Annotated in this window: 101 protein-coding genes (2 of these 101 only partly in view); 39 read left to right on the forward strand and 62 right to left on the reverse strand. The window is 61.2% G+C overall.

From position 1 onward, the window contains the following. The 3 genes in view from glmU to C1J04_RS11440 are tightly spaced (at most 2 nt apart) and all read left to right on the forward strand, a layout consistent with a single transcriptional unit that may run on beyond the window. Window positions 1-616: the 3' portion of a bifunctional UDP-N-acetylglucosamine diphosphorylase/glucosamine-1-phosphate N-acetyltransferase GlmU gene (gene glmU, locus C1J04_RS11430; protein ID WP_009824877.1), read on the forward strand. Its footprint begins 737 nt before the window's first position; 616 of the gene's 1,353 nt are visible here — the last part of the coding sequence; its start codon lies beyond the left edge, outside the window; the stop codon is at window positions 614-616. Between the two features lie 2 nt (window positions 617-618). Further along, entirely contained in the window at window positions 619-2,439 is a 1,821-nt protein-coding gene (glmS, locus tag C1J04_RS11435) for a glutamine--fructose-6-phosphate transaminase (isomerizing) (protein ID WP_009824878.1), read from the forward strand. Continuing rightward, on the forward strand, window positions 2,436-3,185 hold the full coding sequence (locus C1J04_RS11440; RefSeq protein ID WP_009824879.1) for a DNA alkylation repair protein: 750 nt from the start codon (window positions 2,436-2,438) through the stop codon (window positions 3,183-3,185). The genes glmS and C1J04_RS11440 overlap by 4 nt, the downstream gene beginning before the upstream one ends. Before the next feature lie 73 nt (window positions 3,186-3,258). Here C1J04_RS11440 and C1J04_RS11445 read toward each other — a convergent pair whose 3' ends face one another. Beyond that, window positions 3,259-3,768 carry a hypothetical protein gene (locus C1J04_RS11445; protein WP_009824880.1) on the reverse strand — a complete coding sequence of 170 codons (510 nt, stop codon included), beginning with the start codon at window positions 3,766-3,768 and terminating at the stop codon, window positions 3,259-3,261. A gap of 85 nt (window positions 3,769-3,853) precedes the next feature. Here C1J04_RS11445 and moaA point away from each other — a divergent pair, with 85 nt between their 5' ends. Genes moaA through C1J04_RS11460 form a run of 3 tightly spaced genes read left to right on the forward strand, consistent with a single transcriptional unit; the run spans window position 3,854 to window position 7,213 of the window. Beyond that, complete coding sequence (gene moaA / locus C1J04_RS11450; RefSeq protein ID WP_009824881.1) at window positions 3,854-4,861, forward strand: GTP 3',8-cyclase MoaA; 1,008 nt, start codon at window positions 3,854-3,856, stop codon at window positions 4,859-4,861. 7 nt (window positions 4,862-4,868) lie between these two features. After that, a complete protein-coding gene (locus C1J04_RS11455) occupies window positions 4,869-6,155 on the forward strand; it encodes a 3-deoxy-D-manno-octulosonic acid transferase (protein WP_009824882.1) in 1,287 nt (428 codons plus the stop codon). Beyond that, window positions 6,152-7,213: a glycosyltransferase family 4 protein gene (locus C1J04_RS11460; protein ID WP_005854038.1), complete on the forward strand. Its 1,062-nt coding sequence runs from the start codon at window positions 6,152-6,154 to the stop codon at window positions 7,211-7,213. The genes C1J04_RS11455 and C1J04_RS11460 overlap by 4 nt, the downstream gene beginning before the upstream one ends. 34 nt (window positions 7,214-7,247) lie before the next feature. Here the strand turns inward: C1J04_RS11460 and C1J04_RS11465 are convergent, their stop codons facing one another. The 5 genes from C1J04_RS11465 to C1J04_RS11485 all read right to left on the reverse strand — a co-directional run bounded on the left by C1J04_RS11465 (window position 7,248) and on the right by C1J04_RS11485 (window position 14,147). After that, a complete protein-coding gene (locus tag C1J04_RS11465; RefSeq protein WP_009824883.1) occupies window positions 7,248-8,411 on the reverse strand; it encodes a M20 aminoacylase family protein in 1,164 nt (387 codons plus the stop codon). Between the two features lie 67 nt (window positions 8,412-8,478). Beyond that, window positions 8,479-9,642, reverse strand: a complete 1,164-nt coding sequence (locus C1J04_RS11470) for a M20 aminoacylase family protein (RefSeq protein WP_009824884.1) — start codon at window positions 9,640-9,642, stop codon at window positions 8,479-8,481. A gap of 21 nt (window positions 9,643-9,663) precedes the next feature. Next, window positions 9,664-11,010, reverse strand: a complete 1,347-nt coding sequence (locus C1J04_RS11475) for an NAD(P)/FAD-dependent oxidoreductase (protein WP_009824885.1) — start codon at window positions 11,008-11,010, stop codon at window positions 9,664-9,666. A 131-nt stretch (window positions 11,011-11,141) separates the two neighbouring features. Then, window positions 11,142-12,302: an acetylornithine deacetylase gene (gene argE, locus C1J04_RS11480; RefSeq protein WP_009824886.1), complete on the reverse strand. Its 1,161-nt coding sequence runs from the start codon at window positions 12,300-12,302 to the stop codon at window positions 11,142-11,144. A 12-nt stretch (window positions 12,303-12,314) separates the two neighbouring features. After that, window positions 12,315-14,147, reverse strand: a complete 1,833-nt coding sequence (locus C1J04_RS11485; RefSeq protein ID WP_037954453.1) for an ABC transporter ATP-binding protein — start codon at window positions 14,145-14,147, stop codon at window positions 12,315-12,317. Between the two features lie 309 nt (window positions 14,148-14,456). Between C1J04_RS11485 and C1J04_RS11490 the strand changes: the two genes are divergently transcribed. From C1J04_RS11490 to C1J04_RS11505, 4 genes are all read left to right on the forward strand, one after another. Further along, window positions 14,457-16,178 carry a peptide ABC transporter substrate-binding protein gene (locus C1J04_RS11490; protein WP_009824888.1) on the forward strand — a complete coding sequence of 574 codons (1,722 nt, stop codon included), beginning with the start codon at window positions 14,457-14,459 and terminating at the stop codon, window positions 16,176-16,178. Between the two features lie 138 nt (window positions 16,179-16,316). Then, window positions 16,317-17,384, forward strand: coding sequence for an ABC transporter permease (locus C1J04_RS11495; protein WP_009824889.1), 1,068 nt, complete (start codon window positions 16,317-16,319; stop codon window positions 17,382-17,384). Continuing rightward, complete coding sequence (locus C1J04_RS11500) at window positions 17,377-18,375, forward strand: ABC transporter permease (RefSeq protein WP_009824890.1); 999 nt, start codon at window positions 17,377-17,379, stop codon at window positions 18,373-18,375. Before C1J04_RS11495 ends, C1J04_RS11500 begins: the two co-directional genes overlap by 8 nt. Window positions 18,376-18,539: 164 nt before the next feature. Further along, on the forward strand, window positions 18,540-19,574 hold the full coding sequence (locus tag C1J04_RS11505) for a YeeE/YedE family protein (RefSeq protein WP_009824891.1): 1,035 nt from the start codon (window positions 18,540-18,542) through the stop codon (window positions 19,572-19,574). 2 nt (window positions 19,575-19,576) lie between these two features. Here the strand turns inward: C1J04_RS11505 and C1J04_RS11510 are convergent, their stop codons facing one another. From C1J04_RS11510 to C1J04_RS11525, 4 genes are all read right to left on the reverse strand, one after another. Beyond that, window positions 19,577-20,860, reverse strand: coding sequence for a DUF3422 family protein (locus C1J04_RS11510; RefSeq protein ID WP_009824892.1), 1,284 nt, complete (start codon window positions 20,858-20,860; stop codon window positions 19,577-19,579). A 121-nt stretch (window positions 20,861-20,981) separates the two neighbouring features. Continuing rightward, window positions 20,982-21,881, reverse strand: a complete 900-nt coding sequence (locus C1J04_RS11515) for an MBL fold metallo-hydrolase (protein WP_009824893.1) — start codon at window positions 21,879-21,881, stop codon at window positions 20,982-20,984. A gap of 124 nt (window positions 21,882-22,005) precedes the next feature. Beyond that, the gene (locus C1J04_RS11520; RefSeq protein ID WP_009824894.1) at window positions 22,006-23,439 is read right to left on the reverse strand and encodes an NAD(P)(+) transhydrogenase (Re/Si-specific) subunit beta; all 1,434 of its coding nucleotides are present in this window, start codon (window positions 23,437-23,439) and stop codon (window positions 22,006-22,008) included. A gap of 13 nt (window positions 23,440-23,452) precedes the next feature. Continuing rightward, window positions 23,453-25,027: a Re/Si-specific NAD(P)(+) transhydrogenase subunit alpha gene (locus C1J04_RS11525; protein ID WP_009824895.1), complete on the reverse strand. Its 1,575-nt coding sequence runs from the start codon at window positions 25,025-25,027 to the stop codon at window positions 23,453-23,455. A gap of 245 nt (window positions 25,028-25,272) precedes the next feature. Here C1J04_RS11525 and C1J04_RS11530 point away from each other — a divergent pair, with 245 nt between their 5' ends. Continuing rightward, complete coding sequence (locus tag C1J04_RS11530) at window positions 25,273-26,025, forward strand: SDR family NAD(P)-dependent oxidoreductase (RefSeq protein ID WP_009824896.1); 753 nt, start codon at window positions 25,273-25,275, stop codon at window positions 26,023-26,025. Between the two features lie 49 nt (window positions 26,026-26,074). After that, entirely contained in the window at window positions 26,075-26,293 is a 219-nt protein-coding gene (locus C1J04_RS11535) for a hypothetical protein (protein ID WP_009824897.1), read from the forward strand. A gap of 4 nt (window positions 26,294-26,297) precedes the next feature. Here the strand turns inward: C1J04_RS11535 and C1J04_RS11540 are convergent, their stop codons facing one another. From C1J04_RS11540 to C1J04_RS11560, 5 genes are all read right to left on the reverse strand, one after another. Then, complete coding sequence (locus C1J04_RS11540) at window positions 26,298-27,074, reverse strand: gamma-glutamyl-gamma-aminobutyrate hydrolase family protein (protein WP_009824898.1); 777 nt, start codon at window positions 27,072-27,074, stop codon at window positions 26,298-26,300. A 74-nt stretch (window positions 27,075-27,148) separates the two neighbouring features. Beyond that, window positions 27,149-27,574: a GlcG/HbpS family heme-binding protein gene (locus C1J04_RS11545; RefSeq protein ID WP_009824899.1), complete on the reverse strand. Its 426-nt coding sequence runs from the start codon at window positions 27,572-27,574 to the stop codon at window positions 27,149-27,151. 85 nt (window positions 27,575-27,659) lie between these two features. Then, window positions 27,660-29,801, reverse strand: coding sequence for a malate synthase G (locus tag C1J04_RS11550; protein WP_009824900.1), 2,142 nt, complete (start codon window positions 29,799-29,801; stop codon window positions 27,660-27,662). A 106-nt stretch (window positions 29,802-29,907) separates the two neighbouring features. Next, window positions 29,908-30,066 (reverse strand): DUF2256 domain-containing protein, encoded by a 159-nt coding sequence (locus C1J04_RS11555; RefSeq protein ID WP_009824901.1) that lies wholly within the window; start codon window positions 30,064-30,066, stop codon window positions 29,908-29,910. A 111-nt stretch (window positions 30,067-30,177) separates the two neighbouring features. Continuing rightward, window positions 30,178-30,474: a hypothetical protein gene (locus C1J04_RS11560; RefSeq protein ID WP_005854072.1), complete on the reverse strand. Its 297-nt coding sequence runs from the start codon at window positions 30,472-30,474 to the stop codon at window positions 30,178-30,180. A 116-nt stretch (window positions 30,475-30,590) separates the two neighbouring features. Here C1J04_RS11560 and pepN point away from each other — a divergent pair, with 116 nt between their 5' ends. Both pepN and C1J04_RS11570 read left to right on the forward strand, forming a co-directional pair. After that, window positions 30,591-33,143 carry an aminopeptidase N gene (gene pepN, locus C1J04_RS11565; protein WP_009824903.1) on the forward strand — a complete coding sequence of 851 codons (2,553 nt, stop codon included), beginning with the start codon at window positions 30,591-30,593 and terminating at the stop codon, window positions 33,141-33,143. Next, window positions 33,136-33,597 carry a hypothetical protein gene (locus C1J04_RS11570; RefSeq protein WP_009824904.1) on the forward strand — a complete coding sequence of 154 codons (462 nt, stop codon included), beginning with the start codon at window positions 33,136-33,138 and terminating at the stop codon, window positions 33,595-33,597. The genes pepN and C1J04_RS11570 overlap by 8 nt, the downstream gene beginning before the upstream one ends. A gap of 32 nt (window positions 33,598-33,629) precedes the next feature. On the opposite strand, the gene C1J04_RS11575 is transcribed toward C1J04_RS11570, so the two are convergent. Further along, a complete protein-coding gene (locus C1J04_RS11575; RefSeq protein WP_009824905.1) occupies window positions 33,630-34,472 on the reverse strand; it encodes a transglycosylase SLT domain-containing protein in 843 nt (280 codons plus the stop codon). 207 nt (window positions 34,473-34,679) lie between these two features. On the opposite strand from C1J04_RS11575, the gene C1J04_RS11580 reads away from it, so the two are divergent. The 4 genes from C1J04_RS11580 to C1J04_RS11595 all read left to right on the forward strand — a co-directional run bounded on the left by C1J04_RS11580 (window position 34,680) and on the right by C1J04_RS11595 (window position 38,791). Beyond that, window positions 34,680-35,993, forward strand: a complete 1,314-nt coding sequence (locus C1J04_RS11580; protein ID WP_009824906.1) for a hypothetical protein — start codon at window positions 34,680-34,682, stop codon at window positions 35,991-35,993. Window positions 35,994-36,116: 123 nt separating this feature from the next. Beyond that, the gene (gene gatB, locus C1J04_RS11585) at window positions 36,117-37,628 is read left to right on the forward strand and encodes an Asp-tRNA(Asn)/Glu-tRNA(Gln) amidotransferase subunit GatB (RefSeq protein ID WP_005854083.1); all 1,512 of its coding nucleotides are present in this window, start codon (window positions 36,117-36,119) and stop codon (window positions 37,626-37,628) included. 79 nt (window positions 37,629-37,707) lie between these two features. After that, on the forward strand, window positions 37,708-38,175 hold the full coding sequence (locus tag C1J04_RS11590) for a thioesterase family protein (RefSeq protein ID WP_009824907.1): 468 nt from the start codon (window positions 37,708-37,710) through the stop codon (window positions 38,173-38,175). Window positions 38,176-38,221: 46 nt separating this feature from the next. Continuing rightward, complete coding sequence (locus C1J04_RS11595; RefSeq protein WP_009824908.1) at window positions 38,222-38,791, forward strand: hypothetical protein; 570 nt, start codon at window positions 38,222-38,224, stop codon at window positions 38,789-38,791. A gap of 21 nt (window positions 38,792-38,812) precedes the next feature. On the opposite strand, the gene C1J04_RS11600 is transcribed toward C1J04_RS11595, so the two are convergent. Continuing rightward, entirely contained in the window at window positions 38,813-39,070 is a 258-nt protein-coding gene (locus tag C1J04_RS11600; protein WP_005854089.1) for a BolA family protein, read from the reverse strand. Window positions 39,071-39,145: 75 nt separating this feature from the next. Here C1J04_RS11600 and C1J04_RS11605 point away from each other — a divergent pair, with 75 nt between their 5' ends. The 5 genes from C1J04_RS11605 to C1J04_RS11630 all read left to right on the forward strand — a co-directional run bounded on the left by C1J04_RS11605 (window position 39,146) and on the right by C1J04_RS11630 (window position 45,267). Further along, window positions 39,146-39,772, forward strand: coding sequence for a J domain-containing protein (locus C1J04_RS11605; RefSeq protein WP_005854091.1), 627 nt, complete (start codon window positions 39,146-39,148; stop codon window positions 39,770-39,772). A gap of 224 nt (window positions 39,773-39,996) precedes the next feature. Further along, window positions 39,997-41,001, forward strand: coding sequence for a cobaltochelatase subunit CobS (gene cobS, locus C1J04_RS11615; protein WP_009824910.1), 1,005 nt, complete (start codon window positions 39,997-39,999; stop codon window positions 40,999-41,001). Window positions 41,002-41,156: 155 nt separating this feature from the next. Continuing rightward, the gene (gene cobT, locus C1J04_RS11620) at window positions 41,157-43,034 is read left to right on the forward strand and encodes a cobaltochelatase subunit CobT (RefSeq protein WP_114865367.1); all 1,878 of its coding nucleotides are present in this window, start codon (window positions 41,157-41,159) and stop codon (window positions 43,032-43,034) included. Between the two features lie 57 nt (window positions 43,035-43,091). Beyond that, window positions 43,092-44,882, forward strand: coding sequence for an aminopeptidase P family protein (locus C1J04_RS11625; protein WP_009824912.1), 1,791 nt, complete (start codon window positions 43,092-43,094; stop codon window positions 44,880-44,882). A gap of 40 nt (window positions 44,883-44,922) precedes the next feature. Continuing rightward, window positions 44,923-45,267, forward strand: a complete 345-nt coding sequence (locus C1J04_RS11630; RefSeq protein WP_005854099.1) for a DUF427 domain-containing protein — start codon at window positions 44,923-44,925, stop codon at window positions 45,265-45,267. A gap of 57 nt (window positions 45,268-45,324) precedes the next feature. On the opposite strand, the gene C1J04_RS11635 is transcribed toward C1J04_RS11630, so the two are convergent. From C1J04_RS11635 to C1J04_RS11715, 17 genes are all read right to left on the reverse strand, one after another. Further along, window positions 45,325-47,085 (reverse strand): calcium-binding protein, encoded by a 1,761-nt coding sequence (locus C1J04_RS11635; protein ID WP_037953762.1) that lies wholly within the window; start codon window positions 47,083-47,085, stop codon window positions 45,325-45,327. Between the two features lie 144 nt (window positions 47,086-47,229). Further along, the gene (locus C1J04_RS11640; protein ID WP_009824914.1) at window positions 47,230-48,915 is read right to left on the reverse strand and encodes a chloride channel protein; all 1,686 of its coding nucleotides are present in this window, start codon (window positions 48,913-48,915) and stop codon (window positions 47,230-47,232) included. A 79-nt stretch (window positions 48,916-48,994) separates the two neighbouring features. Continuing rightward, window positions 48,995-50,656 (reverse strand): DNA repair protein RecN, encoded by a 1,662-nt coding sequence (recN, locus tag C1J04_RS11645; RefSeq protein ID WP_009824915.1) that lies wholly within the window; start codon window positions 50,654-50,656, stop codon window positions 48,995-48,997. 38 nt (window positions 50,657-50,694) lie between these two features. Further along, the gene (locus C1J04_RS11650; protein ID WP_005854107.1) at window positions 50,695-51,567 is read right to left on the reverse strand and encodes an outer membrane protein assembly factor BamD; all 873 of its coding nucleotides are present in this window, start codon (window positions 51,565-51,567) and stop codon (window positions 50,695-50,697) included. Window positions 51,568-51,778: 211 nt separating this feature from the next. Continuing rightward, complete coding sequence (gene lpxC, locus C1J04_RS11655; RefSeq protein ID WP_037954456.1) at window positions 51,779-52,702, reverse strand: UDP-3-O-acyl-N-acetylglucosamine deacetylase; 924 nt, start codon at window positions 52,700-52,702, stop codon at window positions 51,779-51,781. A gap of 349 nt (window positions 52,703-53,051) precedes the next feature. Then, a complete protein-coding gene (ftsZ, locus tag C1J04_RS11660; RefSeq protein ID WP_037953765.1) occupies window positions 53,052-54,692 on the reverse strand; it encodes a cell division protein FtsZ in 1,641 nt (546 codons plus the stop codon). 172 nt (window positions 54,693-54,864) lie between these two features. Further along, window positions 54,865-56,199, reverse strand: coding sequence for a cell division protein FtsA (gene ftsA / locus C1J04_RS11665; protein ID WP_037954460.1), 1,335 nt, complete (start codon window positions 56,197-56,199; stop codon window positions 54,865-54,867). Between the two features lie 4 nt (window positions 56,200-56,203). After that, a complete protein-coding gene (locus C1J04_RS11670) occupies window positions 56,204-57,091 on the reverse strand; it encodes a cell division protein FtsQ/DivIB (protein ID WP_114865368.1) in 888 nt (295 codons plus the stop codon). Then, window positions 57,079-57,999 (reverse strand): D-alanine--D-alanine ligase, encoded by a 921-nt coding sequence (locus tag C1J04_RS11675; RefSeq protein WP_074634488.1) that lies wholly within the window; start codon window positions 57,997-57,999, stop codon window positions 57,079-57,081. Before C1J04_RS11675 ends, C1J04_RS11670 begins: the two co-directional genes overlap by 13 nt. Before the next feature lie 89 nt (window positions 58,000-58,088). Further along, a complete protein-coding gene (gene murB, locus C1J04_RS11680) occupies window positions 58,089-59,018 on the reverse strand; it encodes a UDP-N-acetylmuramate dehydrogenase (RefSeq protein ID WP_009824919.1) in 930 nt (309 codons plus the stop codon). A 68-nt stretch (window positions 59,019-59,086) separates the two neighbouring features. Next, the gene (locus tag C1J04_RS11685; protein ID WP_009824920.1) at window positions 59,087-59,368 is read right to left on the reverse strand and encodes a hypothetical protein; all 282 of its coding nucleotides are present in this window, start codon (window positions 59,366-59,368) and stop codon (window positions 59,087-59,089) included. Beyond that, on the reverse strand, window positions 59,365-59,625 hold the full coding sequence (locus C1J04_RS11690) for a DUF2484 family protein (RefSeq protein WP_009824921.1): 261 nt from the start codon (window positions 59,623-59,625) through the stop codon (window positions 59,365-59,367). Before C1J04_RS11690 ends, C1J04_RS11685 begins: the two co-directional genes overlap by 4 nt. After that, window positions 59,622-59,873 carry a DUF2484 family protein gene (locus C1J04_RS11695; protein ID WP_005854125.1) on the reverse strand — a complete coding sequence of 84 codons (252 nt, stop codon included), beginning with the start codon at window positions 59,871-59,873 and terminating at the stop codon, window positions 59,622-59,624. The genes C1J04_RS11690 and C1J04_RS11695 overlap by 4 nt, the downstream gene beginning before the upstream one ends. 32 nt (window positions 59,874-59,905) lie before the next feature. Beyond that, window positions 59,906-61,321, reverse strand: a complete 1,416-nt coding sequence (murC, locus tag C1J04_RS11700) for a UDP-N-acetylmuramate--L-alanine ligase (RefSeq protein WP_009824922.1) — start codon at window positions 61,319-61,321, stop codon at window positions 59,906-59,908. Then, complete coding sequence (locus C1J04_RS11705) at window positions 61,318-62,418, reverse strand: UDP-N-acetylglucosamine--N-acetylmuramyl-(pentapeptide) pyrophosphoryl-undecaprenol N-acetylglucosamine transferase (RefSeq protein ID WP_009824923.1); 1,101 nt, start codon at window positions 62,416-62,418, stop codon at window positions 61,318-61,320. The genes murC and C1J04_RS11705 overlap by 4 nt, the downstream gene beginning before the upstream one ends. After that, window positions 62,415-63,584 carry a putative lipid II flippase FtsW gene (gene ftsW, locus C1J04_RS11710; protein WP_005854131.1) on the reverse strand — a complete coding sequence of 390 codons (1,170 nt, stop codon included), beginning with the start codon at window positions 63,582-63,584 and terminating at the stop codon, window positions 62,415-62,417. Before ftsW ends, C1J04_RS11705 begins: the two co-directional genes overlap by 4 nt. Window positions 63,585-63,695: 111 nt before the next feature. Continuing rightward, a complete protein-coding gene (locus C1J04_RS11715) occupies window positions 63,696-64,223 on the reverse strand; it encodes a peroxiredoxin-like family protein (RefSeq protein WP_009824924.1) in 528 nt (175 codons plus the stop codon). Between the two features lie 113 nt (window positions 64,224-64,336). On the opposite strand from C1J04_RS11715, the gene C1J04_RS11720 reads away from it, so the two are divergent. Continuing rightward, complete coding sequence (locus C1J04_RS11720) at window positions 64,337-65,518, forward strand: NAD(P)/FAD-dependent oxidoreductase (protein WP_037954462.1); 1,182 nt, start codon at window positions 64,337-64,339, stop codon at window positions 65,516-65,518. Window positions 65,519-65,688: 170 nt separating this feature from the next. Further along, window positions 65,689-66,072, forward strand: a complete 384-nt coding sequence (locus C1J04_RS11725; RefSeq protein WP_009824926.1) for a nuclear transport factor 2 family protein — start codon at window positions 65,689-65,691, stop codon at window positions 66,070-66,072. Window positions 66,073-66,291: 219 nt separating this feature from the next. On the opposite strand, the gene C1J04_RS11730 is transcribed toward C1J04_RS11725, so the two are convergent. The 4 genes from C1J04_RS11730 to C1J04_RS11745 all read right to left on the reverse strand — a co-directional run bounded on the left by C1J04_RS11730 (window position 66,292) and on the right by C1J04_RS11745 (window position 69,550). Beyond that, complete coding sequence (locus tag C1J04_RS11730) at window positions 66,292-67,494, reverse strand: MFS transporter (RefSeq protein ID WP_216825229.1); 1,203 nt, start codon at window positions 67,492-67,494, stop codon at window positions 66,292-66,294. Window positions 67,495-67,594: 100 nt separating this feature from the next. After that, on the reverse strand, window positions 67,595-68,680 hold the full coding sequence (locus C1J04_RS11735; protein WP_009824928.1) for a flavin monoamine oxidase family protein: 1,086 nt from the start codon (window positions 68,678-68,680) through the stop codon (window positions 67,595-67,597). Then, a complete protein-coding gene (locus C1J04_RS11740; protein ID WP_254655111.1) occupies window positions 68,680-68,868 on the reverse strand; it encodes a hypothetical protein in 189 nt (62 codons plus the stop codon). The genes C1J04_RS11735 and C1J04_RS11740 overlap by 1 nt, the downstream gene beginning before the upstream one ends. Window position 68,869: 1 nt before the next feature. Next, complete coding sequence (locus C1J04_RS11745) at window positions 68,870-69,550, reverse strand: cupin domain-containing protein (protein ID WP_009824930.1); 681 nt, start codon at window positions 69,548-69,550, stop codon at window positions 68,870-68,872. A 126-nt stretch (window positions 69,551-69,676) separates the two neighbouring features. Here C1J04_RS11745 and C1J04_RS11750 point away from each other — a divergent pair, with 126 nt between their 5' ends. Both C1J04_RS11750 and C1J04_RS11755 read left to right on the forward strand, forming a co-directional pair. After that, window positions 69,677-70,222, forward strand: coding sequence for a TetR/AcrR family transcriptional regulator (locus C1J04_RS11750; RefSeq protein ID WP_009824931.1), 546 nt, complete (start codon window positions 69,677-69,679; stop codon window positions 70,220-70,222). A gap of 165 nt (window positions 70,223-70,387) precedes the next feature. Then, complete coding sequence (locus tag C1J04_RS11755; RefSeq protein ID WP_254655112.1) at window positions 70,388-71,389, forward strand: YHYH protein; 1,002 nt, start codon at window positions 70,388-70,390, stop codon at window positions 71,387-71,389. A gap of 150 nt (window positions 71,390-71,539) precedes the next feature. On the opposite strand, the gene murD is transcribed toward C1J04_RS11755, so the two are convergent. Then, on the reverse strand, window positions 71,540-72,943 hold the full coding sequence (gene murD, locus C1J04_RS11760; protein ID WP_037953769.1) for a UDP-N-acetylmuramoyl-L-alanine--D-glutamate ligase: 1,404 nt from the start codon (window positions 72,941-72,943) through the stop codon (window positions 71,540-71,542). A gap of 19 nt (window positions 72,944-72,962) precedes the next feature. Between murD and C1J04_RS11765 the strand changes: the two genes are divergently transcribed. Then, window positions 72,963-73,901: a glutaminase gene (locus C1J04_RS11765; protein WP_009824934.1), complete on the forward strand. Its 939-nt coding sequence runs from the start codon at window positions 72,963-72,965 to the stop codon at window positions 73,899-73,901. 162 nt (window positions 73,902-74,063) lie between these two features. On the opposite strand, the gene mraY is transcribed toward C1J04_RS11765, so the two are convergent. The 8 genes from mraY to C1J04_RS11805 all read right to left on the reverse strand — a co-directional run bounded on the left by mraY (window position 74,064) and on the right by C1J04_RS11805 (window position 83,583). Continuing rightward, on the reverse strand, window positions 74,064-75,146 hold the full coding sequence (gene mraY, locus C1J04_RS11770; RefSeq protein WP_005854153.1) for a phospho-N-acetylmuramoyl-pentapeptide-transferase: 1,083 nt from the start codon (window positions 75,144-75,146) through the stop codon (window positions 74,064-74,066). Between the two features lie 31 nt (window positions 75,147-75,177). Beyond that, window positions 75,178-76,614 (reverse strand): UDP-N-acetylmuramoyl-tripeptide--D-alanyl-D-alanine ligase, encoded by a 1,437-nt coding sequence (locus C1J04_RS11775; RefSeq protein WP_009824935.1) that lies wholly within the window; start codon window positions 76,612-76,614, stop codon window positions 75,178-75,180. Continuing rightward, entirely contained in the window at window positions 76,611-78,092 is a 1,482-nt protein-coding gene (locus C1J04_RS11780) for a UDP-N-acetylmuramoyl-L-alanyl-D-glutamate--2,6-diaminopimelate ligase (protein ID WP_009824936.1), read from the reverse strand. The genes C1J04_RS11775 and C1J04_RS11780 overlap by 4 nt, the downstream gene beginning before the upstream one ends. Before the next feature lie 16 nt (window positions 78,093-78,108). Continuing rightward, a complete protein-coding gene (locus tag C1J04_RS11785) occupies window positions 78,109-79,896 on the reverse strand; it encodes a peptidoglycan D,D-transpeptidase FtsI family protein (protein ID WP_005854159.1) in 1,788 nt (595 codons plus the stop codon). After that, a complete protein-coding gene (gene ftsL, locus C1J04_RS11790) occupies window positions 79,893-80,246 on the reverse strand; it encodes a cell division protein FtsL (RefSeq protein ID WP_005854161.1) in 354 nt (117 codons plus the stop codon). Before ftsL ends, C1J04_RS11785 begins: the two co-directional genes overlap by 4 nt. Continuing rightward, on the reverse strand, window positions 80,243-81,235 hold the full coding sequence (rsmH, locus tag C1J04_RS11795; RefSeq protein ID WP_037953772.1) for a 16S rRNA (cytosine(1402)-N(4))-methyltransferase RsmH: 993 nt from the start codon (window positions 81,233-81,235) through the stop codon (window positions 80,243-80,245). The genes ftsL and rsmH overlap by 4 nt, the downstream gene beginning before the upstream one ends. A gap of 5 nt (window positions 81,236-81,240) precedes the next feature. After that, window positions 81,241-81,744: a division/cell wall cluster transcriptional repressor MraZ gene (mraZ, locus tag C1J04_RS11800; protein WP_081781250.1), complete on the reverse strand. Its 504-nt coding sequence runs from the start codon at window positions 81,742-81,744 to the stop codon at window positions 81,241-81,243. Window positions 81,745-82,512: 768 nt separating this feature from the next. Further along, window positions 82,513-83,583 (reverse strand): Mrp/NBP35 family ATP-binding protein, encoded by a 1,071-nt coding sequence (locus C1J04_RS11805; RefSeq protein ID WP_009824939.1) that lies wholly within the window; start codon window positions 83,581-83,583, stop codon window positions 82,513-82,515. A 514-nt stretch (window positions 83,584-84,097) separates the two neighbouring features. Between C1J04_RS11805 and C1J04_RS11810 the strand changes: the two genes are divergently transcribed. Then, the gene (locus C1J04_RS11810) at window positions 84,098-84,310 is read left to right on the forward strand and encodes a DUF1127 domain-containing protein (protein ID WP_009824940.1); all 213 of its coding nucleotides are present in this window, start codon (window positions 84,098-84,100) and stop codon (window positions 84,308-84,310) included. 220 nt (window positions 84,311-84,530) lie between these two features. On the opposite strand, the gene C1J04_RS11815 is transcribed toward C1J04_RS11810, so the two are convergent. Beyond that, on the reverse strand, window positions 84,531-86,951 hold the full coding sequence (locus C1J04_RS11815; RefSeq protein WP_009824941.1) for an ATP-dependent helicase: 2,421 nt from the start codon (window positions 86,949-86,951) through the stop codon (window positions 84,531-84,533). A gap of 349 nt (window positions 86,952-87,300) precedes the next feature. Here C1J04_RS11815 and C1J04_RS11820 point away from each other — a divergent pair, with 349 nt between their 5' ends. From C1J04_RS11820 to C1J04_RS11830, 3 genes are all read left to right on the forward strand, one after another. Next, window positions 87,301-90,741: a pyruvate carboxylase gene (locus tag C1J04_RS11820; protein WP_114865370.1), complete on the forward strand. Its 3,441-nt coding sequence runs from the start codon at window positions 87,301-87,303 to the stop codon at window positions 90,739-90,741. Window positions 90,742-90,745: 4 nt separating this feature from the next. Further along, on the forward strand, window positions 90,746-91,132 hold the full coding sequence (locus C1J04_RS11825) for a VOC family protein (protein ID WP_009824943.1): 387 nt from the start codon (window positions 90,746-90,748) through the stop codon (window positions 91,130-91,132). A gap of 104 nt (window positions 91,133-91,236) precedes the next feature. Further along, a complete protein-coding gene (locus C1J04_RS11830; protein ID WP_009824944.1) occupies window positions 91,237-91,719 on the forward strand; it encodes a DUF2244 domain-containing protein in 483 nt (160 codons plus the stop codon). A 3-nt stretch (window positions 91,720-91,722) separates the two neighbouring features. On the opposite strand, the gene C1J04_RS11835 is transcribed toward C1J04_RS11830, so the two are convergent. Then, entirely contained in the window at window positions 91,723-92,181 is a 459-nt protein-coding gene (locus tag C1J04_RS11835; RefSeq protein WP_005854179.1) for a GatB/YqeY domain-containing protein, read from the reverse strand. Between the two features lie 199 nt (window positions 92,182-92,380). Between C1J04_RS11835 and carA the strand changes: the two genes are divergently transcribed. Together carA and C1J04_RS11845 are read left to right on the forward strand one after the other, a co-directional pair. Beyond that, window positions 92,381-93,541: a glutamine-hydrolyzing carbamoyl-phosphate synthase small subunit gene (carA, locus tag C1J04_RS11840; RefSeq protein ID WP_005854180.1), complete on the forward strand. Its 1,161-nt coding sequence runs from the start codon at window positions 92,381-92,383 to the stop codon at window positions 93,539-93,541. A 97-nt stretch (window positions 93,542-93,638) separates the two neighbouring features. After that, window positions 93,639-95,555 carry a glycosyltransferase family 2 protein gene (locus tag C1J04_RS11845; protein ID WP_037953776.1) on the forward strand — a complete coding sequence of 639 codons (1,917 nt, stop codon included), beginning with the start codon at window positions 93,639-93,641 and terminating at the stop codon, window positions 95,553-95,555. On the opposite strand, the gene C1J04_RS11850 is transcribed toward C1J04_RS11845, so the two are convergent. Beyond that, a complete protein-coding gene (locus C1J04_RS11850) occupies window positions 95,552-96,205 on the reverse strand; it encodes a GntR family transcriptional regulator (RefSeq protein ID WP_005854182.1) in 654 nt (217 codons plus the stop codon). The genes C1J04_RS11845 and C1J04_RS11850 overlap by 4 nt on opposite strands. A 98-nt stretch (window positions 96,206-96,303) precedes the next feature. On the opposite strand from C1J04_RS11850, the gene C1J04_RS11855 reads away from it, so the two are divergent. Then, complete coding sequence (locus C1J04_RS11855) at window positions 96,304-96,951, forward strand: pyrimidine 5'-nucleotidase (RefSeq protein WP_009824948.1); 648 nt, start codon at window positions 96,304-96,306, stop codon at window positions 96,949-96,951. A 9-nt stretch (window positions 96,952-96,960) separates the two neighbouring features. Continuing rightward, entirely contained in the window at window positions 96,961-98,163 is a 1,203-nt protein-coding gene (locus C1J04_RS11860) for a UbiH/UbiF family hydroxylase (protein ID WP_009824949.1), read from the forward strand. 18 nt (window positions 98,164-98,181) lie between these two features. Here C1J04_RS11860 and C1J04_RS11865 read toward each other — a convergent pair whose 3' ends face one another. The 3 genes from C1J04_RS11865 to C1J04_RS11875 are packed head-to-tail and all read right to left on the reverse strand — an operon-like array spanning window position 98,182 to window position 100,272. Further along, a complete protein-coding gene (locus tag C1J04_RS11865) occupies window positions 98,182-99,309 on the reverse strand; it encodes an aminotransferase class V-fold PLP-dependent enzyme (RefSeq protein ID WP_037953780.1) in 1,128 nt (375 codons plus the stop codon). A 49-nt stretch (window positions 99,310-99,358) separates the two neighbouring features. Next, entirely contained in the window at window positions 99,359-99,820 is a 462-nt protein-coding gene (locus C1J04_RS11870) for an Lrp/AsnC family transcriptional regulator (RefSeq protein WP_009824951.1), read from the reverse strand. Continuing rightward, entirely contained in the window at window positions 99,817-100,272 is a 456-nt protein-coding gene (locus tag C1J04_RS11875) for an Lrp/AsnC family transcriptional regulator (RefSeq protein ID WP_009824952.1), read from the reverse strand. Before C1J04_RS11875 ends, C1J04_RS11870 begins: the two co-directional genes overlap by 4 nt. A gap of 135 nt (window positions 100,273-100,407) precedes the next feature. Here C1J04_RS11875 and ilvC point away from each other — a divergent pair, with 135 nt between their 5' ends. Together ilvC and C1J04_RS11885 are read left to right on the forward strand one after the other, a co-directional pair. Beyond that, on the forward strand, window positions 100,408-101,430 hold the full coding sequence (ilvC, locus tag C1J04_RS11880) for a ketol-acid reductoisomerase (protein WP_009824953.1): 1,023 nt from the start codon (window positions 100,408-100,410) through the stop codon (window positions 101,428-101,430). 104 nt (window positions 101,431-101,534) lie between these two features. Beyond that, window positions 101,535-102,461: a DMT family transporter gene (locus C1J04_RS11885; protein WP_114865371.1), complete on the forward strand. Its 927-nt coding sequence runs from the start codon at window positions 101,535-101,537 to the stop codon at window positions 102,459-102,461. Window positions 102,462-102,581: 120 nt separating this feature from the next. Here the strand turns inward: C1J04_RS11885 and glmM are convergent, their stop codons facing one another. The 8 genes from glmM to C1J04_RS11925 all read right to left on the reverse strand — a co-directional run bounded on the left by glmM (window position 102,582) and on the right by C1J04_RS11925 (window position 113,043). Beyond that, on the reverse strand, window positions 102,582-103,928 hold the full coding sequence (gene glmM / locus C1J04_RS11890; RefSeq protein ID WP_037953783.1) for a phosphoglucosamine mutase: 1,347 nt from the start codon (window positions 103,926-103,928) through the stop codon (window positions 102,582-102,584). Next, window positions 103,925-104,941, reverse strand: coding sequence for a dihydropteroate synthase (gene folP, locus C1J04_RS11895; protein WP_009824959.1), 1,017 nt, complete (start codon window positions 104,939-104,941; stop codon window positions 103,925-103,927). Before folP ends, glmM begins: the two co-directional genes overlap by 4 nt. Before the next feature lie 3 nt (window positions 104,942-104,944). Next, complete coding sequence (locus C1J04_RS11900) at window positions 104,945-105,868, reverse strand: dihydroneopterin aldolase (RefSeq protein ID WP_009824960.1); 924 nt, start codon at window positions 105,866-105,868, stop codon at window positions 104,945-104,947. A 108-nt stretch (window positions 105,869-105,976) separates the two neighbouring features. Next, window positions 105,977-106,612 carry a cell wall hydrolase gene (locus tag C1J04_RS11905; protein ID WP_009824961.1) on the reverse strand — a complete coding sequence of 212 codons (636 nt, stop codon included), beginning with the start codon at window positions 106,610-106,612 and terminating at the stop codon, window positions 105,977-105,979. A gap of 128 nt (window positions 106,613-106,740) precedes the next feature. Next, complete coding sequence (locus C1J04_RS11910; RefSeq protein WP_174226611.1) at window positions 106,741-109,263, reverse strand: putative PEP-binding protein; 2,523 nt, start codon at window positions 109,261-109,263, stop codon at window positions 106,741-106,743. A 104-nt stretch (window positions 109,264-109,367) separates the two neighbouring features. Further along, complete coding sequence (glyS, locus tag C1J04_RS11915) at window positions 109,368-111,488, reverse strand: glycine--tRNA ligase subunit beta (protein WP_009824963.1); 2,121 nt, start codon at window positions 111,486-111,488, stop codon at window positions 109,368-109,370. A 98-nt stretch (window positions 111,489-111,586) separates the two neighbouring features. Next, window positions 111,587-112,108 (reverse strand): DUF6446 family protein, encoded by a 522-nt coding sequence (locus tag C1J04_RS11920; protein ID WP_009824964.1) that lies wholly within the window; start codon window positions 112,106-112,108, stop codon window positions 111,587-111,589. Then, entirely contained in the window at window positions 112,105-113,043 is a 939-nt protein-coding gene (locus C1J04_RS11925; protein WP_005854198.1) for a glycine--tRNA ligase subunit alpha, read from the reverse strand. Before C1J04_RS11925 ends, C1J04_RS11920 begins: the two co-directional genes overlap by 4 nt. Before the next feature lie 157 nt (window positions 113,044-113,200). Between C1J04_RS11925 and C1J04_RS11930 the strand changes: the two genes are divergently transcribed. Further along, window positions 113,201-115,030, forward strand: coding sequence for a serine protease (locus C1J04_RS11930; RefSeq protein ID WP_009824965.1), 1,830 nt, complete (start codon window positions 113,201-113,203; stop codon window positions 115,028-115,030). Between the two features lie 72 nt (window positions 115,031-115,102). Here C1J04_RS11930 and C1J04_RS11935 read toward each other — a convergent pair whose 3' ends face one another. Further along, window positions 115,103-115,343: the final stretch of a 5-guanidino-2-oxopentanoate decarboxylase gene (locus C1J04_RS11935; protein WP_009824966.1), read on the reverse strand. It continues 1,307 nt past the right edge of the window; the window shows 241 of its 1,548 coding nt (coding positions 1,308-1,548); its start codon lies beyond the right edge, outside the window; the stop codon is at window positions 115,103-115,105.

Raw genomic sequence — 115,343 nt, forward strand, 5'->3', positions numbered from 1 at the left:
GCTCGAGGACGGTATCACGCTGATGGCCCCCGATACGGTCTATTTCGCCCGCGACACCTATATCGGCCGCGACACGGTGATCGAACCCAATGTGGTCTTCGGCCCCGGCGTGACGATTGAATCCGGTGCCACCATCCGCGCGTTCAGCCACCTTGAAGGCTGCCACGTCGCACGCGGCGGGGTCATCGGCCCCTACGCCCGCCTGCGCCCCGGTGCAGAGCTGTCCGAGGATGTGCGCATCGGCAACTTTGTCGAGGTCAAGAACGCGCAGATCGCCGAAGGGGCCAAGGTGAACCACCTGAGCTATATCGGCGACGCGACCATCGGCGCCAAAGCCAATATCGGCGCAGGCACGATCACCTGCAACTATGACGGCGTGATGAAGCACCACACCCATATCGGGGCCAACGCCTTTATCGGGTCGAACACCATGCTGGTGGCCCCCGTGCATATCGGCGACGGAGCGATGACGGGATCGGGGTCGGTCATCACCTCGGATGTGGAGGCTGACGCATTGGCGCTGGCGCGTGCGCATCAGGTCGAGAAACCGGGCATGGCGCGGAAATTGTTGGAAATGTTAAAGGCCAAGAAGGCCAAACAGCAGAGAGGCAGCTAATCATGTGTGGTATTGTCGGTATCCTTGGTCAACACGAAGTTGCGCCTACCCTTGTCGAAGCCCTGAAACGTCTGGAATATCGCGGCTATGACAGCGCCGGTATCGCGACGATTGACGCGGGCAAGCTGGACCGCCGCCGCGCGGTCGGCAAACTAGTGAACCTGTCGGATCTGCTGGTGCACGAACCGCTCGCCGGGAAGTCGGGCATCGGGCATACCCGTTGGGCGACCCATGGCGCGCCATCGGTCACCAATGCGCACCCGCATCAGGCGGGGCCCGTGGCTGTCGTGCATAATGGCATCATCGAAAACTTCCGCGAGCTGCGCGCCGAACTGTCCAAGGACGGCGTTGAATTCGTGACCGAAACGGACACGGAAACGGTCGTGTTGCTCACCCAGAAATACATGGCCGAAGGGCTGGGCCCTGTAGACGCCGCGACCAAGACCATTGCGCGGCTGCATGGGGCTTTCGCGCTGGCGTTCCTGTTTGACGGTGAAAACGATCTGATGATCGGCGCGCGCAAGGGGGCTCCGCTGGCCGTCGGCTATGGCGACAACGAGATGTATCTGGGCAGCGACGCGATTGCGCTGTCGCCCATGACGGACCGTGTGACCTATCTCGAGGAAGGCGACCGCGCCGTGCTGACCCGCACGTCGGTCAAGATTTACGATGCCAATGATGCCCCTGTCGATCGTGTGATCAAGAAGATCAGCCTGGATACCACCCGCATCGACAAGGCCGGCCACAAGCATTTTATGGCGAAAGAGATCGCAGAGCAGCCCGCCGTCATTGGCGAGGCCCTGTCGCGCTATCTCAGCGCGGACGGAGAGATCATGCTACCCGATCCGGGGCTCGATTTCACCAAGATCGACCGTATCACCATGGTCGCCTGCGGCACGGCCTTCTACGCCTGCCTGACCGCGAAATACTGGTTCGAACAGATCGCCCGCATGCCGGTCGAGGTCGATGTCGCGTCGGAGTTCCGCTATCGTGAACCGCCCATCTCGGACCGGACAATGGCGCTGTTTGTCAGCCAGTCGGGCGAAACCGCCGACACGCTGGCCGCGCTGCGCTATTGCGCGGGCAAGGCCGATCTCATCACCTCGGTCGTCAATGTGACTGAATCCTCCATCGCGCGGGAAAGCAATCTGGCGTTGCCAATCCACGCCGGTGTCGAGGTGGGCGTCGCCTCTACCAAAGCCTTCACCTGCCAGTTGACCGTCTTGTTCCTGATGGTGCTGAAAGCCGCCGTCGACCGCGGCGCGATCACCAAGGAAGAACTGGCCGATTATGTCTCTGGTCTGCGGTCCATGCCGTCGCTGATCAACACCGCGCTCGAACAGAACGCCGCCCTGCGCGACGAAGCCTACAAGCTTTCTTCGGCCCGTGACGTGTTGTTCCTGGGGCGTGGCGCGATGTTCCCTCTCGCGCTCGAAGGCGCACTAAAACTTAAAGAAATCAGCTATATACACGCCGAAGCTTATGCGTCGGGAGAGCTCAAACACGGCCCGATCGCGCTGATCGACGAAAACGTGCCTGTGGTGGTCATGGCCCCCAACGACACGCTTTTCGACAAGACTGTCAGCAACATGCAAGAGGTCATGGCGCGCAAGGGCAAGGTTATCCTGATCTCGGATCGTGCGGGGCTGGATGAAGCCGCCGAAGGCACGTGGGGGCAGATCGAGATGCCACCCGTTGCCGATGCGCTCGCCCCCATCCTCTATGCGATCCCGGCGCAGTTGCTGGCCTATCACACCGCGATTGCCAAAGGCACCGATGTCGACCAACCGCGCAACCTGGCAAAATCGGTGACTGTGGAATGAACCTTGCCCCCTATATGGCACAGCTGAACGAACTGGCTGATCCCGCCGCTGTCGAGAAGATGCAGGCCTATCACAAGGTGGATCGTCCCTATCTGGGCATCGCCAATCCGCAGATCAACGATCTGACCAAAGCGTGGCGGGCCGAGCTGTCTCTGACCGACCGGATCGCGCTGGCCGATGCCCTGTGGCAAACGGATATCTTCGAGGCGCGGGTAGCTGCGGCCAAGCTGTTGACCCAGGCCCGCCTGCGTCCGGATGACGAACCCGCGTGGCAGTTGATCCAAAGCTGGGTACCGGATTTCGACAGCTGGGCCATCGCGGATCATGCCTGCATGGCGGCGCAAAAACGGTTGTTGGCAGACCCTCAACGTCTGGATGTGGTAGAGACCTGGACCCAATCGGGCGAACTCTGGTCGAAGCGGGCGGCGCTTGTCGCGACCCTGCCCTGGACCAAGCAAAACAACCCCAAGCCCGAAGAGCTGGATGCGCGCGAGCGTATCCTTGGTTGGGCGGCGGGCTATCTGCCGGTCAAGAACGGTATCCTGCAAAAGGCCATCGCGTGGTGGGTGCGCGACCTCAGCCGTCATGACCCCGTGCGCGCCGCCGCCTTTATCGAGGACAACCGCGCCACCCTCAAACCCTATGCGATCAAGGAAGCCGCGCGCCATATGCCGGACTTCCCGCTGGAAGCCCCGGTGGCAGCGGACGTGACGGCGGAAGACGAAGCCCCCGCATCAGACAGCTGATCCCTACAGAAAACGGGCGCCCAAGGTTCCCCCTCGGACGCCCGTTTTGTATCTTACACCGTCACCGCGTGGCTTAGCCGTTGGTGGACACTTCAACCTTGGTCAGATCCGTCAGCGACGCGCCAATCAGACGCAGCGCCGACAACGACATGCGGCTCCCGCCCGAAGCAGGCCCATCCAGCGGGATCAGTTCAACCGTAGAGGATTTGCCCGTCGCGGGGTTCGTCACGCGGCCCTGCATTTCCGATTTCACCAGCGGTGTTTTCATCCACAGCCCCGGCTCTGTCGCGCTGCCGAGCGAGGCGACGGTGGTGCCCAGCGATTTAGCCCCTGCCTCAGCAGGTTTTGACGCCTCGGCGCGTTGTTCGGCCGTGGTGGTGTCAAGCGCGTCGGCTGTGCGCGCCCCAGCAGGCGGACGGGCAGCCGCGGTGGCGGACGACAGGGACGCCTCAGCACGCGCCTCGGCCTCGGCCGTGGGTGGGGCTGCGTCCGCCCCGCGTTTGCCCAAACCCAAACGATCCGTTACGCCCGCACATCCGGCCAGAGCAACGATAGCGACACCTAGAATAATATAATGTTTCATGGGTTAAATCTAACGCTCCGCCCCTGCCGCTTCAATCTCCTAAATGCTACTTGCCCCGGGATGGGCCGATGTTTACCTATGGGATATGAATGCACCTTTGATTGACCCGTTCGCCCGCGCTATCACCTATCTGCGCGTCTCTGTCACAGACCGCTGTGACTTTCGCTGTGTTTATTGCATGTCCGAGAATATGAATTTCCTCCCCAAGAAGGAACTTCTGACCTTGGAAGAGCTGGATCGGCTGTGCACCAACTTTGTCGATCTGGGTGTGCAAAAGCTGCGCATCACCGGCGGTGAGCCTTTGGTCCGCAAGGGTATCATGACCTTCTTCGACAGCATGACCCGCCATCTGGACGCCGGCACGCTGAAAGAGCTGACGCTGACCACCAATGGCAGCCAGCTGGAACGATATGCCGCCGATCTTTACGCTGCGGGCGTGCGCCGTGTGAATGTCTCGCTTGATACGCTGGACGATCAGAAATTCGCCGACATCACCCGTTGGGGGCGTCTGCCGCAGGTGCTGCGCGGGATCGACGCGGCGCAGAATGCCGGGCTGCGGGTCAAGATCAACGCCGTCGCGCTGAAAGGCTTCAACGAGGCAGAACTGCCGTCGATGACCGCATGGTGTGCGGATCGCGGGATTGATCTGACCTGGATCGAGGTGATGCCCATGGGCGACTTGGGCAACGAGGACCGCTTGGGCCAGTATTGGTCGCTCAAGGATGTGCGCCGCACTTACGAGGAACATTACACCGTCACCGATCTAGCCGAGAATACGGGCGGCCCTGCCCGGTATGTCCGGCTGGAAGAGACCGGCCAGAAGATCGGCTTTATCACGCCGCTGTCCCATAATTTCTGCGAAAGTTGCAACCGCGTGCGGATCACCTGCACCGGTGAAATCTACATGTGTCTGGGGCAGGAAGATGTGGCCGACCTGCGCGCGCCCTTGCGCAATCACCCCGATGACGACACACCCTTGAAAGACGCAATTCGCGCGGCGATCAACCTTAAGCCCAAGGGCCACGACTTTGATTATTCACGGCAAAAGCTGGATGGGCAGATGCCCCGCCACATGAGCCACACAGGCGGCTGACGCGACCGTGTCCGCGCCTTTCCTGTACCGCGCCTGGGTTCTTGCCAGCCGCTGCCTGATCCCCTTTGCCGCCAGCGCAGAGGCGCGCAAGCTGAACGCGCAGGACGTGCCCGCCGCCCGCGCGGGCGAAAAACGCGGCATCGCCACACAGCCGCGCCCAAGCGGCGGCGCGCTGGTTTGGGTGCACGCGGCCTCCGTGGGCGAAAGCCTGTCGGTGCTGGCGCTGATCACCCGCATGGGGCATATGCTGCCCGACGCGCATTTCCTGATCACCTCGGGCACCGCGACCTCAGCCAGGCTGGTGGACCAACGTCTGCCGCCGCGCAGCCTGCACCAGTTTGCCCCGCTGGACGCCCCCGGCCCGTTAAAGCGGTTCCTGGCCCATTGGCAGCCCGACGCCGCGATATTTGTCGAAAGCGAGATCTGGCCGCAGATGCTGCGACGGACCCACGCGACCGGCGCGCCGATGGCGCTGGTCAATGCGCGCATGTCCGACAAAACGGTCGAGTTCTGGGAGAAATGGCCCCGCACTGCCCGCTACCTGTTCGATGTCTTCACGCTGATCGTGACGCAGAATGACGCGATGGCGCGCAATATGATCCGCATGCATGCCCCCACCGATCGAGTGTCGCCGGGCGTGAACCTGAAATCCATGGCCGGCCCGCTGCCCGTCGATGCTCAGGCGCTGGGGTCTGCGCGCACAGCGCTTGGCGGGCGGGCGGTCTGGGTCGCCTCCTCCACCCACGAAGGCGAGGAACGCAGCGTGCTCGATGCGCATAAGCAACTGCTGCGCGAGATCCCCGATCTGTGTCTCATCCTCGCCCCCCGCCACCCTGAACGCGGCGACGCGGTAGAGGCGCTGGTACAGGATGCCGGGCTGACCGTGCAGCGTCGCAGCCGTGGGGATGCCCCCGGGGGGCAGGTCTATCTGGCCGACACGCTGGGAGAATTGGGCCTCTGGTACAGCCTGTCCGATGTCGTGTTTCTGGGCGGATCGCTGCTGCCCATTGGCGGGCATAACCCGTTCGAGGTGGCGCAATCGGGTGCCGCCGTGCTGTCGGGCAATCACGTTGCGGCCTTTGCGGAAACCTATGCCCAGCTTGAGGCCGAAGGCGCTGCGCGGATCGTGGCGGATGACGATGATCTGGCCACCCGCGTTGCCGCGCTCTTGACCAAACCGGATGAGCTGGCGACGATGACCGCTGCCGCTGCCCGCTTCATCGCGGCACAAGATGACCAGCTTGATGCCATTGCCAGCCGTCTGATCACCACATTGAAGTTGGATACCCCATGACGCACCCCCTTGCCCGCACCGATGTGATCGCGCCGAATTTCAAACGCAGGCTCAGCGGCGTCACGGCCACTGTGATGCGGCTGGTGCCGGTCCAATCGCGCGATATCTCTATCGCGGCAACGGGCCCCGTTGTGCCTGATGATGTGCCGCAGGTGCCGTTGGCCTCGCTTGTGACCATGTCGCGCCGCGGGCCGTCACCGTCGGGCTGGCGGGTCTGGCACGCGCGGCGCAACGTCGAGATGCTGGGCGGGCTGGCGCTGCGCTATCTGCTGGGCAAGCGGCTCAAGCTGATGTTCACCTCTGCCAGCCAGCGTGAACAGACCGGGCTGACGCGCTGGCTGATCCGGCGGATGGATGCCGTGGTGGCGACCTCGGACCGGACCAACGCCTATCTGGAAAACCCCGGCCATGTGATCATGCACGGGATCGACACCGAAGGCTTTGCCCCCTCGCCCGACCGCGCCGCCCTGCGCGCCGAGCTTAAGCTGCCAGTGAACGCGACGCTGGTGGGCTGCTATGGCCGTATCCGCGCCCAAAAGGGCACCGATGCCTTTGTCGAGGCGATGCTGCCAATCCTGCGGGACAACCCCGATGTCGTCGCCCTTGTGATGGGACGCGCGACCGAGAAATACGAGAGCTTCGAGAAGGGCCTGAAAGACCGCGCCCGCGCCGAAGGGCTGTCGGACCGGATGCTGTTCCTGCCAGAGGTGCCTGTGGGCGATATGGCGGATTTCTACCGCGTGCTGGACCTTTACGTCGCCCCCCAACGGTGGGAGGGCTTCGGGCTCACCCCGATCGAGGCGATGGCCTGCGGTGTGCCCGTGGTCGCGACCCGTGTGGGTGCCTTTGAAAAGCTGGTGGTGCAAGGTACGACGGGCCTACTGGTGGACCCCGATGATATTCCCGCGCTCGAGGCTGCGACGCGCGATGCCCTGTCCGACCGGACCCGACTGGCCGCATGGGCAGAGGCCGGGCGCAGCTATGTGATGTCGGATTTCTCTATCGCGCGCGAAGCGGCGGCGCTGGTCAAAATCTATCGCAAGCTGCTGGCGGCATAGGGCGCGGGTTTCCCCCCGCCCCATGCCTGTGTGATCAGCCGATGGGCATGCGTTGTTCGGCGATACCCGCCCACCAGCTGCAGCCCGCGGGAATGATATCGTCGTTAAAGTTATACATCGGGTGGTGCACCATCGCGGTGTCGCCGTTGCCGACCAGAATATAGGCACCGGGGCGCTCTTCGAGCATAAAGGCGAAATCCTCGCCCCCCATGACCAAAGGTGCTTCGTCGCATTGCCCCGAGATGCCGCGCGCGACATCCGCCGCGAATTCAGTCTGTTCGTCGTGGTTCACCATCACCGGATAGTTGCGCACGTATTTGACCTTTGCCGTCGCGCCAAAACTTGCCGCGATGCCTTCGCAAATCTCTGTCACGCGCTTTTCAGCCAGATCGCGCAGGTCATTGGACAGGGTGCGCACGGTACCCAGCAGATTCACCCGCTGCGGGATCACGTTGAACGCCTTGGACGAGGATTCGATCGAGGTGATCGAGACAACGATATTGCCCACGGGGTCCGCGTTCCGGCTGACGATGGTTTGCAGCGCGGTGATGATATGTGCGGTGACAACACCCGTATCGATGGTCTCGTGCGGTTTGGCCGCGTGGCCGCCCAGACCCTCGACTTCGATTTCCAGCAGGTCGGTGGCCGCAAAGAACGGGCCGGGGCGGATGCCGAATTGTCCGGCGGGAATGCCGGGCCAGTTGTGCATGCCATAGACTTCCTGAATGCCCCAGCGTTCCATCATGCCGTCCTTGCACATCTCGCGCCCGCCGCCGCCGCCTTCTTCGGCAGGCTGAAAGATCACCACAACAGTCCCGTCGAAATTCCGTGTCTCGGCCAGATACTGCGCCGTGCCCAATAGCATCGCCGTGTGGCCGTCGTGGCCGCAGGCATGCATCGCATTGGGCGTCTTGGAGGCATAATCCAGCCCCGTCTGTTCGTGGATAGGCAGCGCGTCCATATCGGCACGCAGCCCGATGACCTTGCCCGAGGTGGTGGCATTGCCCTTGATCACGCCGACAACACCGGTACGCCCGATGCCTTCGACAACTTCGTCACAGCCGAAAGCGCGCAGTTTCTCGGCCACGGTGGCAGAGGTACGATGCGTCTCGAACAGGATCTCGGGGTGTTCATGCAAATCACGTCGCCATGCGGTGATGTCATTGTGCAATTCGGCAAATCGGTTCTTAACGGGCATTTTTCGAAGTCCTTGAAGTCTGTGAAAAAAGGGAACGCGCAGCGCCCCTTTCGGGCAAAGCCGGCGGCTAGGCTGGCAATCTTGTTTCAATCATTTCCGCGAACCAGCTACAACCTGCGGGGATCGCGTCATCGTTGAAATTATACATGGGGTGGTGGACGGTGGGCCCGTCGCCATTACCCAGCATGATATAGGCACCAGGGCGCTGGTTCAGCATATACGAGAAATCCTCTCCGGCCATGATCGGAGGCGTGTCGCGGTCCACACCGGGGGCGATATTCTCGGCCACATCGGCGGCATAGGCGGTGTTCGCGTCAGCGTTCACGGTGATGGGATAGCCGCGCGCGTAGGTGATGTCGGCAGTGCATTGGTGGGCGGCGCAGGTGTGGGTCACGACAGCCTCCAGCCGGTCCTGCACCAGATCGCGGATGCCCGCATCCAGCGTGCGGACCGTGCCGCGCAGCCGCACGGTTTGCGGCAGGACGTTGTGGCTGTCGGTATCGGACCGCAGGGTACAGACCGACACGACAGCATTTTTGATCGGATCCACGTTGCGTGCGGCGATGGATTGCAACGCGACAACGACATGCGCCGCGGCAAGGTTGGTATCGATCGCCTCGTGCGGGGCTGCGGCGTGGCCGCCCTGCCCGGTGATGATGATGTCGAACTCATCCGCCGCCGCCAGTAAAGGGCCACTGCGGATCGCGAATGCGCCGACGGGATGGCCGGGCATATTGTGCAGCCCGTAGACCTCGTCGATGGACCAACGCTCCATCAGGCCTTCCTCGACCATGACGTTGCCACCGCCGCCACCCTCTTCAGCGGGTTGGAAGATAAGCACCGCCCGCCCGTCAAAATTACGCGTCTCTGCCAGATATTGCGCGGCCCCCAGCAGGATCGCGGTGTGCCCGTCATGGCCGCAGGCATGCATCTTGCCCGGCGTTTTGGACGCATACTCAAGCCCCGTCGCCTCGGTGATGGGTAAAGCGTCCATATCCGCACGCAAGCCGATGCTGCGCCCCGAGGCATTGGTCTTGCCCTCGATCACCGCGACGATGCCGCTTTGCGCCACGCCGGTGGTGATATCGGTGATGCCAAAGCTGCGTAGCTTCTCTTCGACGAAAGCCGCGGTCTGCGGCAGATCGAATTGCAGTTCGGGGATCGTATGCAGGTGACGCCGCCACGCGGTGATGTCGGCATGGGTTTCGGCAAAGCGGTTCTTGATCGGCATCGCGTGCGTTCCTTTATCTGTCTAGACGTTCGGGCCCAGGATCATCGGGCTGCCATCGGTGAAACGTGCAAGGCGAAAGCGGGTCAGATCATGACCAGCGCTTTGCCCCGTGGCCAGACGCGCCAGAACGCGGCCCATGCCCGGCCCGATACCAAAGCCGTGCCCCGACATGCCCGTGCCAATGGTCAGCCCCGGCAGTGCTGCCACAGTATCCACGACAGGTACAATGTCAGGCATGGTGTCGATCATCCCCGCCCAGGCAGATTTCAGCTTTATCGGCCCCAGATCGGGGAACATTGCTGAAAAATCACGCAGCAAGCGGCGGATCTTGGCCATATTGGGCGTGGGGTTAAGGATGCGCATCGCCTCGAAGGGGGATGGGGTATCGGCCTGCCAGCGCCGCTTGGTCGTCCAGGCATCGGGAAAGCCTTTGGGCGCAAAAGGGTGAAGCCGTTGACCAAAGGGATCGGCGCGCAACTGGGTCAGGTAATGGGGCAAGGCGCGAAAGGCGTCAGGGCCCACGAACAGCTCGGGCGCGCCGGGAGGGGCCAGCGTATAGCCGCCATCTTCGCGCCGCCGGAACGCGACCCGCCCGTCCGACACCGCCCCAGCGTAAATTTCAGGCAAGCTTTCGGTCGCCGCCACATTTTCGCGCACCGACAGTTGCGGCATAGAGATACCGTGATTGCGCAGGAACAGCGCCGACCACGCCCCGCCTGCCAGCACCACCTGCGAAGACGCGATACGCCCCTGCTCCGTGATCACCCCGGCAACCCGCCCCGCCGCGATGTCAAGGCAGCGCACGGCGCAATTCTCGATGATCTGAACGCCCTCTCGCGCGGCGATACCGGCGAGAGCGGGCACCGCGACCCAAGGCTCCGCCCGCATGTCCGACGGCGTGATCAGCGCGCCGATCTGAGGTGTCGCAAGGCCGGGGAACATGGCGGAGACCTCGGCCGCCGTCATCATCCGGCTGTCCGCGCCATTGGCCCGCGCATGGGGCAGCCAGTCTTCGTAGCCCGCAAGTTGTGTCGGCCTTTGCGCCAGATAGGCAATGCCGCCCTGCCGCAGCCCGATATCCACGTTCGTTTGCCCCGCAAGTTCGCGCCAGAGCGCCTGCGCCTCGGCCATGATCGGCATCTCGTCAGGGTCGCGCCCCTGTTGCCGGATCCACCCCCAGTTGCGGCTGGATTGTTCAGCGGCGATGCGGCCCTTTTCCAGCAAGGTGACCGAGTGACCCTCCCGGGCGAGGAACAGCGCCGTGCAGACCCCGATGATCCCGCCGCCGATAACGACGATATCCGACGTGGCTGGCTGGGGGCCGGGATAGGTGACGGGGGTGGTCTTATGGATCGGGAAAGGCTGCATGGGTCAGGCTTTATATTGCGTGGGCGTCGCGGGCAAAGCAGGCCTGGATCGGGGGCCAGCCCCCGGTGCCGCGCTGCGGCCCCTCCCCCGGGATGTGATGCCATTTGGAAGAAGGGGGCCGCTGCGCTGTGTCATTTCAAACGTTCAAGCAGGTCGCGCATGAATCTATGGCCGGCCTCGAATTGCGCGACCTCGATATATTCGTTGGGCTGGTGCGCCTGTGCGATATCGCCGGGGCCGCAGATCACCGCGCTATACCCGGCTTCCTGGAACTGTCCGGCCTCGGTTCCGTAGGAGACCTTGTGGCTGGCATTGTCGCCGGTGATCTGGCGCACGAAGGTTTCGGCAAGCCCGTCTTTTTCGGGTTGTAGTGCGGGGACGTCGAAACGGGGGGTGACCTCGATATAGGTTTCGGGGACGACCTCTTGCATCTGCTTTTCGACCTCGCGCACCTTTTCCAGATAGGCGGTGCCCCAGGCGTCTTTGTCTTCGCCCGGCACGACGCGGAAATCCATGGCGAAGTGGCAATCCTTGGCGGTGATATTATGCGCTGTCCCGCCCGAGATCACGCCCACATGGGCGGTGGTAAAGGGCGGGTTGAACATCGCGGCAAGCTCGCTGGGTTTGCGGGCCATGTTCTCGGTGTTCACCTCATTGGCCCATTCGATCAGCTTGGCCCCCGCCATGATCGCGTTGACGCCTGTGTGCAGGAGCGAGGAATGGACCTCGAAGCCGACCACATGCGTGTTGAAGCCCGTGCCGCCCTTGTGACCTGTAACGGCCTGCATGGTCGAGGGTTCCCCCACGATCACCAGCGCCCCCTTGGGCAGCACCGGTTGCATCGCCTCGATCATCGGAGGGGCACCGGTGCAGCCGATTTCCTCGTCAAAGCTGAGCGCGATCTGGAGTGGGCGTTGCACGTCGGCGTAATGCGCTTCTACCAATGTCCAGATGGCCAGCGCATCGAAGCCCTTCATGTCGCAGCAGCCGCGCCCGTAATAGCGCCCGTCCCGTTCGACCACGGTGAAAGGGTCGCTGTCCCAGGGCTGGCCGTCCACCGGCACCACATCGGTATGCCCCGACAGGACCACCGCGCCCTCTTCCCACGGGCCCACATGGGCGAAAAGCGCATGTTTGGGTTGATCGGGGTGGATATAGCGATGGGACGCGATGCCGTGGCTTTCAAGGTAATTGGCCACCCAGTCGATCAGCGGGATATTCGTATCCCGCGACACAGTGGGAAAGCTGACGAGTTTTTCCATCAGCTCGAACGGGGTCATGCGCGCAGTCATTTATGTGGTCCTTTAGTATCCGCTATCGGTGATCAAGACCTGATGGCCGGGGGATACGGTTTTGTAAACAGAGGGTTCCGCGACATAGCTTGTCGGATGGATCGGGGACGGGATCGGCTTGAAGTTCAGCTCGCTTTCCTTTTTGCGACGCCGTGGATCGGCGATGGGGACCGCTTTCATCAGGGCCTGCGTATAGGGGTGCTGCGGGTTTTCAAACACCTGCGACCGCGTGCCCATTTCTACGATCCGGCCCAGATACATCACGCCGACGTGGTGGCTGACCCGTTCGACCACAGCCATATCGTGGCTGATGAACAGGAAGGACAGCCCCATTTCCGCTTGCAATTCCAGCATCAGATTGACCACCTGCGCCTGCACCGACACATCCAGCGCCGACACGGCTTCATCCGCAACAATCAGCTTGGGGTTCAGCGCCAAGGCCCGCGCGATGGCGACGCGCTGGCGCTGACCACCTGACAGCTCGTGCGGGAAGCGGCGCATGAAGCTGCGCGGCAGTTCCACACGGTCAAACAGCATCTCGATGCGTTTGGTCAGCTCGGCCCCTTTGAGCGTGCCATAATTGTGGATTGGTTCGGCCACCTGATCCGACAGCTGCATCTGCGGATTGAGCGAGGCAAACGGGTCCTGAAAGATCATCTGCATGTCCAGCCGCGCCTTGTGCAGGCCACGTGAATCCAGTGCCATGATGTCTTTGCCATCGAGGTTGACCTCGCCCGATTGGGGTTCGACCAGTCGCAGCAAGGACCGCCCCGCCGTAGATTTCCCGCAGCCGGATTCCCCCACAAGGCTTAGCGTCTGGCCCTTGTTGATGGTAAACGACAGGTCCTCGACCGCATGGACATTGGCGACGGTGCGGCGCAGGAAGCCGCCCTGCACCGGAAAGCGCGTGGTCAGGTTCTTGACCGTCAGCAGCGTTTCCTCTGTGCCCTTGATGGGTTTGATCTCTTTATCCGCAGTTCCGAGCAGTTTCATCGGTTCGGGATAGGGTTTGCCGCGCATCTCGCCCAGCTTGGGGACGGCGGCCAGCAACGCCTTGGTATAGGGGTGTTGGGGATTCTCGAAGATTTCCTCGACCGTGCCTTCTTCGACCTTGTTGCCGCGGAACATGACAACGACGCGATCGGCCATCTGGGCAACAACGGCCATGTCATGGGTGATGAACATGACGGCGGTGCCGGTCTCGCGTTTCAACCGGTCGATCAGCGCGAGGATTTCGGCCTGAATGGTCACATCCAGCGCGGTGGTGGGTTCATCCGCGATCAACAGCCGCGGCGAACAGGCCAGCGCCATGGCGATCACCACGCGCTGGCGCATCCCGCCCGACAGTTCGTGCGGGTATTGTGCAAGACGGCGGGCCGGTTCGGGGATACGAACCTGGGTCAGAAGCTCCAGCGCGCGGGCCTCTGCCTGCGCCTTGGACATGTTCTTGTGCAGGCGCAGCCCTTCGGTCAGTTGGCGACCGACGGTAAAGACCGGGTTCAGCGCTGTCATCGGTTCCTGAAAGATCATCCCGATCTCATTGCCGCGAATATCGCGCATCACATCTTGATCTGTGCGCGCCAAATCGACAGCGGGATCGTTCTGGCGCTCAAATAATAGGCGCCCACCCGCAATTTTTCCGCCGCCGAACTCGACCAGACGCATCAGCGACAGCGAGGACACCGATTTACCCGAGCCGGATTCGCCCACAACGCAGACAGTTTCACCCGCATTGATGTCAAAGCTGACGTTCTCCACACCTAGAACGGGTCCGTCCTGGGTTTGAAATTCGACCCTAAGCTCTTGAATTTGCGCGATTGGTGTCGGCGTTGCCTCGTCTAGCATGGTATTTTCCAGCGCTTCTCGTTTAATCAATTTGACGACGCTAAGGCACTTCGTCATCTGGTGTCAAATCGGTCCAAGGGACCGCTAACATCCGCTGCTTTGGAGGCTTGCATTTTTCTTCAAACCTGTTTCGATGCTTCGACGTTATTGGCGTGGCTGGAAAAACGGGCGTTTTGGCGGGCATCCCTGTCTGTCGCAGCACCCTGCCCCCGGCCGTGATCAAGATTGACGTTTTTGGCATTGCCAAAAAAGACAGACTATAAAAAAAGGCACCTCAAAAAACCAACGGTGTCCAACAAGGAGTAAGCTATGAACATGAAAACCCTGTTACTGGGAGCCGCGGCTTCGGTAGCGATTGCCCCCGCCGCATTCGGTGCCGCCCACGAGGGCGAGCGTGGACGCGACGGCGAGGTGAAAGTTATCTACTGGCAAGCGCCCTCGATCATGACCCCCTATCTGTCGGGCGGCACAAAAGACCTCGAAGCGGCGAGCCTCGTGCTGGAGCCTATGGGCCGCTATGACGAAACCGGCGCGTTGGTCCCTTATCTGGCGACCGAGATTCCCACCGTTGAAAACGGCGGCGTGGCCGAAGATCTGAAATCCATCACCTGGAAGCTGAAAGAGGGCCTGGTTTGGTCCGACGGCACGCCGGTGACCTCGGCGGATCTGAAATTCACCGCTGAATACTGTATGCACCCCGAAGGCGGCTGCGCGCAGGCGTCGAAGTTCGATGGCGTTGAAAGCATCGATATCGTGGATGATCTGACGGTTACCGTTCATTTCACCGACGCCAAGCCAAACCCTTACGGCCCGTTCATGGGCGCGCAATCGCCAATCATTCAGGCCGCGCAGTTCAAGGACTGCCTGGGCGCGAAAGCCCCCGAATGTACCGAAGCCAACTTTAACCCCATCGGCACCGGCCCGTTCCGCGTGACAGATTTCCGTCCCAATGACGTGATCCAGATGGAAGCCAACCCCAACTACCGTGACCCCAGCAAACCTGCGTTTGCGACACTGACCCTCAAGGGCGGTGGGGATGCGAATGCCGCGGGTCGTGCGGTGATGGAAACCGGCGAATACGACTATGCCTGGAACATGCAGCTGGCCCCCGATGTGCTGGCGAAAATGGCCGAAGGCGGCAAGGGTCAGGCGATCTCTGCTTTCGGGACATTGGTCGAACGGATCGAGATGAACCTGACAGACCCATCGCCGGATCTGCCAGAGGGCGAACGCTCCACCGTGGCGCATCCGCACCCGATCCTGTCCGACTTCAAGGTCCGCAAGGCACTGTCCATGGCGATCGACCGTCCTTTGCTGGTCGAGGTCGGCTATGGCCAGGCGGGTCGCGCGACCTGTAACCTCGTGCCCGCGCCCGAGCTTTATGCCTCCGACAACACCGAATGTCTGACGCAGGATCTGGAAGGCGCGAAAGCCCTGCTGGAAGAAGCCGGCTGGACCGACACCAATGGCGACGGCATCCGCGACAAAGACGGTGAAAAACTGTCCCTGCTGTACCAGACCTCGACCAACGCTGTCCGTCAGGATTTTCAAGCGCTGATCAAAGACTGGTGGAACCAGATCGGTGTCGAAGTCGAACTGCGCAACCTTGATGCGTCGGTCTTCTTTGGGGGCGACCCCGGTTCGCCCGATACCTTCCAGAAGTTCTATGCCGACGTTGAAATGTACGCGAACAACTTTGACGGCACCGATCCGCAGGCCTACCTGTCCGCCTATCGCTGTGGCAACGAGCCCAAGCCTTCCAGCCAGTGGCAGGGTGAAAACATCAACCGTTTCTGCAACGAAGAATATGACGCGTTGCTGGACGAACTGTCGCGCACGGGCGAGTTGGACAAGCGCGGCGATATCGCCAAGCAGCTGAACAACATCATCACACGTGACACGATGACCATCGTTCCGCTGGTCGACCGTGGTCGGGTTTCCGCTGCGTCCAACACTCTGGGCGGCGTGATCCTGAACACATGGGATTCCGAACTGTGGAATGCCGCCGACTGGTACCGCGTGAAAGAATAATCACGCCCAAGCTCAGAGGAGCACGCAGCGCGCGTGCTCCTCATGACTTGATGCCTGTGTGAATGTGTGCGAAATCGCGCCTCCCTTCGATTTTGACATGCTTCCCCTCCCCTAGACCGACTTGCAAAGGCGCTGTGCATGCTGACCTTCACCATTCGTCGACTACTTTTGTCGATACCAACGCTTTTGTTTATCAGCCTGGTAATCTTCCTGCTGTTGCAACTGGCCCCCGGCGATCCGATGGCCCAGGTGCCACTGACAGTCCCACCAGAGGTAAAACAGAAAATGCGCGAGGCGCTTGGCCTCGGGCAGCCGATCTATGTGCAATATTATAAATGGCTGATCCAGTTCTTCTGGGTTGAACCGCAGGTCTTCATCGACTGGGCCACCCGCGACAGCTTCCTGCTGGGCTGGCTGCCCGACACCAGCCTGTCGACCTTCATTGACCCCGACACAGGTGCTGTGCGTCCCGTACAGCGTGCGATCAGCTGGCAGACCCGCAGCCCGATCATGGATATCGTGATCCAGCGGATGCCGCAGACGCTTTGGGTGGTTGGGCTTAGCTATATCGTGGGCATCCTGATCGCGATCCCGATTGGCATCTATTCGGCCTACCGCCACTATTCGCTGTTCGATCAAGCGGGCACCTTTGTCACCATGATCGGCTTTTCGATCCCGCCCTTCTTCACCGGGCCGCTGCTGATCGTGATTTTCTCGGTCTCGCTGGGGTGGTTGCCGTCGATCTATGACACGACCCATGTCGTGACCGACTGGGAGAGTTTCAAATTCCAGTTCATGCAGATGATCATGCCCGTGATGGTGCTGGCGCTGCAAACCACCGCGCAGATCAGCCGCTATATGCGCGGCGCGATGCTGGACAACCTGAACCAGGACTATGTGCGCACCGCCCGCGCCAAAGGGCTGCGCGAGAAATCGGTCGTTCTGGTCCATGTGCTGCGCAACTCGATGATCCCAGTGGTCACGGTGATTGCCCTTGGCATGCCCGCGATCTTTGGCGGCGCGATCATTACCGAGAATGTGTTCAAAGTGAATGGTATCGGGCAGCTGCTGCTGACCGCGCTTTTTGCCAACGACCTGCCGATGGTGATGACGCTGACCTTTATCTTCGCCATCCTCATCGTTCTATTCAACCTGATTGCCGATGTTCTATACGGCCTGCTTGACCCAAGGATCCGCTATGACTGAGCAAGCCACCCCCGCAAGCCCGATCGAGGCCGACATCGAACTCTATGGCGCGCTGGTCGATAAAGAGCCGCAAAAGCCGCCGCGCAGCCAGTGGATCGACGTCTGGCAGCAGTTCCGCAAGCACAAGGGCGCTGTCTTTGGCGGAGGCTTCCTGCTGTTCATCACCCTCGCGGTGTTGTTCGGCCCCTACCTTTGGGATGTCGACCCCAAGGCATTGGATATCCGCAACAAGAACTGGCGCCCCGTGTATCAACTGCTGTTCGACAGCGAGGCCAAGGCCGGTTGGGCACATCCCTTTGGCACCGACCAGCTGGGCCGTGATATCATGGCGCAGATGATCGCCGGCGGGCGCGTGTCTATGGCGGTGGGCTGGCTGGCCATGGGGCTGGCGCTGGTCATCGGTTCGGCCATTGGCGTCATCTCGGGCTATTTCAAACGGCTCGATTTCTGGCTGATGCGCTTTACCGATCTGGTTCTATCGCTGCCGATCCTGCCGCTGACGCTGCTGGCGGTGACCCTGTTCCGCCAACCGCTCAACTCACGGTTTGGCCCCGAAGGCGGGATGTTCATCCTGATCGTCGGCATCATCGGGCTGACCTCGTGGATGCAGACCGCGCGGATCGTGCGCGGGGACATTCTGGCGCTGAAAGAGCGCGAGTTCATCCTCGCCGCACGGTCCATCGGGACGCGGTCGGGCAAGATCATCCGCAAGCACCTGCTGCCCAACGTCATCTCTCCGATCATGGTCTCGGCCACGCTGGGACTGGCGACCGCGATCATCACCGAAAGCGCGCTGAGCTTTCTGGGCGTCGGCTTCCCGTCGGACTATCCGACATGGGGCAAGCTCTTGTCCGATGCCGTGTCACGGATGCAGGAATTCCCCGAGCGGGTGATCCTGCCCGGCGTCGCGATCTCGCTGACCGTGCTGAGCGTGAACTATCTTGGCGACGGGCTACGTGACGCGCTGGACCCGCGGTTGCGCGGACGGTGATCCGGCTCGGACCGTCGCCTTTTGAGGCTTCTGTCGGGTTTGAGTATTTGAGAAAGGGTGAAGGGGGGCTGCGGCCTCCCTTTGTCGTGGGGGCGCAAAGGGCTTGAACTCGGGCGGTTTCCGCGTCAGGGAACTGTCGTGCTGTCGTCAAGGGGATCACGGGGATGTTTGAACAATTCGGTTTTGAGACCACCACACCGCAACAGGCGGCTGTCTGGTTCGCGCTGGCGGTTGGGGTGATCTTTGGCATACTCGGGCAGATCACCAAATTCTGTTTTCGCCGCTCACTGATTGGCGAGGACCGGCGCGCTGCAAAAGGGGTCTGGCTGACAGCGCTTGCCTTTGCCGTGCTGGGGACGCAGGTCGCGGTCGCCATGGGCTGGATCAGCTTTGCCGACCACCGCTTTATGGTGCCGGATGTGCCCTATCTGGCGATTGGCATCGGCGGGCTGCTTTTTGGCGCGGGGATGGTGTTGACGCGGGGCTGTATCTCTCGGCTGACCATTCTGGCGGGCTCCGGCAACTTGCGCGCGGCGTTGGTCGTGGTTGTCTTTGCCGTTGTGGCCCATGCCACGTTGAAAGGCGTGCTCGCCCCGATGCGCGTGGCGCTTGGCAGTGTGACGCTTGGGCTTGGCGATTACGTCAGCCTCGCCGCCCTGCCCGGAGGGGTGATGCTATGGGGCGGGCTGATCGTGGTGGCGGCCCTTGCCGTGGCGCTGCGATCGGGCAACCGCTGGACCCATCTGGTGATGGCGGCGATGATTGGCCTGCTGGTCCCGCTGGCCTGGGTCGGGACGGGGTTTATCCTGTTTGACGAATTCGACCCGATCGCGATGGAAAGCCTGTCGTTCACCTCTCCTTCGGCCGATGCGCTGTTCTGGGTGGTGGCCAGCAGTTCGATCCCCGCGGGCTTTGGCGTCGGGCTTTTGGGGGGCGTGGCCCTGGGGGCCTGCGCGTCGAGCCTGATCTTTGGCGGCTTTGGCTGGCAGAGTTTCGAGACACCCGCCCAGACCGGCCGCTATCTGGCCGGAGCAGCGCTGATGGGTGTGGGCGGTGTACTGGCGGGCGGCTGCACGCTGGGGGCCGGATTGTCCGGCGTGCCCACGCTGTCGCTTGCCGCGATCCTTGCGATTGTGATGATCGGTGTCGGCGTGCTGGCGATGCATGCCTTCCTGCGCGCAACACCGGCGGGCAACTGACCCTATTTGATCTTGTGGCGCAGGCGGCGCAGCAGCCCCCAGATCAGCAGCACGACCACCGGGACGGCCACTGCCGTGAGCGTGCCCTTGCTGACCCCGATACGGTCGGCCAGCGGGTAGAGCATATAGCCCACCAGCGACACCGCGTAATAGCTGATCGCGACCACGGACAGCCCTTCGACCGTGTGTTGCAAACGCAGTTGCAGGTCAGAGCGTTTGTCCATGCTGGCCAGTATTGCCTGATTTTGCGCGGATCGTTCCACATCAACCCGTGTCCGCAACAATTCGGCCGCGCGGCTGGCGCGGGCGGACATTTTATTGAGCCGTGTTTCCGAGGATGTGACCGTACGCATCGCAGGCTCGTAACGGCGCATCATGAATTCATCAAACCCTTGCCGCGCCATGAACCGTGTTTCGCGCAAGGCTCCGATCCGCTGTGCGACGATGGCTTGATACGCCTCTGTCGCGCCCAGACGGTAAGACGCATCGGCCGAAAGCGCCTCTAGCCCGACAGAGATATCCAGCAGCCGGTGCAGCGTGTCTTCGGCCATGGCAGAGGTGCCTGCCATACCCGCCATCAGATCGTTCAGCTCTGCATCGATACGGTCCAACTGACCCGAGAATTCGCGCACCTTGGCAAAGCCGAGCATCGACATGGATTTATAGGTCTCTATCTCGCACAGACGTTGCACGATGCGGCCCAAGCGGCGGCTGCCCGTGCCTTCGCTGGCAAAGATTGCCATGCGCATGTGGCCCGCGAGGTCGATACGGAAATCGCTGGCGATGACGGCAGCATCTTCAAGCACCGATGCCACGGCGAGGCTTTCGGGGACGAACCAGTCTTGCAACGCCTCGGCGATCTGCGCGTCCTGTTGCGGGCGGGGCACCAGCCGCAGCAGAATAGAGGTGATCCGCTGCGCGTTCAGGCCCGCGCGCCAGTCCTGTGGGAAAACATCAAACTCTGCCGGATCAAAGGGGCGCTGGCCGAGCTGATCGAGAAACACGGTATAGGTCACGAACTCGGTGTGCTGCTCCCACTTCAGCGTATATTTCCCCATCGGCCCGAAATAATGGGTCGCGTCCGCGGCGGGCAGCGGCGCACCATAATGGGCCAAGAGATCACGGAGCTGTTGCAGATCGACAGACCGGTCCCGCCGCGCGGCCTCCCCCAATGGGCGCACGGCCAGATAGGCCGCAACATGGGGCGCGGTGAGCGAGGGGAACGGGCGGGCGTGCAGCTCGCTATTGAGCGTATAGCGCAGGGGGTGATCGTCGAGGGCGGGCACGATGCGGGCTTTCTACAAGGGGTCAATCAAAGCAGTCTATCGTGACCACCGCCATTCGCCTAGTGATATTTCACATATCTTTCATAGGGTTAACCGTATACCGCGGAATACCGGACCCGTTTCAGAACCGATTGACCGGTATCTTGAGGTAGGCGTGACCGTCGTCTTCGGCCTCCGGCAAGCGCCCTGCCCTAAGATTCATCTGTAAGACATGCAGCATCCGGTCGGGCAGCGCGAGGGTTTTGTCCCGCGCCTCGCGCTGGTCGACGAAGCTTTGCTGCGACACGCCACCGCCAATATGGGCGTTGTGCCGGCGTTGTTCGGCCACGGTGGATTCCCAAGTAGGTTGGCTGCGATACTCGGTGCCATAGTCATGGCCGATGAACAGGCGCGTGGCATCCGGCAGGGCAAGGATATCTTGAAGGGACTGGTAGAGTTCAGCCGCGGTGCCACCCGGGAAATCGGCGCGCGCCGTGCCCACGTCAGGCTGCATAAAGCTGTCATGCACAAAAGCCGCGTCAGAGCCTACAACATAGGTGATCGACCCCAACGTGTGCCCCGGCGACAGCATCACCCGCACGGGCAGCTCGCCGATGGTGAATGTATCGCCATCCTCGAACAGGTGGTCGAAATCGGCGGCGGGATCAAAGGCGTCGGGCATGTTGTAATAGTCACGCCAGAGCTCTGCGATCTCTCTCACCTTTGCCCCGATGGCATTGGGCTTGTTCAACCGCTGTTTCAATACGTGTGAGGCCATGAGATGGTCCGCATGGGGGTGGGTGTCGAGGATCCATTGGATCTCGTAGCCCGCGGCTTCGGCGTGGCGCAGGATGGTATCGACATGCTGCGTGTCAGTCGCCGCACTTTGTGGGCTGAAGCCCAGAACCACGTCGATCACCGCCGCTTTTGAGGTCGCCGGATCAGCCACCAGATATTGGATGCTGCCGGTATCGTCATCGTAAAAGCCGGTCACTTCAGGGGAACCGGGGCCGGTCGAGGGGCTGGTGCGCGAAAACTTCATATTCAAATCCTCCTATATGACAATTCAACACGTGCCACCGGCTTGAGTTCCACTGCCTTCGCCCCAAAAGAAAAAGGGGCGGCGCATTGCTGCACCGCCCCTTGGTTTGTCGCCTGTCGCGTGATCAGTCGATCAGCGGCAGCAGCTTGTCGAGGCTCGCCTTGGCGTCGCCGTAAAGCATCCGCGTGTTGTCCTTGAAGAACAGCGGGTTCTCGATGCCGGAATAGCCTGTCCCCTGCCCGCGTTTGGACACGATGACGTTCTTGGCCTTCCAGCATTCCAGAACCGGCATACCGGCGATGGGGCTGTTGGGGTCGTCCTGTGCGGCAGGGTTCACGATGTCATTGGACCCGATCACGATCGCCACGTCGGTTGACGGGAAATCATCGTTGATCTCGTCCATCTCCATCACGATGTCATAGGGCACTTTGGCCTCGGCCAGCAGCACGTTCATGTGACCCGGCAGACGCCCCGCAACGGGGTGAATGGCGAAACGCACGTTCTTGCCTTTGGCCCGCAGCTTCTTGACCAGCTCGCTGACCGCTTGCTGCGCCTGCGCGACCGCCATGCCGTAACCGGGGATGATGATGACGCTGTCGGCCTCGTTCAGCAGGGTGGCCACACCGTCGGTGTCGATTGCGACCTGCTCGCCCTCGACCTCCATCTGCGGACCGGATGTCCCGCCGAAACCGCCGAGGATCACGCTGACGAACGACCGGTTCATCGCCTTACACATGATGTAGGACAGGATCGCACCGGACGAGCCGACCAGCGCACCAACGACGATCAGCAGATCGTTGCCAAGGCTGAAACCAATCGCCGCCGCGGCCCAGCCAGAGTAGCTGTTCAGCATCGACACAACCACGGGCATATCCGCGCCGCCGATACCCATAATCAGGTGGTAGCCGATGAACAGCGCCGCCAGGGTCATGATGAACAGCGGCAGGAAGCCACCGGTGTTGAAGTACCAGACCAGACACAGCAGCGACAAGCCAGCAGCCGACGCGTTCAGGATGTGACCGCCGGGCAGTTTGGTCGCCGACGTATCCACGCGCCCCGCCAGCTTACCGTAGGCGATGACCGACCCAGTAAAGGTGATGGCACCGATGAACACACCAAGGAACAGTTCGACCCGCAGGATCGCGATCTCGACGCTGTCTTTCTTGGCCAGCAGCGCTGCGAACCCTTCGGTCGCCTTGCGGGCGGTGTCATCCATCGCCAGCACGTTGCCCAGTTCGATATGCGCGTTATAGCCGACGAACACCGCCGCCAGACCCACAAGGCTGTGCATCGCGGCAACCAGTTCGGGCATCTGCGTCATCTGCACTTTTGTCGCCAGTTGATAGCCGATGGCACCGCCACCCGCGATCAGGATCAGCGACAGCAGCCAGAAGCCGGCCCCCGGCCCGATCAATGTCGCAGCCACGGCCAAAGCCATGCCCACGATCCCGTACCATACCGCGCGCTTGGCGCTTTCCTGACCTGACAGCCCGCCAAGGCTGAGGATGAAGAGGATGGCGGCGACTACGTAAGCCGCTGTTGTAAAACCAAAATCCATTTACCTGAACCCTTTACGATTTTTGGAACATGGCAAGCATGCGCCGTGTCACGAGGAAGCCACCAAAGATGTTGATCCCGCACATAAAGACCGACAGCGCGGCCAGAATAATCACCAGGAACGACCCGGACCCGATCTGCATGACCGCCCCCAGAATGATGATCGACGAAATCGCATTGGTCACAGCCATCAGCGGTGTGTGCAGACTGTGTGCCACACCCCAGATCACCTGGAAGCCGATAAACACGGACAGCACGAATACGATAAAGTGCTGCATAAAGCTGGCCGGCGCGACCAGACCCACCGCCAACAGCAACGCGCCACCGATGGCCAGCAGGCCGACCTGATTGCGGGTTTGTGCCTTGAACGCGGCCACTTCGTTGGCGCGTTTCTCTTCCGGCGTCAGATCTTTCGGCTTGTCCTTCTTCGGAGCCGCCGCAATTGCCGCGACCTTGGGGGGCGGCGGTGGGAAGGTGACTTCCTTGTCATGGGTGATGGTCGCCCCACGGATCACGTCGTCTTCCATGTTGTGGTTGACCACACCGTCTTTTTCCGGCGTCAGATCGGTCATCAGGTGACGGATGTTGGTCGCATAAAGCGTCGAGGCCTGCGTTGCCATCCGGCTGGGGAAATCGGTGTAGCCGATGATGGTCACGCCATTCTCGGTCACGATTTTCTCGTCCATCTTGGTCAGCTTGCAGTTGCCGCCCTTTTCCGCCGCCAGATCGACGATCACCGACCCGGGCTTCATCGCTGCGACCATATCTTCGGTCCACAGCTCAGGCGCTTCGCGGTTGGGGATCAGGGCGGTGGTGATGACGATGTCGACCTCGGGAGCCAGCTCGCGGAACTTGGCCAGCTGTGCTTCGCGGAATTCAGGCGAGGAAACAGAGGCATAGCCACCGGAGGCAGAGCCGTCCTGCTGCTCTTCCTCGAAATCGAGGTAGACAAACTCGGCCCCCATCGATTCAACCTGTTCGGCCACTTCTGGACGCACGTCAAAGGCCAGCGTGATAGCACCTAGGGATGTGGACGTGCCGATTGCGGCAAGACCGGCAACACCGGCACCGACAACCAGAACCTTCGCCGGAGGCACCTTGCCCGCCGCCGTGATCTGACCGGTAAAGAAGCGGCCAAAGTTGTTGCCTGCCTCGATCACCGCACGGTAGCCCGCGATGTTAGCCATCGACGACAGCGCGTCCATTTTCTGCGCGCGGCTGATCCGGGGGATCATCTCCATCGCGACAACAGTGGTGCCTTTCTCGGCCGCCTCTTTCATCTTGGCCTCATCAGCCACAGGGCTGAAGAAAGAGATCAGCGTCTGGTCAGACCGCATCATCGCCATCTCTTCAGTGTTGGGGACGCGGACCTTGGCCACGACATCCGCCGTCTCCCAAAGCTCGGCCGCCGTGTCGATCACCTCTACCCCGGCTTCGACATATTTATCGTTGGAAAAACCAGCCGCCTCGCCTGCGCCGGCTTCGATCATACAGCTATGACCAAGCTTTTGCAGCTGCAGTGCTGATTCCGGGGTCATCGCTACGCGATTTTCCCCTTCAAATGTTTCTTTTGGCGTCCCGATCTTCAATCCAGAGTCCCCCGTTTGTGCTTCTACGCCCAGTGTGGCGCAATAATATTACCCAGAGCGATAGCGCTTGGGTTCCTATAGTACAAGAGACGGACATAATTAGAACAGCGTTTTGCAGCGTCAATAGCGCTAACAGCCCGATTTTTAGGTTTACGACGTTGCGTGAAAACCCGCGCGCCCTTGCGCCTGCCCCCTGCTGCCGACAGCATGCCCCCATGATGATCCATTTCATAAGGGAGAGCAGAATGGACCTACAGGGAAAACACGCGCTGATCACGGGCGGCGGCACCGGTATCGGGCTGGACATCGCGCGGGATCTGGCCGCACGGGGCGCACATGTGACCATCACAGGCCGACGCCAAGAAGTGCTGGACGAGGTCGCAGGCGATAACATGACCGGCATGGCAATGGATGTGCGCAGCGAGGAAGACGTGGTCGCCAAGATCGCCGCCGCCGTCAAAGCCCACGGTCCGATCCAGATCTGCATCCCCAACGCCGGCATCGCCGAGGGTAAGGCCGTGCATAAGACCGACATGGATTTCTGGCGCAATATGATGTCGACCAATCTCGACGGTGCTTTTCTGACCATCCGCGAATCGTTGAAAACCATGCGCGATACCGACTGGGGCCGCGTCATCGCGATCTCTTCGATGGCGGGCCTGAAGGGGCTTCCCGGGGCGGCGGCCTATTCGGCGTCGAAACACGGGATGATCGGTTTGGTCAAATCGCTGGCGGCGGATTATCTGGGGCAACCCTATACGTTCAACGCAATCTGCCCCGGCTATGTCGACACGCCCATCGTGTCGCGCAATACGGCGTCGATCTCGGAACGTGCTGGTATCTCGGAAGAAAAAGCGCGCGCGATCATGGTCAACTCCAACCCGCACAAGCGTCTGATCGAGGTGTCCGAGGTCACAGCCGCGGCCGCATGGCTGACCGGTCCGGGGTCGCAAAGCATCAACGGACAATGCATCCAGGTCACCGGCGGCGAGATGTAATCGCCCACCGGTCATGATTTGTTAACTTTGGGGCGGCTAAGGTCGCCCCATGCACAAGATCACATACCCGATAGCCCCGCCCCCAAGCGCCGTCGCTTTTCAAAGCTGTCGCAAACGGCACCCCCAGCACGCGGGCAAACCACGCGCGCCGCAGCCAAGATCCGCCGCACCGCCGGATTTCCTCTGGCAGAAGATCGACACGCTGACCGCCCGCTATCTTGCAAGGTCAGGCCCCTTGCATGTGCCGCGCATCACGCTGTCGGGGTAACCTGTCAGGCGGATTTCAACATCCGCTGATGCTTGCTGTCCGCCCAGGCCTGCGCCGCCGCACCAAAGCGTTCGAACAGGGGACGCGACACCGGATCATTGCCTGCGTCCCATTCGGGGTGCCACTGCACGGCAAGGGTGAACCCCGGCGCGTCCTTGATATATATCGCCTCTGGTGTGCCGTCTTCGGCAAAACCGTCGATCACCACACGCGGACCAGCCGCCTTGATCCCCTGCCCGTGCAAGGTATTCGTCCGCACCTTCGGGGCCCCCAAGACCTCGTGGAAGATACCGCCTTGGGTAAAGGTCACATCGTGGCGCAGCTCGAACTTCTGCTCCATCGTGCCATCGGGGGGCATGCGGTGGTTCATACGGCCGGGTAGCTCACGGATTTCGGGGTAAAGCGTGCCACCCATGGCGACATTCACCTCTTGGAACCCCCGGCAGACACCAAAGAAAGGCTGCCCGCGTTCAACGCAGGCGCGCACCAGCCCCAGGGCGATAGCGTCGCGCGCACGGTCAAAGGTGCCATGCGCCTCGGTCGCGGGTTCGCCGTATTCCTCGGGGTGCACATTGGGCCGCCCGCCGGTCAGCAAAAAGCCGTCGCAGGTCTCCAACAGCTCTTCCACCGACACAAGCGACGGGTCGCTCGGGATGATCAGGGGCAAACAGCCAGACACCTGCGCCACGGCGATGGTGTTCATCGTGCCGGCGGCGTGGATCGGATATTGATCGTTCAACAGGCTGGTGTTTCCGACAATACCAACAACAGGACGCGCCATATTCAGCCTCAGAGTTTGATTTCGCTCAAAGCCTACCGCGTCCTCAATCCGACCTCAACACCCCAAAGCGGGCGTTATTCCTCGCCTTTCAGCCCTGCCGCTCCGATCCCTGCCAGCGCTGCTTTGACATCATTGTCCGAGGTATCCCCCGTCACACCCAGCGCGCCAATCACCACGCCGGCGTCATCGCGCAGCAGCAAGCCGCCGGGCACAGGCACCACCGCCCCACCGTACACACCGTTCACCGCCGCCATGAAATAGGCCTGCTGTTCGGCCCGCGCCATCTGCGCGCGCCCTGCCATCCCCAGCATCACCGCGCCATAGGCTTTGCCGTGGGCGATCCCGAAACGCCCCGGAGCTGCACCGTCTTCCCGCTCGAAGGCTTGCACGTGGCCGCCCGCATCAAGCACCACTGCCGACAAGGGCTTCAGCCCCAGCTCATGCCCCTTCTTGAACGTCTCGGCGATCATCGTGCGCGCCTGCTCTAATGTGACTGCCATGCTATCCTCATTGTTACTTCATTTTGCCAACTAAACTCCGGGGAGCGCGAGGGGCTGGCCCCTCGCCCTTTCCGAAACTTCAAACTCAGCCCTGCGCGGCTTTCAGCTCCAACCGGCGGGCATGCAGGACAGGTTCGGTATAGCCCGAAGGCTGCACGCGCCCTTTCAGCACCAGATCGCTGGCCGCTTGAAAAGCGATGCCGTCAAAACCCGGTGCCATAGGCTGATACAGCGGATCGCCCGCATTCTGCCGATCCACAACAGCGGCCATCTTCTTGAGGGCCGCCGTGACCTGCTCTTCCGAGATCACCCCGTGGTGCAGCCAGTTCGCCAGCGCCTGAGCCGAGATGCGGCAGGTCGCGCGGTCTTCCATCAGACCGACGTCATGGATGTCTGGCACCTTCGAGCAGCCCACACCCTGATCGACCCATCGCACAACATAGCCAAGGATGCCTTGGGCGTTGTTCTCGACCTCCTGCGCGATATCCGCGTCCGACAGGTTCCGCCCGTCCAGTACAGGAATGGTCAGCAAATCGGCCAGCGTGCCACGGGCCCCACCCTGTTTGATCTCGTCCTGACGCGCCAGCACGTCGATTTTGTGGTAGTGCATCGCGTGCAGTGTGGCGGCCGTGGGCGATGGCACCCAAGCGCAGTTAGCACCCGCCTTGGGGTGACCGATCTTGGCCTCCAGCATTGCCTCCATCATATCGGGCATGGCCCACATGCCCTTGCCGATCTGGGCACGTCCCTGCAGGCCGCAGGCCAGACCGATATCAACGTTGCGATCCTCATAGGCGCTGATCCAGGGGGCGTTTTTCATCTCGCCCTTGGGCACCATCGGCCCTGCCTCCATAGAGGTGTGGATCTCGTCGCCGGTACGATCAAGGAAGCCGGTGTTGATAAAGGCCACGCGCGATTTGGCCGCGCGGATACACTCCGCCAGGTTGACCGAGGTGCGGCGCTCTTCATCCATGATGCCCAGCTTGACCGTATTGGCGGGCAGACCCAGCACGGTTTCCACGCGGGTAAATATCTCATCGGCAAAGGCCACTTCCTCGGGCCCGTGCATCTTGGGCTTAACCACATAGACCGATCCCGCGACCGAGTTGCGCATGCCCCCGGTCTTTTGCAGATCGTGCATCGCGATCAGCGTGGTGACCATGGCATCCATCAGCCCTTCGCCAATCTCGCGCCCGTCGCGGTCCAGAATGGCGGGGTTGGTCATCAGGTGGCCGACATTGCGCACCAGCATCAGCGACCGCCCCTTGATCGTCAGCGCGCTGCCGTCTGGCGCGGTATAGTCGCGATCCCCGTGCATCTCGCGCGTGACCTGCTGGCCGCCCTTCTCGAAGGTTTCCGACAGATCGCCTTTCATCAGCCCCAACCAGTTACCATAGGCCACGACCTTGTCCTCGGCGTCCACGGCGGCAACGCTGTCTTCACAATCCATGATCGTGGACATCGCGGATTCCAGCAGCACATCCGCCACGCCTGCCGGATCGGTCTTGCCGATGTTATGCGCGGCGTCGATCCGGATTTCGATGTGCAGCCCGTTGTTGCGCAGCAAGATCGCCTCGGGCGCGGCTGCGTCCCCACGGTAGCCGACAAACTGCGCCGGATCTTTCAACGCAGGTGTCAGCGCGCCGTCAACCACGGCATACCCCGTTACGTCCGCGTGACTGCCTGACGCCAGCGGCACCGCGTCATCCAGAAACGCCTTGGCCTGCGCCACGACCCGTGCACCACGGTCCGCATCGTATCCCTTGCCCTGCGGCAGATCACCCAAAGCGTCGGTGCCGTAATAGGCGTCATACAGGCTGCCCCACCGCGCATTGGCGGCGTTCAGGGCAAAGCGGGCGTTGGTGATCGGCACCACCAGCTGCGGGCCAGGCACCTGAGCGATTTCAGGGTCGACGCCTTTTGTGTCAATCTCGAACGCGGGGCCTTCGGGCACCAGATAGCCAATCTCGCGCAGAAAGCTTGTGTAGGCGTCCGCATCATGAGGCTGGCCGGCGCGTTCCTTGTGCCAGCTGTCGATCTTGGCCTGCATGTCTTTGCGGGTCTGCAACAGCGCGCGGTTCTTGGGGCCAAGGTCATGTACCAGATCGCTGAGCCCCGCCCAGAACGTTCCCGCATCGATGCCGGTGCCGGGCAGTGCTGCACCCTCGATAAAATCAACCAGTTCGGCGGCAACCTGAAGGCCGTTCTTGTCGGTACGCTGTGTCATCTCATAGCTCCTGTCGCTCGCGTGGAATTTGCTTTGCGACAAGACTTAGAAGGTATCCCCCCGTGGAGCAACATGTATTGGTAAAAACATCTTACCAATGCAGCCCCTACCGAGCGCCAACTGCCCCCCGTGCCCTGCGGCATCGGTCAGAGCAGTATTTCACCACCTCCCAATCGCGCGCCCATTTGCGCCGCCAGCTAAAGGGCAACCCGCAGCTTTGGCATATCTTGGTCGGCAGATCTGATTTCTTGCGCATTTTCGCCATTGCGCCTTACCCCCCGGATAATCCCTATCATCATAAAAAACGGCAGGCCTTGTTACCAAAGCCTGCCGTCCAAATCATTAAATCTTCAATCGTTAAAAGCGCTTATAAAACTCAGTTGCTTTCGTTTGTCCCCGGTGCGACGGGATCAACAGGCGCTGCGTTGGTATCGTCCGCCTGTGTTGCGCCGCTTGTGTCTTCCTCGGTCACCGCGGGGACGGTGCTGTCAGTGGTAATGGCCTGCGTGCCTTCTTCGGCAGCGGGCTGGCGGTCTTCGCGACCGTTGTCGATCAGGATGAAGCCAAGAATGGCCGTAATCACGATGCCGAAGATCATCGCGCCTTTGACGCCAAGCAGCGCGGGTTTGTGCTGTTTCTCTTGCTTGTCGATATTTGTGTCGGGTGCAGACATGATGCCCTCCGATGGGTTCGGTGAAAGTTGATCTTCTCGGGTGGCGACCTTGCAGGTGCCGTGTTGCAAGACTAACTTGAGCGCTGGACATCTGGTTCCAAACAGAAGGAAAAAACATGCGCGACGCTGCCCCCCAGACGATATATCTGGCCGACTACACGCCTTATGGCTTTATCATCGACGATGTCGCGCTGCACTTCGATCTGGACCCGCGCAAGACCCGCGTCAAAAGCCGTATCTCCTTTCGCCCCAACCCCGATGCAAGCGACCACACGTTCTTTCTGCACGGGGAGAACCTATCGCTCGTCTCGGCCATGATTGATGGCACGCCCGTCTCGCCCGAGGTGACGCCCCAGGGGCTGACGTGCGATGTGCCAAACGCGCCCTTCGTCTGGGAAGCGGAGGTAGAGATCGACCCGATGGGCAACACCGCGCTTGAGGGGCTTTATATGTCGAACGGCATGTATTGCACCCAATGCGAGGCGGAAGGCTTTCGCAAGATCACCTATTACCCCGACCGCCCCGATGTGATGGCGGTGTTTACCGTGACCATCAACGGACCACATCCGGTATTGCTGTCCAACGGCAACCCCGTCAGCAGCGGCAAGGATACCGCCGAATGGCATGATCCCTGGCCCAAGCCTGCCTACCTGTTTGCTCTGGTCGCGGGCGATCTGGTCGCACACCCCGGCAGCTTCACCACGAAATCCGGCCGCAAGGTTGACCTGAACCTCTATGTGCGCCCCGGTGATGAAGGCAAATGCGCTTTCGGGATGCAGGCGCTGAAAGACAGTATGAAATGGGACGAGGACGTTTATGGTCGTGAATACGATCTTGATCTGTTCAACATCGTTGCCGTGGATGACTTCAACATGGGCGCGATGGAGAATAAGGGGTTGAACATCTTCAACTCCTCCGCCGTTCTCGCGTCGCCCGAAACCTCGACCGATATGAACTTTGAACGGATCGAGGCGATCATCGCGCATGAGTATTTCCACAACTGGACCGGCAACCGCATCACCTGCCGTGACTGGTTTCAGCTGTGCCTGAAGGAAGGGCTGACGGTCTATCGCGACAGCCAGTTCACCTCTGACATGCGCTCTGCCGCGGTGAAGCGGATCGGTGATGTGATCGACCTGCGCGCCCGCCAGTTCCCCGAGGACCAAGGCCCGCTGGCCCACCCCGTGCGCCCCGAGAGCTTTCAGGAAATCAACAACTTCTACACCGCCACGGTCTATGAAAAAGGGGCCGAGGTGATTGGCATGCTCAAGCTGCTGGTCGGGGACGAGGCGTATTCAAAAGCGCTTGACCTCTATTTCGATCGCCACGACGGGCAGGCTTGTACCATCGAAGACTGGCTACAGGTGTTCGAGGATACAACAGGCCGCGATCTGGGGCAGTTCAAGCGCTGGTATTCCCAAGCGGGCACGCCGCAGCTGTCGGTCACCGAAAGCTGGGACCACGGCACATTGACGTTGCATTTCAAGCAGCACACCCCCGCCAGCGCGGCCACCGCCGACCCGCAGCCCTATGTGCTGCCGATCGCTGTCGGGCTGATCGGTCAGGACGGGGACGAGGTGCACGAGACCACGGTGCTGGAAATGACGCAGGCCGAACAAAGCTTTGTCTTTGACGATCTGGGAACGCGCCCTGTGGCATCCGTGCTGCGCGGCTTTTCCGCGCCGGTGGTGCTGACCCAAGACCTGTCGGACGCAGACCGCGCGCATCTGCTGGCCCATGACAGCGATCCGTTCAACCGTTGGGAACAGGGGCGCATGCTGGCCTATGGCTCGCTGCTTGGGATGATCCGCGAGGGCAAGGCCCCGAACAAGGATTGGCTGGCCGGTATCCGCGCGGTGATCGGGGATGAAACCCTTGATCCGGCGTATCGCGCGCTGATGCTGGGGCTGCCGTCGCAATCCGATCTGGCGCGCGCGCTGTCAGAGGCAGGCGACACCCCCGACCCCGACATCATCTATGCCGCGACCGAGGCGACCCGCGCCGCGATGGCCGACGCCTTTGCCGATCTGTTGCCGACGCTTTATCGCCGTCACACCGTCGACGCCCCGTTTGAGCCAAACGCCAAGCAGGCGGGCAAGCGCGCCCTGTCCAATGCCGCCCTGTCACTGCTGACGCGCAATGACGACGGCGTGCTTGCGCAAGAGCAATATGACGCGGCCGACAATATGACCCAGCAGCTTTCCGCGCTGGCCAATCTGGTCCGCGCCGGTCGCGGCAACAAGGCTGTCGAGGCCTTCGAGGCACAGTGGAAAGCGGACCGTCTGGTCATGGACAAATGGTTCGGCCTGCAGGTGATGGAAGCCGACCCCGAGGACGCCCACGAGGTGGTCGAGACGCTGACCAAACACCCTGACTTCAACTGGAAGAACCCCAACCGCTTCCGCGCTGTGCTGGGGGCCTTTGCTGCGCATCACGCAGGCTTCCACCATTCTTCGGGGGCGGGCTATCGTCTGCTTGCCGATTGGCTGATCCAGCTTGATCCGGTGAACCCGCAGACCACTGCGCGGATGTGTTCGGCCTTCCAGACATGGAAACGCTATGACGCTGACCGTCAGGACATGATCAAGGCAGAGCTGGACCGCATCCTGTCGCAACCCGGCCTGTCGCGTGACACGACCGAAATGCTGACACGTATCCGCGGTGCATGATGCCGCCGAAGGTGTCCCGTCGCGGGGCACCTTCCACCATCGGCGTGCGGGGCGCAGCCTTTGGACGGCTTTGGTGGTCGCGGCTGTCTGGCTGGCGCTGGTCACGGCCTATGTCGTGATTGAGGCGTCCCCTGTGATACTGGCGATCGTCGCCCTCTTCACCCTGCCCGCGCTATGGGATCTTGCGACGAACCCCATCGCCAGCCTGAGCCTCTCCCCGCAGGCGCTGGTCTGGCAGCGGGGCAAGGATAAGATCACGATCCCGCTCGACACCATCGACCACATCCGCCTTGATACGCGGCTGGACCTTTCTGTACGCGCGACGGTGGTGCTGCGGTCGGGGCAGCGGTTACGTATCCCCCCCGATACCATGCCCCCGCACCGCCCGTTCGATCACGCGCTGCATGCCGCTGGCGTCCCCACGCAGCGGCACCACTTTAGCCTGCGCGGCTAGGCCGGCCACGGGCGGCGCGTTCAGGATCGCGTTCAGGGGCGCGGCTTGGGCCGCGTCGCATCCAGTGGTTTGCAATAGGCTTGCTGCTTCAGCCAGCGCGACATGTCCCGACGTTTCGCAGGGCTGCGCAACGGGCCCCAGTCCGCCGCGACACCACGCCCGCCGCGACCATAGATCACCCCGTCACGGGGCACGGTGACCGCCATGATCCGCACAGCACAGCTCAGGTTCGCGGCCCCGTTCTGCAACCCCGCGCCCGTGCCGACGTTGCAGCCATAGCCGCGCGCGGTGGCAGGCAGGATCTGCAGCAGCCCGTACCACAGACCGCCCCCCCCGACCGCGCGCGCCTTATAAGTACTCTCATGTTTCGCCAGCGCCGACATGAACCCGACCCAGAACGCCCTGCGGTCCGCGTCCGATGCCGTGGGATAGGCCGGGCACCAGTCGTCGATGTCGGCGGGCACCATATCAACCAGAGGCTTGCCGTGGGACTTGAGCGCGGACAGCGCCGTGCGCGTCCAGACCGCATGCCCGCGCCGGTGCTGCCACCTTGTGCGCGGGATCACACCGTTGCGCGCAGGCGGCGAGACCTCGTAAAGATTGATCGGCGCGGCGGTCGCAAGGTCGGGGCCCGCTGTGCCATCCTCTCCGGGCACTGCAGGCGCGGGTTCGATCGGCGCGGCGGCGGTCGGCGGCCTAGCGTCAGGATCAGGGACCGCGCTGCGGGCCACCGGGCGCAGGACATTCACCGTCTCGGCGACCAGCGGCAGTGCCACGCCACCGGACAGTAGCGCGACCACCACCGGCGCGAGAATCACCCGCCCCAGACCACCGCGCCGCATCCCGCTGCGGCGTGCTTTTATCTTTGCTGACATTCCTACTCCCCCAGTCGTATTCGCGCACAACATAGCGTGTTCCGCGCCATCGTCGCCGGTCTTTGAACAATCAGGCATTATTCAGCCTTAAAGCCGCGTTCAGACGCTTGGCAAATCCCAGACTAACCATCGCGATGCCATCTTGGTGCCTAATTATCCCGCCATTTTCAGTGGCAGAAGACGGGTTCATATAGGACTGGACAAACGATGCGGCACCTCAAGAATTTATTCAAACGCAAAAGCGTTCCGACGCTGCTGTTGGATTCTGACGATCTTGGCCAAACGCCGCGCAAGCAAGAGCCCCGCCCGCAGCCTCAGAAAACCGCGCAAACCGCCGTGCCGCGCCCTGATGCTGTGCCGCCTTCGCCCCATGAAATGCTCAGCATCGACTGCCCTGATCCCACGGCCGAGGACCGTCTTTGCGATGAAAACCACCAGCTGGGCCAAGGCTTGGTGCGGCAGGAGAACTGGGCGGCGCTGTCAAAGGTGATCCGCGCGGCAGACGCTGATAGCAGGCTCACCCCCGGGTCCATGCCTGTGGCCGAGCTGATCGCCTATGGTGCCCGTGCCGATGTGGTCATGGCGACAGAGCACGCGATCGAGGACGTGGACAGCGGCTTTGCCAAAGCCTTGCTGAGCGGGATCGAGGATTTCGAACATGTGCTGGACGAGCACCAAGACGATTACGTCGTCGCCTGCGTCGTGGCGCAGGCGCATATCGACATCGGCTGGGCGTGGCGCGGCAAAGGCGAAAGCAACGTGCTGCCGCAACGCAACCGCGACGCCTGCATCGCCCATTTCGAGCGCGCCGGAGAGATCATCGCTCCCTTCATTGCCCAGCATCCCACCAGCGCGCTTGTCGCGGCCACCTGCTGCGCCCATGCGAGCGGGCCGTTCAACCACCAAGGCGGGCTGCGCGAAAGCTACGAAAAGCTGACTATGCTCAACCCGCTGAACCCGCGCCCCATGCGCGCCTTGGGCAACCACCTGCTGCCGCGCCATCACGGCGGCTATTCAGAGCTTGAGCTTGAAGCCCGACGCACCGCCGCGCGGGTGCAGAATGTCTGGGGGGCCGGTGGCTATACCTGGGTGATGTTTGACGCGATCTGCTCTGATGATACGGCCTGCGCCAATCTGGACGTTGACTATTTCATCGACGGATTGCGCGACATCCTTGCCCATCACTCCACCGCCTATTTCGCGAACCTGCTGGCGGCCTATTGCGCCAATATGACCAGCTTTGGCGGCGGCGGAAACGAACGCGCCGACAGCATTCGCGCCCGCATCGGTGCCTGCACCGAATGGATCATCCGTGCACATCTGACAGAATTGCACCCGATGATCTGGGCCCATGCCGCCCATGGCTTTGACAACAACCTGCGCATCCGGTCGCCGCATAAATTCGCGGCGTCCGGCCGCGAGGATGCAATGCAGGTGATGACCAGCCTGTTCCGGTCCGAGCTCGCCTCGGGGCAGCGGATCGTGTTCACCAGCAAGGGGCCACAGGCCACGCCTGCCTAAGATCGCCTTTGGACAGCACCTCTTGGCCGGTCCGTGCGCGCATTGGCGCGGCCTGCCTCTTGCAGCACCCCGCCCCCTGTCTTATGACCAAGGCGTTCTGTTTCTGACGCCAAAGGTGCCCCCATGCTTGACCTGACCTATGACACCCCCAAAGTGCGCACCATTGCGGGTGCCAAACATGACTGGGAACTGGTCATCGGGATGGAGGTGCACGCGCAGGTTCTGTCGAACGCAAAGCTCTTTTCCGCCGCCTCGACCAAATTCGGGGCCGAGCCGAACAATAACGTCGCTTTCGTTGACGCGGCCATGCCCGGCATGCTGCCCACCATCAACGAATACTGTGTCGAACAGGCCGTGCGCACGGGTCTGGGCCTGAAGGCCGAGATCAACCTGCACAGCGCCTTTGACCGCAAGAACTATTTCTACCCCGACCTGCCGCAGGGCTATCAGATCTCGCAGCTTTACCACCCCATTGTGGGCGAAGGTGAAGTGCTGGTGGAACTGGGCGACGGCACGGCGCGGCTGGTGCGTGTTGAACGCATCCACCTTGAACAGGACGCGGGCAAATCGATCCACGACATGGACCCGAACATGTCCTTCGTCGACCTGAACCGCACCGGTGTTGCACTGATGGAGATCGTGAGCCGCCCCGACATTCGCGGCCCCGAAGAGGCAGCCGCCTATCTGACGAAACTGCGCCAGATCCTGCGCTATCTGGGGACCTGCAACGGGGACATGCAATCCGGTGCCATGCGCGCGGATGTGAACGTGTCGATCTGTCTGCCCGGTCAGTACGAAAAATATCAGGAAACGCAGGATTTCAGCCATCTGGGCACGCGCTGCGAGATCAAGAACATGAACTCCATGCGGTTCATCCAGCAAGCGATCGAGGTCGAGGCGAAACGCCAGATTGCCATCGTCGAGGCCGGTGGCGAAGTGGTGCAGGAAACCCGCCTGTTCGATCCGGACAAGCAGGAAACCCGCTCCATGCGCTCCAAGGAAGAGGCGCATGACTATCGCTATTTCCCCGACCCCGATCTGTTGCCTTTGGTGATCGAACAGGCTTGGGTGGACGACATCGGTGCCAACCTGCCCGAATTGCCTGACGCCAAGAAAGCGCGTTTCATCAACGACTTCGGCCTCAGCGACTATGACGCCTCGGTGCTGACCTCGGATCTGGACAGCGCAGGCTATTTCGAGGCGACCGCACAGGGTCGCGACGGCAAGATGGCGGCGAACTGGGTGATTAACGAACTGTTTGGCCGTCTCAAGAAAGACGAAAAAGCCATCACCGACAGCCCCGTCAGCCCTGCTCAGCTTGGTGGTGTGATAGATCTGATCGCCTCTGACGCGATTTCGGGCAAGATCGCCAAGGATCTGTTTGAAATCGTCTATACCGAAGGCGGTGATCCTGCGGTGATCGTTGAAGAACGCGGGATGAAGCAGGTCACAGACACCAGCGCGATCGAGGCCGCCGTGGACGAGATCATCGCCGCGAACCCCGATCAGGTCGCCAAAGCGCGCGAGAACCCAAAGCTCGCCGGTTGGTTCGTCGGTCAGACGATGAAGGCCACGGGCGGCAAGGCGAACCCCAAAGCGGTCAACCAGATCGTCGCGCAAAAACTGAACGGCTAAGACATCGGGCCGGGGTTTACCAAAACCCCGGCCCTTTTCTTGCCACGCTTACCCTCTGACATCCTGTGAAAGGTCATTTATGGAAACGCCCTTCCGGTCATCGCCGCGCATCGTTCAGCCCGAATGGATCGACTTTAACGGTCACCTGAACATGGCCTATTATTCGGTGCTGATGGATAACGCCGTCGATGATGCCTACCACCAGATCGGGTTCGGACCAGAGTATCAGAAGACCGGCCACACCACCTATGTTGCCGAATTCCACATCTGCTATCTGCGCGAGCTGCACGAAGGGGCGTCGACCTATTGCACCTTCCAGCTGCTCGACTTTGATGAAAAACGTTTCCATTCCTTCACGCAGCTTTGGCACGCGGACGGATGGCTTGCCGCCACGGGCGAGGCGCTGACGCTGCACATTGACCAGTCCGGCCCCCGCGTGGCCCCCATGCCCGCCGACATCATGGCGCGGCTTGAGGCGATGAAAACAGCCCATGCCAGCTTGCCTTATCCCGAACAGGCGGGCCGCAAGATTGGTCTGAAACGCTGAGTGTATCCCGTTGCCCACCCCCGTATTGATTTGAAAGCCAGCCGCCATGCCACGCTATGAATACAAAGTTGTGCCCGCCCCGACCAAAGGGTTGAAAGCCAAGAACGTCAAAGGGGCAGAAGCGCGTTTTTCCCATGCGTTGCAAGAGCTTATGAACGGTCTTTCAGGGTATGGATGGGAATATCAACGCGCCGAGACCCTCCCGTCGATCGAACGCGCGGGTCTGACCGGCAGCACGACAGAGTGGCGCAATGTGCTGGTGTTTCGCCGCCTCCGCGAGGCCGAGCCCGAGGACGAAGCCGTCACTACAGAGCTGCTTCCCCCGCCGCAGTCCGACACGCCCGAGCCCGAAGCTGAAACCGCCCAAGCAGAGGACGCAGGCGACGCGCCCTATTTCGAGGATGAGCATGGCGAAACGAAAGACGACGGCAAGACCGCCGTGGTGGCCCCATCCCTGCTGAACGCGCTGGCGTCGCGCCGCAAATCAACCACGGTAAATACGCCCGCCAAGCCAAGCGCCACAGCCGCAGAACCCGCCCCGAAGACCGAGGCAGACACCACGGCCCCCGAAACGGAAACGGCAAAGACGGATAAGACGGATAAGACGGCAGACTAGCCGCAAACCGTGACGCAGGGCTTAAACGTCGAGATCCAGCGCCAGCGCATGAATACGGCCAATCAGATCGGGGCCAAGCGCGCCATGCACGGCACGATGCCGCGCGACACGGTTCAGCCCCTTGAAATGGGCCGACCGGATTTTCACATTAAAATGACTTTCGCCGCCCTCGCGATAGCCCCCGTGGCCGCGATGGCTTTCACTATCGTCAACGACGCTTAATTCCGACGGGGCAAACGCCTCTTCCAGCCGGTCGGCAATTTCTTGTGTCACTGACATTTTTTAGCTCAGCCCCCCTTCAATCTCACAGCCCAAGGTCTAAACTGACCGGCCTGAGTCGGAAAGGTCCATATCATGCCCAAAAGTGATCCCTTTGGATTCGACATGTCCGTGTCGTCTTCGAAAAAGAAAAATCCCCGTGGCCGTCGCGGGATGTCCGGTGCGTCCGAGACATCGCAACGCGTCTGTTCGCACGAAGGCTGCGAAGAACCGGGCAAGTACCGCGCGCCCAAAGCACCGGACGTGCTGGATGATTATTTCTGGTTCTGCCAGAAACACGTGCGCGAATATAACCTCAAGTGGAACTTCTTTGACGGCACCACAGAAGCCGAATTGAACGCCCAGCAGTCCAAGGACAAAGTCTGGGAGCGCACAACCAAGCCCCTTGGCGACCCCGAAGCACGGGCCTGGGCGCGTTTGGGCATCGAGGACCCGCATCAGGTTCTGGGCAAGAACGCGACGCAGAACCCCGGCAAAGGGCCTGCCGCCGGTCGCCGCCTGCCCCCCACGGAACGCCGCGCGCTCGAAATTCTGGAAGCCAAGGACACCTGGACCAAACCCGAAGTGCGCAAGGCCTATAAGGCGCTGATCAAGGTGCTCCACCCCGATATGAACGGCGGGGACCGCAGCCAGGAAGAGCAGTTGCAGCTCGTCGTCTGGGCTTGGGACCAGCTGAAGGGCAGCCGCAACTTCAAGGACTGACGCCGCGGCATTCCGGCGGGCCGAGGGCATCGGCAACCGCCTGTGATGGGGCAGAAAAACGATAGGGATGGGGCGGCGCAGACAAATGCGCCGCCCTTTTTCAATGTGCCCCAGGGATTCGCGGTTTTGCCGCAGGTGCGAATTGCCCCTTTCCCTCGCGCTCAGGAAAGATATGTTGCCGTGGACGCCACCCTTGATCCGCAAGCGGTGCGCAAGACAGAAGCATGAAGGACGTACAGAATATGGCCGAGACCTCATTGGACCTCACAACCAAACCCACCAAAGAGATCTCCGTTCGCGAAGTCTTTGGCATCGACACCGACATGGTGGTGCATGGCTTTGAAGAACGTACAAGCCGCGTTCCCGATCTGGACAGCACCTATAAATTCGATCCCGACACCACGATGGCGATCCTTGCGGGGTTCAACCATAACCGCCGCGTGATGGTTCAGGGCTACCACGGGACGGGCAAGTCCACTCACATCGAACAGGTGGCAAGCCTGCTGAACTGGCCCTGTGTCCGCGTCAATCTTGATAGCCACATCAGCCGGATCGACCTGATCGGGAAAGACGCGATCAAGCTGAAAGACGGCAAGCAGGTCACAGATTTTCAGGAAGGCATCCTGCCTTGGGCCCTGCGCAACCCCACAGCGATCGTGTTTGATGAATATGACGCGGGCCGCGCCGATGTGATGTTCGTGATCCAGCGCGTGCTGGAAGTCGACGGCAAGCTGACGCTGTTGGACCAGAACCAAGTGATCGAACCTCACCCCTATTTCCGCATCTTCGCGACCGCGAACACGGTGGGTCTGGGCGACACCACGGGTCTTTACCACGGCACGCAGCAGATCAACCAGGGCCAGATGGACCGTTGGTCGCTGGTGGCGACGTTGAACTATCTGAGCATCGACGCCGAAACCCAGATCGTTCTGTCGAAGAACCCGCATTACAACACCGAAAAAGGCCGCAAGACGATCAAACAGATGGTTACCGTCGCAGACCTGACGCGCACCGCCTTCATGAATGGCGAACTCTCGACCGTCATGTCGCCGCGGACCGTGATTGCCTGGGCCCAGAACGCCGAGATTTTCCGCGACGTGGGCTATGCCTTCCGCCTGTCGTTCCTCAACAAATGTGATGAACTTGAACGCCAGACCGTGGCCGAATTCTATCAGCGTCTGTTCGACGAAGAGCTACCGGAATCCGCCGCCAGCCTGAGCCTTGGCTAAGCTACGATCCACCCCGTGCCCGCGTTGGCAGGGATGAAGAACAAGACGTCCACCGGCAGCTTGGTCGGTGGGCGACAGTCTGACCGCAGCGCCCCGTTTCGTGTGGCCGCGGTGACCAAAGCCGCAGGTCGGCCGCACTCGGATGGGAGAATGACATGAGCAAACAATCAGATAACCCCGCCGACGCGTTCAAAAAGGCTTTGGCCGAAGCGACCAAGGTCATGTCGAACGATCCTGATCTCACGGTCAGCTATTCCGTTGATCCCTCGGGGCTCAGCGGGGATTCCATGCGCCTGCCACAGGTCAGCCGCCGCATGACCCGCGAGGAAGTCCTGCTGGCCCGTGGCACCGCCGACGCGCTGGCGCTGAACCGGCGCTATCACAACGGCCAGACCCACGCGAAATACATGCCCGCTGGTGACATGGCCCGCGATCTTTATGAAGCGATGGAGACCGCCCGCTGCGAAGCCGTAGGTGCACGCGACATGCCCGGCACCGCGGGCAATATCGACGCCAAGATCAAATACGACTCCCTGCGCAAGGGCTATGATCAGGCCAAGCAACCCTCGGACGTGCCTTTGGCGACGGCGGCAGGCTATCTGGTGCGCCATCTGGCGACGGGGCGTGACATGCCCGCCGGCGCCGCCAACGCGATGGAGCTGTGGCGCGGCTATATCGAGGATCAGGCCGGTGGCACGCTCGAGACGTTGAACGACACGCTGGATGATCAGGCCGCCTTTGCCCGCTTTGCGCGCAAGATGATCGTTGATCTTGGCTATGGCGATCAGCTGGGCGATGACCCCGACCAAGGCGACGACGACCAAGACAGCGCCGAGGAAGAAGGCACCGAAGAAGAGCAAGAGCCCGATAGCACCGGTCAGGACGAACAGGACGACGACGAGGCAGAAGCCTCGCCCGAGCAGTCGCAAGAGCAGCAGCAGGATGAATCTCAGGCGCAGGTGTCGATGGATGACACCGCCGATCAGGAGCTTGGCGAAGAGGCCGAGATGCCCGATGGCGACGCCCCGATGGAGCCGCCCGCCCCGCCACAAGCCTCGGACGCGGACCCGAATTATCTGGTGTACCAAACAGATCATGACGAGGTGATCGGGGCCGAAGACCTTGCCGAACCGGCAGAGCTTGAACGCCTGCGCGCCTATCTGGATCAGCAGCTTGAACCGCTGAAAGGCGCGGTCAGCCGTCTGGCGAACAAGCTGCAACGTCGCTTGCAGGCGCAGCAGAACCGGTCGTGGGAATTCGACCTTGAGGAAGGTACACTGGATGCCGGTCGTCTGGCCCGTGTCGTGGCCAATCCCACAACCCCGCTGTCGTTCAAGGTCGAACAGGACACCGAATTCCGCGACACCTGTGTGACCTTGCTGCTGGATAACTCCGGCTCGATGCGCGGGCGGCCGATTTCCATCGCCGCGATCTGCGCCGATGTTCTGGCCCGCACGCTGGAACGTTGCAACGTCAAGGTCGAGATCCTGGGCTTTACCACCCGCGCCTGGAAAGGCGGCCAAGCCCGCGAGGCCTGGTTGAACGACGGCCGTCCGGTCCAGCCGGGCCGTCTGAATGACCTGCGCCACATCATCTATAAATCCGCCGACGCCCCCTGGCGGCGCACGCGGCCCAATCTGGGGTTGATGATGAAGGAAGGCTTGCTGAAAGAGAACATCGACGGGGAGGCGCTGGAATGGGCGCACCGCCGGATGAGCGCCCGCCACGAGGCGCGCAAGATCCTGATGGTGATCAGCGACGGTGCGCCTGTGGATGACAGCACCCTGTCGGTGAACCCTGCGAATTATCTGGAAAAACACCTGCGCGACGTGATCGCCATGGTCGAGAAACGCAAGGCGGTGGAACTGCTGGCCATCGGCATCGGCCACGACGTCACCCGCTATTATGACCGCGCCGTCACGATCACCGATGTCGACCAGCTGGCCGGTGCGATGACCGAACAGCTGGCGGCGCTGTTTGATACCGATCCCCGCGCGCGGGCCCGTGTCATGGGCATGCGCCGCGCAAGCTGAGGGTCAGGGACGCTCCGCGGGGAGTTTTAAGAGCAAAATGAAGAATGGGGTGGGGATATGTTTCAATCGTTCGAGGTAACCTCGCGGCCGGAACAAGGGCCGCCACGGCTGGCGGCGCTGCGCAAAGAGCTGCAGGCAGAGGCGCTTGACGGGTTTCTGGTGCCCCGCGCCGACGCGCATCAGGGTGAATATGTTGCCCCCCGTGACGACCGCTTGAAATGGCTCACGGGGTTCACCGGATCGGCCGGATTCTGTGCCGCTTTGCGCGATGTGGCGGGCGTGTTTATCGACGGGCGCTACCGCACGCAGGTCAAGGCGCAGGTGGCAGATGTCTATACGCCTGTGGCCTGGCCCGAAGTCTCGCTGGCCGAATGGCTGCGCGCACAGCTGCCTCAGGGTGGCGTTATCGGCTTTGATCCCTGGCTGCATGCCGCCGGGCAGATCGCGCAGCTTGAGGACGCCTTGGACGGCAGCGGCATCACGCTGCGCCGCACCGATAATCTGGTCGACCGCATCTGGGAGGACCAGCCCGCCCCGCCCATGAACCCCGCCAAGGTCCACCCGATCGGCTATGCGGGCGAGGCCCATGGCGATAAAATCGCGCGGCTGGCCGAAGGGCTGCGCGACAAGGGCCGAGGGGCGGCGGTGATCACCCTGCCCGACAGCCTGTGTTGGCTGCTGAACATCCGCGGGTCCGATATTGCGCGCAATCCGGTCGTGCATGGCTTTGCCGTGCTGCACAGCGCGGGTCACGTGGACGCCTTCGTCGCCCCATCCAAGCTGGAGGGGCTAGAGGCGCATTTGGGCGCGCATGTGACCCTTCATGCGCCTGAGGCGTTTTTGGGAGCTCTTGGCGACCTGTCGGGCCCCGTGCTGGTCGAGAAGGCCACCGTGCCAGTGGCTGTTTGGGACGCTTTGGGCGACAGGATCGTCTGGGGCGACGACCCCTGCGCCCTGCCCAAAGCCTGCAAGAACGCGGCGGAGATCGAAGGCTCTGTCGCGGCGCATTTGCGCGACGGGGCGGCCTTGGTCGAGGTGCTGGCCTGGCTGGACGCGCAGCCTGCGGGCAGCGTGATGGAGACGCAAGTGGTGACCCAGCTGGAGACCGCACGGCGCCGTGATCCGGCCTTGCAAGAAATCAGCTTTGAAACCATTGCCGGCACCGGCCCCAATGGTGCGATCATGCATTACCGCGTGACCGAGGACACCGATAGCCTTTTGCAAGACGGGCATCTGCTGGTGCTGGATTCGGGCGGGCAATATCTGGATGGCACCACCGACATCACCCGCACCATCGCCATCGGCACGCCGCCGGTCGAGGCGAAAGAGGCGTTTACCCGTGTACTGAACGGTTTGATCGCCATGAGCCGTCTACGCTGGCCCCAAGGGCTGGCCGGGCGCGATATCGAGGCTGTGGGGCGTTTGCCGCTCTGGATGGCGGGGCAGGATTTCGATCACGGGCTGGGCCATGGCGTCGGAGCCTATCTTAGCGTGCACGAAGGGCCGCAACGTCTGAGCAAGCTGAGCACGGTGCCCCTGTCCGAAGGCATGATCCTGAGCATCGAGCCCGGCTATTACCGCGAGGGGGCCTTTGGCATCCGGCTGGAAAACCTTGCCGTGGTGCAATCTGCGCCTGATCTTCCGGGCGGGGACGCGCATCGCGCCATGCTGTCGTGGGAGACGCTGAGCTTTGCGCCCATCGACACGCGGCTGATCGTGCCGCAGATGCTGAGCCAAGATGCGCGAGACTGGCTGAACGCCTATCATCGCGACGTTGCGGAAAAGATCGGGCCGCGGCTATCACCGGTTGCGAAACTGTGGTTGGATGCGGCAACAGCGCCGGTTTGAGCGCGATATATTTCAGTTCATTCAGGGAGGACGGTCAGCAATGGCAGACCATATCAAGATATTGAAGTCGAACGGAACGTGGACAGTGCGCGCAGGTGGCGCGGTACTGGCCGAAACACGTAATGCGCTTGAGCTGCGCGAAGGCGACCACGACGCGGTGATCTATATCCCCCGTTCGGATATCGCCATGGCGTTTCTGGACAAGACCGACAAGACCACCCACTGCCCGCACAAGGGCGATGCGCATTACTTCTCGGTCGTGACCAAAAGCCGGACGTTGGAAAACGTGGCATGGTCCTACGAGGACCCCAGCGAGGATGTCGCCGAGATCAAGGGCCATCTGGCCTTCTACCAATTGCCCGAGGTTGCGGTCGAACAAATCTAGGGCCCCCGAGAGGGCCCTGGAAATTCAAGATTGAAGCAAGGGGGGCTGCGGCCCCTCTTATGCGTTCAGCAGCCAGCTTGTGTCCGCGCTGAGATCGGCGGCGCTGGTGTTTTGCACGATCACCACGACATTGCCGTTGACCACAAGTTCACTGTCGGTGCCATTGGCCGCGGCGCGGATTTCGAACATCCCGTCACCGGGGGCAAATTGCGCAGGCGAGCCTTGGGTTTCCTGCAGGTACAGCCCGTCTTCGGCGAGATTAAAGTCGGTCACGATGACCGGGGCTTTGCCCACTTGATCATAGCCGATGGCATTGATCACGTCGGCCCCTTCGCCCCCTGTCACGGTATCGCCGTCGTTGGCGCTGATGGTGTCACTGCCAACGCCCCCCAGCACGACGTCTGCCATCGTATCGGTATCGCCCGACACATTGCCGTTGAGGTTGAAGTCGAACGCGCGGATCACATCGTCACCGGCACCGCCGTCAATGCTGTCAGTCCCCAGCCCCGAGATCAGGAAGTCATCCCCCGCCCCGCCGTTCAACGTGTCGTCGCCCATGCCGCCGAATAGCGCGTCATTGCCAGCGTCGCCGTCAATCAGGTCGTCGCCGTTGTTGCCCGCCAGCTTGTCCGGCCCCTCGCCGCCTGACAGCGTGTCATTGCCGGGGCCTGCGTTGATTGTATCGGCACCTGCGTCGCCAGACAGCGCATCATTGCCACTGCCGCCGTTGATCAGATCACTTTGGGTGCCGCCGCTGATCACATCGTCGCCGCCATTGCCATTCAGCGTGTCGTTCAACCCGCCCCCCATCAACGTGTCGTTCCCGGTGTTGCCGTTCAGCAGGTCGTTGCCGCCCTGCCCGTCAAGCATATCATCGCCCGCCAAGCCGCTCAGCGTATCGCTGCCAACCCCGCCCATCAGCGTGTCATTGCCCTGCCCGCCACTAAGCCCGTCGTTGCCTTCGTTGCCCATCAGGATGTCGTCGCCGTCGTTCCCTTCGATGTAGTCAAAGCCTTCGCCACCGCTTAGCGTGTCATTGCCGCGCCCCCCCAGCACGGTATCCGCGCCAAAGTTGCCCATGGCGTCGTCATCGCCCGACCCGCCGTTGACCAGATCGTTGTTGGTGCCACCGCGCAGCACGTCATCGCCGGAACCGCCGAAGAGCGTGTCCATCAGCCCGCCGCCCAGAAGCGTATCGTTGTCGGCCCCGCCATCCAGATTGTCGGACCCGAGCCCGCCCACGAGGGAATCCGCGCCGCCAAAGCCGCCAAGGCTATCGTCGCCGCTACCGCCGATCAGGGTGTCGTTATCAGACCCGCCATCAAGCGTATCGCTGCCGTTGTTCCCATTGAGCAGATCATCACCCAGACCACCGCGCAGCATATCGCTGCCCTGCCCGCCGGACAGGTCATCGGTGCCCCCGAAGCCTGAAAGACTGTCCGCGCCGTTCCCGCCCAGCAATGTGTCGGCACCCGGCCCACCGTTGACGGTATCGCGCCCCTCTTCGCCATTGCCAAGATTGTCGCCACCGCCAAGGTTCAGCAGGTCATTGCCCGCGCCGCCCTGCACCGTGTCATCGCCGCCAAAGCCGTTTACCGTGTCGTCACCGCCAAACGCGTCGATGTCATCATCCGCGCCCGTGCCCGTGACCAGATCAGGGCCGTTGGTGCCCTGCTGCGTGGCGATCTGCGGGTCTGCAACCTCGGGCTCTGCCACGTCTTGCATGTCGTCATTGGTATCATCGTCATCGCTGTCGCTGCCAATCAATCCCGCAAATCCCAAAAGCGCGAGCGCTGGTAATAAAGTCAATCCAAGCATGTTCAAATCCCCCTAAGCTATACCCAGAGTGTAGCTTACGCTGAGGAACGCAAGAAAGACAAATTACCGCCGCATTTCAGACGCATTTCAATATTTTAGGACAGTTCAGCCCTGCTGCGCCTACTGTCGCGAATACAGCGACAATCAGGAGTGTTCCTCGGCCGCTGTCTCGGCCAGGGCGCGGTTATAGGCCTTAAGCGCATCCACATGGAACAGCGCACCCAAAAGTTCGGGCGGCGATTCGGGCTTTAGCGTGACCACGGGAATAAACGCCGCGCCGGTCTGCTCGAAAATCGGCATCGCGGCTTCTAGCGTGGCGGTGCCGTCGATATAGGTCCCCTCGCCGATCAGATCCCAGCAGGTTTCTTCGTTCGCAGCGCGCAGGTCGTCGGGGCGGCGCATGATGCGGCCCACCATGAACATGCCCAGCAGATAGGCCTGAGGACCGGCGGCAAGGTGGATACCGCGGCGTTCCATCTGCGTCAGGAAAAAGCTGCGGTGCACCAGACGCGAGGCAAGCGCGGTCGACATGCTCACAGCGACCATCACCGCCAGACCTGTCTGCCAGTCTCCGGTCAGTTCGAATACAATCAAGGTGGTAGAGATCGGCGCCCCCAGAACGGCAGCTGCCACCGCGCCCATGCCCGCCAGCGCATAAAGCGACGTGGCCCCCGACATCGTGGGAAAGACGCCCGTGGCGATCAACCCGAAGGCCAGCCCCGTCAGCGCCCCCAGCATCAGCGAGGGCGAAAACACCCCGCCGCCCATCCGCCCGCCAAGGGTGATCGACACCGCGATGATCTTGAGCACGGCAAAGACAACGGCTTCGTGCAGGATCATATCACCGCTTAACGCGCGGGTTGTCGTCTCGTATCCGACACCGATGATATGCGGGAACCACAGCGCAATCACGCCAAGGATTGCCCCTGCCACGGCAGGGCGCAGGTAGCGCGGCAGCTTGCTGCGCGCCTGTATGAAGTTGCCGAGATCCTCGGCCCAGAAGATACCGCGCATTAGAAAGACCGCCACCACGCCGCAGGTCAGCCCCAGCAGCAGGAAGGCGGGCAGCTCGGCATAGAAGGACATATCGCCCACGGTGGGTAGCTCAAATTCGGTCAGACCGCCGAATTCCAACCGGTTGATCACAGTGCCGGCGGCCGACGCGATCACGATGGGGGCAAAGGCGTGTACGGCAAAGTGGCGCAACACGATCTCGAGCGCAAAAAGCGCGCCTGCGATCGGGGCATTAAAGCTGGCAGAGACGGCCGCCGCAACGGCGCAGCCCAGCAGGTCACGGCCGGTAATACCGCTGGCATTGATCCGGCGGCTCACCAGGGTCGAGATCACCCCCGCAAGGTGGACCACCGGCCCTTCTCGCCCTGACGATCCGCCGGTGCTCAGCGTGATCAGCGAGGCCAGTGCCGACGCAATACCGGCCCGTGTTTCCACCCGACCTTCGTGCAATGCCGCGCCAAGGATCACATCGCCGACGCTGCGCACACGGGCATCTCGGGTGAAATTATGCAAGATCAGCCCCACGGTCAGCCCGCCGATGGTGGGGATCAGAACGACCCAATACCAGTCAAGGCTGCCGATAAAACTATGCAGGTGCTGCACATCTTCGGTACCATAAAGAAACGCCTGTAACGCGTTGATCCCTTTACGAAAAAACAGCGCGGCAAAGCCTGCCGAGATGCCGATTGCAAGCGCGATGAACCAGAAGGTGACCTTGCCCGGCCCCTTCTCACGCAACACATCCCACCCCAGACGCGCATGGCTGCACAATGTGTCATACTGCTGGTTCAGAAAGGGGCGCGGTTTCAAAGGCATGGCGGCTTTGCTGTCAGGGTTTACCCATGTCTAGGACAGAGCCGCCTGCGTTAAAACCCCTGCAATCAAGACTGTGCCGCTAGCTGGCGAATTCTTCGCCCAAAAGCTCGCGCGCGGCAGCGCGTGCGGCCTCGGTAATCGTATCCCCAGCCAGCATCCGCGCGACCTCGTCCACGCGTTCCGGCGCTGACAGCGGCGTGACGGTCGATAGGGTCATGCCCTTGGACACGGCCTTGGACACACGCCAGTGATGCGCGCCCAAAGCGGCAACCTGGGGGGAGTGGGTGACAACAAGCACCTGCCCGCCCTGCGACAGCGCCGCCAGACGACGCCCCACCGCATCGGCCGTCGCACCGCCGACACCCCGGTCGATTTCGTCGAAGATCATCGTCAGGCCGGTTTGCCCCTTGGCCAGACAGACCTTGAGCGCGAGCAGAAAGCGGCTGAGCTCCCCGCCCGATGCGATCTTGCCCAGTGGGCCCGCAGGCGCGCCGGGGTTGGTGGCCACGGTAAAAGACACCGCATCGCGGCCTTCCGGTCCGGGCGTTTCCTCGGTGATCTGCGTGGCAAAAACTGCGCGCTCCATCTTGAGCGGGGCAAGCTCTGCCGCGACGGCCTTGTCCAGCTTGCCCGCTTTCTTGCGGCGCGCATCGGTCAGGGCGTCGGCTGCGGCATCATAGGCGGCTTGGGCGTCGCGCACGGCTTTCTCTAGGCCCGCCTGTGCGGCCTCGCCTGCGTCAAGCGCGTCCAGCTTGCCGCGCAGCGTATCGGCAAAGCCCGCCAGATCGTCGGCCAGCACCTCGTGCTTGCGGGCCATGGCGCGGATCGCAAAGAGGCGCTCTTCGGTTTCTTCCAGCTCGATCGGGTTGAACGACATGGTGTCGATGGCGGCGACCACGCCTTCCATCGCCTCGTCCAATTCGACCATCGCACGCGAAAGCGCCGCCATCGGGGCCTCTAGCGCGCCGTCGGCTTTATGGGCCACCCCGTCGAGCCAGCGCAGGGCGTCGCCCAGCTGTGTCTCTGCCCCGCCCTGCCCCATCATCTCGTAGGCGTTGACCACATCGCTGCGGATCTTTTCGGCGCTTTGCATTAGGCGACGGCGCGCGTCGAGCTGTTCTTCCTCGCCCGCTTGCGGGTCCAGCTTGTCCAGCTCTGCCACGGCGTGGCGCAGGTATTCTTCTTCGGCGGCAATGGCCTCGCGTTCGACGGCGGCCTGTTTGGCAGCCTTGCGCGCCGCAGCCAAGGCAGACCATGCCTGCCGCACCTTGTCGCGCAGCGGGGCGGTGCCCGCGAATTCATCCAGAATGGCGCGGTGGCCCTTGGGGTCAAGCAAGCCGCGGTCGTCATGCTGGCCGTGCAATTCGACCAGCGTTTCCGACAGCGCGCGCAGCACCTCGCCCGAGCAGCGGCGGTCATTGACCCAAGCCGTTTTGCGCCCGTCAGACCCGTTGATACGGCGCAAGATCAGCTCGCCCCCGCCGGGCAGGCCCGCCTCTTCCAGCACCGCGTGGGCGGCGTGACCTTCGGGCAGGTCGAACCACGCCGTGACCTCGCCCTGTGACGCGCCCTGACGCACCAGATCGGCGCGCCCGCGCCAGCCCAGCACGAACCCGAGACTATCGAGCAAGATCGATTTACCTGCCCCGGTTTCGCCGGTCAGAACGTTCAAACCCGGCTGAAACGCAAGTTCCAGCCGGTCGATGATCAGCATATCCGAAATATCTAGGCCGCGTAGCATGGGTCACTATCCGTGTGGGCCGTCAAAAGGCGCTTGGGTCAGATCCATTCGCCCTTGATCGTTTGGCGGTAGATCGCGGTCAACCAGTTATCGCCGAAGGACTTCATTTCAAGACCCTGACCGGTCAGCAGCTTATAGCTTGCCTCGTACCATTCGGTGGACTGGTAGTTGTGCCCCAGAATGGCGCCTGCGGTCTGCGCCTCGTCCGTGAGACCCAGCGACAGATACGCCTCTACCAGACGGTGCAGCGCCTCGGCGGTGTGGGTGGTTGTCTGGAAATCCTCGACCACGACGCGGAAGCGGTTGATCGACGCGGTATAGTGTTTGCGACGCAGATAATAGCGCCCCACTTCCATTTCCTTGCCCGCCAGATGGTCAAACGCCAGATCGAATTTCAGCACGGAAGACCGCGCATATTCGCTGTCCGGATAATCCTCGATCACGCGACGCAGTGCTTGCAGCGCCTGAAACGTCAATCCCTGATCGCGGCCAACTTCGTCGATCTGGTCATAATAGCTTAGGGCCAGAAGGTAGCTTGCATAGGATGCGTCATCATCATCGGGGAAGAAATCAATATAGCGCTGCGCGGCAGAGCGGCTGTTGGGGTAATCCTGATCCTGATGATAGGCGAAAGCCTGCATGATCAGCGCCCGCTTGGCCCATTCGGAATAGGGGTAGAGGCGTTCAATCTCGGAGAAATATTCAGCGGCTTCGGCAGGGCGTTTACGGTTCAGTTCAAATTCGCCACGCTCGTAAATCTGCTCGGCCGAGTATGTTTCAAGCGGGATTTCCTGAGGGTTGAAGAAGCTGTTGGTCGTCCGACCCGTGTCCTGAGCACCACCGCACGCGCCAAGAACGCCCGCCAAAAGCACCGCACCGACCACCCGCTTGCGCGACATCGTACCCGTCATGCGTTTCACCCTCGCTTTAAACTCTGCGTCACGTTTCACGATACGCCTTTGCCCGTGACTAGCACAAGGTTTCGCGCAACAAAACGACCATTCGGCAGTCCCCTGCAAGGGCGGCTGTCGACGGGCCAAATCGTAAACAAAGGATTACCCAAGCCCCACCGGAGTTTCAACCGTCGTTAACGCCCTGCCCTGCGACATCGCGTTACCGCTTTCAGGCAACGGCGGGGATTTCGTCCCACTCAAGGCCAAAGCCGGGCAGACGCGACGCCATTTGCGCGTCACATTCAACCATGCGCACGGCACCGGGGGTCGCGAACAGCGCCCGCAGCAGCGTGTTGGTCAGGCTGTGGCCGGCGCGCACGCCGGTGTAATGGCCGATCAGCGGTGCACCGGCCAGCGCCAGATCACCCAAGGCATCCAGCATCTTGTGGCGTACGGGTTCGTCGGCGTGACGCAGACCACCGGGGCTCAGCACCTGGTCGCCGTCGAAGACGACGGCATTTTCACCAGCGTGACCGCCCAATGCCAGACCGTTCGCCTGCATCGCGTCGACATCCGCCTGACGGCAGAAGGTCCGGCTGTCGCAAAGTTCGCGGGCGAAGCTGCCGTTGTTCATGACCAGCGACTTTTCCTGATGGCCAATGGCGGCATCGGCGAAGTCGATGACAAAGTCGATCTTCAGGGTCTCTGCCGGTGCGATAGTGGCCGAGGCCTCTCCATCCGTCACGGTGACCGTTTTCAGCACTTCGAAAGCACGCACAGGGGCCGCCAGCACGCGCACGCCGCGCTGCATGATACCACGCACGAAGGGCGCGGCAGAGCCGTCGAGGATTGGCACTTCGGGGCCGTCGATCTCGACCAGCGCGTTGTGGATGCCACAACCGGCCAGTGCGGCCATCAGGTGTTCAACAGTAGAGATTTGCAGACCCGCCGCATTTTCCAGCTTGGTGCAAAGAGGCGAGCGATTCACCGCGTCCCAGCGGGCGGGGATCAGGCGATCGCCCACATCCACGTCACTGCGCGAGAACCAGATACCGTGATGCGCACCAGCCGGACGGATCGTCACAGTTGCAGGACGGCCTGAATGAAGGCCGGTGCCGCTAAAGCTGATCGCTGTCTTAATGGTTGTCTGCACGGTCAATACTCACTGTCCAAAGATCATCTGTCTAAGTTGAACTCTGTCCTAACGGGGCCGTTCCTAATGCTCAATTCAATCATTGCTACCGTCTGAAACATCACTGTCACAATTGGGCGTTAACGTGCGCATACCCCCAATAAACCATTGTTATATATATATTTCAGGCTCCCGATCATCCCTGAAACGACGGCGAAGCGTGAACATATAACAGCAACATTTCAACGAATGTTATCGACCCGCACACCCCAATTGCTGCACCGCAGCACGCCTAAAGTTGTGGCGCTAACGAAAAAGACCACCCCTAAGGGTGGCCTTTCGGACGTTTACGAGGACGTCTTAGGTAAGCTTAGTTCGCCTGACGACGCAGGAAGGCGGGGATTTCGATCCGCTCTTGATCTTCGTCCTGAACGTCGCGCGGCTGTGGCGCGGCAGAGGTCGCGCGGGTCTGAACCGGCGGCTGCTGACGTGCGGGGCGCTGCTGCTGTGTTTCCGCCTCACCGTGACCGGTCATGCGGTTGATCAACGAGTTGATGCCAAAGCGCTTCTCACCCTGCTCGGCGGCGGGTTGTTGACGCTGCTGCTGCGGCTGCGCTTGTGGCTGACGCTGTTGCTGCTGGCTTGGCGACGCTTTTTGCGCGGCGGCGCGCAGACGGGCCAGTGCTTCGGGCGATGGGGTGCCGGGTGCAGGGGCGCGTGGCGCGACAAACGCCTCTTGCTCTTGCGCGTCGACATTCACCTCTTCGCGGCGCGGCTGGAAGGACGCAACCTCGGGACGGTAGGCGGGGGGTGGCAGATCATCTGCGTCCGACGCTTCGTCTTCATAGGATGTGTCAGAGAAACCGCTGTGGTTGACCGCGGCTTCTTCCTTGAACAGCTGCTGCTGTGGCTCTTCTTCGTACTCGGCTTGTGCGGCAACGGGTGCAGGTGCTTCGGCGGCGGGGGCTTGTTCAACCTCTGGCGCTTTGGCAGGCAAAGGCTGCGACATGGAGCGGCGCGGCACGGGCATCTCGGTATTGACGTCAACCGCATCGATCCCAGTGGCAACAACGCTCACGCGCATAACGCCACCCAGTTCGGTGTCGAGCGTGGACCCCACGATGATATTCGCGTCTGGGTCGACTTCTTCGCGGATACGGTTCGCCGCTTCGTCCAGTTCGAACAGGGTCAGGTCGTGACCGCCGGTGATGTTGATCAGAACGCCCTTGGCACCGCGCAGGCTGATTTCGTCCAGCAGCGGGTTCGCGATGGCCTTCTCGGCGGCCTGGATGGCGCGATCTTCGCCCTCTGCCTCGCCGGTGCCCATCATCGCTTTGCCCATCTCGTCCATAACGGCGCGCACGTCCGCAAAGTCGAGGTTGATCAGGCCGGGTCGGACCATCAGATCCGTGACGCCTTTGACACCTTGGTACAGCACGTCATCCGCCATGGAGAATGCTTCGGTAAAGGTGGTTTTTTCATTCGCCAGACGGAACAGGTTCTGGTTGGGAATGATGATCAGTGTATCGACGACCTTTTGCAGCGCCTCGATCCCGTCCTCAGCCTGACGCATCCGCTTGATGCCCTCAAACTGGAACGGCTTGGTCACAACACCAACGGTCAGAACACCCAGTTCACGCGCAGCCTGCGCGATGATCGGCGCGGCCCCTGTCCCGGTGCCCCCGCCCATACCGGCGGTGATAAAACACATGTGCGCGCCGGCCAGGTGGTCGACAATCTGTTCAATGCTTTCTTCGGCAGCGGCAGCACCGACAGATGCCCGCGCGCCCGCACCCAGACCTTCGGTCACTTTGATGCCCAGCTGAACGCGGCTTTCCGCTTTGGCTTGCTGCAACGCTTGCGCGTCTGTGTTGGCAACCACGAAATCAACACCGTCGAGCTCTTTCTCGATCATGTTGTTCACGGCGTTGCCGCCTGCCCCGCCAACACCAAACACTGTGATGCGGGGTTTCAGGTCGCCCTGTCCGGGCATTGAAAGATTAAGGGTCATGAGCCATCCGCCTGTATTGTTTAGCTCGCTTACGGAGCATTTTTTGTGCAATCCCCCTTATTGTATAGGGAGAACGCCCATGCGTCACCTAGAAAACACGGTTTTGACACATTATATGGGCGTTTTTTTGCCGGTTTTCTCATGATTTCGACGCGCGCACCGCATCTGGGGGTTACCAGTTGTCGCGGAACCACTTGACAGCGCGCTTCAACGACCGGGATGGGTAGCGGTCGGCGGGAATGTCAAAGTCCCACCACTCGTCCTGCGGGTGCGCGGCAAACAGCGCCAACCCTACAGCAGAGGCGAAACCCGGACCGGTTGCGGCTTGTGGCAGGCCATGCACGCGCAGCGGGCGGCCCAAACGGACCTGTTGGCCCAAAATCTTGCTTGCCAGACCATCAAGGCCCGGAATTTGACTGCCGCCGCCGGTCAGCACGATCTGCTGGCTTGGCAGGTGGTCAAAGCCCGCGGCATCCAGACGGGCGCGGACTTCTTCCAGAATTTCTTCGACACGGGGGCGCATGATGCCGATCAGCTCGGCACGGCTCACGGTGCGACGGTCGTGTTCGTAATCCCCGGTGTCGCCACCGATATCGATCATCTCGCGATCGTCCATGCCTGTCGCATGCACCCCGCCATAGAAGGTCTTGATCCGTTCGGCGTTGGCCGTTGGCACCTGCAACCCCATAGAGATGTCAGAGGTGATGTGATCCCCGCCCATGCGCACGCTGTCGGCATAGATCATGTGTTTGCGAATGAAGATCGAAACAGAGGTCGACCCGCCGCCAAGATCGATACAGGCGGCACCAAGCTCCTGTTCGTCCTCGACCAGCGATGAAATCCCCGAGACATAGGCCGAAGACGCAACGCCCGCCAGTTCGAGGTCACAGCGTTTGATGCAATGGGCAAGGTGTTGAACCGCCGCCGCGTCCACGGTCAGCATATGCATATCGACCGACAGGGTATTGCCCAATTGGCCGCGGGGATCGGACAGGCCCGACCGGTTATCCAGCGCAAAGTTCACCGGCTGCGCATGCAGCACTTCGCGGCCCTCGCCGTATTCGGGCACGTCGCAATTGGCCAGAACCTGCGCGACATCCTGCTCGGACACGACCTGCCCTTCCAGATCCAGCTCGGCATCCAGACCGTAGCTGCGCGGTTCAGCCCCCGAGAAACAGGCGATCACGTGATCCACACGGATGTTCGCCATTTTCTGCGCCGCCTGCAGCGCGGTACGCACAGCGCGTTCGGTTTCCTGCATGGCGCAAATCTCGCCAAAGCGGACCCCGCGCGACCGCGTGGTCGCAGCCCCGATCACACGAAAACCAGACTGCCCCGCAAGCGATCCGATCTCGCCCTCCTCAGAGACGCGGCCCGTGCCGTCAAACCGCAGCACCAGGCAGGCGATCTTTGACGTGCCCACATCCAGAATAGCCACCACGCCGCGTTGCATCGCAAGCTTACGCATGTGGCGCATGGATCGCTGACTATCGTATAGGTCCATCATCTTTTCACTGTCCCGAAATCTGCCTGATGCGCCACAATTCTTGTGTGGCGTCCTTGTTCATTTGCACGGTGGGCCGTTGGGCCAACCGCATGTCTACCCGCGCGACGTCGCGGGCCAGCACATCCTTTGCGCCTTCCAGCGCGATCACCCGCTCCAGCGCCTGAACGGCCTGGGTTTCGGGCAGTAAGATACGCTGCTCACGGTCAAGAACGACGTCCCATCGCCGCTCTCCCATGCGCACCAAACCGCGCAGCCGCTCCCCCAACGGAGCCGCCGTGCGGATCAATTCAAGGGCTTCGCTCACGCGCTGGTTGGCCGCCTCGCCTACCACAAGGGGCAGGTCCGTGCGATCGCCACGCGATGCAAGCTGGCCGATGGGGCTTCCCTCGGCGTCGATCAGCAGCAGCCCATCCTGGCTGCGCCAAACGGCGACCGGCACCCGTGGCTGTACCGACACCTGCAACACGCCGCCCGGCTTCACCCGCAGCGACGCCTGCTTGACGCCGGGAAGATCGGTGATCGCCTGCCGCAATGCAGGCAGATCAAGATCAAAGGAACTGGTTGGAAATTCGACAGGCACAGCGGCACGCACGTCGGCGGCCAAAACGCCTTCGACACCATCAATCGCCATCAGCTTGACCATGAATTCGGGACGCTGCTGGATGCTGGTGCGGGCATTGGCATAGACATCGGCCAACTGGCCGCGCCGTGCTTCGTCCGACAGATAGATTGTCCCCGCTGCCAAGGCCAAGCAGAACGGCACCCCGACGCGCAGCCCGAAACGGAACGTCGGCGTCAGCATCAAGCGCTGCATGCGCCACGCCCACCGTGACGGTGCGGGATCTGCCTTGGCCGGCTTGGCGGGTTTGACGCGTTTGATCAACGATTGCATGACGCGTCCTCGACCATCCAGGCGCAGAGCTCGCCAAAGGAAATGCCAACCGCCTGCGCCTGTTCGGGCGACAACGAGGTGGGGGTCATGCCGGGCTGGGTGTTGGTTTCCAGCAGGAACAGCCCCGCTGCCCCCTTGCTTTCATCCCAACGGAAATCCGTGCGGCTAACACCGCGACAGCCAAGCGCGTTATGGGCCCGCAGGGCGTAGTCCATGCAGAGTTCAAAAATCTCGTGCGGGATATCGGCAGGGACCACATGGGTCGACCCGCCCGCCTTATACTTGGCGTCATAGTCATACCAGCCCGTCGTGTGGATATCGGTCACGGTCAGCGCACGTTCGCCCATCACGGTGGTGGTCAGCTCGCGACCGGGGATGAACTTCTCGACCATGACCTCGGCGGGCATGGCATCATCCAACTGTGGCGGGCCGTTGTTTTCAATCTCGACAAGGTAAACACCGACGGATGACCCTTCGTTGTTCGGCTTGACCACATAGGGCGGGTCCATCACATGGGATCCCCGCACAGTCGCCGCCGATACGATCAAGCTTTCCACAACAGGCAAACCCGCGGCACGAAAAACTTCCTTGCTGCGCTGTTTGTCCATCGCAAGGGCAGACGCCAGCACGCCGGAGTGTGTGTAAGGCAGGCCCATCCATTCCAGCAAACCCTGAACGCAGCCGTCTTCGCCCCAGCGGCCATGCAGACAATTCAGAACGACATCGGGTTGAGCAGCGCCCAGATCGGCACAAAGGTCGGGGCCGCAATCGACCTCGATGACTTCGAAACTCCGGTCCCGCAAAGCCGCTGCGCAGGCGCGCCCTGTTGACAGAGACACCTCGCGTTCCGCCGAGGGGCCACCCAACAATACTGCAACTCTCGGGGGTGTCCTGCTCGACAATCCCACTCAATCTGCCTTTTTAAATGGGCCTGTTGCGACCCTTATTCATTCTATAGCGGGCCTTTTGCAGGCCCTAAATCATGACGCTCGAACGTTTATTTTTCGCCGATCCGCATAATTTCCCACTCTAGCGTAATCCCGCTAGAATCGTAAACCTTTTTTCGCACCATTTCACCCAATGCTTCAAGGTCTGCTGCCGTCGCGGAACCCGTATTGATCAGGAAGTTGGGGTGTTTCGGGCTCATCTGCGCGCCACCCAAGGTAGCACCGCGCAAACCGGCGTCGTCAATGATCTTCCACGCCTTCAGATCGTGGCGGTCATCCGCCTGCCCCGTACTGGAAAACCCCGCCGGATTGCGGAACGTCGACCCCGCGCTGCGGTCCTTGGTGGGTTGGGTTTCGTCCCGTTTGCGCAGCTGGTCCTCCATCCGCGCGTGCAGCGCTTGCGCCGCGCCTTTGGGGGGCGCGAAACGGGCAGCGGTGATGACATACCCGTCTGGCAAAGCGGACTGGCGATAGGCAAATTGCAGATCGTCCGGCCCAAGCGTGACCTTTTCGCCCGTGCGGGTGATCGCGTCTGCGCTGATGAAATAATCAGCAGTATAGGCACCATAGCAGCCCGCGTTCATCCGTACCGCGCCGCCAATGCTACCCGGGATTGTGCGCAGGAAGGTCAGGTCCAGCCCCGCGTCTGCTGCCTTGCGCGCGACATGGGCGTCCAGCGCCGCGGCACCTGCGGTGACGATTCCATCCTCGCAACTGATGGTGTTGAACCCGCGCCCCAGCCGGATCACCACAGCGCGCAAGCCGCCGTCGCGCACGATCACATTCGACCCGACCCCCATCGGCATGATCACGACATCGGCGGGCAGCGCCTGCATGAAAGCCGCCAGATCATCCGCATCGGCAGGCTGGTAGAAATAATCAGCAGGGCCGCCCACGCGCAGCCAGGTCAGATCAGCCAAGGGGCGGTTTTGCGTCAGCTTACCGCGCATATCGGGAAAGGAAATATCTGTCATGCCCATCGCCTAGCCCGCTTTGGGAGGGAGGTCAATTTTCCACATGCGACCGAAGCGCGCCAAAAACCGCCCAATCAATCAGGTCGGTTCGCCCGCAGCTCGCGCGTGATACGGCCGGCCAGCCATCCTGCAAGAAACGCGCAAACCGCATAGCCCGTGGCAGCGGCTTGCGCCATGAACACCGGACGCTCCAGCGGTTTCGCGCCAAGGCCCCAGATCATCCAAGCCCAGTTCAGCGCGAGCCCCGCTAGCAGGACCAGCACAAAGCCGCCATACCGGCGCATCAGCCCGCACCAGCCCGCGGCAAGCATCCACACCACGAGAATGCTGATCAGGATCACCAGCGTCAGGTTCACTTTGCGGCATTCCGCACAGCAGCGCCGCGCAGCCAGCGCATCAGATAGATCACCGGCCAGCGCAACAACGAACACCCGCCCGCGAACACCAGCATCCCGACCCAAGGGCCATGCTGCATGGTGACAAACCCCAGGACGGGGATGCCGACGGCAATCAGCACATAGGCGCTGCGCCAATGCTGGTCAGAACTGGGCGTCATTGCCAACACATTGGCAACGACCGCCCAAAAACAGGCAAGAACCAGTGATATACTCATTTTGGAACCTCCGGGTTTTGTCCGCGCAGCTTGGCCAGCAAAAAGCGCAAGGGATTGCGGAACATGGACACAAAGGCAGCAAGAGCAAGCAGGCTATAGAGCCAGCCCACCTGAAGACCGATCAGGATGATCAGCACCGGTGCGGCAATCAGCAGGATCACACCGGGAATATATTGCAGACGCATGGGCAGCGTCGCCACCGTGGCCGAGCAAAAGACCCACAGGATGCAAGCCCAAAGCAAGGTCATGACCGGCCCCCGTATGATGGGGTCCGCGCCATTCAGACGGCTTCCTTCTTCAAGGCTTCAAGCGCGGCAGGCAAGGCGTTGGCCCAGGTGCTGATTGTCCCTGCCCCAAGGCAGACAACCATATCCCCCGGCCCTGCCTGTTCGCGCACCAGTCGCGCCAGATCATCCTCGCTTTGGACGGCGCGGGCGTGGCGGTGACCATGACGGATCAAGCCTGCGACCAGATCATCGCGCCCTGCGCCCTCGATCGGGGCTTCGCCCGCGGCATAGACCTCGGCGATGCCAACAACATCGGCATCGTTGAAACAGGCGCAGAATTCCTCGAAATGGTGGTGCAAGCGGCTGTAGCGGTGGGGCTGGTGGACCGCGATCACGCGCCCTTCGGTGGCCTGACGTGCGGCTTTCAGCACGGCGGTAATCTCGACCGGGTGGTGACCGTAGTCGTCGATGATCGTCACGCCATCCACTTCGCCCACTTTGGTAAAGCGACGGTTCACGCCGCCGAACCCGGCAAGCGCGGCACGGATTTCTTCGGTTTTCATGCCAAGGTGGCGCGACACGGCAACCGCCGCCATCGCGTTTGACACGTTGTGATCTCCGGGCATCGGCAGGCTGCAATCCTTGATCGTGATGCCTTCGGTCTGGAACATGATATCGAAATGCGCCACGCCCGCCTTGTAGTGCAGGTTGACTGCGCGCACGTCGGCTTGGGTGTTAAAGCCATAGGTCATCACGCGGCGGTCGGTGATCTTGCCGACCAAAGCCTGCACCTCGGGGTGGTCGATACAGCAGACCGCCAGCCCGTAGAAAGGAATGTTCGAGACGAAATCCAGAAACCCTTTGCGCAGGGTATCGAAGTCGCCCCAATGCTCCATATGCTCGGGGTCGATATTGGTCACGATGGCAATGGTCGCGGGCAGACGGTTGAAGGTGCCGTCGGATTCATCCGCTTCGACCACCATCCATTCGCCCTGCCCCATACGTGCATTCGAGCCATAGGCGTGGATGATCCCGCCATTCACGACAGTAGGGTCGATGCCACCTTTGACCAGCAGTTCGGCCACCATCGTTGTGGTGGTCGTCTTGCCGTGGGTTCCGGCAACGGCGATGTTGGATTTCAAGCGCATCAGCTCTGCCAGCATCTCTGCGCGGCGCACGATGGGAAGGCCCGCCACCCGTGCGGCATCCAGTTCAGGGTTGCCCGGCTTGATCGCCGAAGAGATCACGACCACGGCGGCCCCTTCGATATTCGCGGCCTCCTGCCCTTCGAACACCGTCGCGCCAAGGTCCACCAGACGGTCGGTGATCTTGGTCGATTTCAGGTCCGACCCCTGCACGCGGTAACCGTGGTTCAACAACACCTCGGCAATGCCGGACATGCCGATACCGCCAATACCCACGAAATGGATCGGGCCCACATCGGTGGGGAGCTTCGTGGCTGCGTTCATCGTTTCTTTCCTTCGGTTGCCAGGGTTTCCACCATCTGGGCGAGTTCTTCTGCGGCGTCCGGCTTGGCGACAGAAAGGGCGGCGCGCGCCATCTGCTGTGCGCCCTCAGCATGGGTCAGCACCATTTCGATTTGAGCCCGCAGACTGTCGGGGTTGGCCATGTTTTCGGGCACCATGATCGCGGCACCGGCGTCCACCAATCCACGGGCATTGGCTGTCTGATGGTCGCCCGTCGCCGCCGCAAATGGGATAAGGATCGACGGCCGCCCGATGACAGAGATATCGGCAACGCTGGACGCGCCAGCGCGGCTGATCACCAGTTGGGCTTCGGACATGCGTCGCGGCACGTCATGGAAAAACGGTTGCACATCGGCATTGATCCCGTTTTCGGCGTAAAAGGTAGCGACCCGCTGGCCGTCCTCGTCCCGCGCCTGATGGCTGACGCGGATATTGCGCAACAGTTCCATCGGCAGATCGGCGATGGCGGGGGGGATCACCTCGCTTAAGATGCGCGCGCCCTGGCTGCCGCCCATCACCAACAGCTCCATCGGGTAGTCACCCGGCGCGATATAGCCCGCGCCCGCACGCTCCAGCACCTCGGCACGCACCGGATTGCCGGTGTGTTCGGCGCTGACACCATCGGGCAATGTGGTCGGCCATGTGCCGCAAGCCACGGCATCAACATGTTTGGAAAACAGATCATTGACCCGACCGAGCACGCCATTCTGTTCGTGGATCATCCGGGGCTTGCGCAGCACCCAGGCCGCTGTCAGCGCGGGGATCGATGGATACCCGCCAAAGCCGACAACCACATCGGGCTTGTCGCGCAGCATACCGAAAATGCCGCCAAGAACACCGCCCAGAATACGAAACGGCGCGATGGCCTTGGCCACCAGACCGCCGCGCGCGAAAGTGGCGCTGCTGACCTGCTGAATCTCGACCGCCTCGGGGAAACCGCCGGTATAGCGCGCACCCCGCGCGTCGGTGGACAGCTTTACCCGCCAGCCCCGCGCCAGCATGACTTCGGCAAGCGCTTGGGCGGGAAACATATGCCCGCCTGTCCCCCCTGCGGCGATAACCAGCAGCGGCGCCGTCATCGGGCGCGGCTCCGGCCCAATAGATCAGAGATCTGGCCCTGTGGTCGGGTCCGGGTAAACGCCAGCAACATGCCCACGGCGATGCCGGAGGCGATCACCGACGACCCGCCGTAGCTGACGAACGGCAGCGTCATACCCTTGGCGGGCAGCAGCCGCACAGCCACGCCCATGTTGATCATCGCCTGCACGCCGAACATGCAGGCCAGCCCGGTGCCCGCCAGACGGATAAAGGGATCCCGCTCGCGCACCAAACGCAGCAGCGACCGCACCACGATCACGGCGTAAAGCGCGATCACACACATCACGAGGATCAGGCCGTATTCTTCGGCAGCAACGGCGATGATGAAATCGGTATGCGCATCGGGCAGCGACCATTTCACCTGCCCCTCGCCCACGCCGACCCCGAACAGACCGCCTTCGCGGATCGCATCGGTGGCATAGCCAAGCTGCGTGCGCGGATCGATGTCGGGCGACAGGAACCCATCAATCCGCCGGGCAAAGTGTTCAGAGTTGGAATAGGCAAAAGTCCCCGCCAAGACGACCAGCCCGGCCATGCCCACCAGCAGCACCAACGGCGCACCGGCGACGAAATACATGACCCCCCAGCCGAACAGGACCAGACAGGCCTGACCAAAGTCGGGCTGCAATGCCAGCATCAGGACGATAGAAATACACAGCGCAAAGGACCACGTTTTCCCCGGAGGGCCGTTGATCTCGAGCGCGGCCGCCATCATCCACGCCGCCACAACGACAAAACCGGGCTTGAGGAATTCTGACGGCTGGAAGGACGCAAAGCCCATGGAATACCAGCGCACAGCGCCTTTGCCAAAGTCGGTGCCAAAGAACGGCAGCAAGGCCAGCGCCACAAAGGACACCAGAAAGCCGACAATCGCCAGACGCCGCACCATCACGGGCGTCATCATCGACGTCAGCACCATGGCAATCACGGCAAGCACACCGAAAACAGCCTGTCGCTGCACATAGTGAAAAGAGTCAAAGCCGTTTTTCGCGGCCAACGGCGGAGAGGCCGCCAGCCCCAGCAACATGCCCACGGCAAACAGCAGGAGGATGCAGGACATCGCCCATTTGTCGATCGTACGCCACCATTTGGGAAGAATCGGTTCGCCATCCCGAACGGGAACCGCGCCATAGACCATTTCTGTCATGGGACCTGCCTTACACTGCCTCGTTCCGCCCCTTTTCGGGGTCTAGCTTGCAGTGTAGCGCGAAAGGTCACGCGGGGCTAGTGTGTTTTAACCAGCCCCGCGCAAAGCTGCCTATGCCCCGGCGTGCGTGCCGCGGATCGGATAGTCGTTGTCACGCACAAACTTGATCCCGTTCAGCAGCCCCTCCAGATCAGGCCGCGCGAAGGGCGCGTTCGAGATGTCGAGGATCTGGATATTGCCGTCACCATTCACCACAAAGACGCCGGGCTCCGCGAAGGGCTGATCGGTTTCTTGCGGGCTGCGCGGGTCAGAGACATAGAGCCCCAGTTCGCGCATCTGTGAGATGCTCATGTCATAGCCGATGGACAGCGACAGATCCTGCTCTTGCGCCATCTCGCGCGCCTTGTCTTTCGGGTCACCCGACACGGCAACAACGTCCACACCTGCCTTGTTGAAATCCGCGACCAGCCCGTCCAGCGTCGACAGGTATTTTTTGCAGATCGGGCAGTGCAGACCGCGATAGACGACCACCAGTTGCCAGTCATGATCTCCCCGCGGGGTGCCAAGGGTCAGCATGCCGCCTTGCAGCTCTGCCACGGTCAGTTTCGGGAATGCGTTACCTGCGTCCAATACGTTCATCGGGTCTCTCCTTTAATTGCTTCGTCACTCCCGGAATTAGTCTTCATGCGCCGGGTTACCACCCCGCTCACGGCCACTTGACCGGCTTGCGTGGCGGGGGCTATGGCGGGGCCATGCAATATGACACGGTAATTTTAGGCGCAGGGGCCGCAGGCATGATGTGCGCGGCCCACGCAGGCGGATCGGTGCTGGTCGTGGATCACGCCAAAGCACCGGGCGAGAAAATCCGCATTTCGGGCGGCGGGCGCTGCAATTTCACCAATATGCACTGCACACCTGATGCCTTCATCTGCGCCAACCCCCATTTCGCCAAATCGGCGCTGGCGCGCTATACCCAGTGGGATTTCATCGAACTGGTAGACGCGCATGGGATCGCGTGGCACGAAAAGACCCTCGGCCAGCTCTTCTGCGACACCTCCGCCAAAGAGATCGTCGCCATGCTGCACGGCCTGATGCAAAAAGCCGGTGTTGACCTGCGGCTGCACAGCACGCTGACAGATATCGCCGCGCGTGATGCCGGATATAGCATGACCTTGCACACGCCCGACGGCACCACGCCGATCACTACGCGCAACTTTGTCGTTGCCTCTGGCGGGAAATCCATCCCCAAGATGGGGGCGACGGGGCGCGCCTATGAAATCGCCGCGCAGATGGGTATCCCCGTCACCGACACACGGGCGGGGCTGGTGCCCTTCACCTTTTCCGACGCCCGTTTCGCGCCCATATCCGGCACCGCGACGCCCGCGCGGGTGACTGCCCAAGGCCCCGCCTTTGACGAAGCTTTGCTGTTCACCCACCGTGGCCTCTCCGGCCCTGCCGTGCTGCAAGCTTCAAGCTACTGGACCGAAGGCGCGCCGATCACGGTGAACCTGCTGCCCGACAGTGATCTGCTGGCCAAGCTGCGCAGCCAACGCCAGACCTATGGCCGCCGCAACCTGACGACAGAGCTTTCCCACCACCTGCCCGCGCGGCTGGTGGATCATCTGTCGGGGATCATGGACCTTGGCGGCAACCTCGCCGATTGGTCGGATGCAAAACTCGGCACCCTGATCGACAGGCTGTCGCACTGGGTGATGACCCCTTCTGGCACCGAAGGCTACCGCACCGCCGAAGTCACCCTCGGCGGGATCGACACCGACGCGCTGTCCTCCAAAACACTGGAGGCCAAGACACGCCCCGGTCTCTACTTCATTGGCGAGGCCGTCGACGTGACCGGATGGCTGGGCGGCTATAACTTCCAATGGGCCTGGTCGTCCGCCATGGCCTGCGCCGCAGATATCGCACAGAAACAGTAATTTCCAAATGGCCCTAAATCCCGGGGGAGCCGCCATAGGCGGCGGGGGCAGCGCCCCTGGCCCGACACCATCGACCCAAAGCTGTCATCGACGCATGGAAGCGACCCCGCAATGCAGCTTCCCCAATGCAGACATGCGCCACACTATCGGTAAATTCAGAAAGGAAGACCATGCGTGACCCAGAAACCGACAAGGCCAACGTCATCGCCTTTTACGAAATGATGTTCAATGATTGCCGCCCCGCCGACGCCATCGCGCGCTACGCCGGAGCGCAGTACATTCAGCACAATCCCCATGTGGCGGACGGCAAGGCGGCCTTCGTTGACTATTTCGAACGGATGGCCCGCGAACATCCGGGCAAACATGTCGAGGTCAAGCGGTCATTCGTGGACGGCGATCATGTGATCCTGCATTGCCATCAGCTATGGCCCAACGGTCCCGATTATGCAGGGATGGACATTTTCCGTCTCGATGATCAAGGCAAGATCGTCGAGCATTGGGACGTGCTTCAGGAGATGCCTGTACAAAGTAACAACGACAACGGGATGCTTTGATGCAATGAATGCCGTGCGAGCACAGCATTGAAAGGTCAAAGCTATGCGTTGGCATTTTTCCCAAGAGCCGAGCCGCAAGCCCTTAAACAGCGTCGACAATCAACGTGCCGCCAACCCCAACAAGCGTCGCAGTTATAAGAACTTGTGACGCAGGCATGTTAAGTTCTTTCTTGAGGTTGGCGGTACCTTGCCAGTTTTTGAGACAGTATTGGCACCGCCCTATACGCGCCGCGCCGCTTGCCAGACCAAGGGCGCAAGCACGATGGCAATGAAGGGAAACATCAAGAGATTGATGAGATGCCATCCCGACGCTTGCATCAGTGCGCCGGAAAAGAACGAAAGCGCCGCGACTGTGCCGAAAACGGCGAAATCATTCAGCCCTTGGGCACGCCCGCGCTCGGCCTCTGTATGCGCGGCGGCCACCATCGCAGTCGCTCCGATAAAGCCAAAGTTCCATCCGATCCCAAGAAGGATGAGAGAGATAAAGAAATGCCTCAGATCCAGACCGGTTAGCGCAACAGCACCTGAAATGCCGATGATGATCAGGCCAGCGGCGGTGACCTTTTCCTTGCCGAACCGGGCGATCAGCTTGCCCGTCACAAGGCTTGGCGCGAACATCGCCAGCACATGCCATTGAATACCCCAGGCTGCGTGGTCAATCGAATGCCCGCATCCGACCATCGCCAGCGGTGCCGCCGTCATGACGAATGACATAAGCCCGTAAGACACCACGCCAGCGGCGACCCCAAGCATGTATTTAGGCGACGCCAGAAGTTGGGGCACGGTGCGCCCCCCGTCATCGGAAGACGTTTGCGCTGTGACTGCGGGTTGGCGGCCCCTTAACCGGGTCAGAACAAAAAACGCGATGAGCGCCAGCGCCGCTTGGCTCAGGAAACTGCCCGCAAAGGGCACGCCCGGCACAGCGTCGCGCGTGGCAATGACCAGTTGCGGGCCGATAATGGCAGCGACCAGTCCGCCGACCATGACCCATGAAATGGCGCGCCCCCTGTCTGCCCCTTCGCGCCCGTCGGCAGCTGCGAAACGGTAAGACTGTACATAGGACGCATAGAGCCCCGCCAGAAACGTTCCCAAACAGAAGAATATGAACGCCCCAAAGGATATCGCACCAGCGGCGATCAATCCCGACAACACGCCGATCATCGCGCCCAGAAGATAACCGCTGCGCCGCCCGTATTGTCGCATGATCCAAGCGGCAGGCACCGTTCCAAGGGCAAGCCCAAGATTATAGATGCTGACCGGAACGGTCGCCAAAGCAGGGTCAGTTGCGAGGTCCTGACCAACCAATCCCCCCAGCGAGATCACAATCGGTCCGCTGGCAGCCCCCAAAGATTGGGCGAGGATCAGCACCGTCAGGTTGCGCCGGAACCCGGCGGTTTCAGTCGCGTCTATTGTCCGAGTCATCATATGTTATCCGTATGGCCACCATGCCCGTTGGATTGGCTTGGCGCGGCGTGTTTTCATTTTTCTATTGAATGCGCAAACCCATGCGGGCGGGTGGTGATCAGGTCTGCATGGGGTCGTGCAGCGCCAGCGTGCTGGCCGCATGTTCTGCCGCCTCTAATGCGCCCTCCAGAAAGCCTCCGAATTCCGGGGCGGTTTCGGTCGACGCAAATATCATTCCGCGTGCTGAAAGGGCATGCAGGTTGGACGGCAAACCATAGCGGGGGTGGCTTCGGACAGGCTGTCGATCCTGTGGGCGCGCGATGTGGGGAATGGTCGCCCAGTCTTGCAAAACAAGGTGCATCGGGTCGGCCATTTCCGGACCGAACATCGCCGTAAGCTGCGTCACCGCAAGGCGCATCAGCTCATCTTTGTGCTGGGCACGCGCATCCGCAGGGACCCCGACAAAACCAAATAGCGCATAGGGACCGCCCTGCCTTGGCGAGGCATCGTGGATTTCGACCATTGGCCCTTGCTGGCTCATGGCGTCGCCGGACAGCCCGGCATGTCGCCAATGAGGCTGATCGTAAACCGCAATGATCTTGGCCTGACCGGCCATCCAGGTCGGCGTGTCTTGCAATACCTGCATTTGGCCCGCATCCAGTGCGGGTTCGAAGGAAACGGTATCGGCGATGACCCGAGGCGGCATGGCCATCACGATCCGGTTGGCCGTGATGATCTGTGCGCTGCCGTTTTGATCAACCTGCGCCGTGATGTTGCCCGCCGAGTGATCGACCGACGTCAGCCGCGTGCTGGTCATGATCTTCACCGGATTCAACCCTTTGGCCAAAGCATGCACCACAGAGCCGATCCCACCGGCCAAGCGGTACGACCCCTCCATAGAGGCATAGCCGCGCCCGCGCTGCACGGTGCCGTTTTGCTCTTGATAAACCAAGTCACCAGTTGAAAACTGCCCAAACACAGGGATCTGAAAGCGTTCCGCGAGGGCCGCCATGCGCGGCTGGCCCGGCCAGAACCATGCAGGCCCAAGGTCGAAGGCGCCACCCGAAAACTCATGTGTAAGGATGCGCCCGCCAAGGCGGTCCTGCGCTTCAACCAGCAAGAAATCGCGGCCTTGGCGGGCCAGATGGTCGGCAAGCGCAAGACCCGACAAACCACCGCCCACAATCAGAACATCGGTCTGCATCAGAACGCCTCTCCCATCGGCCTGAGGTCCAGCTCAGGAGTCCAGGTGGACCGTGGTTGATCCGCCAGCGCCAGATAGGTTCGGGCAATATCCTCCGGTTTCATCATCCGTGCGGGGTCCATACTGTGCAGGTCGCGGCTGGCAAGACCGGCACCCGCCCCGCCAATGACTGCAAGTGGATCTGTCATCTTATCCCCCGACATTCGGTGCCGTCGGCGTGTCTGCAAGATGGCCGGATTTGACCCAAAGCCGCGCCCCATCAGGGCCGGAAACGGCGTTCAGCGGCGTGTGGGGCGGTAGGCGCAGCCAGGAATTGACCCCGAAGACCTCATCCCCTTCGATATAGCTTCCTTCGACCACAAGGGCTTCGAACCCGTTGTGGCCGGCCTGTGTCACTGCCACGTTGGGCTCCCAAAGCTCGATCCGCACCCGTTCGTGCGCATCCGCGAACAGCGGGATTTCTGAAACACCCTCACGCACCGGCTGCGGGGTCTGGGTGGTGGTGTCTATGGTGATCTGCTGACGGTCATCCATGTCGAACTGCCACAGCTTGACGAAGATCGTCGCCCCCTCGGCCGAGCTTGGCGTGTGCGAAGACGTCGGCGGGTTGCGCACATAGGTGCCGACCGGAAAGTCACCGTGTTCGTCCTGAAACACGCCCTCAAGCACCAGAAACTCTTCGCCGCCCGTATGGGTATGGGCCGAAAACGCGCTGCCCGGCGCGTAGCGGACGATGGTCGTCGCCCGCGCGACTTCGTCCCCGATCCGGTCCAGCATCCGCCGGTCCACGCCCTTCATCGGAGATGCAACCCACGGCTGCCGATCCGAATGCACAACAGCACGTTCATCAAAATTTGCGTTCAGGTCCATGGTACATCCTTCCAGTTCAGCGCGAAGCGGCGCTGCATAGCTACCTATCAGTTGATAGGCTTCCAGTTAGATATTGCCCTCTCCCCTGTCAACACCTATCTACCACATGATAGACAGGAGCCCCAAATGCCGCAGACAATGAAAGACAAAATCCTTGATGCCGCTGAAAAGCGTGTCCGTGGTGCCGGTTTCTCGGCGATGAGCTTTCGCGACCTGGCAAGCGATGTCGGCATCAAAAGCGCAAGCGTTCACTATCACTTTCCTACCAAACCTGATCTTGGCGAAGCTTTGGTGGATCGCTACACCAGCCAGTTCAAAGAGCACCTTGAACAGATCGATACGGCCAGCTTGCAAACGGCGTTGGACAGCTATGTCGCGCTCTACTCTCAAGCGCTTGTCTTGGACGAAACCATCTGCCTTTGCGCGATCATGGGCGCAGAAGCGATCGGGCTGCCCAAGAATGTTAACCAGAAAACAAAGGCATTCTTCAAAATGAACAGGCTGTGGCTGCTTGACCTGTTCCACCGTAATGGCGTCGAAAACCCCGAAGACACGTCCTGCCTCATCGTCGCGGCGCTGGAAGGCGGCATGATCGTTGCGTCATCCTCCGACGATCGTGCGATGTTCGACCAGATCGCCAAGGCCGCGATCCGAAGTATCGCCAAGATTTGACGTCGATACGGCAGCGCCAGAAAAATTCTAGGGCGCTATATTTCTGTTGAATAAGAACGACGGAAATTTGGCACGTGTCCGTTTAAGGCCTAGCTTCGGCTTGGCAGCGCCTCGACCCGAAGTTGGAAGTATAGATACCGGCATCTCATGGGAGATCAGAAAATCATGTCCAGGAAAACTCTCTATGGGACAGCCGCCGCATCGGTTGTGCTGGCCGCCGCATCCCTGATCTATTCGCCTTCATCGGCTCAGAATGTGAAACAGTCGAATGACACTGCGGCGGTCGTTGAAGCGGCAAATTGGGCAGGTCATGTCACGATCACGGTCGATGCTGACGCAAAGACATTCCGCTTCCAATCTAACGGCATCCCGGACCACGGCTTTGCGGAACAATATCTGATCCCAAGCGATCCCAACGATCAACCTTTTGCCGACAAGCCGCTGGAGTTCTTTGACGTGCAGAACTCTGCCGACTACTTCAAAGAGACCGAGATCGACGCGACAATCACAACGCAGCCTGTCTATTCGGATACATCAACGAATACCTCGCTGGGGAGAATTGGCGTGGCCTTGAGCGGCGCACAGATTTTCAACGATTACGAGAACCCCGACCGCTCCGTCGTTGCGATTGACGATCAGGTTGTTCATGATCACGTGGCATTTCTGGACAACTGCAACGGGCACACGCTCGTGGACGGGACGAATTACCACTATCATGGCATCCCTGTTTGTATCGCCGAGGCCGCGGCGCAAGCCGGGCAACATTCGCGGATGATCGGTGTTTTGGCCGACGGCTTTCCGGTCTATGGCAACAATGATGTCGGTGGCATTGTCGTGGTGAATGACGATCTGGATGCGTGCAGCGGCCACTCCGGCCCGACACCTGAATTCCCGGAAGGGATTTACCACTACCACCTCACAGCAGATGAAGCGCCCTATATGATCGACTGCTACCATGGTGAGGTCGACGTGGCCGCGAACAATGGCCCCGGTGGCGGTGGTGCCGCACCGGATTTTGCCGCAGTTGCCGATCAACTGGGCATCACAGAGGCTGAATTGGTCGGGGCACTTGGTGACACGCGCCCGCCGGACTTTGCCGCGGCAGCTCAGGCTCTTGGCGTCAGCGAAGGCGACCTGCGCGCAGCTATGCCCGCACCTGGCCAGTAAAGACCGGATCTGGTGGAAAAACTCGCCTATGCCATAATCGGGGCGTCGATGACCCCGATCAAACAATCAGTCACGCGCCACGATCTGGACCGGAGCAGACCGAAACACCGCAATCTTTGCCCATGCGGCGCTCCTTCCCCAAAAACGCAGTTACGCGTCCGTCAGATGCTTCTGCACCTGCGCGACAAAATCCTCTCCGCGGCGCTCGAAACTGTCGTATTGGTCAAAGCTCGCCGCCGCAGGGGCCAGCAGAACGACGTCCCCCGCCTCGGCGTCGTTGATCGCGCGTGCGACCGCGACGTCCATCGTGCCACAGACCTCGGCCTCGACCCCCAGCTTCATGGCAAACTGCGCCGCCTCGCGTCCGATCACATAGGCTTTGCGCACCGTCTCCAGCGGTTCTGACAAGCTGCCCAAACCGCCCTCTTTCTCCAGCCCGCCGCAGATCCAGCGGATGTTCTTGAACGCCGCCAGTGCCTTGACCGCACTGTCCACATTGGTCGCCTTGCTGTCATTGACGAAGCGCACGCCCCCCGCCTCGCCCACGGTCTGGCTGCGGTGCGGCAGGCCGCCAAAGGAATGGAACGCCGCTTCGATGATCTTGGGCGCGAACCCCAGCGTGCGACAGGCGGCATAGGCGGCGCAGGCGTTCTGGTGGTTATGCGCGCCGGGCAAGCCGGTGATGCTGCGCAGATCGATCGACCCGATCTGCTTGCCGCCGCGATATTCCGACAAGAAGCCTTTGCGCGCGAAGACCTGCCACCCAAGCCCCGTGAGCTTGCGGTCCACCGACACGCGGATCACCCGGTCGTCGGCCGCCCCTTCGCTCAGCTGTCCCGCCAGAAAACGCCCTTCGGGTTCATCCACGCCAATGACGGCACGATCCGGCCCGCCTTCAGCAAAGAGCCGCCGTTTGGCCGCGAAATAGCCGCCCATGCCCGCATGGCGATCCAGATGATCGGGGCTAAGGTTGGTGAAGACGGCGACATCCGGCGTCAGATTGCGCGCCAGATCGGTCTGGTAGCTCGACAGCTCCAGCACCACGACCTCGCCGTCAATGGCAGGCTCTATGTCCAGCACCCCGCGACCGATGTTTCCCGCCAGCTGCGTCGGGCGGCCCGCGTGCTTGAGAATGTGATGCACCAACGCCGAGGTGGTGGATTTCCCGTTCGACCCGGTGATCGCGATGATCTTGGGCACCACGTCAAAGTTATCCCAGGCCAGCGTCGCGAAGCTTTGGAAGAACAGCCCGATGTCATTGTCCACCGGCACACCTGCGTCCTGCGCGGCGACAATCACCGGGTTCGGTGCGGGATAAAGATGCGGGATGCCGGGCGATACGATCAGCCGCGCGATATCATCAAAGACGCCGGCCTTGCCCAGATCCACACAATCGAACCCTTCGGCCTGCGCGGCGGCGCGCGCGGCGGGGTTGTCATCCCAACAGATAGGCACAGCGCCCCCGGCGGCCAGCGCACGGGCCGCAGACAGCCCCGACCGCCCGAGCCCCAGAATGGCGACCTTTGCGCCGGTCAAACCTTGAACTGGTATCATGCCTGCTCTCCTGTTAGCGATGACCCTGAAACTTTCGGAGCCCCTTATGCCCCCTCTGCCAGAGATTTTAGCCCAGCTCAACGCCGACATGCGCGCCACGGAGGACTGGGGAGACGTGGCAGCCTATATCCCGCAGCTGGCCTCTGTCGATCCTGCGCAATTCGGTATCGCGATCACCACCGCGGACGGTGAGGTCTTTACCGCCGGAGATGCCGATACGCCGTTTTCCGTGCAATCCATCACCAAGGTCTTCACCCTTGCCATCGCCCTTGGACGGTCAGGCGACCAGCTGTGGAAGCGCGTGGGCCGCGAGCCATCGGGGCGTGCATTCAATTCCATTGTGCAGCTTGAGGCCGAACAGGGCCGCCCGCGCAACCCCTTCATCAACGCCGGTGCCATTGTCACCACGGACGAGGTGCTCACGGGCCGCGAACCGCGCGAGACCTTGGCCGAAATCCTGCAATTCGTGCGCGCCGCCGCCAGTGACGACGACATCCACATCAACGAAACCGTCGCGGCCTCTGAAACCGCCCATGGCCACCGCAATTTTGCCCTGGCGCATTTTCTGGCCTCCTGCGGTAACCTGAACAACCCGCCGGAGAAGACGCTCGGCACCTATTTCCACCACTGCGCCATCGACATGTCCGCGCGGCAACTGGCGATGGCCGGACGGTTCCTGATCGAAACCGACAAGCTCCCCCGCATGATCCTGCCGCCCCGCATCCGGCGCCTCAATGCGCTGATGCTGACCTGCGGGCATTATGATGGGTCGGGCGATTTTGCCTACCGCGTAGGGCTTCCGGCGAAATCCGGTGTGGGCGGCGGTATCCTTGCCATTGTCCCCGGCCGCGCCAGCATCGCCGTCTGGTCGCCGGGTCTGAACCGCTATGGCAACTCGAAAAAAGGCACCCAGGCTATGGCCCGCCTCGCGCGCGAAATGGGCTGGTCGATCTTCTGACGCCACCACGTCTTCCAGCCTCCCCCGCCCTTCATTTTGCCAAATAAACTCCGGGGGACGCGGCCCCTTGGCCGCGCGGGGGCTGGCCCCCGTCCGCCATAAAAAAAGCGCGCCACACCCCTGTAGCGCGCCCTCTGGTTTCTTACCGCTTTGATAAACGGCTCAGCGGACCTTCAGCGTCGCCAGCCCGATCATCGCGAGGATCAAAGAGATGATCCAGAAGCGGATGACGATCTGCGGCTCGGCCCAGCCTTTCTTTTCATAGTGATGGTGGATCGGTGCCATCAGGAAGACCCGTTTGCCCGTGCGTTTGAAATAGAGCACCTGAATGATCACCGACAGCGCCTCGACCACAAACAGGCCGCCGACGATGGCCAGCACCAATTCGTGCTTGGTGGCAACCGCGATGGCCCCCAAGGCGCCGCCAAGGGCCAGCGATCCGGTGTCGCCCATAAAGACCGCGGCGGGGGGGGCGTTATACCACAAAAAGCCCAGACCACCGCCAAAGATACCTGCGGTAAAGACCAGAATCTCGCCCGTGCCCGGCACATAGTGCACGTCCAGATATTCGGTGAAATCGACGCGGCCGACGGCATAGGCGATTACGCCAAGCGCCCCAGCGGCGATCATCACGGGCATGATCGCCAGCCCGTCCAGCCCGTCCGTCAGGTTCACCGCATTCGCCGCCCCCACGATCACGATGATCGAGAAGGGCACGAACAGATATCCAAGGTTGATCAGCGTGTTCTTGAACACGGGCAGCGCCAGTTGGTTCTGCAGCTCTGCGGGGTGGAACTGCGCCGCCCAATAGGCCGCGCTGCCCGCGATGATAAAGCCCAGCAACAGACGCATTCTGCTGGAAACACCAGCGGTCGTCTGCTTGCTGACCTTGGCGTAGTCATCGGCAAACCCGATGGCGGCAAATGCCATTGTCACCAGCAGCACCATCCACACAAACGGGTTGTCCAGCCGCGCCCACAGCAGGGTGGAGGTCAGCAAGGCCCCCACAATCAGCAGCCCGCCCATGGTCGGCGTCCCCGCCTTGACAAAATGCCCCTCGGGTCCGTCATCCCGGATCGGTTGCCCCTTGCCCTGCCGTTTGCGCAGCACGGCGATCAGCGGCTTGCCGAACAGAAAGCCAAACACCAGCGCTGTCAGGAAGGCCCCACCGGCGCGGAAGGTGATGTAGCGGAAAAGGTTAAAGAAATCGCCGCCATCTGACAGGAGGGTCAACCAATAGAGCATCGTACGCGTCCTAACTCAAAATCTTGTGGGCTTAGCCCTGTCGTTCATTCGGGACCGGATGGCCCATTTTGCGGATCGCGTCAACGATCAGCCCTAGTTTCATGGACAAGGAGCCTTTGGCGAGCACAACATCGCCACTGTCCAGATGCGATGAAAGCGCGGGCAGCAGGTCGGCGGCGGTTTCGGCCCATTCCCCGCGTTGATGCGCGGGCAGCAGGTCATAAAGCGACTTCATCAGCGGGCCCACACAGTGGATCACATCCAGCTTTTTGGTGGCGTCGAGATGCGCGAGCCCTGCGTGCAGCGCAATCTCGTCCGGTCCCAGCTCCTTCATGTCCCCCAGATAGGCGATGCGCCGCCCCTTGCTGACGCGGCCGATGTCATGGGTCACCTCGGCGGCGGCCAGCACCTCTAGGGCGGCGGCCATTGAGGTGGGGTTCGCGTTATAGCTATCGTCGATGAGGTTCAGCGTCAGATGGGTGTCGACCACGTCGAGATGGATGACCTCTCGCACGCCGCGCCCCTTATACGGTGTCCAGCGCCCCAACGAGGCAGCAGCCAGCGCCAGATCCGCGCCCATGGCCTGTGCAGAGGCCAAGGCCCCTAAAGCGTTCATCGCGAAATGCCGCCCCGGCGTTCCGATCTTGAACAGCAGTGGTGTGCCGTCGGCGTCGGCGCGCACCACGGTGGTGTCGCCCTGCACCTGCACATCCAGCAGTTTGTACTGATAGCCATGCTCGCCAAATTCGACCTCGCGCAGACGGCGATCCACGGCCTTGGCCATCAGGATCGCGGCGTGTTCGATGTCAGCGTTGATCACCGCCACGCCCCCCGGTTGCAGACCGTCAAAAACGGCGGCTTTCTCGACCGCGATTTCCGCGACATTGGCAAAGGCTTCCAGATGCACGGCGGCGACGGTGGTGACCATCGCGACATCCGGCTTGGCCATCTGCGCCAGCGGAGAGATCTCTCCGGGGTGGTTCATGCCGATCTCGATCACGGCATATTCTGTATCCGCAGGCATCCGCGCCAGCGTTAGCGGCACACCCCAGTGGTTGTTATAGCTGTCGACAGAGGCATGCGCCCGCCCTTGGTCGGCAAAGATCGCAAGTAGCATTTCCTTGGTCGAGGTCTTGCCGACGCTGCCCGTCACCGCGACGACCTTGGCCTGCGTGCGGGCCCGCGCGGCGGCACCAAGCGCCTCCAGGCCCTTGAGCACATCCTCGACGATCAGCAGGGGTGCATCCTCGGCCACGCCCTCGGGCACATGGGTGACCAGCGCGGCCCCTGCCCCTTTTTCCAGCGCCATGGCGACAAAATCATGCCCGTCGCGCACGTCTTTCAGCGCGACAAACAGATCCCCCGGTGCAAGGGTGCGGGTGTCAATCGACACGCCGTCACAGGTCCAGTCCCCGATGGCGCGGCCGCCGGTGGCGCTTTCGGCCTCTTTTGCTGTCCACAAGCTCATGCCAATCTCCCATCCAGCGCCGCGACGGCGACGCTGGCCTGTTCCACATCATCAAAGGGTAGCACATCGTCACCGATGGTCTGTCCGGTTTCATGGCCCTTGCCCGCGATCAGCAGCGCGTCGCCCGTGCCGATGGCGTCGATGCCCCGCAGGATCGCCTCGGCACGGTCACCCACCTCGGTCGCTTCTGGCGCGCCCTCCATGACGGCGGCACGGATGGTCGCCGGATCTTCGGAGCGCGGGTTGTCATCGGTCACGAACACCAGATCCGCATGGGCCGCCGCCGCCTGCCCCATCAGCGGGCGTTTGGCGCGGTCACGGTCACCGCCTGCGCCCACGATAGCGACCAACCGGCCCATGACATGGGGGCGCATCGCTTGCAGGGCGGTGGCGATGGCGTCGGGGGTATGGGCGTAATCCACAAACACCGCCCCGCCATTGTCCCGTGTGGCGGCAAGCTGCATGCGGCCGCGCACGGTGGTCAGATGCGGCAGCGTGTCGAACACATGGGCGGGGTCCGCCCCGCAGGCAATCACCAGCCCCGCCGCGAGCAACACGTTGTCCGCCTGAAACCCGCCAATGAGGTTCAGGCGTTTCTGGTAGGTCTTGCCGCGATAGCTGAACCGCAGGTCCTGCCCCGTCGCATCGAAGCGCTGGCCGATCAGATGCAGATCGCCGCCGTCGCGCCCCACGGTGATCACCTCGCAGCCACGGGCGCGTGCGATAGCGACCATATCGACCCCTTTGGGATCATCGATATTGATCACCGCCGTGCCGTCCTCGGGCAGTACCCGCGAGAACAGTCCGGCCTTGGCGTCGAAATAGGCGTCGAAGGTCTCGTGGTAGTCGAGATGGTCTTGGGTAAAATTCGTGAACCCCGCCGCCTTGAGCGTGACGCCATCCAGCCGCCGCTGGTCCAGCCCGTGGCTCGACGCCTCCATCGCGGCATGGGTGATACCGTTGGCAGAGGCGTGGGCCAGAGTGCGGTGCAGGGTAATGGGCTCGGGCGTGGTATGCGCCAGCGGTGCCGTCCATGCGCCTTCCACGCCAGTGGTGCCAAGGTTGACAGCCGCCAACCCCATCTCGATCCAGATTTGCCGCACGAAGGTGCTGACAGAGGTTTTGCCATTGGTGCCGGTGACGGCAATCATCGTCTGCGGCTGCGCGCCGTACCATAGGGCTGCCGCGCGCGACAGCGCCTCGCGGGGGGCATCGGTGACGACAAGGGCGACCTCCGCCTGTGCCAGCGCGTCAGCGGCCAGCGTGGCCCCCTCGGCGTCGGTCAACACGGCCACCGCGCCCATGCGCAGCGCATATTGGATAAACTCGGCCCCATGGACCTTGCTGCCGGGCATGGCGGCGAACAGGGTGCCGGGCTGGACCTGACGGCTGTCGACGCTGATACCTGTAACGGGCGGGTTGCCCCCCCCTTTCGCGGTCAGACCAAGGGAGGATAACGGGACGGCCTGTGTGCCCATGGGGACGCTCTTTATATTAGTTGCTGCTGGAGAGCGTTATATCAGCGAGGCTGTCCGGTTCAACAGTCGGTCGCAGACCCAGCAAGGGCGCGACGCGACGGACCATTTCCGCGGCCACGGGCACGGCTGTCCAACCGGCCGTGCGGCGAGGTTTGTCGCCCGAGGTCTCGACAGGTTCGTCCAGTGTGACGATCAGCACGTATTTGGGATCATGCGCCGGGAACATGCTGGCAAAGGTCGCGATGACCGTATCCTCAAGATAGCCCCCCCGGGGGCCGGGTTTATCCGCCGTACCGGTCTTGCCGCCGATCTGGTAGCCGGGCACTTCGGCAAAGCTGGCCGTGCCTTCGGTCACCACCGCACGCAGCATGGCGCGGGCATCCGCCGCCGCGCGTTCAGACATCACACGCGGGCCGACCACGGGGCCAGATTGCTTGCGCAACGTCGGGGTGACCTTGTGCCCGCCATTGGCGATGGCGGAATAGCCCGCCGCCAGATGCATCGGGCTGGAGGACAGACCGTGGCCATAGGAGACGGTTACGGTGCTCAGCTCTTGCCAGCGCTGCGGCAGCAAGGGCTTGCCGCCAGAGGCTTCGACGATCTCGAAGGGGGTTGGTTCAAAAAACCCGAGGTTTTTCAGGAATTCCTGCTGACGCTCCGCGCCGATCTCAAGCGCAAGCCGCCCTGTCCCGCGGTTGGAGCTGTGCACGATGATCCCCGTCACCGTCTGCTTGCCGTAGTTCTTGCCGTGGAATTCGCCGATGCGGAAGCCGCCGACCTTCATCGGGCCAGAAGTGTCGATCACCGTATCCGCAGTGGCAATGCCAAGGTCGATCGCCTGTGCCGCGGTGAAAATCTTGAAGACAGAGCCAAGCTCGTAGACGCCTTGCACCGACCGGTTGAACAGCGGGCTGTCGGACGCATCGCCCGTGACGGCGGCATGGGGCCGGTCGTTGGGGTCGAAAGAGGGCAATGATACGGCGCTGATCACCTCGCCCGTGTGCACATCCATCAGGACCGAGGTCGCCCCCTTGGCGTTCATCAGCTTCATGCCGCCATAAAGAATACGCTCGGACGCGGCCTGTACGGTCATGTCGATCGACAGTTCCAGCGGCTTGTTCCCATTGGCCGGATCGCGCAGATAATCGTCAAAGTATTTCTCTGCTCCCGCGACGCCAATCACCTCGGCGGCATGGACACCCTCGCGGCCATAGCTGGCCCCGCCCATGATATGGGCGGCAAGCGACCCGTTGGGGTAAAGGCGCATATCACGCGGGGCAAACAGCAAGCCCGGCTCGCCGATATCATGCACGGCCTGCATCTGCTCGGGGCTGATTTTCTTCTTGATCCACAAGAACTTGCGCTTACCGGTAAAGTCGCGCAGCAGGCGTTCCTCGTTCAGGTCGGGGAACACGGCCATCAACTTTTTCACGGCCCCCTGCGGGTCGATCATGTGGTGCGGCTGCGCATAAAGCGCATGTGTCTCAAAGTTGGTCGCCAGCAGATTGCCATTGCGATCCACAATATCGGCGCGGGTGGCCGAGATCACTGAACCGGGTGCCGCCGCGCGCGGCTCTGTCGGGTCGGTGGTCGCCATGACCCCCATACGCGCACCCACGACGGTGAAGGCGCAGAAAAAGAAGACACCCAAAACCAGCAAACGCCCCTCGGCGCGCTGCCGCGAGGCGTCGCGCATCTGCTCGTGGCGGATACGCTTGTTCTCGCGCTCGATCGCATCGGGGTTTTCGCCCTTTTGACGGGCTTCAAGAATACGGGCCAGCGGGCGCAGCGGGGTGCGGATCATTCGGGGGCCTCCATCGAGGATACGTCAACGCCGTCGGTGATTTCGAACAGCGGCAGTTCTGGCAGCGGCGGGTAGCTCACCTGATCGATAGATCCGAACTGGTCGGGATGCAGCGGCAAGAGGTTCAGCCGGTCAAAGTTCAGCTCTGCCAGATCGCGCAGACGGTCGGGGCGGTTCTGATAGGCCCATTCCGCCTTGAGCACGGCCAGACGGCTGTAGGCTTCGCGGATCTCATAGCGCAGGTCATCGGCATCACTCAGGGCTTGCTGGGTCGCGTAATTCTCGCGGTAGGCCCAGAAGGCCAGCCCGATCACCGAAAAGGTGGTTAGGATGTAAAGCACGGTTCTCATACGGTTAATCCCCTGACCATAGGCATGCCGAGTGCCTTGGCATCGATGCTGCCCGCAGGCGCATCAGTGCGAATTGCGACGCGCAGCTTGGCCGAGCGGCTGCGCGGGTTCTCTTCCAGCTCTTGCGCATCCGGCCCGATGGCCTTGCGCTTGAGGATCTTGAACTGCGGCTCGGGTGCTTCGATTTCGGGCGCAAAGCGATTGGCGTTGCCCCCTGCCCCCGCACGCGCCGTCAGGAAGCGTTTGACCATACGGTCTTCGACCGAGTGGAAGGTCACAACGGCCAGCTGGCCACCGGGTTTCAACGCGCGTTCCGCCGCCATCAACCCGTTGAACAGCTCGCCATATTCATTGTTCACCGCAATGCGCAGCGCTTGAAAACTGCGGGTCGCGGGATGCGACTGGCCGGGTTTCGAGCGCGGCAAACAGCCTTCGACCAAGCCTGCAAGCGCCAGCGTTGTGGTGATCGGGGCTTCTTCGCGGGCACGTACGATCGCTTTGGCGATGCGGCGGCTGGCGCGTTCTTCACCGTATTGGAACAGGATATTGGCAATCACCTCTTCCTCGGCCTCGTTGACGATATCCGCCGCCGAGGGGCCGTCCTGGCTCATCCGCATATCAAGCGGCCCGTCACGCATGAAAGAGAACCCGCGCTCTGCCAGATCCAGTTGCATCGAGGACACGCCCAGATCGAGCACGATCCCGTCCAGATCCTGTGCATAATCGTCCATCTTGGAAAAGACGCCGCGCTGCATGACGATCCGGTCGCCATAGTCACCGGCCCAGGCCTGCGCCATCTCAAACGCCAATGGATCACGGTCCACCGCCACCACCTGCGCAGCACCCGCGTCCAGCAGGCCACGGGTATAACCGCCCGCGCCAAAGGTGCCATCCAGCCAACGCCCCGAAACAGGGGCCACCGCCGCCAGCAAGGGGCGCAGCAGAACCGGTGTGTGCGGGGCGGAGGGGGTATCGCTGGGTCCGCTCATATCGATCAAGCCTCCGGCTTGCCGTCCAGGAAGGCCATCGGATCAAAGTCTTCTGGCAGATCGTCCAGCCATTCCTCTTCGCGGGCCTTTTCCTCGGTCTCGTAGGTTTCGGGCTTCCAGATCTGGAAGGTATCACCGGCGGCGATAAAGAATGCTTCGTTTTCCAGGTCGATCTTGTTGCGCAGCTTGGCGGGCAGAACCAGGCGGCCCGTTTCATCGACCGATGTGGGAAAGGACTGACCGTGAAACAGGCGCTGCAGCATCTTGCGTTCCATCGACCCGCGCGGCAGCGCGTCGATCTTGTCGTCCACCTCTTCGATGGCCTGCATGGTATAGCATTCAAGATAGCTGCGGCGGCTGTCGCCATAGACGATCACCAGCTCGGGCGTGCCCCCGTTTTGCCAATTCGGGTCACCGGCTTCCAACACACGACGAAAAGAGGCTGGGATAGACACCCGCCCCTTCGTATCGACCTTGTGTTGGCTTTCGCCTCTGAACCTGCGGCTCACGTGTTTGTCCCTGCCTGCGACGCTTATGCGCCCTAAAATCATGCCCCCGGCGGTAGATGTAGAAACGGCGGGCTGATCTGCTGCCACTGATCAACCCGCCGCCCGTCCCGCCTTGGCGGGGAAGTCCGACTGCGCGCGCCACCTGGGGGGATGTCTGCTCGCTCGCGCGCCGGATCTCTTGGTCTGATGAAAGCGAGGTGCCTGTATGAACCTGCTAGAGTTTTATTTGGTCGTTGGGGTCGTTTGGTGCCCCGTGTCTCGTTCTCATCCGATGCACTAGGGATGCCATGGGAATTGATGGGCGTCTATAAGTTTTTTGGGAAATACACACCAAATTTGGTTTTGCACAGGGTTGTAAATCAATATGTGGGGAAAAAATATCGGCCATTTTTAGCTTATGTCGGCTAAATGTTAAATTTAGACACAACATATTGAGGTTAAAAACGCGCGCTGAAATTTCCCACAATTTCCCAACAATTTTAAACCACAGAGTTATCCACAACCTGCGTTCGCGGCTTGTTCCCCGATCGCAACGCCAATTGCAACTGTTTTATCGCGAAAACTGAGGATTCCGCGCCTCAGACAGCCATTTTCCGCCGAATCACCTTGCCAATCCGGCAGGGTCGGGCCGGCGGCCTCCCATGTTTTCCCATGAGGTTTTCCCATGGGATCCCATACGCACGTCCACACGACGCCGATGAACGCGAAACGCCGCGCAGAGGGCTGCGCGGCGTTGAGTATAGGCAGGATGGTGAAGAAGGTTGCCCCTTAGGCCATCCCACCCTTGATCAAACCTTCGGCGATGCGTGCATAGGCCTGAGCCATAGGCCCATCCCCCGCGGCCACCGGCGTGCCACCATCGCCGGAAAGCCGGGTATCAAGATCGATGGGCAAACTGCCGAGCAAAGGCACCTCCATCTTCGCAGCCTCGGCTGCAACCCCGCCATGGCCAAAGATCTCATGTTCGGACCCACAATCAGGACAGACGAACAGCGACATATTCTCGATCAATCCCAACACGGGCGTCTTCAACGTATTGAACATATCAATCGCCTTGCGCGCATCGATCAGCGCCACGTCCTGCGGCGTCGACACCACGATCGCGCCGGACAATTCGGATTTGGTACATAGTGTCAGCTGCACATCGCCCGTGCCCGGCGGCAGATCGACAAGCAACACGTCCAGCTCGCCCCACTCTACCTGCCCCAGCATCTGCTGCAGCGCGCCCATCAACATCGGGCCACGCCAGACCACTGCCTTCCCCTCCTCCATCATGAAACCGATGGACATCAGGGTCACACCATGGGCGTGCAGCGGGATGATAGTCTTACCATCTGGCGAGGCGGGCCGCTTGTTCACCCCCATCATACGCGGCTGACTGGGACCATATATATCAGCATCCAGCAAACCGACCTTGCGACCTGCCCGCGCCAGCGCCACAGCGAGGTTCGAGCTCACGGTCGATTTGCCCACGCCCCCCTTGCCCGATCCAATGGCGAGAATGCGCTGCACGCCAGCCGGTTTCATCGGGCCATCTTGCGCCTTCGGGTGCCCACCAATCTTGAGGCTTGGGGCCGATTGCTTAGGCGCGGGGCCATGAGCCGTCAGGGCGACTGTTACGCTGGCAACGCCATCAACCTCGCGCACCACGGCCTCTGCCGCGTCGCGCAGCGGGGCCATCTGCGCCGCGACCTGCGCATTGGGGGCTTCTATAACAAAGCGCACCACATCGCCCTCGACCGTCAAAGCGCGGATCAGATCGTGATCTAGGATAGATTTCCCATCCGGCAGCATCACCCGGGCCAGAGCAGATTCGACGTCGGATTTAGAGAGCGGCATGACATATTCCTTTCGAGACTGCTTTTGACATGGCAGTTTCTGGCCAAATCGCAACCCTACGTTCGCATGCCGCACAGCACCAAGGCAAAACGAACATTTAGCGCCCAAAAATTACGCAAAACCCCTATGTTTTCGCTGCATGGCAGCAATGCACAATTTGAGAATTGTGCAAACGCAGCAAATAGGTCAAAAAGGTTTCAGGAACGCAGACACTGCGAGCCAAGAATAAGACCAAACTCATCCATCCTCCTCCCGGATGTGTTTGTTTTCGGCGGCGATACCCTCCTCCTCCCTGGTATCGTCGCCATTTTTTTTCATACAATTCCTCCTGACTGCTAAAGCGTTTGCGCTAGGGTTATTTTGTTCCCGATCAAGACGTTACGTCACCTTTTGCCCATGCGTTTTCTGCATAGCAGCATTGACGATCTGACTATTGTGCAGATGCAGCATTTTACTACATAACCAACACAAGACGAATGATAACGAACACAGACGAAACAAGACGAGGTATCCGATGGCCTACTTGAACGCTACAACCGCACCGACCCTGGCAGACCGCTTTGCCGCGCTGATGTCCGCACTCGAGACTCGCCGCAAGCAACGCCGCGTATACCGCTCGACTTTTAACGAGCTGAGCTCCTTGTCCAACCGCGAGCTGAACGACCTGGGCATGGGCCGCTCGCAAATCCGCGGCATCGCGCTGGAAACAGCACGCAACGCTGCATAAATAATACTGGATCGGGCACACGCACCCTCCCTGTTGTGTGCCTGTAGGAAGCTTCGGGTCTCCTCCTCCTCCCTGAGACCGGCGGCTTTCATAAACGTCCCCTTCCCCCTTTCCTCCCGATTGGATTGGGGACGTAGATAAAGACGGCGGTGCTTTCCTCCCAAAGCACCGCCGTTCTTGCATCTAATTCTTGATATTTCGTAAAACTCATGACGCCCGTTTAGAACGGAACGTCATCCGATGCGCTCAGATAGCGCGACACGACCTTCTTGACCCCGGCCTTGTCAAAGCTGATCTCAAGCTTATCCCCTTCGATTCCAACAACTTCGCCATAGCCAAATTTCTGGTGGAACACCCGCTCCCCCATCGCAAAACTGCTGACGGCGGACATGTCGATCGTCACATTTCGGGCTTCCGAAGGCTGGCTCACGCCGCGCGCTTGGCTGCGCGTCTGCAATCTGCGCCACCCCGGAGAACTATATACATTCGCTTCAGCGGCTTTTTCATGCAGATTCGATTTGGGCATCGCTGCGCCATACCCGCCACCATACAGCCCCGGCGGGGTCAGCACATCCACATGGGCTTCGGGAAGTTCGTCGATAAACCGTGACGGCATGGCACTTTGCCACTGACCAAACACGCGGCGGTTGGCCGCAAAAGAGATCGTGCAAAGCTGCTCTGCCCGGGTGATTCCGACATAGGCAAGCCGCCGCTCTTCCTCCAGCCCCTTCAGGCCAGATTCGTCCATCGATCGCTGCGACGGAAACAGCCCATCCTCCCAGCCGGGAAGAAACACCGCCGGAAACTCAAGCCCCTTGGCCGCGTGCAACGTCATGATCGACACTTTGGCGCCACCATCGTCGCTTTCATTATCCATGATCAAGCTGACGTGTTCCAGAAAACCTTGAAGATTCTCGAACTGCTCCAACGCCTTAACCAGCTCTTTCAGGTTCTCGAGCCGCCCCGGAGCTTCCGGCGTTTTGTCGTTCTGCCAAAAACCAGTATATCCGCTTTCATCCAAAATAATCTGCGCCAATTCCACATGGCTGACTTCGGGCGGGCCATATTCCTCGTGAAACAGCGGCGCGCCTTCGTCGATGACGCTATCGTCATCAACCACAGTCTGTAGGCGCGGGCCCCGGGCCAGTTCGGACCAGCGCTGAATCCCGTCGATGAGCAGACGCAACTGCGCCGCACCACGACCGCCAATCCCGCCATTCGCCAACAGGATCCGCGCCCCTTCCACGAGATTCACACCGTTTTCCCGCGCGGTTTTCTGTATATTTTGTTGCGCTTTATCGCCTAAACCACGCTTGGGCGTGTTCACGATTCTCTCAAAAGCAAGATCGTCATCAGGCGAGGTAACCACCCTGAAATAGGCCATGGCGTCGCGAATTTCTAACCGTTCATAGAAACGCGGGCCACCGATCACGCGGTACGGTAGGCCAATGGTCAGGAATCGATCTTCAAACGCGCGCATCTGGTGTGATGCCCGTACAAGAATCGCCATATCGTCCAATGTGTATGGATCAAGCTCGCGTGTGCCGCGCTGCAACGCTTCGATTTCGTCGCCGATCCAACGCGCCTCTTCCTCGCCATCCCAATGGCCGATGAGACGCAGCTTTTCACCCTCACGGGATTCCGTCCACAAGGTCTTGCCCAAACGCCCCTCGTTTCCTGCGATCACGCCTGAAGCGGCCGCCAGGATGTGCGGTGTTGACCGGTAATTCTGTTCCAACCGCACCACATGAGCGCCTGGAAAATCTTTTTCGAACCGCAGGATGTTGCCAACCTCGGCCCCTCGCCATCCGTAGATCGACTGGTCGTCATCCCCGACACAGCAGATATTCTTGTGACCAGAGGCCAGCAGACGGAGCCACAAATACTGTGCCACGTTGGTATCCTGATACTCATCCACCAGAATATATTTAAACCACCGCTGATATTGCCCCAGCACGTCTTCGTGCTGCTGGAAGATGGTGACCATATGCAGCAGCAAATCACCGAAGTCGCAGGCGTTCAGATCTTTAAGCCGCGCTTGATACTGCGAATAAAGCTCCGCCCCGCGGTGGTTATAGGCCCCCGCATCGGCCGCAGGAATTTTGTCTGGCGTCAATGCGCGGTTTTTCCAGCCATCAATAACGCCTGACAGCAAACGCGCGGGCCAACGTTTGTCATCAATCCCTTCCGCTTTGATCAACTGCTTGAGCAGGCGCAGCTGGTCATCCGTGTCCAGAATGGTGAAATTCGACTTTAGCCCAACCAATTCAGCATGGCGGCGCAACAGCTTGACGCAAATCGCGTGAAACGTACCCAGCCAAGGCATCCCTTCAATGCTCTGCCCCAGCATGTGCCCCACACGGTTCTTCATCTCGCGCGCGGCCTTATTGGTGAAGGTTACCGCGAGAATCTCGTTCGGGCGGGCGCGCCCGGTGTTCATCAGATGCACGATCCGCGCCGTCAAAGCCTTGGTCTTGCCCGTGCCTGCCCCCGCGAGCATCAAGACAGGGCCGTCCATCTGTTCCACCGCGGCACGCTGGGCCGGATTCAGCCCATCAAGATAGGGTTGTGGACGCGCAGCCATAGCGCGCGATGATAGGGAAGCGCCCTCAAAGGCGGCCATTTCGTCAAAATCATTCATACGGCTAATCTATCCTGCGCACGCACCAAATAAAAGACACGTTCGCAAAATGTTCCCGCCGCATTTTCTATTAAGCAGCAGCGGTTTGCGAGCCGTCTAGCGTCAAAGCCGCAGGAATTATTGCTATCTGTTCCTCCTTATTACTCATGTCATTGCATAGTTACGATCGCGTCCTCGACTCGGCGTAGCACCCCATCTCTTTCCAAATGATTAAAAATCCCCCGCGGAGCGCAAAAAAACTTCTACTTGCACACCGCGTCAAACAGACGCAACAATGCCGCAGCGCAGCGTTAGCGCGCGCTCTAGACGCTTGAAAATTAAGATTTCTCGCCAGCAGGAAGGCCTAGCTATGACCGACTTTAAGAAAATTCTAATCGCAAACCGCGGCGAGATCGCCATTCGAATTATGCGCGCGGCCAACGAGATGGGAAAAAAGACGGTCGCCGTTTTCGCCGAGGAAGATAAGCTGGGCCTACACCGTTTCAAGGCCGATGAAGCCTATCGGATCGGGGCCGGTTTGGGGCCTGTCGCCGCCTATTTAAGCATCGATGAAATCATCCGCGTGGCCAAAGCCTCGGGCGCGGATGCGATCCACCCGGGCTATGGGCTGTTGTCAGAAAATCCCGATTTTGTAGATGCTTGCGCGCAGAACGGCATTACTTTTATCGGGCCGCGTGCGGAAACAATGCGCGCCTTGGGCGACAAGGCCAGCGCGCGACGCGTGGCGATGGAGGCCGGCGTGCCGGTCGTCCCCGCGACAGACGTTCTAGGCGATGATATTGAGGTCGTCCGCATGCAGGCGGCAGAGGTTGGCTACCCGCTGATGCTCAAGGCGTCCTGGGGCGGCGGGGGTCGCGGCATGCGCCCCATCGCGAATGAAGAAGAGCTTAAAGAAAAAGTGATGGAAGGCCGGCGCGAGGCAGAAGCAGCCTTTGGCAATGGCGAAGGCTATCTGGAAAAGATGATCCTGAAGGCGCGCCATGTCGAGGTGCAGATTTTGGGCGACAGCCACGGCGAAATCTACCATCTATTTGAAAGAGATTGTTCCGTTCAGCGTCGCAACCAAAAGGTCGTCGAACGCGCGCCTGCCCCCTATCTTACCGAAGAACAACGCGCCGAGATTTGCGAATTGGGCCGCAAAATCTGTGCACATGTTAACTATGAATGTGCCGGTACGGTCGAATTCCTGATGGATATGGACGACAGCAAGTTTTATTTTATCGAGGTAAATCCAAGGGTTCAGGTCGAACACACGGTCACCGAAGAGGTCACCGGCATCGATATCGTACAGGCGCAAATCTTAATTGCCGAAGGCAAGACCATCGCCGAGGCGACGGGCAAGGCCACGCAGGCAGATGTGCAGCTGAACGGCCATGCATTGCAGACTCGGATCACCACCGAAGATCCCCAAAACAACTTCATTCCTGATTATGGCCGCATCACCGCCTTTCGTGAGGCCACCGGCATGGGCATCCGCTTGGACGGCGGTACCGCCTATTCGGGAGGGGTGATCACGCGCTATTATGACAGCCTTTTGGTCAAGGTGACGGCGAAAGCGCAAACGCCCGAGCAAGCGATCGCCCGCATGGACCGCGCCCTGCGCGAGTTCCGCATCCGGGGCGTGTCGACAAACATCGCCTTTGTCGAAAATCTGCTGAAACACCCGACCTTCCTCGATAATAGCTACCACACCAAATTTATCGACCAGACCCCCGAGCTTTTTACCTTTGAAAAGCGCCGCGATCGGGCGACCAAAGTATTAACATATATCGCTGATATTACGGTGAACGGGCACCCTGAAACCAAAGGGTTCGAACGTCCTGCGGCGGCCGTCCGCGCGCCGCAGCCGCCCGCCGCCCGAGCCGAGCCGATGATGGGCACCCGTAACCTGCTTGAACAAAAAGGGCCGCAGGCTGTTGCCGATTGGATGGGGCAGCAGCGACAGCTGTTGATCACCGACACCACCATGCGTGACGGCCACCAGTCATTGCTTGCGACGCGGATGCGCAGCCATGACATGATCAAGGTTGCCCCTGCCTATGCCGCTAATCTTCCACAACTTTTCTCAATGGAGTGCTGGGGCGGTGCGACCTTTGATGTGGCCTACCGGTTCTTGCAAGAATGTCCGTGGCAACGCCTGCGAGACCTACGCGCTGCCCTGCCGAACGTGATGACGCAAATGCTGCTGCGTGGGTCGAATGGCGTGGGCTACACCAATTATCCGGACAATGTGGTGCAGGAATTCGTCCGCGTGGCCGCGACCGAGGGTGTCGATGTTTTCCGCGTGTTTGACAGCCTGAACTGGGTTGAGAACATGCGTGTCGCGATGGATGCGGTGATTGAAAACGGTAAGATTTGCGAAGGTACCGTTTGCTATACCGGCGACATTTTTGATCCGGACCGATCGAAATACGACCTGAAATACTATGTTGCTATGGGCAAGGAACTGAAAGCGGCCGGTGCCCATGTTCTTGGCCTGAAAGACATGGCCGGCGTGCTCAAGCCGAATGCTGCCAAAGTATTGATCAAAGCGCTGAAATCCGAAGTCGGTCTACCGATCCATTTCCACACGCATGATACCGCAGGCACGGCGACCGCGACGATTATGGCGGCCTCCGAGGCGGGCGTGGACGCGGTAGATTGCGCCATGGACGCGCTATCGGGCAACACGTCTCAGGCGACGCTCGGGTCCGTGGTCGAAGCGCTGAAACACACCGATCGCGACACCGGCCTATCGATGGACGCGGTGCGCGAAATTTCTAACTACTGGGAAGACGTGCGTGGCGAATATGCCGCGTTCGAGACCGGCATGCAGGCCCCTTCCTCCGAAGTCTATCTGCACGAGATGCCCGGCGGGCAGTTCACCAACCTCAAGGCGCAGGCCGCGTCGATGGGGCTGGATGATCGTTGGCCCGAGGTCGCCAAAACCTATGCCGAGGTGAACCAGATGTTTGGTGATATCGTCAAGGTGACGCCCTCGTCCAAAGTGGTCGGCGACATGGCTTTGATGATGGTATCCCAAGGGTTAACCCGCGCGCAGGTCGAAGACCCGAAGGCAGAAATGTCCTTTCCCGACAGCGTGATAGACATGATGCGCGGCAATCTGGGCCAGCCTCCGGGCGGGTTCCCTGACGCGATTGTCGACAAAATCCTGAAAGGCGAAAAACCGAACACGGAACGCCCCGGTGCCCATCTGCCCCCTGCCGATCTTGAAGCGACACGCAAGGAATTGCGCGACCTTCTGGAAGGGGCTCAGGTTGAAGACGATGACCTGTCAGGGTACCTGATGTACCCCAAGGTTTTCCTGGATTACATGGGTCGTCACCGGACCTATGGCCCTGTCCGTGTATTGCCGACCCGCACCTTCTTCTATGGGATGGAACCGGGCGAAGAGATCACCGCAGAAATCGACCCGGGCAAGACGCTGGAAATTCGCCTGCAAGCCTTGAGCGAGACCAATGAAGACGGCGACGTTAAGGTCTTTTTTGAGCTGAATGGCCAGCCGCGCGTGGTGCGCGTGCCCAACCGGATGGTCAAAGCGACGACCGCACAGCGTCCCAAGGCCGAGATAGGCAACGTCAATCACATCGGAGCACCGATGCCGGGTGTTGTTGCCTCGGTCGGGGCGACGGTGGGTCAAAAGGTCAAATCCGGCGACCTGCTTCTGACCATTGAGGCGATGAAAATGGAAACCGGTATCCACGCGGACCGCGATGCTGTCGTCAAAGCGGTGCATGTCACGCCCGGGGGCCAGATCGACGCCAAGGATCTGCTGGTCGAGTTGGAGTGATCCCATGCGCCTTTCTGCCCTGACCCTGATCGTTCCCAGCTACGACGAAGGAATATCCTTTTACTGTGGCACGATGGGGTTCGAGCTGACACAGGACGAGGACCAGGGGCATAAACGCTGGGTGCGCGTCACCCCTTCGGGTGGCGGCACCGGCTTTATCCTCGCCGAACCGGGTGACGATATTCAGCGTGCAGCGATTGGGAACCAAGGTGCGGGCCGCGTCTGGTTGTTTCTAGAGACCGAGGATTTTGCCCGCGACCATGCCCGACTTTTGGCTGGGGGCGTAACATTCGAAGAAGCCCCCCGCCATGAGCCCTATGGCACTGTCGCCGTGTTCCGCGACGTTTTCGGCCATCGCTGGGATCTGATTGAACCGCGCACGACCCCCTAGAAAAAACATCGGCCCTGACACTTGGGGCCGGATGCATTCTGCCGCATTGATCAGGCCCGTTCTGCTGCTACGTTCAGGCTTGGTACGACAGATGGACACCCCCCATGCCCTATGAATGGAAAACACAACCCGACGCCTCGACACAGGTTCTTTGCCTGCGGCCGCACCAATCCTTGCCGGCAAAGGGATTCGCCAGTTTTATCCTTATCACGTTCGTCCTAATTCTGATCCCCGTTCTGCCACTGTTGGGAACTGTTTTGCTGTGGGGGCTTCTTCCTTTCATGCTTGCCGCCGTCGCGGCAATGTATTGGGCGCTACAGCGCAACCATAAGGCCAGACAGATTGAAGAAGTGTTTACGCTCGACCACAATACAGCACATTTGTCCCATCGCACCGCGCGCGGAGAGGTCAAGGAATGGCAGTGCAACCGGCATTGGGCCGTCGTGACGAAATATGAAAAAGACGGCCCCGTACCCCATTACGTGACCCTGCGCGGCATGGGCCGCGAGGTCGAAATCGGGACCTTCCTGAGCGAAGAAGAAAGGATCGCCCTTTATGACGAGCTGAACCGTTCGCTGTTGCGCTGAGCCTTAGCTCAGCCGCTCTTTCACTTTGGGGCCAACCGCGCCAAAATCCATTTGCCCCGTGTACTTACCTTTAAGCAGGCCGATCACCTTACCCATGTCACGGATCGATGTCGCGCCCACTTCGGCAATGGCGGCATCGACGGCCTTGGCGGTTTCTTCTTCGGTCAGCTGACGGGGCAGAAACTCTTCGATCACGGCGATCTCTTCACGCTCGCGATCCGCAAGATCAAGCCGCCCGCCCTCTTCATAGGCGCGTACGGATTCCATACGTTGTTTCGCCATTTTACCTAAAATCGCGAGCACTTCGGCATCGCCAACACCCGTGTCGCCCTCATCGGCGCGCGCCGCGATGTCTTTATCCTTGATCGCCGCATTGATCAGCCGCAGGGTCGACAGCCGGTCCGCCGCCTTGTCTTTCATTGCCTGTTTCAGTGCATCCGAGATGCGAGTGCGCAGTACCATTACCATCGTCCTTTTGACCCTAGGGGGTATTAAGCCGTGCAACATAGAGATATTCCGCGGCGCAGGCAATGCCACAAGCCTCGCGCAACCCATTGAATAACAACGATATTTCATTTTCAACCTGCTATTGACCCCGACGAACTGCGGCTTTAGGTTGCCACCGTTTAGCTCCATATACCTGCCGCTGGAGGCCCCCGACATGACCGCGACCACATCACCTCGTCCGACTGCCTGCCTGGCGCTAGCGGACGGATCGATTTTCTACGGCATGGGCTTTGGCGCAACGGGAGAGACCGTGGCCGAGCTTTGCTTTAATACAGCGATGACGGGCTATCAGGAAATCATGACCGACCCGTCCTACGCGGGGCAGATCGTGACCTTTACCTTCCCCCACATCGGCAATACCGGCACCAACCCCGAAGATGACGAAACCGGCGATCCGGTCGCAGCGGGGATGGTTGTCAAATGGATGCCCACCGACCCGAGCAACTGGCGTTCGGTCCAGCCGTTGTCCGAATGGCTGGCATCGCGCGGGCGTATCGCGATTGGTGGTATTGATACACGCCGCCTGACCCGCGCCATCCGGCAGCAAGGGGCCCCTCACGCGGCATTGGCGCATAATCCTGACGGCGTTTTCGACGTCGAAGCGCTTGTCGCTGCGGCACGCGGTTTCGCGGGCCTGGAAGGCATGGATCTGGCGAAAGATGTCAGCTGCAAACAATCCTACCGATGGAATGAAATGCGGTGGGCTTGGCCCGACGGCTACACTGCGCAGGAAAACGCACCTCATAAAGTGGTCGCGATCGACTACGGTGCCAAGCGCAACATCCTGCGCTGCCTTGCCTCGGCCGGCTGCGACGTCACGGTGCTGCCCGCCTCTGCCACGTATGAAGATGTGATGGCGCATAATCCTGACGGGGTTTTCTTGTCGAACGGCCCCGGCGATCCGGCGGCGACCGGCGTGTATGCTGTGCCGATGATCAAGGATGTCATCGAAAAGACAGAGCTTCCGGTTTTCGGCATTTGCCTTGGCCACCAGATGCTTGCGCTGGCTCTTGGCGGGCAGACGGTCAAAATGGGTCACGGTCACCACGGCGCGAACCACCCCGTTAAGGACATTGATACCGGCAAGGTCGAAATCACCTCGATGAACCATGGGTTTGCCGTCGATGCGCAAAGCCTGCCAAGCGGAGTGGTTGAAACCCATCAGTCGTTGTTTGACGGCTCCAACTGCGGCATCCGGATGGAGGGGCGGCCCGTCTGGTCCGTTCAGCACCACCCCGAAGCGAGCCCCGGCCCGCAAGACAGTTTCTATCTGTTTGAACGCTTCGCCGCGGCGATGGCAGAGCGGGCCAGCTAAACCTGACAATTGCGGGCGTTCTCTTCATCCGCAATTAACATCCCATTAAGGCATCTCTCCCAAGGTGGTCCCATTCCGACAGGAAGGGATTCGCCCGTTGAGCAACCTTGGATTAGAGCTGAAAGCACCCAGTCCCGCGCGTGTGCGCGGGCGCTATCGTCCCTTGGGGCGCATATTGGTCGACGCAGGGTTGATCGATCAGGCCGATCTTGTGCACGCGCTTGAAGCGCAGCGCGATCTGGATGCACCGCTTGGGGAAATCCTTGTGGCTCAAGGGCTTGTCTCGCGCAGTGAGGTGACCAAAGCACTGGCACTGCAACACCAGATCCAGCAGGTCGACCTTGACGCAGACCCGCCCAAACCGATGCTTGCGCGCCATCTGTCTGCCGAAGCCAGCTTGCACCATAAGATTGTGCCATGGCGGCGGATGGGCCAAACGCTGTTTGTAGCGACCAGCCGGCCGGATACCCTTCATACCCTTGCGCATGAGGCCTTCGGCAACAGCGATCTGGACATCGTACCGGTGCTGGCAGAACCCGCGCAGATCAACCGTCAGATCACCGCACTTTACGGGTCCGAGCTGGCCAAACGCGCGGCGGAGCGTGTGCCCCCTCATGAAAGCTGCCGAACATGGCGGGTTGCCGGGCCGCGCCGGCGTATTGGGGCCGCCGGTGTCATTTTTGTCGCGAGCATGCTGTTCGCGTTACTCCCCGCGGTGACGTTTACGGCGTTTGTTCTATGGGCATTGTTCTGCAGTACGATGATCATGACGCTACGTCTGTCGGCCTTTCTGGCGCGCTGCCTGTGGGGTAACACACCACTGCTTTCAGATCCCGCTCCACCATCGGCCCCGACACGATGGCCAAAGGTATCGGTTCTCGTCCCTCTTCTGCATGAGGAGGAGATTGCCAGCGCCTTGATCGCACGCCTGTCGCAGCTCAGCTATCCCAAGGCGCTGTTGCAGATCGTTCTGGTGCTTGAGGAAGGCGATCAAATGACCCGCAACACCATCGCGCGCACCGAATTGCCCTTCTGGTTCGACGTGATCGAAGTACCCCAAGCAGGCAACCTGCGCACCAAACCCCGTGCCCTGAACTACGCGCTGGAATTTTGCAGCGGCAGTATTATCGGCGTGTGGGATGCCGAGGACGCGCCGGAGGCCGACCAGATCAACCGCGTTGTACAACACTTTGATCAGGCTCACAAAAACGTCGCTTGTGTGCAAGGCGTTCTGGATTTTTACAATGCGCGCACCAACTGGATCTCGCGCTGTTTCACGCTAGAATATGCAACTTGGTGGCGCGTGATCCTACCCGGTGTCGCGCATCTGGGGCTGATCATTCCCCTCGGCGGCACCACATTATTTTTCCGCCGCGCCGCTTTGGAGAAACTGCGGGGCTGGGATTCCCATAACGTCACCGAAGATGCCGATCTTGGCGTCCGCCTCGCGCGGCATGGGTATAAAACCGACCTGTTGCCGACTGTCACTTACGAAGAGGCCAATTTTCGTGCGTGGCCGTGGATCAAACAAAGGTCACGATGGCTGAAAGGCTTCTTGATCACATGGGTCGTGCACAGCCGTGCCCCCCTCCGGCTGATCCGTGATGTCGGGCTTATTCGTTTTTTGGGCGTGCAGGTACTGTTCCTCGCGACGTTCTGCCAGTTCATCTTTGCCCCCCTGCTCTGGTCTTTCTGCCTACCGCTGTTCGGCGCGGCGCATCCTGTCCAGACAACACTGGGCGCGGATGTGTTCTACGGGCTTTTCGGATATTTCCTCTTCGCGGAAATCCTCAATATATCTGTCGCGATGACCGCGGTTTCGGGTCCGCAGCATCGCCACCTTATACCCTGGGCAATCACCCTGCCATTTTACTTTATACTCGGCTCTTTCGCTGCCTATAAGGCGCTATATGAATTCGTGGTCACGCCGTTCTATTGGGACAAGACCGAACATGGCGTACCACATAAATCCAGCCCCATTGGGTCTACGGCCTCCCCACTTCGTCCACCCTAGCCTTCGTCTTTGCGCTGCGCCGCTTCTTGCTTGAGCCGCGTCATGAAGGCGACAGAAATATGCGTGCGCAATGCTTCATCCGCACCATCTTCGTCACGCTGTTCGATCATCTGAACAATGCGGTCATGTTCATCCTGCGCGATCGCACCGCGCCCATCCACGGCCAGTGACGATGTCGCCATCAGCGCCATGGACCGGTGTACCAGATCAAGTTGCTGCACCAGATACCGGTTGTGCGACGCGAGATGAATTTGTTTGTGAAATCGGCGGTTCGCACGCGCCAACGCCGCTGGATTGTCGCGAAAAGCGTCGTCTTCCTCGACCATTTCGCGCAATACGCGGACTTCTTCAGCGGTGGCGTGACGGGCGGCAAGCCGCGCGGCCAACCCCTCCAACTCGCCGCGTACGACGTAAAGTTCGGCCACCTGATTGTGGTCCAAGGATGCAACGATCAGGCTCCGCCCGTCCCGCGCGAGCAAGGATTGCGTCTCAAGCCGTTGTAATGCTTCACGAACCGGCGTTCTCGAGACACCGAAGCGTTCGGCCAATTCGCTTTCCACCAACCGATCACCGGGGCGATAGGTGCCCACGTCAATCGCGTCCAGGATCATGGAATAAGCGTCTGTGGGTCCGGAGCGTGGCGTCGTCATTGGTTCTCTTTCAAAAGGCTCCGGCACCTTAGCCCCCGCGTCCAATTGCGCAACCCCGTGATCTTGCGCAGATCATCTGGTCAGCGTAGCAAGTCCCCATGCCACACGCCTCTTTCTCTCATGTGAATACTTGGGTCTTTGACCTTGATAACACATTATACCCGCCATCAGCCCGCCTGTTTGACCAGATTGAACAGCGGATGACGCATTGGGTGATGACCGCCTTGAACGTCGATGAGCAGCGCGCGGATTATCTGCGCAGACATTATTGGCACACCTACGGCACCACGCTGGCCGGGCTGATGCGCGAACACGACCTTGATCCCGGCCCCTATCTGCACGAGGTGCACGAGATCTCCTTTGACGCGCTGCTCCCCGATCCTCTGCTTGCCGCGCGGATCGCCGCCCTGCCGGGGCGCCGGATCATCTATACCAACGGCACTGCCCCCTACGCCGAAAAAGTCATTGCCGCACGGGGGCTTTCGGGCCTGTTCGATGCCATCTACGGCGTTGAACACGCATCATTTTTACCCAAACCCGAACGCGCCGCCTACGACCTGATATTTGCCGCCGACGCATTGACGCCAACCACCGCCGTGATGTTCGAGGACGACCCCCGCAACCTGATCGCCCCGCATGACATGGGGATGGGCACCGTCCAAGTGGCCGAGCACCCCGCCCCCGCGCCGCATATCCATTTCCACACCGATGATCTTTCGGCTTTTCTTGCACAGATCACGGGCTAACTGACGGGCATGACGATGGCATGTGATATCTTGATTTCGGGCGGCGGCATTGCCGGTTTGACGGCAGCAGCGGCTTTCGGCACTGCGGGTTTCAACGTGGTCTGCGTCGACCCCACGCCCCCCGTCACCGATGGTGCGGCGAAAGGGGCCGACATGCGCTCTACCGCGATGCTGCAACCGGCGCGCCGCGTGCTTGAGGCAGCGGGCATCTGGGCCCATCTGGAAGAACACGCGGCACCTTTGCAGGTGATGCGTATTGTGGATGCGGGCGGTGACGGCGACACACCGCTGATCAGCCGCGCTTTTGATGCTTCCGATATTTCGGACCAACCTTTCGGCTGGAACTTCCCGAACTGGCTGCTAAGGCGCGCGCTTCTAGAGCGGCTAGAGGCTTTGCCGAACGTCGATTTCCGCTCCGGCACCGCAACCACCAGCTTGTTCACCCGCACCACAGGCGCACGCGTAAGCCTCAGCGATGGCACGAAAATTTCCACCAAGCTCGTGATTGCCGCAGACGGGCGCGACAGCCCCATGCGCGACGCTGCCGGTATTGAGGTGACCCGCCAAAGCTATGGCCAGAAGGCGCTTGCCTTTGCCGTGACACACCCGATCCCGCATGAAAACGTGTCGACCGAGGTGCACCGCAGCGGGGGCCCCTTCACCCTTGTACCCCTGCCCGATCGCGACGGTCTGCCCTGCTCTGCCGTGGTGTGGATGGATGACGGCGCGTCCTGCCTTGCGCGGATGGCGCTTGACGCAGATGCGTTTTCCCAAGCCGCGACCGACCGCAGTGCCCATGTGCTCGGCCCGTTGACGCTGGCCTCCGAACGGGCGATCTGGCCGATCATCAGCCAACATGCCGCGCGTCTCTCTGCCGAACGCATCGCCCTGATTGCAGAAGCCGCCCATGTGATGCCCCCCATTGGCGCGCAGGGGTTGAACATGTCGCTGCAAGACATCGCAACGCTGCTGGAACTGGCGCAAAAGCACGGCGCTGATCTGGGCAGCCAGCAGATGCTGGACGCCTACCACAAGGCGCGTTTTGGCGACATTCAGCTGCGCTTGCGGGGCATCGACCTCTTGAACCGCGCCAGTCAGGCGACAACGCCGCTGGCCCGCGATGCGCGTGCCAAAGGGCTCAGCGCGCTATACGCCCTGCCCCCCGTACGGCGCATGCTGATGGAGATGGGGTTGGGTATGCGGCAGGGCTGACCTGCCGCTCGCCTTTATTTACAGCACCTTATCGACCACGGCGGCCAACCGCGCGAGCGTGGCATCGACGTCGTAAAGCTTATCCAGACCGAACAGCCCCAGACGGAAGGTCTGGAAATCCTCCGGCTCGTCACACATCAAGGGCACACCAGCGGCGATCTGCATCCCTTCGGCAGCAAAGGCCTTGCCGTTTTGCACGGAGGGATCCGCAGTATAGCTCACCACCACCCCCGGCGCGCCAAAACCTTCCGCCGCGACAGAGGTAACGCCCCTCTCCGCCAGCATCTTGCGTACGGAATCCCCCAGACGCCACTGCGCCTCTTTCAATCGGTCAAAGCCGTAGGATTTCGTCTCAAGCATGGTATCGCGGAATTGGCGTAGCGCATCGGTCGGCATGGTCGCGTGATAGGCGTGGCCACCATCTTCATAGGCTTTCATAATGCTATGCCACTTGGCCAGATCGATGGCAAAACTGTCCGATGTTGTCTCTCCCATGCGTGCAACAGCGCGATCCGACATCATGACCAGCCCGGCAGAGGGCGATGCGCTCCAGCCCTTTTGCGGCGCTGAAAGCAAAACGTCGACGCCAAGCGCCTTCATATCCACCCATGCGCAGCCCGACGCGATGCAATCCAGCACCACCAGCGCGCCGACGGCATGGGCCGCTTCTGCCATCTGCTTGATATAGTCATCGGGCAGGATCACCCCCGCACTGGTTTCCACATGGGGCGCGAAAACCACCTGCGGCTTATGCGTCTCGATGGCTTTGACAACATCATCAATCGGGCTTGGGGCAAAGGGCGCGGGCGTGCTGTTACCCTGCATCTGCGCCTTCATGACGGTGGCATTGCCGGTCAGATCGCCGCTCTCGATGATCTGGCTCCACCGATAGGAAAACCAGCCGTTGCGCACGACCAGCACCTCGGCCCCCCGTGCGAACTGACGGGCGACCGCCTCCATCCCGTAGGTGCCGCCCCCGGGGACGACAGCCACGGCATCGGCCTTGTATACGTCCTTGAGCAGAGTGCTGATGTCGCGCATGACCTCTTGAAACAGGGCGCTCATATGGTTCAAGGACCGGTCGGTGAACACGACCGAAAACTCTTCAAGCCCTTCCGGGTCAACTGAATTTAGCAAAGCGGGCATGATATCCTCCTGATGGTTTCGTGCGAACATAGCCCCTCGCGCGGTAAAGTCACAGGCCCAATGGTCCGGTCAGTCGTTCCTCGCTTAGAAGCACATTTGCCTCGACCGCCCCCGCCCCCGGCAGGGTCATGATCCGCCGCCGCAGGACCCGTTCGAAATCCGCCAGATCCCGCGCAACAACTCGTAAACGGTAGTCATATAGCCCCAGAACATGCTCCACCGTTTGGACCTCGGGGATGGCACTGACGGCGCGTTCGAAATCCTCCAGGCTAACCCGCCCCTTGGTCGCAAGCTTGACGCCAAGAAAGACGGTGACGCCGAACCCCAATGCCTCCCGGTTCAAGCGCAACCTCTTGCCGCGCAGGATGCCTGCCTCCTCCAACCGTTTGATCCGCCGCCAAGTGGCAGGCTGCGACAGCCCCAGATGACGCCCCAAGGCACCGGCACTTTGTGTAGCATCCCGTGAAAGCGACCGGATCAGCCGGTGGTCCACCTCATCCAGCGTGATCATAGCGGTAACGCCTCCTCTGACTTGATCCGCGCCACATGCATCAGCGCCTCGATATCGGCAATATGCGGCAAGGTCAGAATACCCTCCCGGTAAATCTGCTGATAATGCGCCATATCCCGCGCAATTACCGATAGGCGCACATCCACCCGTCCCAGAAAGGTCTGGAGCTCGATCACCTCAGGCAGTTGGCGTGCCTCTTCAAGAAAGCGGTCAAAGGCATTGCCCTGCGTCTTGTCCAAGGTGATCCGCAAGGACACCTCGACCGTGTAGCCCAATGCCGCCCAATCGATGACAGCCGCCACCCCCTGCACAATTCCGGCTTCCTGCATGCGCGTGATCCGCCGCGACACCTTACCCGCAGTTAATCCCGTAAGGTCGGCCAACTCCGCCGGCGACAGCCCCGCATCCGCCTGCCAGTGGCGCAGAAGTCGTCGATCCATATCATCAAGCATGATTTTTCCATTTTTACCGCATACCGCGCATTACCATCTTCATTTTGCCAAATAAACTCACAATTCCGCAATAGCATCTCGCACCAGCTTCGATATGGTCTCCCTAGATTTCAACGAACCCGAAAGGACGCCCCAATGCGCGTTTATTACGACCGTGACTGCGATGTGAACCTGATCAAGGACAAGAAAGTCGCCATCCTCGGCTATGGCTCCCAGGGCCACGCCCACGCGCTGAACCTGCGTGATTCCGGCGCGAAAAACCTCGTCGTTGCGCTGCGCGAAGGCTCCGCTTCGAAAGCGAAAGCCGAAGGCGAAGGCCTGAAAGTCATGGAAATCGCAGAAGCAGCAGCTTGGGCCGATGTGATCATGTTCACCATGCCCGACGAATTGCAGGCTGAAACCTACAAGAAATACGTGCACGACAACATCCGCGAAGGCGCTGCGATCGCATTCGCCCACGGGTTGAACGTCCACTTCGGCCTGATCGAACCCAAACCCGGCGTTGATGTGATCATGATGGCCCCCAAAGGCCCGGGCCACACTGTGCGCGGCGAATACACCAAAGGCGGCGGCGTGCCTTGCCTGGTTGCGGTAGACACCGACGCCACCGGCAAAGCGCTGGAAATCGGCCTGTCCTACTGCTCCGCCATCGGTGGCGGCCGGTCCGGCATCATCGAAACCAACTTCCGTGAAGAATGTGAAACCGATCTGTTCGGCGAACAGGCTGTTCTGTGCGGCGGTATCGTTGAACTGATCCGCTGCGGCTTCGAAACACTGGTCGAAGCCGGCTACGAGCCCGAAATGGCCTATTTCGAATGCCTGCACGAAACCAAGCTGATCGTTGACCTGATCTATGAAGGCGGCATCGCCAACATGGACTACTCGATCTCGAACACAGCGGAATACGGCCAATACGTCTCCGGCCCGCGCATCCTGCCCTACGACGAGACCAAAGCGCGCATGAAAGCCGTTCTCAGCGACATCCAGTCGGGCAAATTCGTGCGTGACTTCATGCTGGAAAACTCCGTCGGTCAGCCCACGCTGAAATCCTCGCGTCGCGCCAATGACGAACATCAGATCGAAGTCGTCGGCGGCAAGCTGCGCGAAATGATGCCCTGGATCTCTGCCGGCAAGATGGTCGACAAATCCAAGAACTGATCGCCGATGCAGCGATGTGGAAAGGCCCGGTTCTGCACCGGGCCTTTTCTTTTGCGCATCCGGCTGTCACATCTGGCGGGCCGAGTTTTCCCACAGGATATGTCATGCCGGACGCGTCCCAGATCACCAAATCCAGCTGGCTGATGATCCTGCTGCTTGCCTTCATCTGGGGAGGCACGTTTCTGGTGACCGAAATCGCCCTGACTGAAATGCCACCCTTCTGGATCGCGGCCACACGTGTCGGGTTTGCGGCCACCGTGATGATCGCTATCTGGGGTCTGCGCGGCTTTCGGCTCTTTACCCAATCCCCCACCCGCGGCGATATCGCGGCCGTTATCTTTATCGGTGCCGCCAGCTCTGCCGTGCCGTTCAGCCTGCTCGCTTGGGGTCAGCAATATGTCACCTCGGGCTTTGCGGGGGTGACCATGGCCGCGACGGCGCTGATCATCCTGCCGCTTGCGCATTTCTTCGTTCCGGGCGAAGCGATGAGCCCGCGCAAGGTGATCGGTTTTGCCCTGGGCTTTGTCGGCGTTGTCATCCTGATCGGCGCGCAAGCCTTTGAAAGCACCGGCACCGCGCTTGAAACCCAGGGGCGTCTGGCCTGCCTGGGAGCGGCGGGGTGCTACGCCACCAGCTCGATCATCATGCGCCGCCTGTCCGCGGTGGACGCGATCGGTCTTGCGACCATCCTGCTGATCATTGCCACCTGCATCACCGTTCCCATGGCGATCATCATCGAAGGTCTACCGCCCCGCCCCTCGCCGTCCATCTTCGCGGCGCTGGCGTTTCTGGGCCTGATCCCCACCGCCGCCGCGAACTTCCTTCGCGTGCTGGTGATCCGCAGCGCAGGCCCGGTGTTTATGTCACTGGTGAACTACCAAGTCCCCGTCTGGTCCGTCTGCCTCGGCGCGCTCTTGCTGAATGAACCGCTGCCGCCATCCCTGCTCTACGCGATGGCACTGATCCTTTCGGGCGTCGCACTCAGCCAATATGGCGCATTCCGTCGCCTGTTGACCCGCACGCGCGCCTAGCTTCCAAATGGCTCTAAATCCTCGCCGAAGGCATCCCACAGCCACCGCAGGCGGCGCGTCCCGCGAGGGCAAGGCAGGGCCGCCGCGCAGGACATCCCCGCCAGCAACCCTGCGATCAGCTTAAGGTGCGACAGCCGCCGTGACCGCATCCACCACGGAATCGACTGCACGCTCCATCAGCTGCGCGTCTTCATGTTCTGCCATCACACGCACCAGCGGCTCGGTGCCGGATTTGCGGATCAGCAAACGCCCCTGACCGGCCAGGTCGGCTTCGGCCTGTGCGATGGCCCCTTGCACCTGCGCGTCTTCCAACGGCACCTGACCGGCAGAAAATCTTACGTTCTTAAGCAGTTGCGGCACGGGTTCAAAGTTGTTCAGCAGCTCGGACGAGGTCTTTTCCGACCGGATCATCTCTGCCAGAAACTGCAGCCCCGCCATCAGACCGTCACCCGTGGTGGCGTGGTCGGTCATGACGATATGGCCCGATTGCTCGCCGCCCAGATTGAACCCGCCTTCGCGCATCCGCTCGACCACATAGCGGTCGCCGACGGACGTCCGCTCAAGCCGTAGCCCCTTGCCCTGCAAGAAGTGTTCAAGGCCAAGGTTGCTCATCACGGTGGCGACCAAGGTGCCATTGGCCAGCCGGTCTTCGGCCGCCCAACGGGACGCCATAAGGGCCATGAATTGATCCCCGTCACCGACCTTGCCGGTTTCGTCAATCAGGATCACGCGGTCCGCGTCGCCATCCAGACAAATGCCCACATGGGCACCGTGCTCTACCACCGCCGCTGCGGCGCGTTCGGGGTGGGTCGAGCCACAATTCTCGTTGATATTAAAGCCGTTCGGCGACACGCCAATCTCGATCACCTCGGCCCCCAATTCCCACAGGGTTTCGGGGGCGACGCGGTGTGCGGCCCCATTGGCGCAGTCGATCACGACCTTCAGCCCGTCCAGACGCATCTGGCGCGGGAACGATGACTTCACCCGCTCGACATAGCGGAACCGCCCGTCATCGATCCGCTTGGCACGGCCAATCTTATCGGCGGGGTTCAACTCCACGCCGCCTTCGATCAGCGCCTCGATCTCTGCCTCCACAGCGTCGCTCAGCTTGAAACCGTCGGGGCCGAAGAACTTGATGCCATTGTCCGTCGCCGGATTGTGGCTGGCCGAGATCATCACCCCCAGATCAGCCCGCATCGACCGCGTCAGCAGCCCGACCGCAGGCGTGGGCACCGGCCCCAGCAGCAGCACATTCATCCCCGAGGACGTCAGCCCCGCCGTCAGCGCGTTTTCGAACATATAGCCCGACAACCGCGTGTCCTTACCAATCACCACACGGTGCACACCGTCACGACCAGCGCTAAAATAGCGCCCCACAGCGGCCCCGATTTTCAGGGCGACCTCTGCTGTCATCGGATGCACATTGGCCTTTCCACGAATACCGTCTGTTCCAAATAATTTTGTCATAAAATGCTCCCAAAATATGCGGCATGCCACAGAGCGACCGCTTGGCGGGTGTCGTCCACGTCATGCACACGGATCATTTGCACACCCTGCCCCAATCCTGCAAGCGCCACGGCGATCGACCCCGGCGCGCGGTCCTGTGCCTGCGGCGCGTTGCCGATCGTTCCGATGAACCGTTTGCGCGAAACGCCTAGCAGGATAGGCGTCCCCAAAGCGTGAAACAGGCTTAGCCGCGCCAGCAGAGCCAGATTGTGATCCTGCGTCTTGCCAAACCCGATGCCCGGGTCCGCCAGAATGGCCCCCCGCGGGATGCCTGATGCCTCCAGCATGCTGATCTGCCGCTCCAGCGCGTCAAAAACATCAAGCAGCACGTTATCATACTGTGGGTCCAGATGCATGGTCGCGGGATCGCCTTGGGCATGCATAACGCAAACCGGCAGCGCCAGTTTTTGACACAGCGGGCCTAGGGCGGGATCAAAAGTGAAGCCCGACACGTCGTTTACCAGATTGGCACCAGCGCTGACCGCGGCCTCGGCCACGGCGGCCTTGCGGGTATCGATAGAGATCGGCGTGTGCATCCCCGCCCCCCGCAATGCGGCGATGACGGGAGCGGTGCGCGTGATCTCTTCGGAGACGGGCACAAAATCCGCGCCGGGGCGCGTGGACTCGCCGCCAATGTCCAGAATATCCGCGCCGGCGGCCACCATCTTTTGCGCGACGCGCAGCGCATCGGGCACAGCATTATGCTGCCCCCCGTCCGAGAAACTATCGGGCGTCGTGTTCAGAATGCCCATGATGCGCGGGCGGTCCAGCGTCAGCCCTGCCATCGCGGGTCGGGGCGCAGTCAGCCGTGCCATCACGCTCGCCGGGATATCGGCCGCGGGTACAACACGGGGCGGCGTGCTGCGCGACAAGACCTCGGCATGGGTGAACCAGCCCCACCCCCCCGCTAGAGACACCGCAGTGTCAGGCCGCGCGGGGCCGATCTGGACGAGAGGTCGGAAATAATCGGTCATGTCTCACAGCCTGCCTTGGTCCACCGCTACGGCGCGCAGCGGAACAGAGGCGTCAGCCGGCAGGTCCGCCCCGATCACCAACATCTCTGTCGCGTCGAAACTGGCGGCGAACCACGCGGCCAGGGCCACGGCATCGCGCGGCTGCGCCGAGGGGGTATCCACGCTATCAAGCACGATCTTCGACGGGGCCCAAACACTCGTCTGGCCGTTCTTCATCGCCCAATCCAGCTCTGTCCGCGTCGCCACGACAACACAGCGATCATCCTTTGCGGCCAGCACCCAGGCATTCTGTTCAATCGCCAGCAGATCAATGCGGCGCTGCGCCATTTTATGCCCGACCTGCGGCGCGGCGGTGTCCGATGCGCCGACACAGAGGATCAGGGGCCGCCCCATCTGGTGCAACTGGTCCAGCCACCCCGCCAGATGCGGCGAGGCGATGGCATCATTGCTCAGATAGACCAGCTCGGGGTGTGGCACCTCGCGCGCTTCGGCCTGACTGTCGGGGGTATCATCACGGCCGCGCACGATCTCGACGCCCAAAGCACCGGGGCCACGGTCCAACTTTTCGATGCGCACAAACACCCGCATCGCCTGCCGTTCCAGCAAGATACGATCCGCGACCCGTTCGGCCAGCGTCTCGAGCAGGTTCAGCCGTTCGTCCGACAGCTCATAGGCGATGGCTTCGGTCACGCGATCGTAGGACAGGATACGGTCCACATCGTCGTCCACGGGGCCGGTCAGCGGCTGCACCTCGACGACGACATTGAAACAGATGCGCTGCGTTACACCACGTTCGGCCTGAAAGGCGCCGATCTCGACCTCAACGATATGATCGCGCAGGGAAATCCGGTCCAGAGGTTCAGGCCCCGCCGTCGCAGCAGCGCGTTCGGACGGGTGCGCAAAGGCAAGCCGCGTGTCACTTGTCATGGGTTTGGGCCTTTGCTTGTCTCACTCGCAAACGATCCTAGACCGTTTGCGCGGATGTACCAAAGCCAGACACGGCTGGCCAGCCATCAAAGACGACAGAAACGCCGCTTAGTTCGACGCGGTCTGAACGCCGTCGCGATAAAACATGTGCACGCCGATCTTGGTGGTGCGGGTAAAGACGCGCGACCAGCGGGGGCTTACGGCGGTGGTATGATAATACGTTGCCCCCCCTGTCAGCGATGGTGCCTTGCCGTCCAGCACCGCCCGCGCGACCTTGCCGACCTGCGCATAGGCGCGCGGCTCTGATATCACTTCGGCATTGCCATCGCAGGTGTAGGTGAACTGGCACTGGTATTTCCGACCTGTCCCCTGATTGATCACGCTGCACAAAGACCCGGGAAACTGCGCGGATTTCACACGGTTCATGATCACTTCGGCCACAGCGAACTGGCCCTTGACCGTCTCGCCGCGCGCTTCAAAGTACAGCGCCTCTGCCAGACAGCGCCATTGTTCGCCGCCCGATGCTTTCGGCTGTTCGGCCAGCCATGCGCGGGTGAATTCCACCTCGCTTGCGTTGTTCGATGCGATCATGCTTTCCAGACGTTCCGACCCGACAGAGCGCAGCCCTTTGGCTTCGATGTCAGCCAGTGCTTTGGCCTGTTGCGGGCTGGCGGACGCCACGGCAGGAGCAAGCAAAGACAGCGCCAGCAGGGCGCAGGACGAGATTTTCTGAAAAGAACGCATTGAGCGCCTCGCAAGTAGTTTCGGACAGCGCCCCCTACCCAAACTGGCACCGAGCGTAAACCCTGCCGAAACCGCCTGCGCGGGAACCCGCACAGGAAAACAACATCTAGACGATCAGCCGCGCAAAACTACCCTATCTTGTCCGCGATTGCGAGCTGTGCCGCCGCTAATCTGGCGACCGGAACACGGAAAGGTGAGCAAGAAACGTAGTCGAAACCCGCTGCACGGCAAAAAGCAATCGATTCGGGGTTGCCGCCGTGCTCTCCGCAGATCGACAAGGTAATCCCAGGTTGTGCTTCCCGCCCCCGCGCGGCACCAAGCTGAAGCAACTCTCCGACGCCATCACGGTCCAGCATATGGAACGGATCTTCGGGGAAAACGCCCTGCTGCACGTAGGTCGACATGAACCGTCCCGCGTCATCGCGGCTCAACCCATAGGTCATCTGCGTCAGGTCGTTTGTCCCGAAACTGAGGAAGGAACAATGGGGCGAAATCTCTCCGGCGCGCAGGGCGGCACGGGGTGTTTCGACCATCACGCCCAAACGGTAGGTAAAGGTCGCGCCGCGTTCAGATTTCACCGCCGTTGCGATCTTGTCGACGCTGGCCTTGATCAGCTCAACCTCGCGTTTGGCCGAAACAAGGGGGATCATGATCTCGGGCACCACGGGGTCGCCATCGCGGCTGGCTTCGATCGTAGCCTCAAAGATCGCACGGGCCTGCATCTCGTAGATTTCGGGCACCGTCACGCCAAGACGCACGCCGCGCAGGCCGAGCATCGGGTTATATTCGGTCATAGCCTCGATCCGCCGGGTCACGTTGGACAGCGGCAAATCCAGCGCCTCGGCCAGATCGCGTTGACCGGTGCGGGTCGAAGGCAGGAATTCGTGCAAGGGCGGATCGAACAGACGGATGCACACCGGCTGACCCTGCATGATGCGGAAAAGCTGAATGAAATCATCGCGTTGCATTGGCAGCAAGCGTTCTAGCACGGCGCGGCGGCCTTCGCTGGTATCGGCAAAGATCATCTCGCGCATCACGGTCAGGCGGCTGGGGTCAAAGAACATATGCTCTGTCCGGCACAGCCCGATTCCCTGCGCGTCGAAATTGCGCGCGGTTTGTGCGTCGGCAGGGGTATCGGCGTTGGCACGTATCCCGATGTCGGCAGCGTCTTCGGCCCAGGACATGAGCTTTTGGAAGGTCGCGTCCAGCAGCGGCTCAAGCATATCCGCGGCCCCGCACAGCACCTCTCCCGAGGTGCCGTCGAGGGTGATTTCATCACCTGCCTTGAACATCCGCCCGTCAGGGGCCGTGATCACCCCCTTGACCAGATCGAAACGCATCGACGAGGCACCGACGACGCAGGGCAAGCCCATGCCCCGCCCGATCACCGCGGCGTGGCTGGTGATGCCACCGCGTTCGGTCAGCACGGCTTGGGCGGCGTGCATCCCGCGAATATCCTCGGGCGAGGTTTCGCGGCGCACCAGAATACATTTCTCGCCCCGTGCGGCACTGGCTTGCGCGTCATTCGCGTTGAACACGATCCGGCCGGTGGCGGCACCGGGGCTGGCGGCAATGCCGCGCCCGATCACATCGCGTTTCACCCGTGGGTCAACCTGCCGGTGCAACAGCTCTGTCAGGGTGCGGGGCTGGACACGCATCAGCGCCTCTTCGCGGGGGATGATCCCTTCGTCCGCCAGCGCCACCGCGATCCGCACCGCCGCCCGCGAGGACCGCGACACGCGCACGCCATCCAGGATAAACAACTCTCCGTCAGAGATGACGAATTCCACCTGCATCTCGGCGCGCAGCCGCACCCGCATCAGCGCCGCGTGCTGTTTGAGCATCTCGAAAGCTTCGGGGGCGTGCTCCTCAAGCGACGGGCCGCGTGGATCGCGCGTCAGGTAAAGCGCATCGGCGGTGTCCTGCAAGGCGTCGCGCCCCTGCGACTGGCTCAGGTACCGCCCGGTGATCTGTGGCAGGCCGGTGGTGCTGTCCACCAGTTGCAACACGCCCGATCCGCAAATCCCCGTGCCCACTCCGAATACCATCTGCTGCACGATCAGGCCCAGCCCTGCATCCGCAGGAGCCCCCTTGGCCTGCCGCAACAGCCGCGCCGAGGTGCCCTCCCACGCCCGCGCCATGGAACTGAGCACGGCGGTCAACTGGGTCACACGGTCCTGGGGGAAGCTTTCTTCGGTCTCAAGCTCGTAGGCGCGCAGGGATTGCAGCAGCGCCTCGCGCCCGTCGCCTTCGACGTCGTCGAACATATCGGGGTCCAGCCGCGCCACATTGACGGCATAGGATTGCACGAAACGGGTATAAAGCGCCGATGCGGGCCCCTCGCCCATGCGTTCGCAATAGTCGGCATAGCGGTCATCGTTCATGCCGATGTTCATCACCGCCCCCGGCCCGCCCCAATCCGGGTCCTGGCTAGAGGGGCGCACGCATAGCAGCGCGTCGTGGGGGAATTCATCAGCGACCGCTTGCAGATCGGGGATCTGCCCCTGCGCGATCTCAAGCACGACATCAAAGGGCAGCGCCACCGTGCGCGGCACCGGCAGATCAAGACGGACCAGACGTTGCAGACATTTCGCACGCCCCCCATGCGTATCATTCGCGATGGGGGCGGTTTGGGTCACAAGGGTTGTCATGGCGGTTTTCTGCACTGCGGCACCTTTTGGTTCCTGCGCAGCATAGGCTTTCGCCGTGGTGTGGCAAGGCGTGATCGCCTTGCCCACGTGACGGGTCTGCTGCGTTACCCGTCGATTTTGGTCAGATCCGCGACCGAGCTACAGATCGTGCGGATACGGCTGAGCAGGTTCAACCGGTTGCGCCGGACCGTCGCATTGTCCGCGTTCACCTGCACCGCATCAAAGAACGCATCAATCGGGCCGCGCAAGGACGCCATCGCGGACATGGCTGTGCCGAAATCCTGTGCCTCCATCGCCGGTTTGATCTGCGCCTCTGCGGTATCAAGGGCGGCAAACAACGCGCGCTCTTCTTCGGTCTCGGCGAACTTGATATCCGCGCCAAAGGAGTATTCCACCCCATCCGCGTCCTCGGCCTGGCTCAGGATATTGTTGGCGCGCTTGAACCCCTGAATCAGGTTTTCCCCGTCGTCGGTTTTCAGCGTCTCACTCAGCGCCTTGGCGCGTTTGACCAGCAGGGTCAGGTCGTCGTTGCCTTCCGTCGCACCAGCAGGTGCGCCATCAGAAGAACTGATGCAAGCGTCGATGATGTCATGACGGACGCCTTGGTCCTTAAGGTACACCTTCAGGCGGTCGTGGAGGAAGGAGAGGAGGTTTTCTGCCGTCTCTTCGGCGCTTCCAGCAGCCGGTGCAGGGGCTTGAGACAAATGCTCAAGGATGGTGTCACGCAGTTTCAGCGACACATCATTCTCAACCAAAATCCGAATAACGCCCAAGGCCGCGCGACGCAGAGCAAACGGGTCTTTGCTTCCGGTCGGTTTTTCGTCGATCGCCCAGAAGCCGGTCAGCTTGTCGATTTTCTCTGCCAGCGCCACGGCGATGGACACGGGCGCGGTTGGCACGTCGTCGGATGGCCCCAGCGGCGCATAGTGGTCTTGGGCGGCGGCGGCGATGGCCTCGGACTTGCCGGCGGCTTTGGCATAGTAGCTGCCCATAAGCCCCTGAAGTTCTGGGAATTCATAGACCATTTCAGACGATAGATCGGCCTTGGCGAAACGTGCGGCGGCGCGGGCCTCTTCCGCGTCGGCCCCGACCGTCGGGGCGAGCTCACCAGCCAGTGCTTCCATGCGCGAGATCAGCTCTGCCTGCGTGCCCAGCTTGTTGTGGAAGGTCACGTTGGACAGACGGTCCACCCAAGTCTGCATCCCGGCCTCTGATTGTGCGATGCGCAGATCGTTTTCCCAGAAGAATTTAGCGTCCGACAGACGCGCAGAGAGCACTTTTTCATTGCCCGCCAGAATGGTCGCGCCATCGTCGGCGGTGGTGCGGTTGGCGACGGTGACAAAGCGTTCGATGCGGCCCGACTTGGGGTTGCGCACGGAAAAGAACTTCTGGTGCTCTTTCATCGAGGTTTGCAGCACCTCGGGCGGCAGACCAAGGAAATCATCGCCAATCTGCCCCATCAGCACGACGGGATATTCCACCAGCCCTGCGACCTCGGCCAGCAGGCCCGCATCCTCGACCACCTCAAGCCCGTTGGCAAAAGCCATATTGGTCGCGTCGTTCCAGATCGTATCGCGCCGCTCTGCCGGGTCGAGCACGACAAAGGCGCGTTTCAGCTTGGCGCTGTAATCGTCAAAGCTGCTGACGGTGATTGTATCGGGGGCCAGAAAGCGGTGCCCGCGCGTGGTGTCGCCCGCAGTGATCCCGTCGATGGTCAAGGGCACGGTCTGCGCGCCATCCTCGGCCGACAGGATACACAGGATCGAATGCAACGGGCGCACCCATCGCAAGCTGCCACTGCCCCACCGCATGGATTTGGGCCATGGGAAATTGCGAATGGTGGTTTCCAGCACGTCTGCCACGATCTCGGCTGCGGGGCGGCCCGGCTTGTTGATCATGGCAAACAGGATCTTGCCCTTGGGGGTGTCGCGTTCTTCCAGCTGGTCGCGGGTCAGGCCTGCGCCACGCAGGAACCCTTCGATGGCTTTTTCCGGCGCGTCGGCCTTGGGGCCTTTGCGTTCCTCGACCAGCGACGGGCTGGCGTCCAGCATCCCCTCGATCGTCAGGGTCAGACGACGCGGCGTCGAAAAGGCCGCGGCAGAGGCATAGGTCAGCCCCGCATCCACCAGACCGTTCGTCACCAGTTTCTTTAGATCATCCGCCGCGCGCGCTTGCATGCGGGCGGGAATTTCTTCCGAGAAAAGCTCTATCAGGAGGTCGGGCATGGGTTCGTACCTTTCGGGGCCGCGTGTCGCTTGGGTGCGGTTAAATATGTGTCGCGCAAACAGCGCTTATGTCAAAGGGCCGGTCGATCCGGGTCGGATCAGTCGGCGGGGCGTTCCGGGCAAGCTTCGCCCACCACGGTGCCATCATAGGCTTTGTCGCCACAATCGTTCAGCTCGTGCCAGACATAGCCGCGCCCGTCCGAAGTGATCGCAACGATACGGTCAACGCCGAAATGCACGTTCTTCTGCCCCAGAAAGGTCAGCGCCGTGCCTGCCTCGATCTCTTCTGCGATGGCCTTGGCGTCGAAACAGTCGAACCAGCCCGGTGCATTGCGCGGCGTGACCTCGTCGCTGACGACATAGGTTTCGGACAGCAGGGCGAGGCTAAGCGAGGTGTCGAAACATGCGCGGTAGCGAATGGGCGAGCTGTCGGCGTCGATGGCGCGGAAATTGTCGGTCAGGATCGGCTCGGACGCATTGCTGGAGATCGACACCAGCGAGACGCCCTCATCCGGTGCCGGTGCCTCGTGATAATAGCCGTAGACCTGTAGATAATAAAGCGCGAGACCCGCAATGGCTGCTGCAACCAAGATGACGCCTCCTACAATTTTACCGTTCATGCCGCGTTTTCCGACCAACCGCCGGCCCGTGTCTGAACAAAGGCGTCAGCGCAGGCTTTGGCAAGGGTGCGCACCCGCCCGATATAGGCCTGACGCTCTGTCACCGAGATGACACCGCGGGCGTCCAGAAGGTTGAAGATGTGGCTCGCCTTGATGCATTGGTCATAGGCGGGGTGCGCCATCACGATGCGCTTGCCGGTCTTGGGGTCCACGGCATCTTGCGCAAGGATCGCCTTGCACTCGTTCTCGGCCTCGACAAAGTGGTCCAGCAGCACGTCGGTATTGGCGACATCAAAGTTCCAGCGGGCGTATTCTTCCTCGGTCTGTTTGAATACGTCACCATAGGTCAGCGGGATCGGCGCGTCGGGGCTGTTAAAGGGCATGTCCATCACGTGATCGACGCCCAGAACATACATCGCCAAACGCTCGAGCCCGTAGGTCAGCTCTCCCGATACAGGGTGGCAATCATGGCCGCCGACCTGCTGGAAATAGGTGAACTGCGACACTTCCATGCCGTCACACCAGACTTCCCAGCCCAGTCCCCATGCGCCCAAAGTGGGGCTTTCCCAATCATCCTCGACAAAGCGGATGTCATGCAGCGCCATATCGATCCCGATCGCCTCAAGCGATCCGAGGTAGAGCTCTTGCAGGTTGGGCGGGCTGGGTTTGATCAGTGCCTGAAACTGGTAGTAATGCTGCAAACGGTTGGGGTTTTCCCCATAGCGCCCGTCGGTCGGGCGGCGCGAGGGCTGCACATAGGCGGCGGCCCAAGGGTTGGTGCCAAGCGCGCGCAGGGTCGTGGCCGGGTGGAACGTACCCGCACCGACTTCCATGTCGTAGGGCTGCAGGACCGCACAGCCCTGACGTGCCCAATAGGACTGTAGGGCGAGGATGATTTCCTGAAATGAACGGGGGCGCTGGACCGGGTCGGACATAAGATTTTGCCTTTGCTGCTGCGCGCCTTTCCTAAGGTGCTGTTGCGGTAGGGTCAATTGGCAGCTTTGTGATGATTTGCGCTGTCTCAAGCATGGTATTTTGCATAGGTTCCTGCTTATCTATTGCAAGTTTAAATCCTTGAGAGCACCCATACCTATGACGCGACTGTTTGCGGCCCTGATCGCCGCCTTGTTTATTGCCCCGTTTGCCTTTGCACAGTCTGCCGATGATGTGGTTTGGATACAGGTCGAAGCCCAGCCCAATCTGGCCGCGGCGACCGATCGCGCACGTGCCTATAGCGCCAATCTTGAGGATGTGAACGGCTTTGCCTTGGGCGGCAGCTGGTATGGAATCGCGGTCGGCCCCTATCGCCGTGATGACGCAGAGCTGCTGTTGCGCCGCTACCGCCGCGACGGGGTGATTCCGCGCGACAGCTTTATCCAGCTTTCTGAACGGTTCCAGCAGCAGTTCTGGCCCGTGGGCGCGAACGTCCTGAACATTCCGCTGATCGCACCGGTTGATCCCGCAACCCCGACCGAGGCGCAGACCGACGACGAGATTACGCAAACCACCCTGCCCCCCGCCAGCGCAGCGCTGGAGCAAGAGAACACCGCCACCGCAGAGGCAGAAACCACGCAAGTGCCCGTGCTGCCCGAACCACCACGTGACGAAACCCTGGCCGAAGCGCGCGCCAGCGAACGGGAGCTTGACCGCGAGGCGCGCGAACAGCTGCAGGTCGCGCTGAAGTGGGCGGGGTTTTACAATGCCTCTATCGACGGTGCCTTCGGGCGGGGTACGCGGGGGTCTATGGCCGATTGGCAAGGGGCCAACGGCTATGACGCCACCGGCGTGCTGACAACGCTGCAACGCGCCGCCCTTCTGAAACAATATAACGCCGTGCTCGAAGGTCTGGGCCTGCAGGTCGTGCGCAACGCCGACGCGGGGATCGAGATGGTGATGCCGACCAAGATCGTGGGGTTTGACCGGTTCGAGCCCCCCTTCGCTCATTACAATGGCACCGGCGACATCGACGCGCGGGTTCTGCTGATCAGTCAGGCGGGCGATCAGGATACGCTTTTCGGTCTATATGACATCATGCAGACTCTTGAAATCGTCCCCGAAGAAGGCCCGCGCGAGCGGAAGTCCGACAGTTTCGAGCTGATCGGCGAGAACGGCCGCATCGTCAGCCAGACGCAGGTGTCGCTGCAGAGTGGCGAGATCAAGGGCTTCACCCTCATCTGGCCCGCCGGGGACGAAGACCGCCGCCGCCGCGTGATTGCCGAGATGACAAAATCCTTTACCCGCCTGCCCGGTACGCTGGATGCCGCAGCGGGGGGTGGCGACCGTCAGGCTGTCGATCTGGTGTCGGGTTTGCAAATCCGGTCGCCGAAAATCTCGCGCTCGGGCTTCTTCATTGACGGGCGCGGTACTGTCGCGACCACATCCGAGGCGGTGCAAAGCTGTGGTCGTCTGACGCTGGACGACGAGACAGAGCTTGATGTGGTTGTTGATGATGCGGCCAGCGGGATCAGCCTGCTGAAACCCCGCGCAGCACTTTCGCCATTGGATGTGGCGGCGTTCAACACCGTGCCCCCCCGTTTGCAATCCGAAATCGCGGTTGCGGGCTTCCCCTATGAAGGCGTGCTCGGATCGGCGACGGTGACCTATGGCACGCTCGCCGATGTGCGTGGGCTGCAAGGCGAAGAGAACATCGCCCGCCTCGCGCTAGAAGCCCGCAGCGGTGACGCGGGTGGCCCGATTCTGGATCGTGACGGGCGGGTCTTGGGCATGTTGCTGCCCCGTGCCAATGGCGCACGCGAATTGCCCGAAGATGTCGCCTTTGCGGTTGAATCCAAGGTCATCGCAGAGCTTGCGCAAAAGGCCGGTGTCACCGTTGATACCACGGCCAGCAGCACCACGATCAAGCCGCAGGACCTGCGTGAAAAAGCCAAGGGCATGACCGTACTGGTCAGCTGTTGGGAATAAATAAAACCCCGATCCCCCGTTTAACGGGGGATCGGGGTTAGTCGTTTGAACCGCCTCGGGCCGCGCCCTTGATCAGACTGCGGTCTGGGGCGTCAGATAGATCAACGTCGGGCGGTCGGCCTTGAAGGCTTGCGCCAGGACCTCTGGCAATTCCTCCAGCGATTTCGGTGCCGCGGCATAGGCTCCATAGGCTTCGGCCAGTTTGCAAAAATCGGGATTATGAGCGATGACCGCATTTGGCGCGATCTGCGCGCGGGTCATGCTGTCTTCGATTTCGCCCAGTTTGCCATTGTCCCACAGGATGATCGGCAGG

The sequence above is a fragment of the Sulfitobacter sp. SK025 genome, assembly GCF_003352105.1.
Lineage (GTDB): Bacteria > Pseudomonadota > Alphaproteobacteria > Rhodobacterales > Rhodobacteraceae > Sulfitobacter > Sulfitobacter pontiacus.

Coding starts and splice junctions, on each gene's coding strand:
- glmS (WP_009824878.1), top strand. CDS start 619: ATGTGTGGTATTGTCGGTATCCTTGGTCAACACGAAGTTGCGCCTACC.
- C1J04_RS11440 (WP_009824879.1), top strand. CDS start 2,436: ATGAACCTTGCCCCCTATATGGCACAGCTGAACGAACTGGCTGATCCC.
- C1J04_RS11445 (WP_009824880.1), bottom strand. CDS start 3,768: ATGAAACATTATATTATTCTAGGTGTCGCTATCGTTGCTCTGGCCGGA.
- moaA (WP_009824881.1), top strand. CDS start 3,854: ATGAATGCACCTTTGATTGACCCGTTCGCCCGCGCTATCACCTATCTG.
- C1J04_RS11460 (WP_005854038.1), top strand. CDS start 6,152: ATGACGCACCCCCTTGCCCGCACCGATGTGATCGCGCCGAATTTCAAA.
- C1J04_RS11465 (WP_009824883.1), bottom strand. CDS start 8,411: ATGCCCGTTAAGAACCGATTTGCCGAATTGCACAATGACATCACCGCA.
- C1J04_RS11470 (WP_009824884.1), bottom strand. CDS start 9,642: ATGCCGATCAAGAACCGCTTTGCCGAAACCCATGCCGACATCACCGCG.
- C1J04_RS11475 (WP_009824885.1), bottom strand. CDS start 11,010: ATGCAGCCTTTCCCGATCCATAAGACCACCCCCGTCACCTATCCCGGC.
- argE (WP_009824886.1), bottom strand. CDS start 12,302: ATGACTGCGCGCATGACCCCGTTCGAGCTGATGGAAAAACTCGTCAGC.
- C1J04_RS11485 (WP_037954453.1), bottom strand. CDS start 14,147: ATGCTAGACGAGGCAACGCCGACACCAATCGCGCAAATTCAAGAGCTT.
- C1J04_RS11490 (WP_009824888.1), top strand. CDS start 14,457: ATGAACATGAAAACCCTGTTACTGGGAGCCGCGGCTTCGGTAGCGATT.
- C1J04_RS11495 (WP_009824889.1), top strand. CDS start 16,317: ATGCTGACCTTCACCATTCGTCGACTACTTTTGTCGATACCAACGCTT.
- C1J04_RS11500 (WP_009824890.1), top strand. CDS start 17,377: ATGACTGAGCAAGCCACCCCCGCAAGCCCGATCGAGGCCGACATCGAA.
- C1J04_RS11505 (WP_009824891.1), top strand. CDS start 18,540: ATGTTTGAACAATTCGGTTTTGAGACCACCACACCGCAACAGGCGGCT.
- C1J04_RS11515 (WP_009824893.1), bottom strand. CDS start 21,881: ATGAAGTTTTCGCGCACCAGCCCCTCGACCGGCCCCGGTTCCCCTGAA.
- C1J04_RS11520 (WP_009824894.1), bottom strand. CDS start 23,439: ATGGATTTTGGTTTTACAACAGCGGCTTACGTAGTCGCCGCCATCCTC.
- C1J04_RS11530 (WP_009824896.1), top strand. CDS start 25,273: ATGGACCTACAGGGAAAACACGCGCTGATCACGGGCGGCGGCACCGGT.
- C1J04_RS11535 (WP_009824897.1), top strand. CDS start 26,075: ATGCACAAGATCACATACCCGATAGCCCCGCCCCCAAGCGCCGTCGCT.
- C1J04_RS11540 (WP_009824898.1), bottom strand. CDS start 27,074: ATGGCGCGTCCTGTTGTTGGTATTGTCGGAAACACCAGCCTGTTGAAC.
- C1J04_RS11545 (WP_009824899.1), bottom strand. CDS start 27,574: ATGGCAGTCACATTAGAGCAGGCGCGCACGATGATCGCCGAGACGTTC.
- C1J04_RS11550 (WP_009824900.1), bottom strand. CDS start 29,801: ATGACACAGCGTACCGACAAGAACGGCCTTCAGGTTGCCGCCGAACTG.
- C1J04_RS11555 (WP_009824901.1), bottom strand. CDS start 30,066: ATGGCGAAAATGCGCAAGAAATCAGATCTGCCGACCAAGATATGCCAA.
- C1J04_RS11560 (WP_005854072.1), bottom strand. CDS start 30,474: ATGTCTGCACCCGACACAAATATCGACAAGCAAGAGAAACAGCACAAA.
- pepN (WP_009824903.1), top strand. CDS start 30,591: ATGCGCGACGCTGCCCCCCAGACGATATATCTGGCCGACTACACGCCT.
- C1J04_RS11575 (WP_009824905.1), bottom strand. CDS start 34,472: ATGTCAGCAAAGATAAAAGCACGCCGCAGCGGGATGCGGCGCGGTGGT.
- C1J04_RS11580 (WP_009824906.1), top strand. CDS start 34,680: ATGCGGCACCTCAAGAATTTATTCAAACGCAAAAGCGTTCCGACGCTG.
- gatB (WP_005854083.1), top strand. CDS start 36,117: ATGCTTGACCTGACCTATGACACCCCCAAAGTGCGCACCATTGCGGGT.
- C1J04_RS11590 (WP_009824907.1), top strand. CDS start 37,708: ATGGAAACGCCCTTCCGGTCATCGCCGCGCATCGTTCAGCCCGAATGG.
- C1J04_RS11595 (WP_009824908.1), top strand. CDS start 38,222: ATGCCACGCTATGAATACAAAGTTGTGCCCGCCCCGACCAAAGGGTTG.
- C1J04_RS11600 (WP_005854089.1), bottom strand. CDS start 39,070: ATGTCAGTGACACAAGAAATTGCCGACCGGCTGGAAGAGGCGTTTGCC.
- C1J04_RS11605 (WP_005854091.1), top strand. CDS start 39,146: ATGCCCAAAAGTGATCCCTTTGGATTCGACATGTCCGTGTCGTCTTCG.
- cobS (WP_009824910.1), top strand. CDS start 39,997: ATGAAGGACGTACAGAATATGGCCGAGACCTCATTGGACCTCACAACC.
- cobT (WP_114865367.1), top strand. CDS start 41,157: ATGAGCAAACAATCAGATAACCCCGCCGACGCGTTCAAAAAGGCTTTG.
- C1J04_RS11625 (WP_009824912.1), top strand. CDS start 43,092: ATGTTTCAATCGTTCGAGGTAACCTCGCGGCCGGAACAAGGGCCGCCA.
- C1J04_RS11630 (WP_005854099.1), top strand. CDS start 44,923: ATGGCAGACCATATCAAGATATTGAAGTCGAACGGAACGTGGACAGTG.
- C1J04_RS11635 (WP_037953762.1), bottom strand. CDS start 47,085: ATGCTTGGATTGACTTTATTACCAGCGCTCGCGCTTTTGGGATTTGCG.
- C1J04_RS11640 (WP_009824914.1), bottom strand. CDS start 48,915: ATGCCTTTGAAACCGCGCCCCTTTCTGAACCAGCAGTATGACACATTG.
- recN (WP_009824915.1), bottom strand. CDS start 50,656: ATGCTACGCGGCCTAGATATTTCGGATATGCTGATCATCGACCGGCTG.
- C1J04_RS11650 (WP_005854107.1), bottom strand. CDS start 51,567: ATGACGGGTACGATGTCGCGCAAGCGGGTGGTCGGTGCGGTGCTTTTG.
- ftsZ (WP_037953765.1), bottom strand. CDS start 54,692: ATGACCCTTAATCTTTCAATGCCCGGACAGGGCGACCTGAAACCCCGC.
- ftsA (WP_037954460.1), bottom strand. CDS start 56,199: ATGATGGACCTATACGATAGTCAGCGATCCATGCGCCACATGCGTAAG.
- C1J04_RS11670 (WP_114865368.1), bottom strand. CDS start 57,091: ATGCAATCGTTGATCAAACGCGTCAAACCCGCCAAGCCGGCCAAGGCA.
- murB (WP_009824919.1), bottom strand. CDS start 59,018: ATGGGCATGACAGATATTTCCTTTCCCGATATGCGCGGTAAGCTGACG.
- C1J04_RS11690 (WP_009824921.1), bottom strand. CDS start 59,625: ATGAGTATATCACTGGTTCTTGCCTGTTTTTGGGCGGTCGTTGCCAAT.
- C1J04_RS11695 (WP_005854125.1), bottom strand. CDS start 59,873: ATGACCTTGCTTTGGGCTTGCATCCTGTGGGTCTTTTGCTCGGCCACG.
- murC (WP_009824922.1), bottom strand. CDS start 61,321: ATGAACGCAGCCACGAAGCTCCCCACCGATGTGGGCCCGATCCATTTC.
- C1J04_RS11705 (WP_009824923.1), bottom strand. CDS start 62,418: ATGACGGCGCCGCTGCTGGTTATCGCCGCAGGGGGGACAGGCGGGCAT.
- ftsW (WP_005854131.1), bottom strand. CDS start 63,584: ATGACAGAAATGGTCTATGGCGCGGTTCCCGTTCGGGATGGCGAACCG.
- C1J04_RS11715 (WP_009824924.1), bottom strand. CDS start 64,223: ATGAACGTATTGGACGCAGGTAACGCATTCCCGAAACTGACCGTGGCA.
- C1J04_RS11720 (WP_037954462.1), top strand. CDS start 64,337: ATGCAATATGACACGGTAATTTTAGGCGCAGGGGCCGCAGGCATGATG.
- C1J04_RS11725 (WP_009824926.1), top strand. CDS start 65,689: ATGCGTGACCCAGAAACCGACAAGGCCAACGTCATCGCCTTTTACGAA.
- C1J04_RS11730 (WP_216825229.1), bottom strand. CDS start 67,494: ATGACTCGGACAATAGACGCGACTGAAACCGCCGGGTTCCGGCGCAAC.
- C1J04_RS11735 (WP_009824928.1), bottom strand. CDS start 68,680: ATGCAGACCGATGTTCTGATTGTGGGCGGTGGTTTGTCGGGTCTTGCG.
- C1J04_RS11740 (WP_254655111.1), bottom strand. CDS start 68,868: ATGACAGATCCACTTGCAGTCATTGGCGGGGCGGGTGCCGGTCTTGCC.
- C1J04_RS11745 (WP_009824930.1), bottom strand. CDS start 69,550: ATGGACCTGAACGCAAATTTTGATGAACGTGCTGTTGTGCATTCGGAT.
- C1J04_RS11750 (WP_009824931.1), top strand. CDS start 69,677: ATGCCGCAGACAATGAAAGACAAAATCCTTGATGCCGCTGAAAAGCGT.
- C1J04_RS11755 (WP_254655112.1), top strand. CDS start 70,388: ATGTCCAGGAAAACTCTCTATGGGACAGCCGCCGCATCGGTTGTGCTG.
- murD (WP_037953769.1), bottom strand. CDS start 72,943: ATGATACCAGTTCAAGGTTTGACCGGCGCAAAGGTCGCCATTCTGGGG.
- C1J04_RS11765 (WP_009824934.1), top strand. CDS start 72,963: ATGACCCTGAAACTTTCGGAGCCCCTTATGCCCCCTCTGCCAGAGATT.
- mraY (WP_005854153.1), bottom strand. CDS start 75,146: ATGCTCTATTGGTTGACCCTCCTGTCAGATGGCGGCGATTTCTTTAAC.
- C1J04_RS11775 (WP_009824935.1), bottom strand. CDS start 76,614: ATGAGCTTGTGGACAGCAAAAGAGGCCGAAAGCGCCACCGGCGGCCGC.
- C1J04_RS11780 (WP_009824936.1), bottom strand. CDS start 78,092: ATGGGCACACAGGCCGTCCCGTTATCCTCCCTTGGTCTGACCGCGAAA.
- C1J04_RS11785 (WP_005854159.1), bottom strand. CDS start 79,896: ATGATCCGCACCCCGCTGCGCCCGCTGGCCCGTATTCTTGAAGCCCGT.
- ftsL (WP_005854161.1), bottom strand. CDS start 80,246: ATGAGAACCGTGCTTTACATCCTAACCACCTTTTCGGTGATCGGGCTG.
- rsmH (WP_037953772.1), bottom strand. CDS start 81,235: ATGAGCGGACCCAGCGATACCCCCTCCGCCCCGCACACACCGGTTCTG.
- C1J04_RS11805 (WP_009824939.1), bottom strand. CDS start 83,583: ATGCCGCTCTCTAAATCCGACGTCGAATCTGCTCTGGCCCGGGTGATG.
- C1J04_RS11810 (WP_009824940.1), top strand. CDS start 84,098: ATGGCCTACTTGAACGCTACAACCGCACCGACCCTGGCAGACCGCTTT.
- C1J04_RS11815 (WP_009824941.1), bottom strand. CDS start 86,951: ATGAATGATTTTGACGAAATGGCCGCCTTTGAGGGCGCTTCCCTATCA.
- C1J04_RS11820 (WP_114865370.1), top strand. CDS start 87,301: ATGACCGACTTTAAGAAAATTCTAATCGCAAACCGCGGCGAGATCGCC.
- C1J04_RS11825 (WP_009824943.1), top strand. CDS start 90,746: ATGCGCCTTTCTGCCCTGACCCTGATCGTTCCCAGCTACGACGAAGGA.
- C1J04_RS11830 (WP_009824944.1), top strand. CDS start 91,237: ATGCCCTATGAATGGAAAACACAACCCGACGCCTCGACACAGGTTCTT.
- C1J04_RS11835 (WP_005854179.1), bottom strand. CDS start 92,181: ATGGTACTGCGCACTCGCATCTCGGATGCACTGAAACAGGCAATGAAA.
- carA (WP_005854180.1), top strand. CDS start 92,381: ATGACCGCGACCACATCACCTCGTCCGACTGCCTGCCTGGCGCTAGCG.
- C1J04_RS11850 (WP_005854182.1), bottom strand. CDS start 96,205: ATGACGACGCCACGCTCCGGACCCACAGACGCTTATTCCATGATCCTG.
- C1J04_RS11855 (WP_009824948.1), top strand. CDS start 96,304: ATGCCACACGCCTCTTTCTCTCATGTGAATACTTGGGTCTTTGACCTT.
- C1J04_RS11860 (WP_009824949.1), top strand. CDS start 96,961: ATGACGATGGCATGTGATATCTTGATTTCGGGCGGCGGCATTGCCGGT.
- C1J04_RS11865 (WP_037953780.1), bottom strand. CDS start 99,309: ATGCCCGCTTTGCTAAATTCAGTTGACCCGGAAGGGCTTGAAGAGTTT.
- C1J04_RS11870 (WP_009824951.1), bottom strand. CDS start 99,820: ATGATCACGCTGGATGAGGTGGACCACCGGCTGATCCGGTCGCTTTCA.
- C1J04_RS11875 (WP_009824952.1), bottom strand. CDS start 100,272: ATGCTTGATGATATGGATCGACGACTTCTGCGCCACTGGCAGGCGGAT.
- ilvC (WP_009824953.1), top strand. CDS start 100,408: ATGCGCGTTTATTACGACCGTGACTGCGATGTGAACCTGATCAAGGAC.
- C1J04_RS11885 (WP_114865371.1), top strand. CDS start 101,535: ATGCCGGACGCGTCCCAGATCACCAAATCCAGCTGGCTGATGATCCTG.
- glmM (WP_037953783.1), bottom strand. CDS start 103,928: ATGACAAAATTATTTGGAACAGACGGTATTCGTGGAAAGGCCAATGTG.
- folP (WP_009824959.1), bottom strand. CDS start 104,941: ATGACCGATTATTTCCGACCTCTCGTCCAGATCGGCCCCGCGCGGCCT.
- C1J04_RS11900 (WP_009824960.1), bottom strand. CDS start 105,868: ATGACAAGTGACACGCGGCTTGCCTTTGCGCACCCGTCCGAACGCGCT.
- C1J04_RS11905 (WP_009824961.1), bottom strand. CDS start 106,612: ATGCGTTCTTTTCAGAAAATCTCGTCCTGCGCCCTGCTGGCGCTGTCT.
- C1J04_RS11910 (WP_174226611.1), bottom strand. CDS start 109,263: ATGACAACCCTTGTGACCCAAACCGCCCCCATCGCGAATGATACGCAT.
- glyS (WP_009824963.1), bottom strand. CDS start 111,488: ATGCCCGACCTCCTGATAGAGCTTTTCTCGGAAGAAATTCCCGCCCGC.
- C1J04_RS11920 (WP_009824964.1), bottom strand. CDS start 112,108: ATGAACGGTAAAATTGTAGGAGGCGTCATCTTGGTTGCAGCAGCCATT.
- C1J04_RS11925 (WP_005854198.1), bottom strand. CDS start 113,043: ATGTCCGACCCGGTCCAGCGCCCCCGTTCATTTCAGGAAATCATCCTC.
- C1J04_RS11930 (WP_009824965.1), top strand. CDS start 113,201: ATGACGCGACTGTTTGCGGCCCTGATCGCCGCCTTGTTTATTGCCCCG.